This window comes from Alcaligenes nematophilus, assembly GCF_026344155.1.
In the GTDB taxonomy this organism is placed as follows: domain Bacteria; phylum Pseudomonadota; class Gammaproteobacteria; order Burkholderiales; family Burkholderiaceae_B; genus Alcaligenes; species Alcaligenes phenolicus.
This window is the reverse complement of the sequence record NZ_JAPKMZ010000001.1, coordinates 285718-400126: the sequence shown is the minus strand read 5'-3', so window position 1 is coordinate 400126 and position 114409 is coordinate 285718. Positions and strand designations below refer to the sequence as shown.

Below are 114409 nucleotides of genomic sequence, written 5' to 3'. Positions count from 1 at the left end.
TTCATTTATGTATCCCCTCCAGGTGGACATATTGTGCTTCTGTCCACTGCTCGCATGTGTTGTACGAAGGAGCCCTAGGGAAATACCTAGCTGCATAGGAAATTGCATGTAATAACATATGAATGCCTAAGTAGTTTAGGCTTCAATAATAAGGAGAGGGGAAATGAGAATGCTGATAAAGACGCTGTGCGTCGGTCTTTTGCTGGGGGCCGCGTCGGTAAGTCAGGCTGGCAGTATGAAGGTGACTCTATTGGGAACGGGTACACCTGCGCCCTATGCAGATCGAGCAGGTCCGGCAACGTTGGTGCAGGCGGGCGAAGAAACCCTATTGTTTGATACGGGTCGCGGGGTGGCGACGCGGCTGTTTCAGAAAGGCGTTGCGCCCAATTCCATTACTGCACATTTCTTCACGCACTTGCACTCGGATCACACCGTAGGTTTGCCGGACTTATGGCTGACGGGCTGGTTTGGCCGGCCGTGGCCAGGCCGGACATTGCCTTTGCAGATCTATGGCCCCAAGGGAAGCAAGACCATGACGGATTACCTGCCCAAAGCCTATGACGAGGATATTCGTATCCGTGTGGAGGATCAGGGTCTGCCGGTGGAGGGCGTGACCTTTGTGACCCAGGAGTTTGAAAAAGGCGGGGTGGTCTACAGCAAGAATGGGGTGACAGTGACGGCGGTGGAGGTTGATCACGGTGGTGAGGTGATTCCTGCTTTCGGCTTTATTGTGGAGTACGACGACAAGAAGGTAGCGATCTCCGGGGATGCGATGTATGACAAGCGCTTGATTGCTGCTGCCGCCAATGCAGATGCGTTTGTACATTCCGTGGCCTTGATTGATCCAGCCTTTTTGAAAGTCCGTCCCATCTTGAATGAAACGCTCAAGCATTTTGCGACGCCGGAGCAGGTTGGGCAGGTCTTTTCAGAGAGCAAGCCAAGGCTGGGAGTCTATACGCACATCGTGTTTTATTCGCCTGAGGGTGGTGCCACTATCCCCGAGCAAGTCTTGCTGGAGCGTACACGCACTACCTATCAAGGTCCGGTTGTGGCTGGTCGTGACTTGATGGAGTTTACGGTTGAAGATAAGGCGGTCCTTGTCTATGACGAGGCGGGCAAGGAACTGATGCAGGTGCCACGCCGATGATCTTGATTCGAGCGTTCCGCGTGAGAAGCTGAAATACGGGGAGTGGCGACAAAGACTTATTCCTGCAATTTGTCATGCCTCTCCCGTTTGAATTGCTGCCAGGCAAAGGCAAAGGCAAAGGCAAAGCACAGGCAAGGCAGCGATAATAGCAACAGCGGCCCGATCTTGAGCGTAGCGGCTATTCAGGTAACACTACATCTTGTCGATATGCGGTCCTCGGGTCTTCATGAGCAAACTACTCTCTTGCCTGTCTCCTCTTGCCACCTTGATTCTGGCATGGCTGGCCTTTATGTTTCTTTTGTTTTTCCCGCCGCTATGGATCTTGTGGCCTGTGCTGGTCGTGTGCCTGGGCTGGATCAATTACAGAGGGATACGTTACGCATTGGGCAATAGTGACAAGTCCAAGCCCTGGCACCTTTGGTTCAATGTAGGCGAGTGCCTGTTGGCGGCGATTGTCCTGACTTTACTGGTCCGTGACCTTGACGTCCCAGCGACCTGATTTTTCCCCTTGTTGTACGAGAAACGTGTTTATGTATTCGGACCCTTGGCTTGATCGCTGGTTACCCTTGATCGCTCAACGTGAAATTTCTTCGCCGGTACTGGAGATAGGCTGTGGTTTTGGTGACGATACGTTGACCTTGACCCAGGCAGGATTGAAGGTGATGGCTTTTGACCTCTCACCCGAATGTGTGGCAATCGCGCAGCAGCGCGCTCCCGAGGCTTGGATTGAGTGCAGGGATACGCGAGGTCCCTGGCCGGAGGCGGCGAATAATCTTGAGCTGGTCCTGGCCAGCTTGTCCCTGCATTATTTTCCATGGGATGAAACCCAGGCCATTGTGCGCAGAGTCTGGAATAGCTTGCGGCCTGGTGCTTTGTTTTTATGTCGTCTGAACTCCACCAAGGATGTGAATTTCGGTGCCGGGCAGGGCGAGCTGATTGAAGCCAACTTCTATCGCGACCAAGGCAATTGCAAGCGTTTCTTTGATCAGGCCAGCGTAGAGCAGTTATTTGGGGCCGAATGGCGCCGGATTTCTGTCCAGCACATGACGTCGCACAAATATATAAAGCAAAAAGCGATGTGGGAGCTGGTGTTGGAAAAAGGGCAGTTGCCAGGCTGATTCCCGTACTCTGAGCATTCTGGATCTGGCAGCCGTTTCGGTCCCCTCCATCTCCCCGCTATATCTAACCAAAGAATCGGTATTTAGCCGGGTGTAACACCCTTGCTAGACTCGTTCTCATTGCTTGGAAATGGTTTCTAGGGGATGGGAAATGAAGCGGATTCAACAGAAGTGGAAGGGCGTTCGGGCAGGGGCTTTGCTGACGTTGGTGCTGGCGGCGGCAACGGCTGTTGCAGCCGAGGTCAGCATTCTGAATGTTTCGTATGACCCAACGCGTGAACTGTACGCTGAATTCAACAAGGCTTTCCAGGCGCATTACAAAGAGCAAACGGGTGACAGTGTAGTCATCCGTAGTTCCCACGGTGGTTCCAGCAAGCAGGCCCGTACCGTGATTGATGGCGTGCCCGCTGATGTGGTGACGCTGGGTATTTCATCCGATATTGATCAGATCGCTCAGTCCGGTTTGCTGGACAAGGGCTGGCAGGCTCGCCTGCCGGACAACAGTACGCCTTACACCTCCACGATTGTCTTGCTGGTGCGCAAGGGTAATCCCAAGGGGATTCACGACTGGAACGACTTGATTCGCTCTGATGTAAAGGTGGTTACGCCCAATCCTAAAACTTCGGCGGGGGCACGTTGGAACTATCTGGCGGCCTGGTTGTACGCCTTGAAGCAAGGCAATGGGGATGAAGCGCAGGCCCGTGACTTTGTGGCCAAGCTGTATCGCAACGTCAGCGTGCTGGATTCCGGTGCGCGTGGATCGACCACAACCTTTGTGGAGCGGGGCATTGGCGATGTATTGATTGCTTGGGAGAACGAGGCGCTCTTGTCCGTCAAGGATCTGGGGCCCGATCGCTTCGATATTGTGGTGCCTTCCAGCAGCATTCTGGCCGAGCCGCCCGTGGCGCTGGTAGATGCCAATGCCGCCAAGCATGGCACGGAAAAAGTGGCTCAGGCCTATCTGGAATATCTGTATAGCCCGGAAGGTCAGGAAATTGCCGCCCGTCATTTTTACCGTCCTCGCCTGGAGTCGGTGGCCGCCAAGTACCGCGATCAGTTCCCGGCGTTGAAACTGTACAAGGTTGACGATGAGCTGGGCGGTTGGACTCAGGTTCAGGCCAAGCACTTTGCGGATGGTGGCGTGTTCGACAGCATCTACTTGAGCAAGTAACCCCACTATCACCGAGGACCGTTCGATGTCACAGGCTCGTCTTTGGGGATTTCTGCCCGCTGCTCGCAAGCAGCGGGCTTTGCCAGGCTTTGGCTTGACCATGGGTTTGTCCATCAGCTATTTGAGCCTGATTGTTCTGATCCCCTTGTCTGCTGTTTTGCTCAAGACCACCTCCATGGGTTGGTCGGCCTTTTGGGAAACCATCAGTGCTGCGCGCGTCTTGGCTTCCTTGAAACTGACCTTTGGGATGGCCGCTTTGGCGGCGTTGATCAATGGTGTATATGGCTTGATTCTGGCCTGGGTCCTGGTGCGTTACCGCTTTCCGGGTCGTCGAATTGTGGATGCCTTGATTGATCTGCCCTTTGCCTTGCCAACGTCGGTAGCCGGCATTTCCTTGGCGGCGATTTATGCGCCCACGGGCTGGATCGGTTCCTGGGCTGAACCTTATGTTGGGCAGATTGCATTTACCCCTTGGGGTGTGCTGATCGCCCTGGTTTTTATTGGGCTGCCCTTTGTTGTGCGTACCGTGCAGCCGGTTCTGGAAGAGCTGGAACAGGAGCAGGAGGAGGTCAGTGCTTGCCTGGGGGCCGATCGCTTCCAGACGGTCACCAAGGTGATTCTGCCCGCTATATTGCCCGCCTGCTTGACGGGCGTAGCGCTGGCTTTTGCCCGTGCGGTGGGTGAGTACGGTTCCGTGATTTTCATTGCCGGTAATGTCCCTATGGTTTCGGAAATTACACCCTTGCTGATCGTGATCAAGCTGGAGCAGTTTGACTATGCCGGAGCCTCGGCGCTGGCCGTTTTGATGATGGTGCTGTCCTTCATTATCTTGCTGGCGATCAATCGCTTGCAGTGGTACTTGCAGTCGCGTCATTCGGGTCAGGCTAGTGGCAAGGCAGCCAAGGTGGCAGCGCCTTTGACTTTGGAGGGCGCACGATGAGCAGCCTGACGATGGATTCCTCTGTGCAGGCGGTGCCGGTACATACGGCGCGCTTGCGGGCGGCGCAGGATGAAGGTCCGGCCGTCAAAGCCTTATTGATTGGCATTGCCTTGCTGTTCTTTGTGCTGTTCTTGCTCCTGCCTTTGATCCTGGTCTTCATGACGGCTTTTAGCCGGGGCATCATGCCGTATCTGTCCGCCTTGAGCGAGAGCGATACCTTGCATGCCGCCAGCCTGACAGTTCTGGTTGCCGTGATTGCCGTGCCTTTGAATATCGCGTTTGGTCTGGCCGCCTCCTGGGCGATTGCGCGTTTTGAGTTTCGTGGAAAAAGCATTCTGACGACGCTGATCGACCTGCCGTTCTCGGTATCACCTGTCATTGCCGGTTTGATGTTTTTACTTATTTTTGGTCGCCAAGGCCCATTTTGGGATTGGCTGGACGCTAATAACATTCGTATCGTATTTGCCTTGCCCGGTTTGGTTTTGGCGACTTTGTTTGTCACTTTCCCTTTCGTGGCGCGTGAGTTGATTCCGCTGATGCAAATGCAGGGCAGCGAGGAAGAGCAGGCTGCGCGAGTGCTGGGGGCCAATGGCAGGCAGATGTTCTGGCGGGTGACTCTGCCCAAGATCAAGTGGGGCCTGCTGTATGGCGTGATTCTGTGCAATGCCCGTGCCATGGGCGAGTTTGGGGCGGTGTCGGTGCTCTCGGGCCATATACGGGGCCAGACCAACACGCTGCCCTTGCATGTAGAGATTGAGTACAACGACTATCACACGGTGGGCGCTTTTGCGGCGGCTTCGGTGCTGGCGGTCTTGGCTTTACTGACGTTGGCGCTTAAATTGTGGGCCGAGCGCAAAATGGTTCAAGACGGTCATCGTGGATGATCGCATTCGGAGTTCATTATGAGTATCGAAGTTCGTCATCTATCTAAACAGTTTGGTGCGTTTACGGCACTGGGTGATGTGACATTGGATTTCCCAGCGGGCGAGCTGGTGGCTTTGCTGGGGCCGTCGGGCTGCGGCAAGACGACCTTGCTGCGTATCGTGGCTGGCCTGGAACATGCGGATGCGGGTCAGGTGCTGATCAACGGCAAGGATGTGGCTGCTGTGGGCACGCGTGATCGCCAGGTGGGTTTTGTGTTCCAGCACTATGCCTTGTTCCGCCACATGACGGTGTTTGAAAACGTCGCCTTTGGTCTGCGCATCAAGCCACGCAAGCAGCGCTTGCCCGAAGCCCAGATTCGTCAGCGTGTGCACGAGCTGTTGGAGCTGGTGCAGCTGGATTGGCTGGCCGATCGCTACCCGGCGGCCTTGTCGGGTGGTCAGCGGCAGCGTATTGCTCTGGCACGTGCCTTGGCGGTGGAACCGGGTGTCTTGCTGTTGGACGAGCCTTTTGGTGCCTTGGATGCCAAGGTGCGCAAGGAACTGCGTTCCTGGCTGCGTCGTCTGCATGATGACCTCCATATCAGTACCTTGTTTGTGACGCACGACCAGGAAGAGGCCATTGAAGTGGCTGATCGTATTGTGGTGCTCAATAAAGGCCGGGTTGAGCAGGAAGGCGCCCCGCAGGATGTCTATAACCACCCTGCCAGTCCTTTTGTGTATGAGTTCCTGGGGGCGGCGAATCGCTTGCCGGGTCAGTTCCAGCACGGACGCTTTGTGGCTGATCCTCAGTTGGGACAATTCGAGTCCAATCAGGCCTTGAATGCTCAGGATGCGGGTCAGGGGGAAGCAGTAGGCTATGTGCGCCCGCATGACCTGGATTTACAGCGTCAATTGGATGGCCAGGGCATCGTCGTGGCCGTGCAGCGCATTATTCCCTTGGGGGCGACAGTACGGGTTGAACTGGCCTTGAACGAGGGCGAGCGTGCTTGGGAAGCCGAGTTCGATCATCAGCGTTGGTCGCAGCTGGGCTTGCGGCCGGGTGAGCGGGCTTTGGCCTTGCCACGCAAGTTCAGCGCTTTCCCTATCGAGTCTCAAACCGAAGCGCGATTGTCCTGATTTTTTGCAAATTATTCGCAACAGGCTGACCCTAGGTCAGCCTGTCTGCGTTAGTATCTGGAGGTTTTTTGCAGGGCGGATTGGAGCAGGAAATATTACAGGAATTTAGTATTGAGAATCATTCCTGTTTCTGTTAAGATTCGATACTTCACTGGGCATCCTGTCCGGTCCCGTCATGGTCCATGCGGGTTGCAGAATGTGTAGAACGGATTATGACCGGAATTGCTTCTCAAAAGAATAATCGCTCGATGCTGGCCTTGAAGGCAACTGGTTTGGCATTGGCACTGGGATTGCACGTGGGTGTCGTGGCTACCATCTTGTGGACGGAAACCCCCAAGATTGTGGGTGAACCCGCCCCCATGGATGTTGTTGGGGTGACGTTGGTGGAAGTGTCGGAGTCCCCGGTTCAGCAAGAGCAGGTCAGTGCCCCTCCTGAAGAGGTGGTGGCCGAGCCGGAACCTGAGCCCGAACCCGAGGTGGAACCGGACCCCGAGCCCGAGCCAGAACCGGTTGTTGAGCCGGAACCCGAGCCAGAGCCTATCGTGGAAAAACCTCCGATTCCCGAGCCGCCCAAGCCCAAACCAAAACCCAAGCCGAAACCCAAGCCCAAGCCACAGCCCAAGCCCGAGGTTCCACCGGCAGAAACACCGCAGCCTGCTCAACCAGCCGCTCCTGCCGCTCAAGCAGGTCCAGCTACGGACAATACGTCCTCCCAAACTGCCGCCCGTTCTACGGATGGTGATCGGCCCAAGCTGATTGGTCGTGTGGATTATTTGGGACGTCGTCCTGTGCCGGTGTACCCCCGGGCTTCCGAGCGCCGTCGTGAGCAGGGCCGCGTGGTGGTTCGTGTAGTGATTTCAACCCAAGGAACCGTGCTGGAAGCCAAAGTGCAAAGCTCCTCAGGCTATGAACGTCTGGATGAGTCGGCACTGAAAGCAGTACGCACAGCGCGTTTCAAACCGTATACGGAAAATGGTGTGGCCTATCGTGCCATGGCCGATATTCCTTTCGACTTTGTTTACTAGGATATATCAATGATGCAGGAACTATTTCAAAGCGTATGGGTAAGCCTGGCACAAGTTGCAGGGCCTGTTGCAGATCAGGCTGCCGCCAGTGTTGCTGCCGCTGAGGAAGCGACCGGGGTGCTGCACTTTATCCAGCAAAGTGATGTGGTCGGCAAGACCTTGTTCGTCATTCTGGCCTTGATGTCGGTTGCCAGTTGGTACCTGATCATCGTCAAGGGCGTGCTGTCCTTCCGCCTGAAGCGTCGCTCGCAAGGTTTCATGCGTGAATTCTGGTCCGCCAGTTCTCTGGAGCAAGTTGAAAACGAAATCGCCACCCACGGTGCCCGCGATCCGTTCAGTCACTTGGCCAGCCACGCTATCCACGCTCAAAAACACCATGTGAAATACGGCGCCATGCGTCTGGAAGAGAAAGGCTCTACCGATGCCTTTGTCTCGCGCATCATGCGTAAAGTCATGGACGAAGAAACGGCCAAGCTGGAAAACGGCCTGACGCTGCTGGCTTCGGTGGGTTCTACCGCTCCGTTTGTGGGGCTGTTCGGTACGGTTTGGGGTGTGTACCACGCACTGATCAATATCGGTCTGTCCGATGGCGTAACCCTGAACAAGATCGCCGGCCCTGTGGGTGAAGCCCTGGTGATGACCGGGCTGGGTCTGGCCGTGGCTATTCCTGCCGTGTTGGCTTACAACGCGTTTGTGCGCACCAACCGCGTTTACCTGTCCCAGCTGGACGCGTTTGCTCACGACCTGTTTACTTTCCTGACCACAGGCCAGCCTGTGCAAGATAACCAACCTGTTCTGCGTCGTGTCCCTAGCTCGGGCGGTGGTGCAGCATCGAGCTCGGCAGCGGCTGCCAAGCGGGAGCACTAATCATGGCTTTTGGCAGCTTTGATAATCGCAATTCGGGCTCCGCGCTGTCCGAAATCAATATGGTGCCGCTGATCGACGTCATGCTGGTGTTGCTGGTGATCTTTCTGATCACTGCTCCGCTGCTGTCGCACTCCATCAAGATTCAGCTGCCCCAGGCGACGTCTGAACCAGTCCAGCAAGATCCCAAGACGATTGATCTGGCGATTGACGCAGAAGGGCAGATCTTCGTGAACGAGCAGCCGGTGGCGCTGGAAGATCTGACCGCCACGCTGGCCCCTTATTCCAAGGATCAGCCTCAGCCTGAATTGCGTATCCGTGCCGATACCGATACTCGCTACGAAACCCTGGCCCAGGTCATGAGCCGTTCCAAGGCTTCCGGCCTGACCCGCCTGGGTTTTATTACGCGTCCAGGTCCAACGACCAAGGCAGCGGGTGACGACGGTGAAGCCAAGGAAGGTGCAGTCGCTGGCGAGAAGGCGGCGGAGCCTAAACCTGCTCTGTAATTCCAGGCTCTTCTTCGTGTTGTTTTTTCTGGCCCCTCGCTTTGCATCTGCAACGCGAGGGGCCAGTTTCGTAATAAAATCCCCCGAATGCGTGTACTAGTTATCGAAGACGACGCCATACTGGGCGCCGCACTGCAGGAATTTCTCAACGATCAGGGCTACGCTGTTGACTGGCTCCAGGAAGGCGAAAGTGCCTTGAAGGAGTTGGCCGCCCAGGTCTACGATCTTCTGCTCCTGGACTTGAACTTGCCCGGCATCAGTGGCCTGGATGTGCTGCGCCAATTGCGCCAGCAGGGCAACGCCATTCCCGTTCTGATTCTGACTGCGCGTGATGGTGTGGATGATCGCGTCGGCGGCCTGGATGCCGGTGCTGACGACTACCTGATCAAACCTTTTGACCTGTCCGAGCTGGCCGCCCGCGTGCGTGTTTTTGGCCGTCGCCGCAGTGGTCAGGTACAGCCCATTATTGATGTGGGCCCCTTGAGCTTTGATACCATTGGCCGCGAGCTGCGCTGTGCCGGTCAACGTGTGACCTTGTCGGTGCGCGAGCTGTCCGTACTGGAAATGTTGATGATGCGTGCGGGCCGCGTGGTCACCAAGCAGCAAATTATCAATTCCTTGTCTGCCTGGGATGCCGATTTCAGCGACAATGCGGTCGAAGTTTACGTGTATCGTTTGCGCAAGCGCCTGGAAGGCACCGGGGCTGTCATACAGACTGTGCGCGGCTTTGGCTATTTGCTCGATGTGGAGAGCGTGGCCGGAGCATAACGGCAGCCCGTGCCCGCTGCCTGAAACCTTAGGTCAACCATGCCCGATCAGCATCTTTCTCCAGCGGTAAAAACCTCCTTGTTGCGAGGCTGGCTGGAGCGCTTTCTTGCTCCCGGTTCTTTGGCCCGCAAACTGATGGGCCGTCTGTTTCCCCCGATTTCCATTCTGGTGGTGCTCGACTTGAGCGTTACCTGGATACTGACGCGCCGCATGAGCCTGGAAGACTGGCTGCTGCGCGATATTTTCTGGACTATGGCGCTCAGTCAGGTCTTGCTGGTCAGTCTGATTGCCTGGGTGCTGCTGTCGGGGATTCGCTCGCAGCTGGCGTCCATTGATGATTTGTCACAACAAATCCGCAACCGCTCCGATGACGACTTCGAGCGCCTGGATGCCAGCGCCTTGCCTGCTGAAATAGTGCCGCTGGTGGAGCACTTTAACGAATTGCTGGAACGTCAGCGTGATACGCTGCAGGCGCAAAAGCGTTTTATTGGTCACGCTGCGCATCAGTTGCGCACACCCTTGACGGGCTTGCAGTTGGAGTCCGAGCTGATGCTGGCAAGGCCTTTGCCAGAAGATATCCGCCAACGGGCCGAGCGCATCAAAAGTGTCTCGGACCGCATGATTCGTCTGGGCCAGCAGTTGTTGGTGCTGGCACGTACTGATGCGGACACCAATATTAAAGACAGCTTTGTGCGTCTGGACTTGTGTGAATGGGCGCGCGAGGAGGGCGGTGACTGGTTCTTGCAGGCGCGTCAGCATGGTGTGGAAATCCATTTGCTGGCACCTGAAAAGCCGGTCTGGATTGATGCTGCCCCCGTGCTCCTACGGGAGTTATTGTCCAATCTGATGGATAACGCCTTGCGCTACGGGCAAGGAACAGATCGCATCGTCTTGCGGGTGGCCAGTAATCCACCCTCCTTGTCGGTGGAAGATCACGGGCCGGGCATTGAATCCAGCGAGCAGCAGCGGGTATTTGAAGCGTTTTATCGCTCCCCCGGCACACAAGCAGGAGGCTCCGGCTTGGGTTTGGCCATTGTGCAGGAAATTGCCCGTGCGCATGGCGCCTGGTGGAGCTTGATGAGCCGTCCTGATTTTCCAGGCACTCGCATCACCATTGTTTTTCCCGGTCCGCGTATTGGTGCGCGTCTGACCCGGCACGACACTTTGATTGGAAACTAAGCCTTGAACACAGCAACAGAAAACCCCAAAAAAGCGGCTCAGGCCGCCTTGCTAATGGGCGCTTTAGGCGTGGTGTATGGCGATATTGGAACCAGCCCGCTCTACACCATGAAAGTGGCCTTGAGCGCCTACGGACAGCCCGGTGCTGAACAGGTCTATGGTGTGCTGTCCTTGCTGTTCTGGCTGCTGACTCTGGTGGTCTCCATCAAGTACGTCACAGTGGTGTTGCGTCTGGACAATAAAGGCGAGGGTGGCACGCTGGCCCTGATGGAATTGGCGGCACGCGGCATTCAGGGACCACGTCGGCAGATTATTGTGGTGCTGGGTCTGATTGGTGCTGCCTTGTTTTATGGGGACAGCATCATTACCCCGGCCATCTCCGTGATGTCGGCGCTAGAAGGCATAGGGATGGTGTCTCACGTGCTGGACCCTTGGGTCGTACCTTTGGCCCTGGGCGTCTTGCTGGCCTTGTTTCTGATCCAGTCCCATGGCACGGGCACCATGGGTAAGTTGTTCGGCCCCATTATGTTGACCTGGTTTCTGGTGCTGGGTGGCTTGGGTCTATGGCGTGTTATTGAGCATCCCCAAGTTTTGATGGCCCTGGACCCACGGTGGGCCGTGGCTTTTATTGCTGAGGCTCCCTGGCAAACCTTTTTGCTTTTGGGGGCCTTGGTCCTGGCCTTGACGGGGGCCGAGGCCTTGTACGCCGATATGGGTCATTTTGGCCGTCCTTTAATTCGCAAAGCCTGGTTCATGATTGTCATGCCCTGCCTGGTCCTGTGTTATTTCGGCCAAGGCGCATTGTTGATCTCCGACCCAGCCGCCATTCGTAATCCGTTCTTCTTCCTGGCTCCCAACTGGGCCTTGGTGCCCATGGTGATGCTGGCAACGGTTGCAACGGTGATTGCCTCCCAGTCCGTGATATCCGGGGCGTTTTCTGTAACTCGCCAGGCGGTGCAGCTTGGCTTCTGGCCGCGTATGGTGATCCAACATACTTCGGCTAAAGAAGAAGGACAGATCTACTTGCCGCGTGTGAACTTGCTGCTATGCGTGGCGGTGATGATTCTGGTCCTGAGCTTTGGCTCCTCGGATCGGCTGGCCCATGCTTATGGCTTTGCAGTCACGGGTACCATGCTGATGACCAGTTTGCTGGCTCTGGTACTGCTGCCGCGCCGCGCTAGCGGAATCAAGCGCTGGGCCTGGCTGGGGCTCCTGGGCGTTTTCCTGATTCTGGACATATTGCTGTTCTCGGCCAATGCGCTCAAGATTCTGGAAGGCGGTTGGCTGCCTTTGCTGGTGGGGGCTGTGCTGCTGGGCTTGATGCTGACCTGGCGTCAGGGACGAGCCGCTTTGCACGAACGTCTGCTGGAAAACAAGCAGCCGCTAAAAGAGTTTTTGCTGAGCCTGGAAGAGTACGCTCCCACCCGTGTACCAGGGACGGCGGTGTTCATGAGCACCATTCCCGACTCGGTCCCTCCGGCCTTATTACATAACCTGAAACACAATAAAGTCCTGCATGAACAGGTCCTGTTCTTGACCGTAACCAGTGCCGGTGTGCCTTACGTTCCTTTTGGGGAGCGCTATAGCCTGCAACGTCTAAGCCGAGGCAGCTGGCAGGCGGTGGCTTCCTGGGGCTTCAAGCAAGAGCCCAATGTGCCGCAATTGCTGGAGCAGATCGCGCTGGAGCACCCGGAGCTGAATCTGGAGCCTATGCAGACCTCCTACTTCCTGTCGCGTCAGACGGTGATGATTCAATCCCGTCAGCCCTGGTACTTGGGCTGGCGTCGTCGCTTGTTTGCATTCATGGCGCGTAATGCCAGCCGTAGCACGCGCTTTTTCAAGATCCCGCCTAATCGCGTGGTGGAGATGGGGATACAGGTGGAGCTGTAGCTGCAGCGCCTGTTGTTCAGTAAAGGGCAACAGGCTGTGAGGTTTGGTCTTAGGCGTGGAGAGGTTTTATTAGGCTGGGTAAACGTGCTTGATTGGCGGCTCGGGCGGCACTGTATTCCATGATGTAGGCCGTACGCTCAGCCAGTTCTGGTCCCAAGAAACGCTCCAGCAAGTAGAGCGTCAGGTCTACGCATAGGCTGACCCCACCGCCAGTGATGATGTCTCCTTCGTCAACCAGCAGGGCCTCGCGTACAGAGCAGTCCACGGTCATTTCGGACAATGTGCTCAGAGGAGAGGTCTCTGGCGCTGCATAGGCAGCTTTGCTGGTCGCAGTACGGCCATCCAGTAGTCGAGCGCTGGCCAGCAGCAGTGCCCCTGTGCAGACGCTAACCATGACATCCCCACGAGCATGACGTTGACGTAGAAAGTTTAATAGTACGGGGTTATTGGCTTGTGTTCGCCATCCTGGACCGCCGGTGATGATGGTGATATCGGCGGCCGGTGCTTGTGCAAAGCTGTATTCCGTCTCCAGATGCAAACCGTTGCGTAATCGTATCGTTCCGCCGGTTTCGGAGAGGGTGTGGTACTGCAGCTCTGGAGCCAGACGTTTTGCCATCGACAAGGTGCCTAAGATACCAACCTCAATAGGCTCTACGTCTTCGTACAAGATGATGCCAATGTGCATAAGGAAACCTCCGTAAAAGTTTCCTAATAATATTTAAAAGTTTCCTTTTTGGCAACTTGAGCGTCTGGTCTGGTTTTTTATTCGTCGCTCGGTGGTTCGATAATCACGACCAATGCTTGGGCATCGCCATCCAGCGCTCGGCCTCGGTGGGGCGTGTTGGACTCAAAGTACATGCTATCGCCCGCTTCAAGCCTGACTTTGGCTAATTGCCCATGTATTTTGAATTCGAATTCGACCATACCAGTCAACAGGTAGACGAATTCTTCGCCGGCATGTTCAAAAAACACTTGCGGATCAGTGTGTTGGGGAAAGGTGAACATGAACGGATCCATGTTGCGGTTAGCTTTCTTATGTGCAAGGCTGACATAGTCGTAGCCGTACTCGCTCCCCCCTCGGCTGACTGGTTTACGCTCCCAACTGTGTACAACAGACACAGGCGAGTCCTGGCTTAGCGGCATGGTTTGATTGTCTTGGTCCGGATCGACAAAGAAGGCGCTTAAGTCCACTCCCATGGCTCGTGCAATGCGAGCTAAGGTTCCGATGGGCGGGGCTTTGTTGCCATTTTCGATTTTGGATAAATACCCCTTGGTAAAGCCGGAGCGTTCGGCCAAGGTATCCAGGGTCAGGCGATGTTCACGCCGCAGTTCACGCAGCCGTTTACAGACGGCTGCCTCTTCTTGTTCGGGCTTGTCGCTATTAGGGCTAAGAGAGCTAAGTTCCTCGGTCACGCCTGATTCCACGTCTGAACGGTATGAAGGAAGATACGGCCCCACTGGGTGAGGCCGTATCTGCGGGCAATGAAAACAGTTTGGTAGCCAGCGGGTGTAACGCGAGCAACCTAGCTTGAATCATACCGTATGAGTGCGAAGGTGCGCAGTGGCTTTCTCAGCGTTGCAGCAAGGCGAGCTTGTTGGTTTGCGTTGACCAAAAGTGCGCGTCTGGATGGGCGGGTGGTCCACTGAAAGCGATTGGCCAGCTTTGTGCCAGTTCGGCATTAAGTGGGATGTAGTGCCGAGACTCGGGGCTTAACTCATAGTCTGAGCGAATAGCCTCCACCGGACAGGCCAGAATGCACAGCGTGCAATTGATGCAGCTTTGCGGATTGATGACCATGAAGTTCGGGCCGCGATGGAAGGCATCGGCAGGACATACTTCCAGGCACTCGCCATATTGGCAGTTGATGCAGGGGTCGGTGACGACGCAGGTCATGGTTGCTCCTTGCAGTGCGAGGCGTCTTGCGCCTCGCGTAGCGACAGGCCGCTTAGGCGGCTTGGAAACCCGCTGTGCCAAAGAACACATTCGGTTTGCGATAGACCGCCAGCAAAATGCACCCCTCGTCAGAGCGTGTTTCGTGTAAAGAGCCGGGATGACGCCAGACATATTGACCAGCTCGACAAATACCGTCGTGGTCGTAGAACGAGCCTTGCAAGACGTAGCTTTGTTCAATTTCCGGGTGGCGGTGAAAAGGCAAGACAGCACCAGGCTCCCACTTGAGAAGCACTGTCATCTCACCTTCGGCATCGTTACGATAAAGAACTTTCATCGAGATTTTTTCGAATTGTGAAGGTTGCCATTCCATGGATTCGGGATCTACATAGACGGAGCCGCCTTGGGTAGGTTCCAGCTTCCCTTTGAGACGTTGGGCATAGTGATTGCTTTCAGCTTGTTCCGTGACGTTGGTTTCTGTATTCATGATGTCTCCTTGGTTGGGCCGCCCATGTGGGTCGGTAGTCGTAATCTAGTAAAAAGTTTCTTATTAGTCAACTTTTAGTATAAAAATAAGAATAAGTTTACTTATAAACCCTAATTTAAGCTTAAAAAGTTTCCTGTCAGTATTTGCCCACCGTATGTGGTATTTGCGGGCACATCCATAGGAGGCCCGGATCGATAGTCGGGCCTGATAATCAGGAGACAAGAATGAGCATTTCAGTTAAGGCGGAAAGTCTGGGGGACTCTGCCACTCAGGAGCGGCAAGCGCTGGAGGAGGAAAGATCCATGCGGCGTGTCGTGATGGCCAGCGTGATTGGCACGACGGTAGAGTGGTACGACTTTTTGTTGTATGGCACGGCGGCTGCATTGGTATTTAACAAGATCTTTTTTCCTGGCTTGGACCCGCTGATGGGGACCTTGGCCGCGCTGGGTTCGTTCGCAGTCGGTTTTATTGCCCGCCCTTTGGGTGGCGTGGTGTTTGGGCATTTCGGTGATCGAGTTGGTCGTAAATCCATGCTGATGTTGACCATGTTCTTAATGGGGGGAGGCACATTTGCGATTGGCTTGTTACCTACCTATGAACAGATTGGGATCTGGGCTCCTATTGCCTTGATTTTGCTGCGTATTATTCAGGGCTTCGGTATTGGTGGGGAGTGGGGAGGGGCAGCGCTAATGGTCATTGAGCACGCTCCCCGAGATCGACGGGGGTTTTACGGTAGTCTGGTACAGGTGGGTTTCCCGCTGGGTATGCTGGCATCGACTGGCATTCTGGCCTGGCTAAGTCGTTTGCCGGAAGCCGAGTTTCTGAGTTGGGGATGGCGAGTGCCGTTCCTGCTGAGTGTGGTGCTGGTTGCCTTGGGTTTTTATATCCGTTTGCAGGTGGTTGAGTCCCCTGTCTTTCAGGTCAGTCAGGAGGAGGGCGAAAAAGCCGGTTCGGAGGTAAAAACAGACAAGGCGCCTCTCTGGCAAATTCTGACCAAGCATCGCCTGAATCTTTGCCTCAGCATTGGACTGAAAGTATGTGAAGTTGCCTGGGTGTATATCCTGACGGTCTTTGTGATTGTCTACGGGACTAACGCCTTGAATCTACCCAAGGGCTTGATTCTGGATGGGGTGCTTCTTGGGGCCGTGCTGGAAATCGGCTTTATTCCCCTTTTTGGCTACCTGTCTGACAAGGTGGGGCGTAAGGCTTTGTACTATTTCGGGTCTTGCTTCGTGTTACTTGCGGTCTATCCTTTGTTTCTCTGTCTGGAAACGCGTGACCCAACACTGATCATCGGAGCGATTGCGGCATGCATGGTTTTTGGCCATGGTCCGATGTACGGCCCTCAGGCTGCTTATTTGCCGGAGTTGTTTGGTACCAAAGTACGTTATAGCGGTGCATCTTTAGGCTGCCAGGTAGCTGCCGGGGTGGGCGGTGGTCTGGCACCTATGTTGGCGACATGGCTATTAGCTAGCCAAGGGCACTATTGGGGCGTGGCCGTGATGGTGCTGGTGTTGGCTGTGATCACTTTGTGGGCAACATGGCGTAGCCCTGAAACATACAGGGATGATTTGACCCAGACGCAGTAGTAGGGAGCAAGGTCAAAAAAACAGCGCCTTTATCAGGCGCTGTTTTTTTGTAAGGATAGCGATTTGCCTTACTGAGCAGGCACCACAGTCGTGGTTTCGCGAAGGATACCGCCGCCTTCCACGCTACCGCGTACCGTTGTGTCCTGGCCGGTCATGGATTTCAGGCAGTCTTGCTGGCGATCAGCGGGTAAGCGATGGCAGCGCGCTTGCCGGTTGGCATCCAGATTGTGATCGCGTTTGTCCAGCTTGTGATGGCGCTCGGCTTGCAGCGCGGCACCGGCTTCGCGACGGCAAGTGGTGCGCTGGTCTCCTTTGAATTGCTCACAGCGCTGGATGTCGTGTCGGTAGTCTTGGGACGGGGTTTGAGCCCAGGCAGCAGAGGACAGCAAACCCAGGCTGAGCAGGCCGGCACTCAGAATTCGGGATGGGCGTGTAAGTAGACTCATCGATCTCACTCCTTTACTTGCTAAGGGAATCACCGGCTTGGCGAGCACTGTTACGAGCAGGTATGAGTAGCAGGCCGCAAAGCCCCAAAAGCGACTGCGTATGGGGCAATTCCCGATACGCAGTAAACACTTACTAGTATAAGTGGAGCAGTTGCAAGTGAGGGTAATAAAACTTGTCTAAACCCTCACTGCTTGACTTAGGTCTTGTCGCTGGTTGGTGGTTGAGCCAAATCTTTGGGCAGAGGCGCTTTATGTGGCATGTCCAGATAGCCTGGCTCGTCCGGGCCATATTCGGCCAGACGTTGGCGATGCTCGCGTTTGATGGCAGCGCGCATCAGAAAGATGGCGGTGACCGGCGAGGTAATGATCAAGAGCACACTCAGGATGAGCGGATGCAGAATGGGACGGCTCATCAAGTGGCTGGCGCTGATGGCGACGGCCAGCACCATGAAAAACGTACCCAGCGTGTTCCCCATGGTGGGGGCATGGATGCGTGAATAAAAGTGTTTGAAGCGCAGCAAGCCAGCCGAACCCACCAGGGCCACGATGCCGCTAAGAACCAGCAAAAGGGCAACCGGGACAGCCAGCCACCAAGGTAGTAAAGGCGTATTCATGGCTCGATCACCTCGGCACGCAGCAGGAATTTCGCCATGGCTGCCGAGCCTACAAAACCAAACAGGGCAATCAGCAAGGCGATATCAAAGTACAAGGTAGAGTCAAAACGGATGCCCAGGGCCAGCAAGGCCAGCATACCGTTGATGTACATGGTGTCCAGCGCCAGTACGCGGTCGGCGGCAGAAGGGCCTTTAAGCAGGCGGATGACGGCGCAGCCCATGCCCAGGACAAAGCAGCCCAGGGCAAACTGACAGGCCCAGTAAACAATGTCTATCATTGGAAAATCTCCAGTAGCGGTCCTTGGTAGCGCTTCTGAATAGTGTCTAACCAGACCTGTTCGTCTTGCAGATCCAGAATGTGCAAAGTCAGGACACGGGTCTCGTAATCGAAGCCGGACCAGACAGTACCTGGGGTGTAGGTAATGATGCACGCCAAGGCTGCCAGACCATGTGGGTCAGTCAGTTGCAACGGAATGGCCAGAAAGCCCGGACGAGGTGCTTTGCTGCCTTTCAGAACCAGATGGCCAACGGCAATATTGGACAGCACAATGTCCCAGGCCACTTGGCAAATCAGTTTCAAGGCCAGAAAGGGGTGGCGGATGCTGGCCTTAACCGGACGAAATGGAATGGCTGCCAAGCTCAGGGCGATAGCCAGGAACAGGCCCAGCACCACGTAACCGGCCGAGAGCGAGTCGTTCAGCAGCAGCCACAGGCCAAGCAGCAGCAAGGGCAGGAAAAGATGTTTGGTATAGCGTCGCATCAGAATCACTCCGCTTGAACAGAACGTAGCGGGTTCTGCCGCAGGACGGACCCTATATAAATACGGGGTTCGTCCAGTTGCTGGGCTGTTTGTTCCAGGTAGGTGGTGATCGGGCCGGCATACCAGCTCAAGATCCCGCAAGCCACAATAATGCTGGCAATGGGAGCAGCTTCGATCAGCTTCAGGCGGGGAATCGTCAGGGAACTATTGCTCCAGAACAGACGAATGCCCACACGTACCATGGCGATCAAACCGGCTACGCCGGAAATCAGCACGGCAGCGGTCAGAATCCAGGCGTTTAGAGGTTCTGGCGATTGGCCCGAGGCTTTCAGCGCGGCTGTCAGCAAGGACAGCTTGGCCACAAAACCGGACAGCGGTGGCAGGCCCACAATCAGCAAGGCGCAGGCAATAAAGGACATGCCCAGAAACACCATCACGCCAGGGATAGCCACACCTACCACGTCATCGCTATTGTCTTCGGACTCCGGGTCGTCCAGGTCAAAGACCTCCTGACTGACGGCCAGCAGGTCGGCACCAAAAGGTTTGGTACGGCTAACCAGTTCCAGCAGCAGGAAGAAAGCGCCCAAGGCCAGAACGCTGCTGAGCATGTAGTACAGGGCAGGGCCGGTCAGGATGACGCCGGGCATGCCTAAGGCAGCCAGCAAGGTGCCGGAGGACACGATGATGCAATAACTGGCCAGTCGTTCGGGTTGCTGTGCGGCCATGACACCAATAGCGCCGAAGGCCAGCGTGGCGATCCCGGCGGGGAACATCCAGGCCACGCCAAAGGCGGCAGGTGCCCCCGTAGGCAGTAGCAAGGAGCCGATACGTAGCAGTGCGTAAATACCCACTTTGGTCATGATCGCAAACATGGCAGCGACCGGTGCACTGGCATTGCCATAGGCATTGGGTAGCCACAAGTTCAAGGGCCAGGCGGCGGCCTTGATCAGAAAGGCAATCCCCAGAATGGCCATGGCCGATTCAAATACCAGACGATCCGAATCCGGCATGGAGCCAGCACGCAGAGCCAGATCAGCCATGTTCAGGGTGCCGGTGACACCGTAGACCAAGGCGATGGCAATCAGCAGCAAGAAGGAGGAGATCAGGTTGACGGCAATGTAATGCAGGCCGGCACTGACACGGGCCGCGCCCGAACCGTGCAGCATCAGACCATAGGACGCGGCCAGCAGAACCTCGAAGAACACAAACAGGTTGAACAGGTCGCCGGTCAGGAACGCGCCGTTCAGGCCCATCAAGAGCAGTTGGAACAAGGAGTGGAAATGCACCCCCACGCGATCCCAGCGTGCTAGCGAATAGAACCAGCAGCAAAAGGCCAGCACATTGGTCAGCACCAGCAAGAAGGCGGCCAGCCGGTCCACGACCAGCACAATCCCGAAGGGAGCGGGCCAGTCACCGAGCAGGTACACACCGACGGACTGCGGCCAGATCGGATCCAGTGTGCCATCGGCCAGCAACAGCAGGTAGACCGCGCAGAACAGTTGAGCCAATAAGGAGCTGAAAGCGATCAGCAGCTTGTAGTGACGGCGCTTGTCGCGCAGCATCACCATCAGGGCCGCGGCCATCATGGGGATGGCAACAGGCAATACGGGCAAGTGTTGGTTGAGTAGACTCACAGATCGTCTTCCTCGCGGCCATCAACGTGGTCGGTACCGCTCAGGCCACGATTGGCCAGAATGACGACCAGAAACAAGGCGGTAGTGGCAAAACCAATCACAATTGCAGTCAGTACCAGTGCTTGTGGCAAAGGATCGGCGTAGCTGGCGCCCAGCTCGCTGCTATTGATCACAGGTGCAGCACTGATTTTGAGTCGCCCCATACTAAAGATGAACAGGTTCACGGCATAGGAGACCAGGGCCAGCCCCATGATGACCTGAAAGGTACGCGGGCGCAGCAGGAGCCAGACGCCCGAGCCCGCCAGCACACCAATCGCAATTGAAAGCACGATTTCCATTATTTATTCTCCATCCCGGATGCAGCGTTCGAGGCGGATTGCAGCGACGGCAGTTTGCGATAAAAACGTAGGGACTGGTGGGCCAGCGCGACCAGAATCAGGATGGTGGAACCAATCACCAGCATGAATACACCAATGTCAAAGATCAGTGCGCTGGAAGTATGCACGTCGCCCACCAGGGGCAGGTGCAGATCCCAGCTTTGGGCAGACAGGAAGGGCTTGTTGAAGGCCCAGACCAGCATGGCAGCCACTCCGGCTGTCAGCAGACCCAAGCCAATCCAGGTTTGAGGCTGAATCAGAGGGCGGGACTCCATCCACACCACGCCGCTAACCATGTATTGCAGGATAATGCCGGTTGCCATGATCAGGCCGCCCACAAAACCGCCACCGGGCAGGTTGTGCCCACGCAGCAAGAAGTACAGGGCGATCAGCGTGGAGATAGGCAGCAACAGCCGCAGCAAGACAGCTGGAATTTGCATGATGCCTTCTGGCAACGGTGTCTTGGGGTCCGGTTCCACAAAGACGGCTTCACGGCTGTCTTTGACGTTCTGGCGACGGGCCAGAGGCTGGGCGATGGCTTCGATCGGTGGACGGAAGCGTCGCAGCAGCGCAAAGACCGTCAGGGCCACAATGCCCAGCACCACGATTTCGCCAAAGGTATCGAAGCCGCGGAAGTCCACCAGAATCACGTTCACCACGTTCGCGCCACCGCCCAGGGGCAGGGCCTTCTCGACAAAGAAGGGCGAGATGCCGCTGGGGTGAGGGCGTGTCATCATGGCGTAGGCCAGAGCGGCAATACCGCAACCGGCCAGAATGGCAATAATCAAGTCGCGGCTACGGCGGAAAAGGGCGCGACCACTATTGTCCTGGCCGCCAGGCATATCACTGACGCGTTGCGGCAGCCAGCGCAGGCCCAGCAAAATCAGCACAACCGTGACTACTTCCACCGCCAGCTGGGTCAGCGCCAGGTCAGGGGCGGAAAGCCAGGCAAAGGTCAGGCTGGTAACCAGTCCAGCGCCACCAGATAGCAGCAAGGAGGCCGGGCGGTGGAACTTGGCTTGACGAGCCGCACCAATCGCGCAGGCAATTCCGACGGCCCACATCAGGGCAAAGAAGGGGTCGATGGGGGTGGAAATAGTGGACTTGAACCAGTTGCCGCGAACCAGAGGCAGGGCAGCAACACAGATTGTGGCCACAATAATCAGCAAGGTCTGACGCTGCAAGCGTGGCGAGTAAAGCTTGCCCACGGCCCAGTTGGCTGCCACTTCCAGATACTCCATGGCCAGCTCAAAGAAGCGTCGGCCATCAGCACGGGTCAGCAAAGGCGTACGGCCTTGGCGGTTCCTGTAGAAGCGGTTGATGATCAGAACGAAGATCACACCCATGCCTGTTGCGACCAGACTCATGATCAGGGGCAGGTTGAAACCATGCCAGACGGCCAAGTCGTACTGGGGCATTTCTGCACCCAAGATGGCGCTAGCTGCAGTATGCAAGAAGGGGCCAAAAGTCAGGCTGGGAATAATGCCGACCAATAGACAGGTCAGTACCAGAATCGCGCTGGGGATCAACATGCGGCGAGGCGGCTCGTGCGGCTCGCGGGGCAAGTCCTTGGCGACAGGGCCAAAAAACACCTGTGCGATAAAGCGCAAGGAGTAGGCCACGCTGAAGGAGCCCGCAATTACGGCCACCACGGGCAGAGCATATTCCCAGGTGTTGCCATTGCTGGCCAGAATGGTCTCGGCAAAGAACATTTCTTTAGAGATGAAGCCATTCAATAGGGGCACACCGGCCATGGCAGCCGCCGCAACGGTAGCCAAGGTGGCAGTCAAGGGCATGGCGTGGCGCAAACCGGAAAGCCGGTTCAGGTTACGGGTACCGGTCTCGTGGTCCACGATACCGGCAGCCATGAACAGGGAGGCCTTGAACGTCGCGTGATTCATCATGTGAAACAGCGCCGCGACCAGAGCCAGTGGGCTGTTCAGGCCCAACAGCAAGGTAATCAGACCCAGGTGGCTGATGGTGGAATAGGCCAGTACGCCCTTCATGTCGCGCTGGAACATGGCCACATAAGCCCCCAGCGTCAGGGAACACAGGCCAGCGCCGCCAATAATGACAGCCCATTCCGTGGTGCCCGACAGGGCAGGCCACAGGCGCGCCAGCAGGAATACCCCGGCCTTGACCATGGTGGCCGAGTGCAAATAGGCGGACACAGGTGTGGGGGCAGCCATGGCGTGAGGCAGCCAGATATGGAAGGGAAACTGCGCGCTTTTAGTGAGTGCACCCAAGGCAATCAGGATCAGCATCCCGGTATACCAGGGGTGATTGCGAATCTGCTCGCCCGACTCCAGTACCACACTCAGGTCGTAACTGCCGGCAGCCTGGCCCAGCATGAGCACGCCCGCCAGCAAGCAGAAACCGCCGGTTCCCGTAATGATCAGCGACATACGCGCACCCCGTCGCGCATCCATGCGGTGATACCAGTAGGCAATCAGCATGAAGGAGGACAGACTGGTCAGCTCCCAGAACACGACCAGCTGGATCAGATTGCCCGACAGCACCACCCCCAGCATCGAGCCCATAAAGGCTTGCAGAAAGGAGAAAAAACGTCGGACCGGATCCTGAGCGGACAGGTAATAGTGCGCATAAAGGGCGATCAAGGCCCCCATGGCGGTAATGATGATACTGAAAAGCCAGGCATAGCCGTCCATGCGCAGCTTGAAGGTCAAGCCATGGGCGGGTATCCAGGAGCGTGACGACTCCAGCACCTCTCCGCGAGCAATGTCCGGATAGGCGTAGAGAGTGAGTAAGGCGCACGTAACGGCGACAGCGCCTGCAAGAGATGCCTGGAGTTTGCGAGAGTTCGCGGGCATCAGGGAAGATAGCAAGCTACCGATAAACGGTAGAGCTAGGATCACGAGCAAATACATCTGACTCCAACAGGCGGTAATTTAGGCGGCTAGCGCTTAATAATACGATATATGAAGCTAAATTCAGCCCAACAGCGATAAAAAAAGCGTTTTTTTAGTTATTGCGGCCTTGATGCAGGTCAAGCGCATGCTTGAGGTTTTCTCTCACAATGAATGCTTGACTAGAAGAAACAGGTCTCGTGCAGGAGGACCCTTTATGCCGCAAACACTGGAAGCATCGGATGCCAGCGCCCCCACCGCGCCGGATATCGAAATCTCTGAAGCCCTGATCCGGCGTTTTGATCGTTCCGGGCCTCGCTATACCTCCTATCCCACTGCAGATCGTTTTTTTCAGGACTTTCCTGCTCAGCCTTATATTCACGAATTATCGCGGCGCGCCTTGAGCAGCAGTAATCCGCCTCTGTCGGTTTACCTGCATATTCCGTTTTGTCAGTCGCTTTGCTACTTCTGTGCCTGCAACAAGATCATCACTCAGGATCGTAGCAAGAGCGAGCAGTACCTGGATTACCTGCTGCGCGAAATTGATATGGTCACCCAATATATGGGTGAAGATCGGCGCACCGAACAACTGCATTTGGGCGGCGGCTCGCCCACTTTCCTGGACAATGAACAGTTGGCCCGCTTGATGGCCAAGCTCAAGGAGCAGTTCGCGTTCACGGACGATGCTGAACTGGGCATCGAGATCGACCCGCGTACCTTGGCGGAAGGCACGCTCCAGAACTTGGCGGCTCTGGGTTTTAACCGTACCAGCTTCGGGGTGCAGGATTTTGACCCCAATGTGCAAAAAGCGATCAACCGTATTCAGCCCTTCGAAATGGTCAAACGCGCCATTGAAGAAAGCCGGGCTGCCGGTTTCCAGTCCATCAACACGGACCTGATCTACGGTCTGCCTTTGCAGACCCTGGAAAGCTTTGCCATCACCATTGACTCTTTGGTGCAACTGCGACCAGATCGCATCGCTCTGTATAACTACGCGCACTTGCCAACACGCTTCAAGGCTCAGCGTTTAATCAATGAAGAAGAGCTGCCCGATGCCGATCAGCGTCTGCAACTGTTCTTGATGTCTTCGCAGCGTCTGCTGGATGCAGGCTATGTCTATATCGGTCTGGACCACTTTGCCTTGCCGACCGACGAGCTGAATCTGGCCCGTCTGGACGGCAGTCTGCACCGCAACTTCCAGGGCTACACCACCCGCGCAGCCTGTGATCTGGTCTCTTTTGGCGTGTCGTCTATTGGTCAGGTGGGCACCATGCATGTGCAAAATGCCCGCAGCCTGCGCAATTACTACGCCGATATAGACCGGGGGCGTTTGCCTATCGAGCGGGGTATTGTGATGCAGCAGGATGATCGCCTGCGGGCGGAAGTCATCATGCATTTGATGTGCAGCATGCCAGTGCCTATCTTGCGTCTGGAAGCGCGTTACGGCATTGATTTTGCCAGCTACTTCTCTGCCGAGCTGCAAGAGCTCAACAGCTATGCGGACGCTGGCTTGCTGACAGTCGATGCCCAATCCATCCAGGTTCTGCCCAAAGGCCGTTTATTTGTGCGCGCCTACAGCATGGTGTTCGACAAGTACTTGAGCCAGGAAAGCGGTGCCCGCTATTCCCGCCTGATTTAACACAGTGGCCGTCCTTGCAGACGGCCACGATTCTATTGCCCTGTTTCTGGTCCCGACGTGGCCGGCAGGTTCTTGCATCAACCTAAGGTATCAACATCGTGCTAAAGACGGATTTACGTCTCATGTCCCTGAAGGGAAAACTGCTTTTGCCTATTGTTCAAGGCGGCATGGGAGTCGGTATTTCGGCGTCCCGGCTGGCCGGTACTGTGGCCGCATTGGGCGGGCTGGGGACGATCTCCAGCGTGGATTTACGGCGTCATCACGAAGACCTGATGGACAGCACCCAGGGTGATGTCGAAAAAGGCGTGGTCGATGCAGCCAATTTGCAGGCCCTGGACCGCGAGATCAATCGTGCCCGAGAGCGCTCGGGTGGCAACGGTGGCATCGCCGTCAATATCATGAAGGCTGTCTCGCAGTATCCCGAGTATGTGCGTCAATCTTGCGAAAGCGGGGCAGATGCCGTGGTGGTGGGCGCTGGCCTGCCGCTGGACTTGCCTGAGCTGGTTCAGGATCATCCCAAAGTTGCCTTGATTCCAATCTTGTCGGATGTGCGCGGCGTCACTTTACTGGTGAAGAAATGGCTGCGCCGCAAGCGTTTGCCGGATGCAGTCGTTCTGGAAAATCCCCGTTTTGCCGCAGGCCACCTGGGGGCCGCCGACGACCAATCCTTGAACAAACCTGAATATGCTTTCCAGCGCGTTCTGGAAGGCTGCCGCGCCTTGTTTCGCGAGTTGGGCCTGGAGGCCGAGCGTATTCCCTTGATCGCTGCAGGCGGGATTCACCGTCCTGAACAACTGCGTCAATTAATGGATTGGGGTGCAGATGGTGTGCAAATGGGCACTGCCTTTGCCGTCACTGAAGAAGGTGATGCGCATGAGAACTTCAAGCGCGTGTTGCTGGATGCCGAGCCCAAGGACATCGTGACCTTTATGAGCGTGGCCGGACTGCCTGCCCGTGCCGTGCGTACGCCCTGGCTGGATGCTTACCTGCATAAAGAGCAAAAGCTGCAATCGGTGGCACGCGAGCGTGCTTGCACGGAAGGTTTTGACTGCCTGGCGCATTGCGGCTTGCGCGATGGCGTGCAACGCCATGGTCAGTTTTGCATTGACCGTCAGCTGGCCTATGCCCTGAAAGGTGATGTACAGCGCGGTCTGTTCTTCCGTAGTTCCGAAGCCTTGCCTTTTGGCAAAGCCATGAAATCGGTGCGCGAGCTGATGGACTATATGTTGAATGGCCGCAGCAAAACGCCGGGTGTGGTTCCTGCGGCCTAAACGGGATCAAGGGCTTAGCCCTTGATTTCGCGTATCAAGCCTTCCTCACCGCCATCAATGGTGTGGACGGCTTCCTTCCTTTGTGTCTCCAGTGCCAGGCGACGGGCAATTTCATAGCATTCTTCAATATGCTGGTTGCCGACTTTGCGCAGCACTACAAAGCTGATGGAAGCGGAAATGGCGCTGCCTATCAAAGGCACATATTTGGCGCCGTATTTCCCGGCCAGTTTCTTCGCTCCCAGACGCACCAGAATATTGACCACGCGATCTGTAGTCAGCACGCGTCCCACCATGCCCAGGCCCATACTGGTTCCCCCCACGACCACCAGCTTTTTCAGCTCCGGGCTCAGGGCGTCCACATCGTTGGCCGTCAAGCCGAAGCGCGCATTGATGATGGGGATGACTTTCATCAGAATCGCCACATCCGTACCCACATCCACACCAGGGATGGGCACCACGGCTGCCGCTGCTGACAGCAGAGCGCGCCGACTGATTAGTTTGCGACATTCCTCGCGGGTTTTATCCAGTTCCTGCAGTGTCATCGTGCTCATGTGTCTGTCCTGAAATCTAAGCGGATTGATCGTGCAAGCCTTAACGCATATGGGGCGAGTACCGTGCTTTTCCAGTGACTGCCTGGGCAATTATGTTTCTTATCGTAGTGGATGCCGCCAGTTTGGGGAAAAAAGCAGGGTATTGGTCGCATTTGAAATTTTTTCTTTCAAATGCCATGAATGCTTCTACAAACGGGTGTCGTGAACAATTAAAGCCCGGTGTCTTTTTCTGTTGCACTTGGTGGCATTCTTTATGCGCTTTCGGGGCTATTCAGACACGCTCAGAGGGTCTGATTTCTATTAAACTGGCGCCGAAAATAGCACATTCCATAGGGGAAGAACGATGCATCGCCAGTCTTTGCTGGGTTTGATGTTCTTGCTGGGTGTCAGTAGCGCCCAAGCCATTACGATAAGCAGTTTCTCGCCCCAAGGGGCGACATCGGATTTGCGGGATGTCAAAGTCACCTTTGCCACACCCGCAGTTCATTTTGGGGATTCGCAATTGCCTGCACCCGTTCAGGTGCAGTGTGATGATCCTTCGGTAGTCGGTCAGGGCCGTTGGCTTGATTCGCGCCGCTGGATTTATGAATTCGACGAGCGTCCAGGACCAGGCTTGAGTTGTACGGCCGTCGTGTCCAAAAGTTTTCGCAGCATCAATAATGAAGCGATTAGCGGACCGGCTCAATATCGTTTTAATTCAGGCGGCGCCATTCTGGAAAGCAACCGCCCGTATTACAACATTATTGATGAAGACCAGGTCTTTCTATTCAGCTTCAATGCGCCGGTTAATAGCGCCTCTTTAGTCAAGAACGGCTATTGCCGGGTAGAGGGTATTGGCGAGCGTATTGGCTTGAAAGCCATTGAGGGTGCCGAGCGCGACGCCATGGTTCGCGCCGAGTTCTATGTGGACGAGGTAGACGACCGATACCAGGCCGTCCAGTGTGCGCGTCCCCTGCCAGCGGATGCCAGCGTGTCGGTGGTGCTGGAGCCGGGCGTCATGACGCAGATTGAAAATCGCAAGGGCGTCCCTAATACGGACCGCTATACCTACGATTACAACGTGCGCCCCGAGTTTACCGCCTCGCTCACTTGCATGCGTGAGCGCGCAGAAGCGCCTTGCACGCCGGTTGGCAGCTTCGGTGTTCAGTTCTCTGCGCCCGTCGCTTACGAGTACTTGAGCCAGATTCGTTTGGAAGCCGGCAAGCAGGTTTGGGAACCCAAGTCTGATAGCGACGAGGCATGGCAGGATCGTGGGCCTGGCCAGTACGTGCGTTTCGAGGGTCCTTTCCCTGAAAACGCCAAGCTGACGGTCAAGATTCCGGACAGCCTGACGGACGACGCAGGTCGCCGCCTGAAGAACCCGCAAGTGCTGAGCAACGGCATGAGCACCACGACCTATCCGCCGCTGGTGAAGTTTGCGGTGGAGCCTTTCGGGATTGTGGAGCGTTTCGGCCATGCGGATCGTGACGGATCGGACGATTCCGATCCGCCAGCCATTGGCTTGAGCCTGCGTAATGTCGAAGCCAATCTGACAACTCAGCAAATGCTGGTGTCCGCCGGTCAGGTGGGGGCTCTTGCCGTGAAGGACGACAAGGAAGTTCTGACCTGGTTCTCCCGTCTGCGCCAGCTGAACTATTCCTGGTCGGTCACCCCCGACTATCTGAAGACCATGATGGGCAGTGACTTCCATGTCACCGCTCCTTTGAATGAGAACGGCTACCTGGATCTGCGTGCCCAGCCCCTGTTGCAAGGCAAGGATCTGAAGAAGCTGGACTTGCCCGGCATGGATCAAAAAGGCGAGCGTCCTTTTGAATTGATTGGCGTGCCGCTGAAAGAGCCTGGTTTCCATGTTCTGGAAGTCGCTTCCCCACGTCTGGGAGCTTCCTTGCTGGAGGCGGCCGGTACCATGTACGTGCGTAGCTCTGTGCTGGTGACCAACCTGGGTGTGCATATCAAGAAAGGTGGTGACGATTTGCTGGTCTGGGTCACGACACTGGATGATGCCAAAGTCGTGCCCGGCGCGAAAATTCGCGTGATGAACTGCCGTGGTGAAGAGCTGCTGCAAGGTGAAACAGACGAGAATGGGATGTTCCATCACCCGCAGGCGGTGTCCAGCCCGGATTACTGCCAGGAAACCAGCTTGTCCGGTTTGTTCGTGACGGCGCGAATCGACAAGAACAACCCCATGGCTCGTGGTAAAGATGATTTCAGCTTTGCCTTGAGCGAGTGGAATTCGGGTATCGAGCCTTGGCGCTTCAATGTGCCTTACAACTGGGGCGGTCGCGATGAGGCCATTGCTCACACTGTGATGGATCGCAATCTGTTCCGTGCGGGTGAAGTGGCCCATATGAAACACTATGTACGCGAACGCGTACGTGACGGTTTCAAGGCTCCAGCTCGCTATCCCGACACCATGATTGTCGAGCACGATGGCAGCGGCAAGCGAATTGAGCTGCCCTTGAAGTGGCAAAAGACAGCGGCAGGCAGCGTATTTGCTCTGACCGACTGGAAAATCCCCAAGGACGCCGAGCTGGGTGTGTATCGCTTGCGAACCGAAGGCGAGGATCAGTACTTCAACTTCGGCGAGTTCCGCGTAGAGCAGTTCAAGTTGCCTGTGTTGGGCGGCAGTATCAAGCTGGGTGACGGTCAGGATCGTCCTTATCTGGTCAAACCCAAAGAACTGCAGGCCGACCTGCAGTTGCAGTATCTGTCTGGTGGCCCGGCTGATTACTTGCCGGTTCAGTTGTCGGCGGTTGTCCGCTCGGCAGGAACGTCCTTCAGCGCCTATGACGATTTCAGCTTTGTCCCTCCCGAGAAGGTTGAACAGTCTGATGTCTCGGACTCCCGTGTTTTCCTGAACAAGAAGCGCTTTCAGCTGGATGCACAGGGTGGTTTGCGTGCCACGCTGGATGAGTTGCCTGCGGTGGATCGTCCTTCCGAATTTCTGGTAGAAGCCACTTTTGCCGATCCGAACGGTGAAATTCAAACCTTGACCCAAACCGTGTCCGTATGGCCGGCCGATGTAGTGGTGGGTCTGCGTGCAGGTAGCTGGTTGGCAGCCGGTTCGTCCACCAAGCTCTCGGCTATCGCGGTGAGCCCGGACGGCAAGCCACTGAAAAACGTGCCTGTGCGTATTGAGGCGGCCAATGTGCAGCGTTTCTCGATCCGCAAGCGTATGGTGGGTGGCTTCTACAGCTACGATAATCAGGAGCAGCGCGAAGACCTGGGCACGATCTGCGAAGGTCGCAGCGACGATCAGGGTCTGGTGCAGTGTGATGTGAAATTGGAGAAGGGCGGTCAGGTCGAGCTGCGTGCCATTGCACGCGATGGCGAAGGCCGTGAGTCCGTTGCTGCCAGCACCGTCTGGGTCAGTGGCTCCGGTTACCTATGGTTCGGTGGTCAGAACGATGACCGTATCGATGTGATTCCTGCGAAGAAAGTTTGGGCTCCTGGCGAGACAGCCGAGTTCCAGGTGCGCATGCCTTTCCGCGAGGCCACGGCCCTGGTGTCGGTGGAGCGTGAAGGCGTCTTGCAGGCTCAAGTGGTTCAGCTGGAAGGCGACAGCCCTAACGTCAGCGTGGAGATCAAGCCCGAATGGGGGCCGAACGTTTACGTGTCCGTGCTGGTTCTGCGTGGCCGTCTGCGTGAAGTGCCTTGGTACTCTTTCTTTAGCTGGGGCTGGAGTCAGCCTCTGACTTGGTACAAAGCCTACTCGGAAGGCGGTGGTGAGTTTGTTGCCCCGACAACTACCGTGGACTTGTCCAAGCCTAGCTATCGTTTTGGTCTGGCCAGCATTGAAGTCAGCAGCCAGCAAGATGCGCTGGATGTGAAGGTAACGACGGATCGCAGCCAGTACGCGATTCGTGAGCAGGCCAAGGTTGATATTCAGGTCCTCAAGTCCGATGGCACACCGGCAGCCGGTGCGTCCGTGGCCTTGGCGGCTGTGGATCAGGCCTTGCTGGAACTGAGCCCGAACAATAGCTGGAACCTGCTCAACGCCATGCGTGCCTTGCGCGGCTACAACGTGCAGACCGCCACGGCGCAATCTGAAATCGTGGGTCGTCGTCACTATGGTCGCAAGGCTGTCGCAGCGGGTGGTGGCGGTGGCAAGAGCCCCACTCGTGAATTGCTGGATACTTTGCTGCTGTGGAAAGGCAATGTGGAGCTGGACGCACAAGGTCGCGCAACGGTGACCGTGCCGCTGAAAGACTCCCTGACCCAATACCGGATTGTGGCCGTCGCCGATCTGGCGGGCGACCGCTTTGGTAGTGGTTCGGCTCAGATCGTCACAACGCAAGACCTGCAAATCATTTCCGGTTTGCCAGCCATTGCTCGTGAGGGTGATGATTACCAGGCCCAAGTGACGCTGCGTAACAGCAGCCCACGTGCCATGACCGTGAAGGTGCAGGCGCAGTACCGTGGTAAAGGCTTGCCCTCGGCGGCCTTGCCAGAGCAAACCGTTGAGCTGGCTTCGGGCTCGGCTAAAGTGGTTTCCTGGCCCATGTCGGTTCCACTGTCCAGTGGTTCGGCCGATTCGCACCAGATGGAGTGGACGGTGGATGCACAGGAAGTTCAGCAGTCCGGCGCCACGGGCAAGGCTGCCAAAGACAGCCTTGCAATCAAGCAGGAAGTCTTTACCGCGACCCCGGTTACGGTTCAGCAGGGAACACTGGTTGCCGTGGGTATGGATGAGCCATTGAACATGTCGGTGCAGGCACCGGCTGGTGCCTTGAAGAACGAACAAGGCGTGGTTCAAGGTGGTCTGCAAATGTTGTTCCGTTCCTCCTTGGGTGGCGGTATGGAAGGGGTGCGTGCCTGGTTTGAACGCTATCCTTACAGCTGCTTTGAACAGCAAGCCTCACGTTACATGGGCCTGCGTTCCGAAGAGGCGTGGGCTGGCCTGATGCAGCGCATGCCGTCTTATATGGACGAGAATGGTTTGTTGCGTTACTTCCCCAGTAGCTATGGTTGGGGTAGCCGCGTGTTGACCAGCTACATCCTGGATATCAGCTACATTGCGGAATCCATGGGCTTGAACTATCCCATCCCGGACGGCTTCCGCAACGAGATGCTGCAAGCGCTGGAAAACGTGGTGAATGGTCGTATCCCGAGCATGCAAACGGTCTCTCGCCAAGAGCGGGATCTTGAAGTGATTCGTGCGACGGCCGTGTTGGCCAAGTATGGCCGTGCTCGCGTCAATATGCTGGATTCGGTGGAACTGAACCTGCAAAGCTGGCCCACTGAAATCCTGCTGGCCTGGGTGGATCTGACTCAGCGTTTGCCGGGCATCAAGAAAGCCGAGCAGACACGTAAAGAAGCCATGAATCTGATTCAGGCACGTCTGGTCAGCCGTGGTACCCGTCTGGTCTTTGGTGAGGACGCGCTTAACGGCAGCCCATGGGCCATGACCAGCCGCGTGACCAACCAGGCTCGCCTGATGCTGCTGGCCAATGAAATGTCGGACTGGACCGAGGACATGCCTCGTCTGGCCCAAGGTCTGTTGGCGGAGCAGCAACGTGGTGCATGGCGCATGACCACTGAAAACCTCTTGGGTAGTTTGGCTATTGAACAGTTCAGCCGTCATCACGAACAGAACCCTAGCGGTCAGTCCATGGTGATTCTGGGCTCGGAAAGTGCCCAGGTGGTGGATTGGGACATGCTCAAACCTGACGGTCAGGGTGTGCGCTCTTCCAGGATTGATGTGCCTTGGCGCGGCGATCAGGCCGATAACCTGAGCGTTGAGCAAATGGGTGAGGGCAAGGCCTGGATCGAAGTTCGCTCCCTGGCAGCGGTGCCCGTGACCAAGCCTATCGCTGCTGGTTTGAGCATGGAGCGTCATATCGAAGCTGTGGAGCAGGCCAAACCCGGTGTATGGAGTCGTGGCGACATCATGCGCGTGAAGATCAAGGTCAAGGCTCAAGGTCAGGCAAGCTGGGTGGTGGTGTCGGACCCGATTCCTGCCGGTGCCACTATCCTGGGCAGCGGCCTGGGTCGCGACTCTGCCATGGCAACGGCCGGTGAAGAGCAGTCCGGTCATTGGCCCAGCTTTGTCGAACGCCGCTTTGATGGCTACCGTGCTTACTACGAGCGCTTTGAAGAAGGCACGACCGAAGTCAGCTACACGGTGCGTCTGAATACAGTGGGTCAGTTCGTGCTGCCAGCCAGCCGTGCTGAAGCCCTGTACGAGCCCGACGTGTTTGCTGTCTGGCCTAACGAGCAAGTTCTGGAAGTTGTGGATGCACCAGCCAATTAAAGCAGGACTGCTGGTGTTGGGACTGGCCCTGTGGGCCAGTCCCGGGCAGGCCATGCCCAGCTACAAGGAAGTTCGGCAAGCTTACCGATCGTCCGATGTGCAGGTCCTGGATCGTCAGGGCCAGCTTGTCCAGCGAGTCCGTCTGGACTTTCGTCAACGGCGCGGCGATTGGGTCGCGCTGGAGCAAATTTCTCCGGCCTTGCAAATGGCGGTCCTGGTGTCTGAAGACCGCCGTTTTGAATCTCACGGTGGGGTGGACTGGTTATCAGTGGGCTCCGCCGCGTGGGATGGTCTGTTTGCCGGACGCAGTCGCGGTGCTTCTACGATTACCATGCAGCTGGCCGGCCTGATGGATCAGGATCTGATCGGTGGTCGAGGTGGGCGCTCGGTCTGGCAAAAGCTGGATCAGGTGGTGGCCGCCCAGTCGCTGGAAGACACCTGGACCAAGCCGGAAATTCTGGAAGCGTATCTGAATCAGGTGGCTTTTCGGGGTGAGCTGGTTGGGGTGGACGCGATGGCGCGTACCTTGTTTCAAAAGCAGGCCGCTGCGCTGGATGCACGCGAATCTGCCATTGCCGCAGTTTTGCTGCGCGGCCCCAATGCCTCGGCCTTGATGGTCGAGCGCCGGGCGTGTACGACCCTGCAAGAGATGGGACGTGCCGAACTATGTCGAGAATTAAGTAATCTGGTGCCGGTGGCTTTGCGCCGGGCCGGACAAGCCCCCTTGGGGCAAGCCCAACTGGCCCCTCATTTTGCCCGTTGGGTTCTGGATCAGAATCCTGAAATCAAGGCCGGTGACAGTATTCGTACGACCTTGGATACGCGCCTGCAAACTCAAGTGCAAGCCAGTATGCGGCGCCACTTGCTGGATCTGCGCACCGCACGTGTTCAGGATTCTGCGGTGGTGGTGCTGGATAACCATAGCGGACAGGTCCTGGCCTATGTGGGGTCCAGTGGCGATCTGTCCGAGGCGGCCGAGGTAGACCATGCCCGTTCCTTGCGGCAAGCCGGTTCCACGCTCAAGCCTTTTTTGTATGAGATGGCGATTGAAAAGCGCCTATTGACCGCCGCATCCTTGCTGGAGGATTCGCCGCTGAATCTGTCCACCGGCAATGGTCTGTATATCCCGCAAAACTACGACAAGCAGTTTGTGGGCTGGGTCAGTGCGCGCAATGCTCTGGCTTCTTCCCTGAACATTCCTGCTGTGCGTGTGCTGACCATGCTGGGGCCTGCCAACTTGGTGGATCGCCTGCGTGCACTGGGCCTGAATCTGCGCCAGGACGGCGATTTCTATGGTTATAGCCTGGCTTTGGGCAGCGCCGATGTCACCTTGCTGGAACTGACCAATGCTTACCGTGCACTGGCCAATTTGGGCCAGACGCAAGCCGTGCAAACACGTATGGATCAGCAATCCGCTCCCTTTCATTCTGTGATGGATGAGGGGGCCAGCTGGATTGTGGGTGATATGTTGTCGGACCGTCAGGCTCGGGTGCTGACTTTTGGATTGGACAGTGCCTTGAGTACACCATTTTGGAGTGCGGTTAAAACCGGGACCAGTAAAGACATGCGTGACAACTGGGCCCTGGGTTGGACAGAGCACTATACCGTTGGCGTTTGGGTGGGAAATAGTGCTGGCCAAAGTATGCAAGATGTATCAGGTGTCAGCGGGGCAGCCCCGATCTGGCACGAGGTGATTTCGCTCTTGAACCAGCGTCGCCCCGGTCGTCAAACGGCCATGCCTGCACAGGTGCAGGTGCGCCAGATTGAGTTTGTACCCGCCATGGAGCCTGGCCGGGAAGAGTTTTTTGTTGAAGGCACACAGACCGATCGTGTGGAATTAAGTGATGTGAATCTGGCCTATGCCGGCCCGGCCCGTATCCGCGAGCCGGTCAATGGCACCATTTTTGCGTTGGACCCGGATATTCCACCGCAAAACCAGCAATTGCGTTTGTTGGCCCAAGGGCAGATTACCGAGCCCTTGGTATGGTGGGTGCAGGGAGTAGAAGCAGGAAAGGGGGCGCAGCTGCGAATTCCATTGGTACCCGGAACGCTGCGCATTGAATTGAAAACTGAACAAGGTCGCTTAATGGATCAAGTCAGCGTACAAATTAGGGGTGCGCAAATGACAAGCTTTAACAAAGATTAACCGCTTGCGCTTTTACATGACTGATACACTGCTATCCTTATTGATTCTTCGTAAAGAGAGGGGGGAACTTCACTATGATGACTTTACGCACACTCGCTCGAATTTTGGCTCCTGTTGGCCTGGTCGCATTGGCCGCTTGTCAAACCGTTCAAGAAAAGCCGAGCGACAAAGCTGGCACCTCCAGCGCCGCAACGCAAACCACTCCCTCCACGCCTGCGACGGGTGCTCAGCAGCCTCAGGCTCAAGCTGGTGCCGAGCAGCAAGCTGCGCCTGTACAGATCTTCCTGGCTGATACTCAGGAACAAGCGGGTTGGGCACGTGTCGACGTGCAGCCTAATGGTGTCTTGTTTGTGAACCCCCGTGCCGTGGTGGTGCGTGAGGATCTGGTTGGCGTGCAAGCCGGCACCAACGACAGCAAAGAAGGTTTGCTGGCTTTGGATCTGACTCCAGAGGCTGCTCAGCGTCTGCTGCAAGTTACCACTCAGTTCCCCAAAAAGCGTCTGGCTTTGGTCGTGGGTGACACCATGCTGGCTGCCCCCGCTTACGGTTCGCCCGTTAAAGATGGCCGTCTGATTTTCATGGTTGGTACGGAAGCTAACGCTTTGGCTGCTGCCCGCGCGATTGCCGGTCCACAGGCTACCCAGACCAACGGTAAGAAGTAAGCGCTGCTTGTTCGTCTGAATGCTGTCCTGGTCCTGGGTTTACCCATGCCCGGCTTTTTGAAAAACGCGGTGGGTGCAAACCCGCCGCTCTTGTTACTAACAGGAAAGTCGGTATGGTGACCCCGCCAGGCAGTCTCGCTTTTTATATTCTTTCTTTTCGGGTTCTGGTCGGCCTGCATGGGGCCGCGCTGCTGTTCGTCATGTTGATGGGCACCGGAGCAATTGGATCCGTTTTCGTCCCCGCTTTTTTGCGTCTGCCCTTGTTCGTTTTTCTGATGGGGCTGGTTTCGGCGTTTCTGGCCTTGTGCTGGAGTCACTGGACCTTGGCGTGGCACAGCTCTAAAGTAGGGCGACGCTGGGCCTGGATACCCGGTTTCTGTTCGGCCTTTTTTCTGGCCTTGAGTCTGGCTCTTTTTGTAATTGGCGTATGGGGTACCTTGGGCCTGGCCGATTTTGCCTACCAGCATAGCGAGTGGCTTACCTCCGGCCAGCAAGACTATGACGGTTTTGTCGTTCCCAATAATGACGAAGCCCAGCCCTACACGACGCCTTATCGGCAACATCCTTAGCTTGCCTTCTACTTGAACGCTACGTTCAGACAGCAGCGATTCCAGCCTGCTGCGTAGAGTGTCGTTGTATTTTCTGCAATAGTCTCAATTCTTGCTCGCTTTTTTATCAGCCGCAGTCTTAAAATGTGCGCATTGCGTATATTTCATAAGCGAGAGCTGATATGGCCGTCTCCCAACAAGTTTTTTTGCGTGATGCAATGCGTCGCCTGAACCTGACTCGTGACGTTTTTGCGGCACGTATTGGGGTGAAGCGTCGTGCACTGGATACCTGGCTGCTGCCTGAAGGCTCTTTGGAGTCGCGGGCCATGCCCGAAGTGGTGCAGCGTTTTGTCACGGAAATCGTGGAAAATGAAGCCTTGCTGAGCAAGTATGCGCAAAGCGCACAGTCCGGTCCTTTGCGTGACCGTATCGCTACCGGTGGTAAGCATCAGCTCTTGTCCGTAGACCAGTTCACCCGCGAAACCGTGGAAGAACTGTGCAGTCTGGCCGACATCATGCAGCCCATCGCTCGCCGTCAAAAAGTGTCGCGCGTGCTGGAAGGGGCAGTGCTGGGTAACCTGTTTTTCGAAGCCTCCACCCGTACTCGCGTCAGCTTCGGCTCGGCCTTCTGCCGCCTGGGTGGTTCGGTGTGCGATACCACTGGCTTTACCTTTTCCTCCATGGCCAAAGGCGAATCCATTTACGACACCAGCCGCGTCATGAGCGGCTATGTGGATGCCATGGTGATTCGTCACCCTGAGCAAGGTTCGGTCGCGGAATTTGCGCGTGCCACCAACATTCCTGTGGTGAACGGTGGTGACGGTGCGGGTGAACACCCCAGCCAGGCGCTGCTGGATTTGTACACTATCAGCACTGAATTTTCCCGTCTGGGCAAATTGCTGGATGGCGCGCATATCGCCCTGGTGGGTGACTTGAAGTATGGCCGTACCGTGCATTCGTTGATCAAGTTGCTGGGCATGTACCGTGGCCTGAAGTTCACCCTGATCTCGCCCCCCGGCCTGGAAATGCCCGAGCACATTGTGGAGCAGGTGGCCAAGCAAGGTAAGCACGTCATCGAGCAGACGACGTCCCTGGAAAAGGGCTTGCCTGGTGTGGATGTAATTTACGCTACGCGTGTGCAGAAAGAGCGCTTCGAAGAAGGGCAGGACGGCAGCTTCACGGCGGACTTCCAGGTCAATAAAGCCATTATCGACCGCTGCTGCGGCCCCGATGTAATTGTGATGCATCCACTGCCACGCGATAGCCGTGAAGGTGCCCACGATTTGAGCGTGGATCTGAACCACGACCCTCGACTGGCCATCTTCCGTCAGGCTGACAATGGTATTCCCGTGCGTATGGCGATTTTTGCTGTGCTGCTGGGTGTGGAAACGCTGGTGCAGCATTCCATGCGCGATGTGACCTGGAATCCTCCTTCGCACATCGGCCCGGATGATGCGGTTTTCCACGGCATGTACTAAGTTGAGCAGGTGTCAGCGCTAAGTACACGCAAGCATTAAAAAAACCGGGGCTCTGAATTAGAGCCCCGGTTTTTTTGTTCTTGAAACGTGTTTTATAAGCCTGCTGGGTGAGCAGACTTATAACGATATGCCAAGCTGAGCCGTTTTTTGAAAGTGACGATTCAGCCCGGCAAATCTACTTTTACTTGGACGTAGGCATGGCAAATTCCGCACCCTTGGAGATGCTTTCAGGCCAGCGCTGCATGATGGATTTCTGGCGGGTGTAAAAGCGAACGCCTTCTTCACCGTAAGCGTGCATATCGCCAAACAGGCTCTTCTTCCAGCCACCAAAACCGTGCCAGGCCATTGGCACTGGAATTGGCACGTTGATGCCAACCATACCCACGTGGATGCGGCGGCCAAATTCACGGGCCACGTTACCGTCGCTGGTAAAGCACGCTACGCCGTTGCCGAACTGGTGCTTGTTGATCAGTTCAATGGCACTGGCCAGATCCGGTACGCGTACGCAGCACAGCACAGGGCCAAAAATTTCTTCCTGATACACACTCATGTCAGGGGTGACGTGATCGAACAGGGTGCCACCCATCCAGAAGCCGTTCTCACAACCTTCACCGGCTTTGGCGCCGTCAAATTCGCGACCGTCGACCAACAGTTTGGCGCCTTCCTGTACACCTTTGTCGATGCAGCTGCTGATGCGCTCGCGCGCTTGCTGTGTCACGATGGGGCCCATTTCGGCGGCGGCATTGGTGCCATTCAGAATTTTCAGGCTGCGAGTGCGTTCTTCCAGCTTGGGCAGGATGCGCTCGGCAGAGTCACCCACCAGCACGGCTACCGAAATGGCCATGCAACGCTCGCCAGCCGAGCCGTAGGCGGCACCGATCAGGGCGTCCACGGTCAGGTCGATGTCGGCATCCGGCATGACGACCAGATGGTTCTTGGCACCGCCCAGGGCTTGCACGCGTTTGCCGCCGATGGCGCCCATTTCATAAATGCGGTTGGCAATCGGGGTGGAGCCCACGAAGGAGACGGCTTGCACGTCCTGGTGATTGACCAGCGCCTCAACCGCGTCTTTATCACCTTGCACCACGTTGAACACGCCATCGGGCAGCCCGGCTTTTTTCAGCAGTTCGGCAATGAACAGGCTGGGGCTGGGGTCGATAGGGCTGGGCTTGAGCACAAAGGTGTTACCCGCCGCGATGGCGACAGGGAACATCCACATGGGCACCATGACAGGAAAGTTGAACGGGGTGATACCGGCCACCACACCCAAGGGCTGGCGCATGGTCCAGTTGTCGATATTGGTGCTGACCTGTTCGGTGAAATCGCCTTTGAGCAGTTGAGGAATGCCGCAAGCAAATTCCACAATTTCAATACCGCGGGTGACTTCGCCCATTGCATCGGACAGAACCTTGCCATGCTCGGCCGTAATCATGGCTGCCAGCTTTTCCTTGTTCTCGTTGAGCAAGGACAAAAAGTTGAACAGCACACGGGCGCGGCGTAGCGGTGGGGTGTCGGCCCAGGCGGGGAAAGCGGCCTGGGCGCTGGCCACAGCGGCGTCAATATCTTGCTGGCTACCCAGTTTGACTTTGGCGCTGACCTGGCCGGTGGCCGGGTTGTACACCGGTTGAGTACGTGTACCGGCGCCAGCCTGCTGGCCACCTCCGATGTAGTGAGCAATTTCGGGGGTGTTTAACTCTGTCATGGTGATGCTCCTGCTGGGATGAATTAAAACAAGGGGCGGTAACCCGATCGGGCTGGGCTACCGCCAGAGTACCAAGTATCTAGTGAGAGACAGCGGCAATACCGACTGCAGTTTCAGCGCGGACCTGTTGGGCGTCAAAGCCATCCCGGTCTTCGCTGGCGCGGCGGCTGCTGTCCAGTTTCGATACAAAGTAAATCATGAAGAATGCCAAAGGCATGGAAATCAGGGTGGGGAAGTCGTAAGGGAATACGGCTTCGGAAAAGCCCAGAATGCGGACCCAGACGGCTGGCGACAGAATCACCAGGCCCAGGGCCACAAGCAGGCCGCTCAAACCGCCATAAATGGCACCACGAGTGGTCATGCCGCGCCAGTACATGGACATCAGCAAGACCGGGAAGTTGGCCGAGGCGGCAATACTGAAGGCCAGGGCAACCAGGAACGCCACGTTCTGGTCACGGAACAGCAGGCCCAGGAAAATGGCGACAATGCCAATGCCGATCGAAGCCAGACGGTTGACGCGCATGGCTTGCGAGGGTGTGACATCATCGCGGCGGATGACTTTGGCGTACAGATCATGTGCAACTGCCGAGGCACCGGCCAGGGTCAAACCACTGACCACGGCCAGAATCGTGGCAAAGGATACGGCGGCCAGCAAACCAAACAGTAGGTTGCCACCCAAAGCCGTTGCCAGGTGCATGATGGGCATGTTCGAGCCGCCCAGCACCATGCCGCCTACCTTGCCGTCCACATAGAACTCGGGGTAGTTGGGCAGGATGGCCATGGCAGCCAGACCCAGGAAGCAGATCACCACAAAGAAGACGCCCATCAAACCCGTTGCCACGAAGACCGACTTACGGGCAGCGCGTGCATCAGGCACGGTGAAGAAACGCATCATGATGTGGGGCAGACCGGCAATACCAAACACCAGTGATACCGCCAGAGACAGGCCCGAGAACGGATCAGCCATCAGCTTCCAGGGACCCTTCATGGCCGCGCCAGCCTGGTGATGTTCGGCCGCCGCACTGACCAGGGCGGAAAAGTCGAAGTTGAAGTAGTACAGGGCCAGGCCAGCCATCAAGAAGCCATTACCCATCATCAAGATAGCCTTGATGATTTGTACCCAGGTGGTTGCTACCATGCCACCCACCACGACGTACACCATCATGAGCAAGCCCACGGCCACCACGGCATAGGTGTAGTCGATGCCAAACAGCAGTTGCACCAGTTGTCCTGCGCCGACCATTTGCACGATCAGGTAGAACAGCACCACGGTCAGCGAGCTGATCGCGGTAAAGATGCGAGTGCTGCGTTCATCCAGGCGGTATGAGACGATGTCGCTCAGGGTGTAGCGACCCAGATTGCGCAAGCGCTCGGCAATCAGAAACATGATGACCGGCCAGCCCATGAAGGCGCAGACCGCATACAACAGCGAGTCAAAGCCGTTGGTAAAGGCCAGGGACGAAATACCCAGCAAGGTGGCGGCGGACATGTAGTCACCCACAATGGCCAGCCCATTTTGCGTGCCGGTAATGCCACCCCCGGCGGTGTAAAAGTCCGAGCTGGAACGAGTGCGTGACGAGGCCCAGTAAGTAATGCCCAGGGTCACGACCACAAAGGCGGCAAAAATCAGAATCGCTTGTGTATTCATGGGCGCACCTTTGCCAGTACACGTTCGCAAAGCGGATCAAAGCGCGTGTTGGCGACGTGGATATACACGCCTGTTAATAACCAGGACACAAAAATCAGTCCTACCCCGTACACCATGCCACTGTTGACAGCTCCTCCACTGCCCAGGTCATGGGTTAGAACGCCGGGCCAAAAAATGGCCGTCACGATAAACAGGCCGGTCAGCCCCAGGCAGATGCCGGCGCAGGCAAATGCCAGACGCCGACGCTGCGACTTGAGTTGCTCATATTCCTGTAGCCCGGCTAGTTGCCGGCTTAACTCTTGATGCGACAGCATGGTTTTGTCTCCGTATTGTTGTGATTACTGCCCATGTCCGCCTGGCCGATATTATTTGGTCGGCTTCACTTTATGAGCTTTCTTATTAACAAACTCCCCCAAGCGTTCCTGCACGTCCCGCCCGGTTTGAACTACGGCTGCCATCAAGCCCTCGGCAAAGAGGCCATCGGTGGCAGACATATCGGCAATGCGGCTGATCGAGCTGACAATGGCGTAGTTCGACAAGATGGCATTGCCTGCAATGCGCTGGGCCAGTTCCAGGCTCAGCTCATAGGCTGTTTTGGGGTTGGCTTCGTTGTTGCACACGTAGTGCGCCAGCCCCAGTCGCTCTCCTTCCACGGCATCGAGCACGCGGCCTGTCAGCATCAGTTCGATCATGCGGTTGGGAGAAATGATTTTTGCGGTGCGAACGGTTGCGCCACCGCCGGTGAAGATGCCGCGTGTGCCTTCAGGCAGGGCAAAAAAGGTGCTGCTGTCGGCCACGCGAATGTGCGCTGCGCTGGCCAGTTCCAGGCCCCCACCCACGACCGCGCCTTGCAGGCAGGCAATGACGGGGATGCCGCCGTGTTCGATCTTGTCAAAAGCACGGTGCCAGCTTTGGCAGACGCGCAGAAAATCCACGGCGCCGCGTTCCTTGTCATGGTGTTCTTTCAGATCCAGGCCCGCGCAGAAATGGTCGCCTTCTGCCTTCATCAGAATGACCCGGATGTGCTCGGGAATATTGGAGAAGTACGCATCAATTTCAGCAATGGCATCTTCATCCAGGGCGTTGCGCTTGTGCGCCTTGTTCAGCGTGACAATTCCGATGTTGTCCAACTCGGTGGTGAGCAGGAAAGGGGCGGCCATAAAAAACTCCTTGTGTTACGTAAATGCGAGGGCAGTGGTGCAAATCAGCTGGGGTCGGCTTGATCCGCCAGCATTTTGCGCAGTGCCATTTTTTGAATCTTTCCAGTTGCCGTCATCGGCATCTGGTCGATGAAAATTACTTTGTCGGGTACGGACCAGCGGGTGACGCGATCCTGATAGCGCTCCAGCATGTGGGCCTCATCCAGCTCAGCGCCTTCGCGTGGCACTACGAACAGCACGGGGCGTTCGCCCCATTTGTCGTCGGCCTGGGCGATGCAGGCAGCCAGCTCAACCAAAGGCTCTTCCATGGCGATGTTCTCGATCTCGATCGAGGAGATCCATTCGCCACCGGACTTGATCACATCCTTGCTGCGGTCAGTAATGTAGACGTAGCCATCGGCGTCGATGGAGCCTACGTCGCCTGTGCGGAACCAGCCGTTTTCACTGGCCAGATCGGGTTTGCCGTAATAGCGGTCCATGATCCAGTTGCCCTGGATCAGTAGGTGGCCGCTGCTCTTGCCGTCGCGTGGCAAGGTATTGCCTTCGTCGTCAACAGTTTTCAGGCGTGCGCCGAATAGGGCACGGCCTTGCGAGGCCAGCACGTGCTGCTTCTGGGCTTCGGGCAGATCGCTGTGTTTGGGCAGCAATTGGCACACCGTGCCCAGCGGCGAGGTTTCAGTCATGCCCCAGGCGTGGCGCACGGTAATGCCGTAGCCCGCCCAGGCGGCAATCATATTGGGTGGGCAAGCGGAACCGCCGATCAGGATGCGGCTCAGGGTGGTGAACTGCTTGCCATTGGCTTTGGCATAGTCCAGCACGGTTTTCCAGATGGTGGGTACACCGGCGGACAAGGTGACGCCAGCGCGTTCGCATAGGGAGTAAATGCGCTCTCCCTGCAAATTTGCACCGGGCAGAACAATTTTGGCTCCGGACATCAGGCCGGAGTAAGGCAGGCCCCAGGCATTAACGTGAAACATGGGGACCAAAGGCATGACGGCGTCAGCGCTGGCAATGTACAGTGCGTTCGGGTGGGCCGAGGCGTAGGCATGCAAGAGGGTGGAGCGATGGGTGTACAGGGCACCTTTGGGATCGCCCGTGGTGCCGGAGGTGTAGCACAGGCCGCTGGCGGTATTTTCATCAAACACAGGCCACTCAAAGCCCGTGCTGTCATTGCCCAGCCAGCTTTCGTATTCATCGGCCAAGGGGCCCTGAGCCTGGCTGCCCATGCGTACCCACTGCTTGACGGTGGGGCATTGGCCGCGCAGATAGCTGACCATTTCTTCAAAATGTTCGTCGTAGAACATCACCGTGTCTTGAGCATCATTGATGATGAAGGCAATTTGCTCGCGTGTCAGACGCGGGTTCACGGTGTGACAGATCAGACCGATGCCCGAGGTGGCGTAGTAAATTTCCAGATGGCGGTAGGTGTTCCATGCCAAAGTTGCCACGCGTTCGCCGGGCTGCAGGCCTTCTCGGCGCAGTCCCAGAGCTAGATCCTGAACCCGGTGGGCAAATTCAAGATAGCTGTAGCGATGAAGCTCGCCATTATCCAAAGCGGTAACAATCTCCTGCTCAGGGTTATTCTCTACGGCGTGGGTGAGAATTGAACTGATGAGCAAGGGCATATGCATCATATTTCCAGTGCCTAACATGGTGATGTCTCCTTGTATTATGTGTGTCAGCATAGGATGGTTTAGCACCTTACCCAATAGCGAATACTGACGTCGAATATGCAAAAAGTGACAATCTTTGAGAGGTCATAGGAAATGAATGCTTTGCCCGGCACGCTCCCGGTGCCCGTTGATGCAGCCCATACCGCCACCGTGGCGCTGGATCTGGTTCAGGACTGGTTTCACAGCCTGCGCACCAGCTACTCCGAAGAGGTGCTGGATCACTGCCTGAAGCAGTCGGGCATCGTGAAAGACTTTATTGATCGGCCCGGCGCTCGTTTGACGCGAGATCAACTGGTGCGCCTGTATCAGGAAAGCGCCAGGAAAACGGGCGATGAGATGATGGGTTTCTGGACTCGGCCCATTCGGGCCGGGGCCTTGAAATACATTGTGCGCACCGTGCGGGATGCGCCATCCATCAATGTGGCCTTGTACCGTTTCACCCAGTTCTGGAATCTGCTGCTGGATGATTTCAGCCTGAATCTGATACGCACGGATAAAGAGTTGGGCATTGAGCTGGTGCCGCGTTATCCCACCGCCTATGTGCATCGTTTCGGCCATGCACTGATGCTGAAGCTGACGCACGGAATTGTGTCCTGGCTGATGGGGCGCGAGGTGCCGGTGCAGCAAGTGGCCTTTGCATTTCCCAGACCGGCTTTTGCGGCGGACTATTCGGTGCTGTTTCCCGCTTCAGTCAGTTTTGATGCGCCGTGCTCGCATATCTTGTTCGGCGTGGAGTTGGGGCAGGTACGGCCACAACGCACTCAGGTTGAGGCCAGAGCCTTTCTGGAGCGTGCGCCGCGTGACTGGATTTTTACCTCCTATCACGAGCATGCCTTGCGCCTGAAAGTACGGGAAATCTTGCATACCGATCTGGGCTACACCTTGCAGGATGTGTCCGGCAAATTGCATATGTCGGCGCGCACGCTGATACGCAGGCTGCAAGAAGAAGGCCTGTCGTTTCAGGGGATCAAGGATGAGCTGCGCCGAGATTTGGCGATTTTCAAATTGCTGCGCAAAGATATGTCGCTGGCTGAAATTGCTTACGCATTGAAGTTCAGTTCGCCAGCGACATTTCACCGGGCTTTCCGCCATTGGACGGGCATGACGCCCGGTGTGTATCGCGCCGCCCAGCAGGAACTGGCCTGAAGGGCGGTTCAGCCAAGCAGGCTGTGTGCTCCGGGCTTACTTGCGTTCGCCGCCCAGGACTTCGACCAGATCGCTGATCATCTTGGCCAGCTCGGAGGTCATCAAGGTCATGTCAGCGTCAAAGATTTCGTCATCGTTGACGGCCGTCACATCTTGTTTTTCAGTCAGGATGTCCAGCGGGGCCACGCGTTTGACGTCCAGCGCATCGGTCAGCACAAAGCTGATGCGATCTGCCCAGGTCATGGCCAAACGGGTGCATTGCTTGCCGGCTTCAACGTGCTTGCGCACTTCGTCAATGTCGGCGCTTTGCTTCACGTAGCGTACGGCAGCACCGCTATCGCCGGTGGAGCGCAGTTCGGTGTCCTGGTCCACAGTAAAGTTGGCCAGTTGCTCTTCGTCCACCAGCCAGGAGGTCATGGCGGCACCGGGTGATTGCTCGGTATACAGAGGCTGCACGGGGAAAGGTTCCACGCTCTTGGCCAGCAGGCCCAGAACTTCGTCGCTCTTGGCGGTAGCCGCGGCATCAATAGCCAGCCAGTGGTTGCGGGTATCCAGCCAGACGCGGGTGTCGCGCGAGACGGCGAAGGCACGAGGCATCAAGTCCACAATGACTTGCTCCTTGATTTCCTTCATTTGCTTGCGGCCAGGTTTGTAGCCTTGCTGTTCTTCGATATCACGAGCCTTTTCACGAGCGACTTGGTTGATCACTGTGGTGGGCAGCAGCTTCTTTTCGGCGCGCAGAGCGATCAGGTACTGACCGTTAACTTCGTGCACCAGAGCACTGTTCTCGCGTGGGCTGACCCAGCCCAGGCTTAGCGGTTCCTGGCTGGAACCAGGGGTGAAGCTGTGTTTGGAAAGAGCTTCTTCCAGCTCTTCGGCGGAACATACCCAGTCGGGGGAGAGGCGATAGATGCGTAGATTCTTAAACCACATGGATACGAAGATAAATAAACAGAAGAAAAAGGGCGGGCGTAAAGCCCGAGGCAATGTTCGATTGTACGCGCAGATCTTCCTGTGTCGCCCCGCCATTTACGGACCCTTGCATTTGCTTGACAGAGCGCGGGAAATGGCCGGTGCAACGCGTTTTTTGCCTGGACTGGCTAACGATTGATGTCGTTATGGCGGGTTTCCCGCACAAAGGGCGCACCAATCGCAACCGTCACCAGACAGATCAGAATCGGGTACCACAAACCATCGTAAATATTGCCAGTGACGGCAATCATGGCAAAGGACAGGGTGGGCAAAAAGCCCCCGAACCAGCCATTGCCAATGTGATAGGGCAGGCTCATGGAGGTGTAGCGGATGCGGATCGGGAACATCTCCACCAGCATGGCCGCAATGGGGCCGTAGACCGCGGTTACCAGCCCCACCAGATAGGTCAGCAGGACCACCAGCATCACTTTATTGATCTGCTCCGGGTCTGCGCCGTCCGGGTAGCCGTACTGGCGCATGGTCTGAGTCAGCTCATTGCGCAGCTCTTGCGAGTGACGGGCAAAATCGGCGCGGCTCAGATGTCCGCCTTCAAAACCATCGATCACATGATCGCCAATGCGTACCTGGGCCACCTGTCCGGGCGAACCCTTGACGTTGTTGTAGCTGACCGCGTGGCTGGCCATGTAGGACTTCACGATATCGCAAGAGCTGGTGAAGGTGTGGCTGCCCACCGGATTGAACTGGAAGGAACAACTGGCCGGGTCAGTAATGACGGTGACGGGCGCATTGCGTTGTGCCTGTACCAGGGCTGGATTGGCAAAGTAAGCCAGACCCTGAAAGACCGGGTAGTAGGTCAGGGCGGCCAGCAGACAACCCGTCAGAATGATGGGCTTGCGTCCGATTTGATCCGACAGCCAGCCAAAAAAGATAAATAGCGGGGTGGCCAGTAGCAGGGAAATTACCATCAAGGTTTGCGCCAAGGTGGCATGCAAACCCAGCATTTGGGTGATGAAGAACAAGGCGTAGAACTGCCCCGTGTACCACACCACGCCTTGGCCGGCCGTCAGGCCGAACAGCGCCAGCAAGGCGATGCGCAGATTCGCCCAGCGCCCGAAGGATTCGGTAATGGGCGAGGTCGACAGCGTGCCTTCTTCCTTGATGTGCTGGAAGGCAGGTGACTCTTTCAGGTTCATCCGTATCCAGACGGAAATCGCCAGCAGCAGCACGGAAATCAGAAAGGGAATGCGCCAGCCCCAAACCACAAATGCTTCTTCCCCGACCAGACTGCGTATGCCCATGATGACCAGCAGGGACAGCAGCAAACCCACAGATGCCGTGGTCTGAATCCAGCTGGTGTAAAAACCGCGACGGTGCTGGGGTGCGTACTCAGCCACATAGGTGGCGGCACCGCCGTATTCGCCACCCATGGCCAGGCCTTGCAGTAGACGCAGGACGATCAGCATGATGGGGGCGGCAATCCCGATGGCTTCATAACTGGGTAGTACGCCGACCAAAAAGGTGGACAGTCCCATCAGCAGGATGGTGATCAGAAAGGTGTACTTGCGGCCCACGCGGTCGCCAATACGACCAAAGAGCAAGGCTCCAAAGGGGCGTACGGCAAAACCGGCGGCAAAGGCCAACAAGGCAAAGATAAAGCCGGCTGTCGGGTTAACAGCGGAAAAGAAGTGTTGCGCCAGAATGGCGGCCATGGAGCCGTACAGGTAGAAGTCGTACCACTCAAACATGGTGCCCAGGGCGGAGGCAAAAATAACTTTGCGGCCTTGGGTGTCCAGCTTGTTCTTGGCTTTCGGGAAGGTTGCACTGGTGATTGTCTGGGGCATGTGCTCAGGCTCTCCAAGGCAAAGACAGTGGGAAACTGACGCGCAAGCGCAGGCCGCTTTCCTGGCCCCCAGTCAGTGGCATGAAGTCGATGGAGGCGCCGTGAATGTCGGCAATCTCCCGCACAATGGCCAGCCCCAGGCCACTACCGTCTGCCTGGTTGCCCATGATGCGATAAAAACGATCAAAAATTCGTGCTTTATGTTCCGTGGGAATGCCGGGGCCGTTGTCCTCGATTTCCAACCAGCCCTTGCCTTGCGTCTGGCCGGTACGCATGGTGATCCAGCCGCCAGCAGGGGTGTAAATCAGGGCGTTATCCAGCAAATTGTTGATCAGCTCATCGAGCAGGACCGGATCCGCTTGCAAGAGGATGGCTTTGGCCGTGTTTTCCAGCCCCAGATCCAGCCCCAGCTTCAAGGCATCGGGCACACGCTGGCCTACATGCAATTCAGTCAGGGTATTCAGGTCCAGGGTTTGCTTGGTAGGGGCGTACAGGGCATCGCTGCTTTCGGCACGGGCCAAGGCCAACATTTGGGTGACCAGGCGCGTGGCCCGGTCGGTGCCGCGTACCAGTTGTTGCAAGCTGGCTTCGGTCTGCCTGGGGTCGCGCTCGCGCAGGGCCAGTTCGGCTTGGGTGCGTATCCCCGCCAGCGGCGTTTTCAACTGGTGGGCCGCATTGGCCACAAACTGCCTTTGAGTGGCTGAAAATTGTGCCTGCTGGGCCAGGAGTCCATTCATGGCATCAATCAGCGGCACAATTTCGGCAGGTGCTTGCTCTTGATCTACCGGCGATAAATCACCGGGAGCACGAGCACGCAAGCGCGCTTGCAGCAGGTTCAGCGGCTCCAGGCCATGTGTCAGCCCCAGGCCCGCCAGCATGGCCGCCAACGGTACCAGAATGAATTGCGGTGTCAGCATCCCGATCAGAATTTCTCTGTGTAGCACCGCTCTATGTTCATTGGTTTCGGCAGCAACCGCCAGAAAGGGCGTGTCGTTTTTGTCCTTGCCCCCCCAGACATAGGCCAGCCGCAGGCTTTGATCATCCAGAATAACGTCCCGGTAGCGCAGTAGGTCGGTGTCATATCCCCAACTGTCGGGAACCGGCAAATTCGCGTTGCCAGCCAGTGGCTCGCCATTGGCATCGCGGATTTGCCATAGCGTAGGGGTCGGGCTTTCCTGACGCAAAATTGTCTGTGCCCCGTGCGATAAATGGATGGGCTGGCTCAGATCCTGATGGCTGATTTCCACCCGCAACAAGTCCAGGTGATCGCGCAAGGTGCGGTCGTAGGGGGAGTTCGCAATGTGCTGGGCGATGAAGTAGGTAATGACAATGCCTACCGTCCACAGCAGAAACAAAGGCCCAAAAATCCAGATCATGATCTTGTGGATGAGCGGGCGCGGTGCGACACGCTTGCTTTTGGCAGGCGCAGCCGTGTTGTGGGATGGGGGCGTAGCGTGCTGCATGGACGATCCTTTAGGCTGGAGCGTCTTCTCGCAGTTTTTCCGGTTCCAGACAGTATCCCAGACCACGCACGGTCAGGATGCGTACGCCGCTAGGCTCCAGTTTTTTGCGCAGGCGGTGGATATAGACCTCGATGGCGTTAGGGGTGACTTCCTCACCCCACTCACAGAGCAGATCCACAAACTGGTTCTTGCTGATCATGCGACCGCTGCGCGACAGGAAAATCTCCAGCAAGCTGGTTTCACGCGCCGACAGCTCCAGGGGCTGATTGTCTATATAAGCCATGCGACCTTTCAGGTCGAAGCTCAAGCGCTTGTGATGCAGCAAGGCGCTGCTGGTGCCGGTACTGCGACGCGTCAGGGCGCGTACACGGGCTTCCAGCTCGGTCAGGGCAAAGGGTTTGGACATATAGTCGTCCGCGCCCAGGTCCAGACCGCGCACGCGCTGTTCTACGGTGTCGCTGGCTGTCAGAATCAGTACGGGGAGCGTGTCCTGACGCTGTCGGATAGACTGCAGCACCGACAGGCCGGGCTTTTTGGGCAGGTCCAGATCCAGGATCAGAAGGTCAAAGCTTTGCAGCTGCAAGGCCGAGTCGGCGCTATCGCCATCGTGCACGACATCAACCGCATAGCCTTCGTAGCGTAAGGAGCGAGAAAGTCCATCCGCGAGAATACTGTCGTCTTCAGCTATGAGTATGCGCATGACCCTACACAAACAGATGATTGAATGGCTGTTCGGCATTGTTGCACAAGGCTGTAAGGCTGGTCAGTAGGGGATAACGATGGCGGCTAGTTAATTTATTTGAATATCTGTGTATATATACAGTATAATTTGATGCAATAATTAGGTTTGATTTTTAATTGCCGTGCCCGTCCGTTGGGGCGCCATTCCACAGTCAAGGATTTTTCATGGACGATAAAAACAGCAAAGCAGTGGCCTCGGAACGTTCCAAAGCGCTGGCCGCCGCTCTGTCGCAAATCGAAAAGCAGTTCGGCAAGGGCTCGATCATGCGTTATGGCGACGACAACGTCGAGCATGACATCCAGGTGGTCTCCACGGGTTCGCTGGGTCTGGACATTGCTTTGGGCGTCGGTGGTCTGCCACGTGGTCGCGTTATTGAAATTTACGGCCCGGAATCTTCGGGTAAAACCACGCTGACCCTGCAAGTGATTGCAGAGATGCAAAAGCTCAAAGGCACATGTGCCTTTATTGACGCCGAACACGCGCTGGACGTGCAATATGCTCAAAAACTGGGCGTGAACCTGAGCGATCTGTTGATCTCCCAGCCTGATACCGGCGAGCAGGCTCTGGAAATTACCGAAGCCCTGGTGCGTTCGGGTTCGGTAGACCTGATCGTTATCGACTCGGTGGCCGCCTTGACTCCCAAGGCTGAAATCGAAGGCGATATGGGCGATTCCTTGCCTGGTCTGCAGGCCCGTCTGATGAGCCAGGCCCTGCGTAAATTGACGGCCACCATCAAACGCGCTAACTGCATGGTCATCTTCATTAACCAGATCCGTATGAAGATTGGCGTCATGTTCGGCAACCCTGAAACCACCACGGGTGGTAACGCGCTGAAGTTTTACTCCTCCGTGCGTCTGGATATTCGCCGTATCGGTTCCATCAAGCGTGGCGACGAAATGGTGGGTAACGAGACCCGCGTTAAAGTGGTCAAGAACAAGGTTGCGCCTCCTTTCAAGCAAACCGAATTCGACATCATGTATGGCAGCGGTATTTCCCGCGAAGGCGAGATTATCGATCTGGGCGTACAAACCGGCGTGGTCGACAAGGCAGGTGCCTGGTATAGCTACGACGGCAACCGCATTGGTCAGGGTAAGGACAATGTGCGCGAATTCCTGAAAGAGCGCCCCGAGTTGGCCCGCGAAATCGAAAACAAAGTGCGTGAAAAGCTGGGCGTTGCCCTGATGAGCGCTGCTGTCAGCCGTCCAGCCGCTGCTCCTGTGGTTGATCCGGCCGAGGGAGAAGTCTGATTTTTCCCCCAGAGTTCGATGACGAACCCTTTGAGACAGACCCGGAGGAAATCCGGGAACGTAAACAAGCTCAAAGGGAGCGCGTTGCTGCGCTTTCTGCCCGGCCCACTCGGGCGGGCAGAAACGTAGAAGATAGCTTGGGCGACAATGCTCCTGCTGCGGAAAAGAAAGCCCCGTCCAAACGGCCGGGGCTGTCTCTTAAAGCCAGAGCATTGAATTTTTTATCCCGACGCGAATACTCGCGCCTGGAGTTGGGCCGCCGTCTGGCGCCCCATGCAGAAAGTGCTGAAGAAGTGGAAGCCTTGCTCGACGCCCTGGTCGAACAGAAATGGCTGTCCAACGAGCGCTTCGCACATAGTGTCGTCAATCGCCGTGCCTCGCGTGTGGGCACCCGAGTCATTCTGCAAGAACTGCGCCAGCATGGCGTGGATGTGGAACAGACCGAAATCATCAAAGAAGAATTGATGGCGACCGAACTGGAACGGGCCAAGCACGTGTGGAGCAAGAAATTCAGTGCGCCGCCCGATGATCCCCGCAGTTACGCCAAACAATATCGCTTCATGGCCAGCCGAGGCTTCTCGGGCCGTATCTTGCAGCAGATTCTGGGTGATTGGGAAGACGATCCGGCTTGAATAAGCCATCTACAATGTTTCGTTTTGCTGTGCCTATTGCTTGTTTGCTGCCGCCATTAAAAAACTTGGTCTCGCTCAAGTTGGCATGCACCCGCCCGCCAGCACTTTTTCTCTATCTATATAGAGGTTTCAGCAGCGTTTTGCCATGCCATTGCTAAATGGCTCAAGACTGCGCCGCCACAATCCCTTGCAGGCTTTTGAAGCAGGTTTCGCGTGCCTGTGCCAAAAAAGCCTGTACATAATCCGCCTGTAAATCCTCACTGCGTACCGTGGCGTAAAGCGTGCGCCAGACACCATGTTCTCCCAAGCGGCACGTGCGTATCGAAGCCGGGTTCAGGAACTCCGTCAACGCCCAGTTCGGCAAAGCTGTCACACCGCGCTGGCTGGCAACCAGTTGCACGATCATGGGCGTTAGCTCGGCCTGCCGAATCGCAGCGGGCTCCACATCGGCTGGCGTCAGGAACTGCGTAAAAATATCCAGACGATTGCGTTCTACCGGGTAGGTAATCAGAACCTGATCGGTCAATTGGAAAGGTTCTACATAGCGGTACTGCGACAAGGGGTGCTGGTTGGAGACAGCCAGCACCAGCTCGTAGCGGAACAGGGGTTCGTAATGGACAGCCGGATTGTCCTGCGGGTCCGAGGTGATCACCACATCCAGATCCCCGCGCATCAAGGCGGGCAAGGGCGCAAAGGAAAAAGCCGCGCTCAAGTCCAGCGTGACGTCAGGCCATTGCTGCCTGAATGCGTCCAGTGCTGGCATCAGCCATTGAAAGCAGGAGTGGCAATCAATGGCCACATGCAGGCGTCCCGTGCGTCCGGCGGCCAGTCTTTGCAAATCGCGCTCGGTGGCGCGTACACGCGGCAGGATGTCATCGGCCAGCGTCAGGATACGCAGAGCGGCGGTGGTCAGGCGGGCAGGGCGGGTGCGGCGGTTCAGCAATTGCACTTGAAGTCGCACTTCCAGGTCGCGGAGCTGGTGCGAGAGGGCGGACTGCGTAACATGCAGGCGCTCGGCAGCTTCTTGCAAGCTGCCGCTGTCGCGGATGGCGCTCAGGGTTTCGAGATGGCGGATTTCAAGCATATTGAGGAAAACTCATGATTAGCATGGTGTATTTGATTTTTTTTCAAATAAGTATACAGGCACAATAGATTTCAAGCGCCTGATACGGGCCTTTTATTTCTAATTTATGGGCTTACTATGACTATTATTCATAATCTGGGTTTTCCTCGCATGGGCGCGCAGCGCGAATTGAAGCGCTCTTTGGAAGCCTATTGGGCCGGTCAGGTAAGCCAGCAAGAGCTTTTGGAAACAGGCAAAGCCTTGCGCGCCCAGCATTGGGGTTTGCAAGGCAAGGCTGGGCTGGATACGGTGCCTGTGGGCGATTTTGCCTGGTATGACCAGATTCTGGAGTGGAGCACCTTGCTGGGAGCGGTTCCCGCCCGTTTCGGCCAGGCTGAAAATGCACCCGTGTCATTGGATACCTTGTTTCGCATGGCGCGTGGCCGTGCGCCCAGCGGCACCCCTGCCGCTGCTTGTGAAATGACCAAGTGGTTCGATACAAACTACCACTACATCGTGCCCGAATTCACACCAGGTCAAAGCTTCCGGATTGCCCGTGAATTCTTGTTTGAGCAGATTGAAGAGGCCAAGGCTCTGGGGCACAAGGTCAAGCCCGTGATTCCCGGACCCTTGACCTGGTTGTGGCTGGGCAAGGGCGATGCCTATGAGGGCTTGGCAGATGCGGGCAAGCTGGCCTTGCTGGATACTTTGCTGCCTGTGTATGAACAAGTGCTGGCCCGTTTCAAAGTTCAGGGTGTGGAATGGGTACAGATTGACGAACCTGTTCTGGTTCTGGATTTGCCTCAAGCGTGGCAAGACGCTTTCCGTCGCGTCTATCAAGGTCTGAATCAATCCGGCTTGAAGCTGCTGCTGGCGACTTATTTTGATGATCTGCATGAGAACGTCGCGGTATTGAAGGATTTGCCCGTGGCGGGTGTGCATGTGGATGCGGTGCGTGCTCCGGCTGCTTTGCAGGCCGTACAAGCGGTATTGGGGCAAGACCAGGTGCTGTCTGCCGGTGTGATTTCGGGTCGGGATATTTGGCGCATCGATCTGCAAAAAACGGTTCAAGCCTTGAAGCCCTTGAAAGCGGCTTTGGGCGAGCGCCTGTGGATTGCGCCATCCTGCTCGCTGCTGCATGTCCCTGTGGATGTGCAAAGTGAAACCGGCCTGGACGCTGAATTAAAGAGCTGGCTGTCCTTTGCGGTGCAAAAACTGGATGAGCTGAAACTGTTGCAAGGATTGCTGGATGGCACTTTGGACGAAGCGGGTCAGCAAGCGGTTCAAGCTCAGCAAGCTGCTTTGCAAACGCGCCGTGAGTCCAAGCGCACGCATAATCCTGCTGTACAAGCCCAGATGGCCAAGATTGACCAGCTCAAGCGTCAACGTACGCCCTTCGCGCAGCGTATCCAGGCCCAGCGCAACAAGCTGAAGTTACCCGCCTATCCCACCACCACGATCGGTTCGTTTCCTCAGACCACGGAAATTCGTACTGCTCGCCGCGACTGGCGTGGGGGAGCCCTGAGTGATGCGGCTTATGAAAAAGCCATGCAGGCAGAAATCGAGCAAGTTATTCGTTTTCAGGAGCGGATCGGTCTGGACGTGCTGGTGCATGGCGAGGCCGAGCGCAACGATATGGTGGAGTACTTTGGTGAACTGCTGGGTGGTTTTGCCTTTACACAAAACGGTTGGGTACAAAGCTACGGGTCGCGTTGCGTAAAGCCGCCTATTATCTTTGGGGATGTGCTGCGCATCACGCCCATGAGTGTGGCCTGGTCCTCCTACGCCCAATCACTGACTGATCGGCCCGTCAAAGGCATGTTGACGGGGCCAGTGACGATGTTGCAGTGGTCTTTTGTTCGTGACGACCAGCCCCGTGCCGATACTTGCCGCCAGCTGGCTTTGGCCTTGCGGGATGAAGTTTCTGATCTGGAACAGGCCGGCATTCGTGTCATCCAGCTGGATGAACCCGCTTTTCGTGAAGGCTTGCCGCTCCGTCAGGGTGATTGGCAGGCCTACCTGGATTGGGCGGTGGATTGCTTTCGCCTGTCCACCAGCGCGGTGTCCGATGAAACCCAGATTCACACGCATATGTGCTATTCGGAGTTCAACGACATCATGCAGTCCATTGCCGATATGGACGCGGATGTGATCACGATTGAAACCTCGCGTTCCAATATGCTCTTGCTGGATGCCTTCGAGAATTTTGAGTATCCCAACCATATTGGCCCTGGCGTTTATGACATTCACTCGCCCAATGTGCCTGATAAGGATTGGATGGTGCGCTTGATGGGGGAGGCGGCCAAGCGCTTGCCCGCCGACCGTTTGTGGGTGAATCCCGACTGCGGTTTGAAGACGCGGGCTTGGTCTGAAACTGAGGCTGCCTTGCTGGCCATGGTGGAGGCGGCCAAAGCATTGCGGGCGGCAGCCTGATTTGGTGCAGGCTTAAAATAAGCCGCTTGAATAGATTGACAGGGCAGGGCGCTGTTCGTCCTGCCACCCGATTTCCCAGGCTGGATGAAAACGACCGCCCGTCAGGTGGTCGTTTTTTTCATGCAAATTTGGTATACCGTAGGATCGACACCGCGTAGATCCTGTGTTTGGCCCGCTTGGGATGCGCTTACAGATTATGTAAGTGGCTGATACGGAACATACGAGGTGCGTTATACTTGATCAGTTTCAATCTTGCCGCCCCGTTCATATCAATGCCTTTGCCCCCGCCGTCCGTCGCCCGTGAACCATTGCATACGCGTACCATCACGGTAGAGTCGTTTGCACGGGAAGATGGCCTCTGGGACTTGGAGGCCTCGCTGCTGGATGTGAAGTCCTACGACTTTCCCATACGCAACGGCCAAACCCATAAGGCAGGTGATCCTGTCCACCTGATGCATCTGCGTATCACTATCGATAGCAGCTTTGCCATTGTGGATGCCGTGGCGGTCTACGATGCAGCCCCTTACCAGGACAACTGTTCGTCCATTGCGGACGCCTACCAGAAGTTGGTGGGCCTGAATTTGCTCAAGCAGTTTCGTCAGGGTGTCAAAGAGCGCTTTGGGCGTTCGGCTGGCTGTACGCACATGAGCGAGCTGGCACAAGTGTTGCCAACCGCCGCCGTACAGACCATGGCCGGACGACGTCGCAGCAGCGGGGAATCAGAGATTTATCGCACCGACAAGCAGCCTTTCCATCTGGATGGCTGCCATGCCTTGCGTTTGAGCGGTCCCGTGGTTGAGGAGTTTTATCCCGTCTGGTATCGACCTAAAGTCACAGACGGGGTGGATTAGTTTTTTGTTTTAGTCAGGTCTCGGGCTCAGGCCTGGAGTTCCTGCCTTCTTTTTTTATTGTGTTTTTAGACTGACAGGTATCACATGAAAATTCACGAATATCAGGGCAAAGCACTGCTTAAGCAGTTTGGCGTTGCCGTGCCACGCGGAATTCCTGCCTTCTCCGTCGATGAAGCGGTTGCAGCTGCGCAGGAGCTGGGTGGCTCTGTGTGGGTTGTCAAAGCCCAGATTCACGCCGGTGGCCGTGGCAAGGGCGGTGGCGTCAAGCTGGCTCGCTCGATGGACGAAGTGCGTCAACTGGCCTCGGAAATCCTGGGCATGCAGCTGATCACTCACCAAACTGGCCCTGAAGGCCAGAAAGTGGGTCGCCTGCTGATCGAGGAAGGCGCGGACATCAAGAAGGAATACTACGTCGGTATCGTTACCGACCGTGCTACCCAGCGCGTGGCCGTGATGGCTTCCAGCGAAGGCGGCATGGAAATTGAAGAAGTGGCCGAGCGCGACCCCGACGCCATTCTGAAAGAATTCGTGGACCCTGCTGTTGGCCTGACCAACGAGCAAGCCACCAAGCTGGCTCGCGGTATCGGCGTTCCTGACGCTTCTATCGAAAAAGCCGTTGCTGAATTCCAGAAGCTGTACAAGTGCTACACCGAAACCGACGCTGAACTGGCCGAGATCAACCCTCTGATCCTGACCGGCTCGGGCGACATCATCGCTCTGGACGCCAAGTTCAACTTCGACGGCAACGCTTTGTTCCGTCACCCCGATATCGTGGCTTTCCGTGACCTGGCTGAAGAAGATCCTGCTGAAGTTGAAGCCAGCAAGTACGACCTGGCCTACATCCAGCTGGACGGCAACATTGGCTGCCTGGTGAACGGTGCCGGTCTGGCCATGGCGACCATGGACACCATCAAGCTGTTTGGCGGCGAGCCTGCCAACTTCCTGGACGTGGGCGGTGGCGCTACGGCCGAAAAAGTTACTGAAGCCTTCAAGATCATGTTGGCCAACAAGGGCGTCAAAGCCATTCTGGTTAACATCTTCGGCGGCATCATGCGCTGCGACGTGATCGCTGAAGGCGTGATCGCTGCGTGCAAGGCCGTCAACCTGAACGTGCCTCTGGTGGTACGCATGAAGGGTACCAACGAAGAGCTGGGCAAGAAAATGCTGGCCGATTCCGGTCTGCCCATCATCAGTGCTGACACCATGGCCGAAGCGGCGACTGCTGTTGTCGCTGCCGCCAAGTAAGAAAAGGTTGAGGATTAGCAAATGTCGATTCTGATCAATAAAGACACCAAAGTCATCACGCAAGGGATCACCGGCAAGACCGGCCAGTTCCACACCCGCATGTGCCGTGAATACGGTAACGGCATGGAAGCCTTTGTGGCTGGCGTGAACCCCAAGCGTGCTGGTGAGGATTTCGAAGGTGTACCCATTTACGCCTCCGTGTCCGACGCCAAGGCTGAAACTGGCGCAACTGTGTCGGTTATCTACGTTCCACCCGCAGGCGCTGCGGCTGCCATCTGGGAAGCTGTTGAAGCTGACCTGGATCTGGTTATCTGCATTACCGAAGGCATCCCTGTTCGCGACATGCTGGAAGTTCGCAACCGCATGCGCGCTGAAAACCGCAAAACCTTGCTGTTGGGCCCGAACTGCCCCGGTCTGATCACTCCTGACGAGCTGAAGATCGGTATCATGCCCGGCCACATTCACCGCAAGGGCCGCATCGGTGTGGTCAGCCGCTCCGGCACGCTGACATACGAAGCCGTTGCTCAAGTAACTGAACTGGGCCTGGGTCAATCCTCGGCTGTGGGTATCGGTGGCGACCCAATCAACGGTCTGAAGCACATCGACGTGCTCAAGATGTTCAACGACGATCCTGATACCGATGCCGTTATCATGATTGGCGAGATCGGCGGTCCAGACGAAGTCAACGCGGCTTTGTGGGCTAAAGACAATATGACCAAGCCCGTTGTTGGCTTTATCGCTGGTGTGACAGCGCCTCCCGGAAAACGCATGGGTCACGCCGGTGCCCTGATCTCCGGTGGTGCCGACACGGCCGACGCCAAGCTGGAAGTGATGGAAGCTTGCGGTATTCGTACCACTCGCAACCCATCCGAAATGGGCAAGCTGCTCAAAGAAGTGCTGTAAATAGTAGTACCAGGGCCCGCTTTGGCGGGCTCTTTGTCTGGCTGCCCTGTGCAGCCGGGCAAAATTGGCCAGCCGGTTTCGTCAAGAAAAACACCACAACCCGGCGCATTCCTTCCCGAATCTGGCCAGCCTGATCATGCTCAAACGAATCAAGTAAGAAAAAGAAGCCCCGATGTTGCACAGGCTAGGATTAGTTTGCTGCTTTAAGGGGCGTTGTTGTCTTGGGACAGCCTGGCGACAGAAAAAGAACGTTTGTCCCGCGGCTGGGAAGAGAACTCACGTTTAGCTATACGGGAACGAAATGATTGAATTCCTCCAAACCCTGCATTGGGGTTCACTGTTTCAAATTGTACTGATTGATATTTTGCTCGGTGGCGACAATGCCGTCGTGATCGCACTTGCCTGTCGCAACTTGCCCAAGCAGCAGCGCATGCAAGGCATTTTGTGGGGGACCGCAGGCGCAATTATCCTGCGTGTGGTCCTGATTTTCTTTGCTCTGACCTTATTGGATCTGCCATTTTTGAAAGTGGTGGGTGGTCTTTTGCTCATGTGGATCGGTATCAAGCTGCTGATGCCGGACGACGACGCACACGGCAATATTCAAGGGGGCGGAACCATCTGGGCTGCCGTCAAAACCATCATCATCGCGGATTTCGTGATGAGCCTGGATAACGTGATTGCCATTGCCGGTGCAGCACAAAACGCGCACCTGGATCATCAACTGGGCTACGTGATCTTTGGTTTATTGCTAAGTGTCCCCATTATTGTCTGGGGCAGCACCCTGGTTTTGAAACTGATCGACCGTTTCCCTATTGTCGTCACCCTGGGCGGTGCCTTGCTGGGCTGGATTGCAGGCGGCATGCTGGTCACGGACAAGATTGTGGAAAATCAATTTGGCGTGCAGCCCCAGCCTGTTAAACTCGGGGTCGAGATTGTTTGTGCCTTATTAGTGGTGGCGCTGGGCAAATGGCTGGCGCACCGTAAAGGTTCTACCAAGGAAGCTTAGTTCTATGGCAATTTTTAAATCCTCCGACGCCAAAGGTCAGGAAAGCGGTTTGTCCCTGCTGCAAGGCTTAGGGATCCTGGCCATTATCGGTATTGTTGCTGCCGCCATCGTGCGCTATTTTGCTGCATGACCGCTGTGGCTTCTACTCCTCAGGAATTGGTTATTGCCACTCGTGCCAGTCAACTGGCCTTGTGGCAAGCCAAGCATGTTCGCGACCTTTTGCAGCAGCTATACCCGCAGTGCAAGGTATCCTTGCTGGAAATGACCACCCGTGGTGACCAGATTCTGGATCGTACGCTGTCCAAAGTGGGTGGCAAGGGCCTGTTTGTCAAAGAGCTGGAAACCGCCTTGCTGGATGGCCGCGCCCATCTGGCGGTGCACTCCCTGAAAGACGTGCCGGTGGTGTTGCCCGAGTCCTTTGACCTGCCCATCGTCATGGAGCGGGATGACCCACGCGATGCTTTTGTTTCCAATACTTATCCCAATCTTGCGGCTTTACCTGCTGGTGCCATCGTAGGCACTTCCAGTTTGCGCCGCGAGTCTCAGATTCGAGAGCGCTACCCGCACCTGGACATCCGTCCCCTGCGTGGCAATGTCCAGACCCGTTTGTCCAAGCTGGATCGTGGCGATTACGACGCCATTATTCTGGCTTCGGCTGGTTTGCGTCGTCTGGAATTGGCCGAGCGTATTCGCGATTACATCTCGACCGAAGACAGCTTGCCTGCCGCCGGGCAGGGGGCCTTGGGTATCGAGATCCTGAAAACTCGTACCGATGTGGCTCAATGGTTGGCGCCTTTGGCGCATTCCACCAGCCACGTATGTGCCTTGGCCGAGCGTGCCGTATCGCGTGCCTTGGGTGGTTCCTGTCAGGTGCCATTGGCGGCTTATGCCACCCTGAATGGCGAGGAGCTGAGCCTGAGCGGCCTGGTTGCCGAACCTGATGGCTCCACGGTGTACCGCGCTCAGATCACGGGTGCGGCCAAAGATGCGGAAGCCTTGGGTCTGTCGCTGGCGGAAGATCTGAAGCAGCAAGGTGCTCAAGCCATTCTGGATCGCTTGCTTACGGAACAGCCCGCAGAAGGCGAGTAAAGCGGCATGAATCTGCCCTGTGTATTACTGACCCGCCCCGCGGGACGGAACGAAACCCTGTCGGCTGCCTTGGCCGCGCAGGGTTTTTCTTCCTTGCTTATGCCCGCCTTGAGCCTGGAAGCGCAAAATCTGTCCGAAGAACAATGGCAAGATCCCAAGGATTTTGACCTGGTGCTCTTTGTAAGCAGCAGTGCGGTCAATTTTTACTTTGCGGCTTTGCAAGCGCGCGGCCAACGCTGGCCTGACAAGGTATTGCTGGCTGCTGTTGGTTTTGCTACCGCCGCCTGTTTGCGCGCCCAGCCGGGCGTTTCCCCAGATGCTGTACTTCACCCTGAAAATACGGATTCCTTGCAGGACTCAGAGGCTCTGTGGGCGGTGCTGGAGCCCCGACTGGCACAATTTGAGCGGGTTCTGATTGTGCGTGGTCATAGCGGTCGTGAATGGTTGGGACAGCAACTGGAAAATCACGGTATTCAGGTCCAGCGCCTGGCGATTTACCAGCGTAGCCCCGCCCAGTGGAGTACAGAGCAGGGCCGTCAAATTCGTGACAGTTTGCAGGCGGGCCGTCTGGCCGTGTTGCTCAGCAGTTCTCAAAGCGCCGATGCGGTTTTCGCCAATGTACAAAGCCTGGGTTTACTGGATGTTTGGGCGCAATGTGCCTATGTGGTCATACATCCGCGTATTGAAGAACATTTACAGTCCTTATTGTTGCAGGCTGGAATCGCAGCGCCACCAATGGTAAAAAGGTGTACGCCAGACGATGATGACATTGTCGCTGCCTTGATGGCGGTGCTCTCGCGCGATTAGCCTCACACGGATTACAATCTTGCCATGAACGATAAAACAGAGAACGCATCCGCAAGCGAACCGGAGACTCCCATTTCCAGCCCAGCCAATACAGCGGCTCCTCGTCCGTATTCCGAACCCAAAGACAGCACCACTGCGCCGCAAAAGCGTAAAAGTGGCGCGGGTCCGGCTTATGCTTTGACGGCTGTTGTGGTGGTGCTGGCCGCTGCCGGTCTTTGGTACCAGAATTCATTGCTGGAAAAGCATAAGGCCGAGCTGCAAGCCCAGCTGGCGACCAATATCAACACGACAGAGCAGGCGCGCCAAACCGCGCAGCAGGCCCTGGCCTTGGCGCAGCGTCAATCCGACAAGCTTGCCCAGTTGGAAAAATCCTTTAACGATTCCACCGAACAGTTTCATGATCTGAGCCAAGCCTTCCAGACCATGACAGACAGCGGGTCGGAACTGGTTTTGCTGAATGATATTGATCACCTGGCCACGATTGCGCAGCAACAGCTGATGCTGGGTGGCAATGTGGCCAATGCCATCGTTTCTCTGGAAGCTGCTCAGGCGCAATTGGCTCGTGCCAATCGCGTCGGTCTGGCTTCCTTGCAACAAACACTGAATGGCGATCTGGAACGCCTGCGCGCCGCTGCCACGGTGGACGTGGCCTCCTTGTCGCGTCAGCTGGACACCTTGTCGCGCTACGTCTCGGAAGCGCCTTTGCTGGTGCCGGATGACGTTGCCGGTGGTGCGAATACTGAAGCGCTGGACTTGCAGTCCGACGTTCAGGAACCCACGGAACTGGCCGCTGATGCCCCTTGGTGGGAGCGCAGCTGGAATACGGTGGAACAGTGGGGTAGCAGCGCCTGGCGCTCGGTCAGCCACGATCTGGGGCAGTTTGTCTCCATCCGTCGTGTCGACGATGCCGCCGCCTTGCTGATGTCGCCGGATCAGGCTGCCCGTCTGCGAGAGAACCTGCGTCTGCGCATTATGGCCGCCCAACTGGCCATGATGATGAACCAGTCCGCCGTCTGGCAGACCGAGCTGAACGCAGTCGCGACGGCGCTGGAAAAACGCTTTGATACGCAATCCGGTCAGGTTCAGCAGGCCTTGCGTCTGACCCGCCAATTGCAGGACACCCGCATCGGTGCTCGTTTGCCTACCGTGAATAACACCTTGGCGGCCATTGAGAGCCTGCGTCAGGCTCAGGCCGGCCGCAGTCAGGACAATGCCGACGACACCACGACCGAGCAGGGCGATACGGACCCTATTTTGTCCGACCCTCCTCAATCCACAGAACCTGCCAGCCAGGAGGAGCCCGCTGCTCCTGCTGCCGAACAGACTGAGTCTGCGACTCCCGCTCAATCCGAGACGGAACAGCCGGCTCAGGCGCAGGGGTAAGGTATGCGTACTTGGTTTTGGACTCTCATCTTATTTATCGCTGCGGTCGCGCTGGCTCTGGTCTTGCGTGAACACGCCGGTAATGTCTATTTGGTCACGCCGCATTATCTGGCACGTGCCTCGCTGACTTACGTGGTCCTGTGCACGCTGGGGCTGTTCATCGTGCTGTACGTACTGCTGCGCCTGTTGGCCTGGTTCAGCGATGGTCCGGAGCGTTTCCGCCTGTGGCGTGGTCGTCGCGCTCAACGCCGTGACCAGGCTTTGCTGGAAACTGGCTGGATCAGCATTCTGGAAGGTCGTTACGAGCAAGCTGAAAAAGACTTGATGAAGCTGATGAGCAAAACCCGCTCGCAGTCCAGCAAAGTCGTGGCAGGCTTGGCAGCAGCGCGTGCTGCGCATTACCAAGGTCAGATTGCTCAACGTGACGAAGCCTTGGCCGCCGCTCGTGCTGCCGCTGGCGATGATGCCCGTTTGAAAGAGGCCAGTGCCGTGGCTTCGGCCGAGCTGTACCTGGATCAGAATCGTACCGAAGAAGCCATCGAGCTGCTGCAGGATTTGCAGGATGCCAGTTCGCGCCACTTGCACGCCACTCGTTTGTTGTTGCGCGCCTATCGCCAGCAAGGTAATGCCGAGCGTGTTTACGAGTTGACTCGTTTGCTGGTGCGCCGCAGTGGCATCGAACGTCAAGAGGCACTGAACCACATCGAATTTGCCGCTGCTGCTCGTTTGCGTGTGGGTGGTGCTGAACAGTTCAAGGCCTTATGGTCGGATCTGAAGTCCGAAGAAAAGATCCTGCCCGGCGTCGCGCTGGAAGCTGCCCTGATTCAAGAACATGAAGGCAATTATGAAGAAGCCGGTCGTATCCTGGAGCCTGCGATTGCAGCCAGTTTCGACAGCCGCTTGCTGGAAGCCTACGCCCAGTGCCCACCTGAATATGTGGGCCGCCGCTTGGCCAAGGCCGAAGAGTGGCTGCGCAGTCAGCCCAACAATCCGGTCTTGCTGTCCACCTTGGGCCATCTGTGCCTGACCAGCCAATTGTGGGGGCAGGGTGAGCATTACCTGTTGCGTAGCCTGAAAATCCAGGGCGATCTGCGCAATCATGCTTTGTTGGGTAATCTGTACGACAGCCTAGGTCGCCACGACGAAGCCGTCTCTTACTGGCGCAAGGCCGCCTCCATGGCCGGCACCTTACCGATTCTGGCGGTCAGCACGGCTTTGCCAGCAGCCGATACTCGTCATGACCCTAGCCATACAGATGCAGACAGCCTGCCATCGCAGGATGACGACGATCTGCCGCATTACACCTATGCCGCCAGCGTCGTGGCCGAGGACCTGCCGGATCAGGGCCGTCCATTGCCTGTGGTGGCCGAGCCAGTGCCTCCTGCTGCCACGCCTTCGCAAGACAGCTTGAGCTCCTCTTCGGATCTGGATGATTACTTTGATACGGCTCCCATCCCTGGGGTCGATCTCTCTCAAACTTCGGATCGTCCTCGACGCTCCAACGATTAATTTCTTTTATTTTTAAAGGTTTGCACGAATGAGCCTCGCCCAAGTACCTGCTGGCAAAAAACTGCCCGACGAGATCAACGTAGTCATCGAAATCCCCATGAACTCGGACCCCGTCAAATACGAAGTTGACGAGAACGGCGTGGTTTTTGTGGACCGTTTCATGCTGACCGCCATGCACTACCCCTGCAACTACGGCTACGTTCCGCAAACCATTTCGGACGATGGCGACCCGGTTGACGTGCTGGTGATTGCTCCTTTCCCAATCCAGATCGGTGCCGTGATTCCTTGCCGTCCTATCGGCGTGCTGCATATGGACGACGAAGGCGGTGGCGATGCCAAACTGCTGGCCGTGCCTACCGACAAGCTGTACCCCCTGTACCGCAACGTGAAGTCGCCTGAAGATCTGCAACCTGAAGAGCTGGAGCGCATCAAGCACTTTTTCGAGCACTACAAAGACATCGAAAAAGGTAAATGGGTCAAGGTCAAGGGCTGGGACGGTATTGAAGCTGCCAAGAAAGAGCTGGTAGACGGTGCCAAGCGCTTTGCTGACGGCCAGGCAAAATGAGTACCGTCATTCCCGCACCCGCCGTTGCGGCCCTGAACGTACAGGGCAGTGAGCAGGTTTTTCCTGTACGCCGCATTTACTGCGTCGGCCGCAATTACGTCGAGCATGCACAGGAAATGGGCTTTACCGGTCGCGAAGATCCTTTTTTCTTCTGCAAACCGGCGGACTCCATCTTGAACGTGCTGCCCGGCCAGGTCTGCGACATGCCTTATCCCTCCCGCACCCAGGATCTGCATCACGAGATCGAACTCGTCGTGGCTTTGTCCAAGGGCGGGCGTGATCTGACTGTGGAGCAGGCTGCTGAATGTGTGTGGGGATACGCGGTGGGTCTGGACATGACCCGCCGGGATTTGCAGACGCAAGCTAAAAAAGCTGGTCGTCCCTGGGAAGTGGGCAAAGCCTTTGACCACTCCGCGCCGACCGGCCCTCTGGTCCCACGTAGCCGTATTGGCGAGCTGTCCCAAGGTGCTATCACCCTGGACGTCAACGGCGAGCGTCGCCAGACTGGCGATTTGAATCAGCTGATCTGGAATGTGGCTGAATCCATCGCTTACCTGTCGGGCCTGTTCGAGTTGTTCCCAGGTGACATCATTTTCACGGGAACCCCAGCCGGTGTCGGCTCGGTGGAACGTGGCGATGTGATGCACGGGGCGATCGACGGTCTGGGTAGCATAGAGGTGCGTCTGGTCTGATCCAGGTCTGAATAGCTGGTCATGAACCCGTCTGGAGAGCAGTCTCCAGACGGGTTTATTCATTGGGTCTTCTGATGCAAGGCGGGGGTGCGTCGTCATTTGCATGTCTGCCGTCTGACGGTCAGGCGTGTGTAGATGACGGTATATCTTGCCTGTCAGAAGTAATTTATTGATAATTGAGACTTATTCTTATTTGTCTCCCTGCCTGACTCCAGGCTTTCAATGAATACACCCATGTCTGACAAGCTATCCGTGATGACGGTTGAAACGCTCTATTGCCTTCATCATGGCTGGCTGCAGGGCTGGCTGCGCCGTAAGCTGGGCAATAGCAATGATGCCGCTGATATTGCGCAGGACACCTTTGTGCGCATTCTGACAGCACGCACATTTTCCCCAGGTCTTGGCAGTGAACCGCGTGCCTTGCTGACGCATGTCGCGAAAGGCTTGCTGGTCGATCACTGGCGCAGAAAGTCGGTGGAAGAGGCTTATCTGGAAGCCATTGCCCATCTTCCCGCTGTGCATATGCCATCCCCGGAAACCCGACTGATCATCATCGAGGCCTTGATGCGGATAGACGCCATGCTGGCCAGCTTGACGCCGCGCACTCGGGAGGTGTTTTTGCTGGCGCAACTGCATGGCATGACGCTGGCTCAGATTGCCGAGCATATGAAGATGCCCTTGATTACGGTGCGTCGCTACATCCAGAAAGCGCTGGTTGCCTGCGCGGCGGTTGCATAGGGCTAGCATGTCTTCATCCACGGGCACCATCCAGCACGATCTGCTGAAAGAGGCGGCCAACTGGGCCATGACCTTTCAGTACGACACGCCTTCAGACAGCGAGCGTCAGGCTTTCGAACAATGGCGCAGAAAAAGCCCGGCTCATGAAGAGGCCTGGACGCGAACACAGGCTGTATTTCATGTTTTCGATCAGTTGCCAGCGGAGATAGGCAAAGAGGTGGTGGAGAAGCTGGATCGTCGCCACAAACGTCGTCACACCTTGCGCATGCTGGGGACGTTGCTGTTTGCTGCGCCCTTGGGGATGCTGGCCGTCAGTCAGGCTCCCTGGCGTCGCTGGACCGCTGATGTGGCCACAGGAACGGGGGAGCGTAAACCTCTGGTTCTGCCTGATGGTTCCCAGCTGGTGCTCAATACGCGCAGCGCCGTGAATATTGCACAAAGCCAGACCGAGCGCCGACTCCATTTGCTGGCTGGCGAGATTCTGATTACGACCCAGCCGGACTCTTTTGCCGTTCCCAGACCTTTTCTGGTCGATACCTCCGCCGGACTGGTGCGTGCCTTGGGGACACGTTTCAGTGTGCGCCAACTGGATGGTGATACGTTCCGCGTGGCGGTGCTGGAGCATGCCGTCGAGGTTCGGCCTTTGGCGGGGCCGTCTCGTCGCGTACAAGCGGGTGAGCAGGCAGACTTTGATATCAGGGGCGTCAGCACGCCTCGTCCACTGCAAGACGCGGATGTGTTTTGGGAGCAGGGCATCCTGTTGGCCAAAGACATGCGGCTGGAGGATGTTCTGGCCGAGCTGGGGCGGTATCGCTCGGGTGTGCTGCGTTGTGATCCGACCTTATCGCAGTTGCGCGTATCGGGGGCCTTGTCCTTGAAGGATACTGATGCCGCCTTGGCCAGCCTGGCGGAGTCTTTGCCATTGCGCATCGTGACTTACTCATCATATTGGGTGGAGCTGGTTCCGCAGCTTTAAAGAGGCGCAACTCCGTGCGTTTGCTCAAGGTTTGAAAAAATTCTCCCATAAAGTGAGCACTTTTTTCGTCTCGTTCGGTGTACCTCTCATGACGCATGACGTCGCAGGTTTTCACCTCCATTGACGAAAGGTTCCTAGCATGGTTTCTCACGCATGTCTGTCCAGACTGGCCCGCAAAACGGCTGACGCGCAGACTTCACACCCCCATCGCACTGTGTTCCGGCTTAGAGCAGATGTTCTCGCTCTGTTTCTCAGTTCCACGCTTTGCGCGTTGACGGCAACCTCCTTGATGGCCAGCTCTCCTGCCCTGGCTGCTGACGTAATGGATACCAGCGCCAAACGAACTTACGCTCTGCCGGCGGGCAAGCTCAGTGACGCTCTGGCCGAGTTTGCCGCGCTTTCTGGTGTACAGCTGGTGTTTGAGCCGCAGCAATTGGCGGGCTTGCAAAGCCGCCCCCTGCAAGGGCAGTACAGTGTTCAGGACGGCTTCGCTCGTTTGCTTGCCGACACGACTTATGAAGCGGTCGCTACAAGCGGCGGCCGCTATGTGCTGCGTCCCTTGCCTGAAACGACCATGTCGTCCTCTGTCGATATCCAGGCGGGTGGCGTCACGCAGCTCAGTCCTGTGATTGTCACCGGTTTGTATCGTGGGGATTTGACGCCGGTGTATGCAGGCGGCAAGGTGGCCACGGGCAGTCGGGTGGGGTTGTTGGGCTACAAGGATTTCATGGAGACGCCGTTCAGCACCATCAGCTATACGGAAGAAGCGGTACGGCAGGCGCAGGATTTGGCGCGGGTAATCGGCTCTACTGACGCTGCGGTGTACGACCTGGGCATGCGTGGCACTGTGCGCGAAGCTTTTGTGATTCGCGGTTTTGACGTGGGTTCGGGCGATATTGCCTTTGGTGGCTTGTACGGTTTACTGCCTTATAACCGTGTCCCTTTGGAGTTAGTGGAACGGGTTGAGGTACTGAAAGGCCCGTCTGCCATGCTCAATGGCATGCCGCCCGGCGGTTCAGTGGGCGGGAGTGTGAACCTGGTCCCCAAACGTGCGACTGAAACGCCGTTGGCGCGTTTGACCGGCATGTTCGTCTCCGATGGCCAATATGGTAGCCATGTCGATGTAGGGCGCCGCTTTGGTGACAAGCAGCAGTTTGGTATTCGTTTCAACGGCTTGTATCAGGACGGAAGTACGGCTACCGATAAGCAGTCGAAACGGGCAACCCTGGCTGCATTGGGGCTGGATTGGCGTACGGATACCGTACGGCTGGCGGCTGACTTTTACGTTAGTAAAGACAATGTGAAAGGTGTCACGCGTGGCATTACGGTGGGTCGCGGATTGGATACGCCCGATGTACCCAAGCCAGGGCAGGCTTTGGCACCAGACTGGACATATTCCCGTGCCGAGGACACCGCGTTTGTGCTGCGTGGCGAAGCTGATCTGAGCAAGGACGTGACGGTTTACGGTAACTACGGCCAAGGCAGCACGGATTATGACGGCTTGCTCGGGGTGGTGTTTGCGGTCACCGATCCGCAGGGCCGCTATCGAAACAATTTTGGACAGCAGCGCCAAGTGCTGGACCGCAAGGCAGGTGATGTAGGCATCATGGCCCGCCTGAGCACGGGCAGCGTGCGGCATGAACTGGCCCTGAGCGCTTCATACTATGAGCAAGAAGTGCGTTCCAAAACGGTTGTCGGACTATTGCCCACGGACTGGTACACGAACATCTATGCTCCTACTTGGGGGCCAGCTCCCGCAACAGTCATCGGCAAATCGGACGTGCCCAAAACCGCCTTGTCTCGCCTGAGCAGCGTAGGCATCGCTGACACCCTGTCCTTTGCGGACGATAGCATCATGTTGACACTGGGAATCCGGCATCAGAACGTCCTGAGCGAGTCTTTCCACCCTGTCAGTGGTGTCAGTACGGCGCGCTACAAGGAGTCGGCCACCTCTCCATCGGCGGCCTTGCTGGTCAAGCTCAGCGATGAGGTTTCCGTCTACGGAAACTACATCGAAGGCTTGCGCGAGGGGGCGATTGCTCCAGTGGGCACCAATAACGCCGGTGAAATTTTCGCACCGCATAAAACCAGACAACATGAAGTGGGTGTGAAGGTGGATCTGGGTGATTTTGCCGCGACATTGAGTGCCTATCAAATCCGCCTGCCCAACAGCTATATCGACCCCACAAGCAATATCTTCTCCTTCGATGGTGAGCAGCGTAATCGTGGCCTGGAACTGAACTTCTTTGGAGAGCCCGTAGAGGGCTTGCGTCTGATGGGGGGCATTGCCTATCTGGATGCCGAGTTGAGCAAGACAGCCGGTGGTGTCAATCAAGGGCGGTTCGTCATGGCCAGACCCAAGTGGCAAGGCAAGTTGGGCGTGGAGTGGGATGTGCCTGGTGTGACAGGTCTGACGGCGACAGGAAATATGCAGGCGATCCAGGGACAGTATTACAGCAGCGATAACTCGATGCGTGCGGCGGGTAGAACTATCTTTGATGCTGGCTTGCGTTATCAAACTTCCATCAGCGGTCATGCACTGACCTTGCGTGCCGATGTACTGAATATCGCCAACAAAGCCTATTGGTCGGCTGGCGGTAGCGGCAAGCTCTGGCAGGGCGCTCCTCGAACATTCATGTTGTCCGCCAGCATGGATTTCTAATCCAGACGAATTTCACTTATTACCAAGCACGAGGTGGACTATGAATAAATGGCAGCGATATGGATTGCTGGCCTGCGTCAGCGTGACGGCTGCTTGCGCACAATTGGGTGCGGACAAGCGGGCAGCGGTAAGTCCCGCGACCCAGGAGCAAAAAGCGCAGGAAACGATACAGGTGACACGCAAAATGATTGCGCCGCGCTTGTATGAACTCGCTTATTCGGCGCGTCAGCAGGCGGTTTTTGTGGCATCAGCCGGGGGCGCGGATCCTGTCAGTGAACCTTCCAGAATCTTGCGTCTGAATCCAGCTGATTTGTCGGTGACCGTAGAAATTCCGCTGGAGCGGGGTGGGTTCGGAGTTGCACTGGATGATGCCGCCAACCGTCTGTATGTGGGGAATGCGCTGACGGCCTCGGTGACGGTTGTTGATACAACACAAAATCGCGTTCTTGGCGTCGTGCAATTAGCCAAGCCCATTCGTTATGACGGTGATAAAGCGATCTATCCGCATCTGCTGCGCGAGCTGGTCGTGGATCAGAAGCGGCAACGCCTCTATGCTCCGGGTCTGAGTGCCCAAGGCAGTGTGCTGTATGTCGTCGATACGGCCAATTTGAAACTGGATCGGGTTGTCTCTGGCCTGGGAGCAGGCGCAGCGGGCATTGCTCTGGATAAGGAGGGCAATAGGCTCTATGTGTCCAACTTGCAGGGACAGGTATTTGGCATTGATACAAAGACCTTGACCATCAAAACCCAATGGGAGGTCAAGGCGGATCAATTGCTGAACCTGGCTTATGACCACAAACGCCATCGTCTGCTGGCAAGTGATCTGGGCTCGGAGCGTATGGATACCTTGCGCAAGGAGAAAGCCGGGCTGACGGAGTATGAAAAGCGCGGAACCGGACATAGGATGGTGGCGATTGATGCCAGAAACGGTGCCCTGTTGGCCAGCGTACCGACGGGCAAGGCTCCCATTGCACCGATGCTGGATGAAGGCCGGGACCGTGTTTATGTTTCCAACCGGGATAGCGGCACGGTCAGCGTGCTGGATGCAGAGGACTACACGCTTTTGGCGACGGTGCCTTTGGCGCCGCACCCTAATAGTCTGACCCTGGATGCAGCTTCGGGAAATATCTACGTGTCCATCAAGGAAGAGAGCAGAACAGCAAGGGAAGGCGTGGCCCGGTTAGCGCCTCGTTAAGCTTGTTTCAAGAACGCCCGCCATTTGAACTGCACCCCAAATATTGGACAACCATCCAAGCTTTGGGGGCAGATCAGTTGGCGGTTTTTTTTTGTTCGTTTGCCTGATAAAGGAGACAAAGATCTCAGGAGATGATCCTTTTGTTTCAGGCTTTTTCCTGTTCGGATCAAAACACAATAACAATAATGAGAATCGTTGTTATTATTATGTCCCCTTGATCTATTTACCCCATGCCGTTCTATGTCGCGTTTTTCGTCCTCACGTAAAACTTGGCTCGTGCATTACCACGAGCTGGTTAAGACGTGGACGCGACGTTCATCAAACAGCTGTGATGGGGAAGATGTGGCCCACGATGCTATTGCCGGAATGCTGGAGCAAGACGTAGCCCGAATCAGCAATCCCAGAGCCTATTTGCATCGCAGTGCGGCCAACAGTCTGATACAGCGACAAAAGCGGGAGCAGCCTGCTTTAACGATTCCCTTGCAGGATCTGAGCGAACAGGATCATCCCGTGGTGTCGGGCGCCGAGGAGGCAGCCTATTGCGGGCAGTTGTCGGAAGCCTTGCTGGCGGCCCTGGATGAGCTGCCACCCGTCTGTCAGCAGGTTTTTTCCTGCCACAGGCTGGAAGGCTGGACCGTGCCTGAAATCGCCAGTCATCTGGGTTTGTCTGTCAGTTCGGTAGAAAAGTACCTGACCCGCAGCATGCGTCATTTGCAGCTTAAGTTGCAGCAGTTTTCCTCTTAATATAACGATGCACGCCATGAGCACTTTTCTGTCTTCACCCGTATTGGTACAGGGATTAACCGGCGAGCTATCGTAGCGACTATGAGCTTATCCCATTCACTTCCCATTCCTGATGATCCACACGACGCTGCCGCGTTCTGGTTTGCGCGCGAGCGAGGTGGCCTGATGCAGGAGGGGGATCAGACGCTGCTCAAGCAATGGCGTGAACAGGACCCGCGTCATGCGCAGGCTTATCAGGACATGGAAGCCATGTGGTCGATTGCGCAGGCAACACCGGATGCCGCTTTCAAGGCACGCTTGGCACAAAACACTCGCCCTCGGGCACCGCAATGGGGACGTAGAGCGTTTATCGCAGGGTTGGGAAGTGCCTGTGCGGCGATAGCGGGTGTCGCTATTCTGGGGCCGCAGCGTTGGCTGGAAAGTGAGCAATATACTCAGTGCTATGTCAGCCGCAAGGGCGAACGGCTTGAGCAGACCTTGCCGGACGGATCGCTGATCAGTCTGAATACCGATAGCGTGGTGCACGTGTCCTTTTATCAGTCCGAGCGCCGCGTCGTGTTGGAAAAAGGGGAGGCTTTTTTCCAGGTGCGCTCCGAGCCAGATCGGCCTTTTAATGTCGATGCCGGCCAGGCCGTGATACGGGTGACGGGCACTCGTTTTAATGTGCGACGCGAGACGGACACGGTTGATGTGGCGGTTGATTCCGGTTCGGTTCGTGTAGAGAGCGGACCCTGGTGGAACAGCACCAATTACAACCTCGTAGGGGAGCAGGGTGTGCGTCTGGGCAGCGGTCAACAGGCCTCCGTGCAGTCACGAAATATGGTGCAGGCTTTGGCCTGGCGTCAGGGTCGAGCCATTTTCGATGCTGAGCCACTGGAGCACATCGTAGCCGAGCTCAATCGCTACAAGGAGCCAGGCATTGTGCTGCATAGCCCATCCTTGCGCGGGCTGCGAGTGACCGGTGTTTTCGATGTGAATGATCCCCAGGCTTTTCTGGGCGTCCTGCCCTTATTGGCACCCGTGGTGATTGTCCAAGGACCCGATGGCCGGTTGGGTATTGCGGCTCGTTAGACCACATATTCCTTGAAGGATACAATTGCTTTCAATTTAGGAACGAGAATCGTTACGGAGTTTGCTCCTGATTGACTCTTATGAGGGAAGGGACAGTTTTGCGTCCCTGATTGCCTTTGGCCAAAGGGCTTGTCGCTTTGTGCGTCGCTTTCCTTATAACGAGTACTACGGTGTATCCACAGAACACAAATAAACGATGGCCTCTTTTTGCCTTACGCCCGGTGCAGGGTGTAGGGCTCAGCGTATTGGCACTGGCCTTGTCGTTCAGTCCCTTGGGGCAGGCGATTGCGCAGGACGCGCCTGCGCTGTCAATCTCTATTCCGGCTCAATCCCTGAACCGGGCTTTACTTGAGTTGGGGCAGCAGGCAGACATTCAAATCTATTATTTGCCCGATACCGTCAGTGGCTTTCAGGCAGCGCCAGTCAGGGGGCGCATGACGCCGCAGCAGGCTATGCAAAGCTTGTTGAGGGGGACGGGCGTGCAAGCCAGCTGGAAAGGGCGAACGGTTTCTTTAACCCTAGCAAGCCGTGATGACACTACGCAATTGGCTCCGATCACGGTTATGGCCAATACGAGCCTGGCGACGGAAGGGAGTGGATCCTATGTCACCCCCAGAGTCAGTATCAGCAAGGGTGAGCAGTCCTTGCGGGAGATTCCCCAGGCCGTCTCGGTCATCACCCGTCAGCAGCTGGATGATCAGGGTGTGACCGATATTCGGGATGCCTTGAACAAGGCGCCGGGTGTCACTATGGTGGCCAATGATCCCGGTGGTCAGTTCTATTCGCGTGGCTTCTTTATCCAGAGCTATCAGTTTGACGGTGTGCCTTTGGAGCGCCAGTTGTATGCGCGTGGCTCTGCCTTTAATTCAGATACTTCGATTTATGATCGCGTTGAAATCATGCGTGGTCCGCAAGGTCTATTTGAAGGCGCGGGGGATCCTTCAGGGTCGGTGAATATGGTGCGTAAACGTCCCACCAACGAGCGACAGTTTGTATTTACTGGCACAACTGGATCGTGGGACCGCTACGGTGCTCAGGCGGATTTGTCCGGCGCACTGAACGACTCGGCCACTGTCCGCGGACGGGTGGTGTTGAATTATGACAAGCAAGACTCCTTCCGCGATTATGTGGGTTCGGTGGATCGCACGTTTTACGGGGCTCTCGACTTTGATCTGGGGCCGGCCACCACAGTAGGTTTGGGTTATAGCCGCGAGAAACCCTATGGTGTCATCGATTGGTCGGCTTTGCCCAATTATGGTGATGGCTCTATGCCAGACTACCCGCGGCATACGAACTTGAGCGCACCCTGGAACCATACGTCCAAGACTCAGGACACCTGGTTTGCAGATTTTGCGCATCGCTTTAACGAGGACTGGAAATTCAAGGCCAGCTTAGTGCGTGTGCGTGAGTCCAACGATGTGAAGTATCTGCTCCGGACAGGGCGTTTGGGCCCTCCTAATACCTTTCGGGGAGACGCCTACGCCTTTGATATGGTGTCGCGCCAATGGGGTGGCGATGCCTATTTGAACGGACGTACTCGTTTGTTTGACCGGCAGCTGGATGTCACCCTGGGCGCTAATTTTTCTCGTTTGCGCAGCCATGACTTGTGGGGCTGGATGCGAAATGTAGAGAACCTGAATGCGTCGTACCAGCAGCGTGTCACCGCTCCCGAATTGGCCAGTGAAGATATTATTGCTGCCAATCGTATGGATGACGGCTATCGTTCGGACAAGAAAGGCGTGTATGCCACGGCACGCTATCAGCTCGCCGAGCCCTTTTCCGTGTTAGTAGGTGGCCGTCTCTCCTGGTATGAGCAGACCTACCTGTCTGACGGTGTTTGGGGGAAATCCGAAACCAATGCCAAGGAAAACAGCAAGTTCACCCCCTTTATGGGGTTGGTGGTGGATCTGGATAATCAATGGTCCGTCTATGCCAGTTACGCCGATATTTTTCGGCCACAAAGCCAGCGCGACCGCTCCGGTGCTTTTCTGAGTCCTGTCACAGGTCGTAATTACGAGTTGGGCTTGAAAGGCGAGTTGATGGATGGACGCGTCAATACCTTGTTGGCGGTTTTCCGCACTGATCAAAAGGGCGTGGCTTTCGAGGATGGTACGGTGCCTGAGAGCGTGGCCAACTTGAATTGCGGCGGTACGTGCTACCGGCCCTCTGCGCAGGTTCGTAGTCAGGGTTTTGAGGCGGAAATCAACGGTGAAATCTTGCGTGGCTTGCAGGTGGCTGCCTCGTATACCTACACCCAGACGCGTAACCGGGGCAATGATGTCCCGTCTGTGGGTTACGATATTTCCGCCAATACGGGTGTGCCACGTCATATGGCACGAGTCTGGGCCAATTACCGTTTGCCAGGGCAATGGCATAAATGGAGCATGGGCGCGGGATTGAATCTGCAAAGTGCTTCTTCCAGCTTCGGCTACTACGGACGCAAGCAAGGTGGCTATGCCGTTGCGGATGCCCGCGTCGCCTATCAGTTTAGCGATCAGCTCAGTGCTGCCGTCAATATCAATAACTTGTTTGACCGCCATTATTTCCAGTCGATCAGTTATGACCATAATTACTATGGCACCCCACGCACTGTTTATCTGACCGTGCAATATCGAATGTAAGGCAACAGAGCCGGCAGCCGGACAAGCCCATCCAGCTCGGCTTTTGCGAATATTCTGGCCCGCTGCCAAGGGGCAGACTGTGAACTGACTTTTGGGAGATTCCAATGAGACAGTTCATCAGGCGGCAGCGCGGCCAGGGCATGGTCGAGTATTTAATTATTGTGGCTTTGGTCGCGGTGGCGGCCATTGCGGTGTACCAGTCCTTTGGTCAGGTGATTCGCAATCAGACCGCGGCCATGGCCAAGGAACTGGCGGGGGAGGATGGCTCCGAGCAGACTCAGCAAGCGCAATCTGCCGCTTCTGCTGCTGCGGCTCAAGGCAGTGCCAAGAGCCTGAAATCCTTTACAGGCAATGCGCAATGAGGCCGCCCAACCAACCACAAGAGGGGGCGGCATTAGCCTGGGGCCTGATCGCGCTGGCACTTCTGTCTGTCGCGTGGGGCGGCTACTTTCATGTGAACCAGATTGCCGAGCAGCAAGGGCGTTTGTCCCTGGTGCTGGATGCGGCTGCCTATGGTGCGGCCACCGAGCAGGCACGTACCTTGAACCTGCTGGCTTATATCAATCGGGCGCAGTTGGGGCATCAACTGGCTTTGGGTCATTTATTGACCTTGGCAACATGGGACAGGGCAGCGCAAACGCAGTCCGGGCAAGCGCGTAGGGCGAATCCGCCTGCGCACTTGGTCGCCATGATGTTTGGTCCCGCACATGGGCTGGCGTATACCCAGGCGCGCTCTGCTGGAGACAACCAGCAGGCCTTAGAACAGGCTTTCCAGGCCCATCAGCGTTTGATTCATGACGTGCTGGCGCAGGCCCAAGAGCAATTGGTAGAGGGGTTACCGCAACGGCGACAAACCATTATTCAGGCGACCTTGGATGGCAGTTTGCCGGATTGGCCGGCTCAAGCCATTCGCTGGCAGTTTGAGCAGGACGACTGGCCGCAGTTTCTGTTGCTACAGTCCGGACAAGCCCAATGGCAGTCGGGCTTGGCGCATCTGGTGTCTTTATACGGGTTTCTGGCCCCACGGGATTACGAGGCTCGCTCTTATCCCGGTGTCGATCGGCGTTGCCCTTTGTGGCAGCATCGTTTGCGTCGTGCTGGTCGTACCGAGTTTGACCGTTCGGGCCGCTGGCATTCCAACGATACGCAGTCCATGCATATGGTTCGCTCCAACCGTTGGATAGGCTGTTATTTCCGTGAGTATGCCATGGCGTGGGCCTTGCAAACGCCAACTCATGCGTCCGGAATTGATGCGCCAGACGACTTTTCAGGGCAGAGCTTCTGGAAGTGGGCGCTGAAGCAGGGCAATAGCTCTTTGCTATCGGCTCAAGGCAATACAGTGGCGCAATCCTGGGCGCGGCGAGATGCCAGACCCTGGAGTCAAAGGTCATGGGTAGACGGGTATGCCTTGGCTGATTCTGAAAAGAGCGCAGGCCCCGATCTGGTGCTGACATTACAGGCCCAAGGCCATTTGGGACAAACCGTTCATACACGGGCGGCGGCGCAATCATTTTTCTCCCTGCCACCGGATAGGGCAGATTCTGGTGTGGATGCCAAGCCCAGCCTGTTTTTGCCCTTTTGGCAGGCACGGCTGATGGATGCAGGAGGCCGCCAATTATGAACACGCGACAAAAAGGGATCGCACTTGTCGAGGCCTGTTTGCTGGGTGTGGTGTTGGGCCTGATGGTGATGGCGGGACGTTGGCTGATGCAGCAGCAGTATCGCTTGCAGCAAATGCAGCAGAGTACACACTTGAGCCTGTTCACGCACGATGCCCATGGCAAGCCAGTTCCAGCAGCGAGCAGCCCCGTTCAAGAAGCAGTACCGACCCGTTTTTCGGAGTCGCCGATAGCGACAACCCAGCCCTTGCAATGGGAGCTTTTGAGCTTGCGCAGTGGATTCTGGACGGCACAGTCGCGTGTTTCCATTCCGTGGCCGCGTTGGCTGGCAACTCTGTCCATCAAAACACAGTTGCAGCGCCAATCCCGGCTGTGGGCGGCTGCGGGGCAGGCTAACAGTACACAACAAACTCGTCAGCGTTTGGAAAACAGTACGACTGCTTGGGGTGAGGCCATGGCTTCAAGCCGGCCCGCTGCCAGAGAAACGATACGGCAGGCAGGGCCTATGGACGCGGCCTGGGGGCGGACACGAGCCGATTTGGATTGGCTGAGCCGGTGGCAGGATTACGTGCCGGATCATGGATCCAAGGAGCGGCCATGAGACAGCTGCTTGCCTTGCTCTTGCTGTTTTTCTTGATGTTCAGCCCTGTGCCGGCCAAAACGCAGCCTTTGCTCCTACCTTTGCAGGATTCCCAAGTTCAGTGGGATCAAGGGCAAATGGCACAGACCGATGTTGGACCTGTGTATAGCTGGGGACTGAGCACAGACCTGGATGCGCAGACCTTGGCTTCTCGTTTGGAGCCATTCTGTGGAGCTCATTACGGCGCAATCAGATTGGAAGGGCAATGGGTATTTCTGCGTGCCAAAGATGGCAGGAATTGCGTTTTGTGGTTGGAGGATATACAGGTCTCGACCTTGTCGGGTTTGTTAAGTGTTTCCGAACACAGTCAGCCTGTTTCCCCCTCATCGGTCTGGTCAGCGCCACCCGTTGCTGGTGCCGTCCTGTGGCAACACGAACATCCAGGGCAAGTGCAAAGTTGGCTGTTGAAGGCCGAGCCTGGGTGGCAAGCCGATTTGCGTCGCAAGGACTGGGGAGGCGAGGCGGGCGAGCGTTATTGGCGCAAAGGCCCGGCCGAGCTGGATGTCATGGAGTTGGAGCATGAGCAGCAGCGCTACTTGCTCTTGATCTGCCGTGCCTGTGGAAAGGAGGCCTCATGATTCGGGCGAAATTCTTGTGGCTATGCCGTCATCCCAGCGCAGGGTTTGGCCTGCTGGCCTTGGTGGCTGGTTTGATGGCAGCCGGGACCAGCAGCCGTTACTTGGACCGGCAGGAAGAGGCTCTGCGGCAAGCGGCGCATCGTGTGCAATTGGATAGGGTGGTAGCCGCCTCCAGTCTGACAGCGGGGACGGTGTTGCAGGCGGAGCATTTGGCCGCCCGCGCCTTTCCTGCCGAACTGGTGCCTAGTGACAGTTGGGATGTGGCGCAGTTTGAGAGTCTGCTGGGGCAAGTGCTCAGCCAGCCTTTGCGGGCAGGGGATTTGATCAGCAAGGCGCATGTGCAGGAGGTCAGCAGTCCATTTTCACAGCAATTGCTCTCTGGCAGGCGTGCCCTGACTGTGCCGGTGGATGCGATCAGTTCGGTGTCGGGGTTGATCCGGCCAGGAGATCTGATCGATATCTATGTCAGTTTTGATGATCGGCAGCGGCGGGTAACGGCCCCCTTGCTGCAGTCTGTTCTGGTTCTGGCGACCGGACAAAGATCGGGTGAAGGCTCGACCACGGCCAGATTGGATCAGGACGTCTACAACACCTTGACCCTGGATGTAGGCCCGGACGATGCCTTGAAGTTGCTGGCAGCCAGGCAACATGGTCGCATCAGTGCTTTGCTGCGCAATCCGGATGACCATACACCCCATCAGGCTGCCGTGCGGGGTGAGCTGGCTGACATTCTGGGTCTGGGGCCGGGTGCAAGGCCCAAACAGCCTGTACAAGTTTTGTACGGCAACAGACCGGCAGGGCAACTTGGCCAGACAGAAGTGGAGCGTCTGGGTTGGCTGGATATGCCGGACGGCCTTTCTGTGGGGCAGCAGCCATGAGCAAAAATCGCTATTGGTGTAGGCGGGCCGCTGTGAGTTTGCTGTCTGTTGCCCTGTGTAGTGCAAGTTTGCAAAGCCAGGCCCAGGGCTTGGGGCTACAAGTCGGTGAGTTGATGGTTCTGCCTGACACGCAGGTGGAGCGGGTGGCGGTCGGCGACGGTGATATTGTTCACGCTGTCACCACGGAATCGGGCGAGTTGATTCTGTTTGCACGCAAGACGGGCAGCACGGTGGTACAAGTCTGGTCCCATTCCGGGCAAAGCCAGTCCTACCAAATTGAGGTGTCGCCAGAAAATCATAGGCAAACCTTGGCGGAGCTACGAAGTTTGCTGGAACGCATTCCCGAGTTACGCATCAGCGAACTGGGTGGCAAGCTGGTGTTGGAAGGAGAAGGTTTAAGTGATCAGGACAAGCAACGCATTCAGGCATTAAGTCAGGAGCATCCTCAATTGCTGGATTTCACGCAGCAGGACGGTTGGGAACCGATGGTCTTGCTGGATGTGCAGGTAGTGGAGGTGCCGCGCAACAGTCTGCGAGAGCTGGGAGTGCGTTGGGATGGGAGCTCTCAGGGTGGTTTGAGTATGGGCGGTGCCTGGGATGCGTCTACTCATCAGTTTTTGGACAGGCCAGGTGAAGCTGTTTTGCCTTTGGCGTTTCCTGCCAAGCAGGGGGCAGCGTTCTTTGGTGTTGGCGCCTTGATGTCTGCTCGCGTTCAGGCCATGGCACAGGAAGGACATGCGGTTGTACTGGCGCAACCGCAGCTATTGGCACGCAGTGGTTCTCAAGCCGAGTTTCTGGCCGGGGGCGAGCTGCCTTACACCACCACGGACGACAAGGGAAACAGCAAGACCAGCTTCAAGCCTTACGGTGTGTCGCTGCGCATTGTGCCGCGAGTCGAGCGTGGCGGGCTGGTGCGTTCGCAGATCGAGGTGGAGGTTAGCTCCGTTGATGCCAGCCTGTCCCAACCCGCCGGGCCGTCTTTGAAAACCCGACGAGCTTCGACCGAGTTCAATGTCCGTTCAGGACAAACGCTGGTGCTGGCAGGGTTTATCTCGCGTGAAGAATCTCGGCATGTGGATCGTCTACCGGGATTGGCCAGTTTGCCAGTGCTGGGCGCCTTGTTTCGTTCCGAACGCTTTGCCCGACAGGAAACGGAGTTGGCGGTATTTGTGACCCCGACTTTGGTGGCTGCGGAACATCCTGATTTGCTGGCTCGGCAGGCCAATGCTACCCAGTGGTTGGATCAAAGCTTTCCTGATGCTCCACGCTTGAATACACCTGTGCGTGCCATCCCCAAGGGAGCAGGGCGAGGTACCTGGTCGCAATGGGTAGAACCTGATAGTGAGGTATTTCGTGTTGAACCTTGAGCTTGAGTCGGAGCTGGGGACGACGCGCCCCTGCACGGTCAGTTTGCCGGCCTTGATAGGGCGTGACCCGGCCTGTGATGTGGTTCTGCCGTCCTGGCGTATCGCGCGCCAGCATGCCAGTTTTCTGAAGCGGGCGGGGGCGGTGTACATCCAGGATCACGGCTCTTTGACGGGCGTACAGCTTAACGGCAAACGGGTTTATGACGATGGGCCTTTGCGCTTGGGTGATGTGCTGGTGCTGGGAGGGTTCAAGTTGCGGATTGCCGGTTTTGGGCAGAAGGTTCAGCCCAGAGTTGATATGGCCGTTTCGGACTTGGGAAACCCACCGGAAACCTCAATACCGCAGTCCTTTACGATGGAAGAACCGCGTCAGACACCACAAGGTGAGCAAGGTTTTTTCCCTCCTGGGCAAGCTGATCTTCCGGTATCCGATAGTGATCTGTTCAGACAGGAACAGCAACGCCTGCATCAAGCCTTGTTGAGTGCGTTGGAATTGGAGCGTCGAGACCTCTCCCGCGTCACAGACAAACAGTTGGAGCAGGAAGCCTTTGATTGCTTGGGTCGTTTGATCCAGGCCCAATGTGCTGTCCCTAAGCATGAGCAAGCCAGACTGCAAGCTAGTGTTTGTGCCGAAGCGGTGGGTTTGGGGCCTCTGGAGCCTTTACTGGCTGATGCCTCGGTCTCGGAAATTATGGTCAATCATTATGATCGGGTATTTGTTGAGCAGGCGGGGCGGCTTCAGGCCCATCCCCTGGTGTTCAGCAGCGAGTCGGCCTTGCGGGCGATTATTGACCGCATCCTGGCTCCCTTGGGTAGACGGCTGGATATCAGCTCGCCCGCAGTGGATGGGCGCTTGGCCGATGGCTCGCGTTTTCATGCCGTACTGTCGCCCATTGCGGTCAAGGGAACCTGCGTGACCATACGCAAGTTTCCCAAACGACGCCTGGGGCTGGAGGATCTGTTGCAGACGGGCAGTTTGTCGCCGGAGATGGCCGCATTCCTGCAACAGGCGGTGCAGCGACGCTGCAATATTCTGGTTTCGGGTGGAACCGGGACAGGCAAAACGACTTTGCTGAACGTGCTCAGCACCTGTATTGATTCAGGTGAACGAATCGTGACCCTGGAAGACGCGGCTGAGCTGCAGTTGCAGCACAGTAATTGGGTGGCTTTGGAGTCCCGACCCGCGAATGCAGAAGGTCAGGGGCAAGTGGATATACGGAGCCTGTTACGACAAGCCTTGCGAATGAGGCCAGACCGGATTGTGGTGGGGGAGTGCCGGGGCGCAGAAGCTTTCGATATGTTGTCGGCCATGAACACCGGCCACGAAGGCTCGATGGGGACCTTGCATGCGAATACGCCTCGCGATGCTTTGTCCCGCCTGGAAGGGATGGTGTTGATGGCAGGCCTGGATTTGCCTTTGCTGGTTGTGCGAGAGCATATCGCGCGGGCCTTGCACATTATTGTGCAACTGAGCCGCTTACCTGATGGCAAGCGTTTGGTGCACGAGATTGTGGAGGTGACCGGCATCGAGGCGCAGCGTATTCAACTGCAAACCTTATACAGCTATCGCCCGGAGTTCGGTTTTGCCGCCAGTGGCTTGCGTTCCGAGCATGTTTCGTCTGCAGAGAGGCAATCATGAGATTTCTCAGTATTTTGCTGATTGTCTTGGGTACCACGGCGTTGGCCTATGTATTGCTACGTTCAGGACAGCGTCTTGCCAAGCGTTATAGGCAGCAACTGCTCAGGCAGTCCGAGCAGAGTTTGCAATCGCATTTTGTATTTGTGCGCAGTCAGTATTTGGCTTTTGGGGCCTGGGCTTTATTGCCCCTGATCTTTTTGACGGCTTGGTGGCTGATGCAGTCGTTCTGGCTGGCAGCGATGGTAGCTCTGCTGGCTGCAGTCACGCCTTTACTGGTTCTGCGCTGGATGGGACAGCGGCGCTTGGCAAGCTTACGACGACAGTTGCCTGACTTTGTTCTGTCTTTGGCCTTGAGCCTGCAAGCAGGTTTGGCCTTGCAAGCGGCTTTGCAGCAGCTGTCTCAATCTTTGCCTGCGCCCTTGGGGCAAGAGCTGCGTTTGCTATTGCGTCAGCAGCGCTTGGGGGTGAGTGCCAAGGACTCGTATCAAGACCTTCTGGATCGAGTGCCGGTGTCAGAACTGGCCATGTTGTTCAGTGCCTTGCAGATGGGCCAGAGCACGGGGGCGGGGCTAGGGGAACGCTTGAAGATACTGGCGCAAACCATTCGGGCGCGACTGACCATCGAGGACAAGATTGTTGCCTTGACCGCGCAGGCGCGTTTGCAGGCGCGCATCATGTTCTGCTTGCCGGGTTTTGTGGCGGGAGCTTTGTACCTTCTGGATGCCACGGCATTTGAGCAGGCCTGGTTCAACACATTGGGTGTTTGGGTGGCGGGGGCGCTAGTGGCCATGCTGCTGATGGGGCTGTGGTGGATGCAAGTGATCCTGCGAGGGGAGGGGTGATCATGATCACACTGATCTGGATGCTCTCTGCCTTGAGTGCAGCCTTGTTCCTGATGGCATTCCTGTGGGCTTGGCGCGGTCGTTATCTGCTTTTGCTGCAAGGAGGCAGCAGTTTGGGGCAGGCGGCCTGGCAGGCTTGGGAAGCACCGTTCTCCAGAGTTTTGCATCTATGCCTGTCCCTGCCTTTCATCCATGAGTGGCCGGAGCGATTGTGGGGTTCTTATACCAACGAAGTACGGGGCTTTCTAAGTAAACGCGTGGCTTTGACCGGATTGCTTACAAGTCTTGTCAGCGCCTTTTTGTTGACGCAGGGAGCTTCCTTGATGGAGCTTCTAGGCTTGGCGGTGACAGGTCTCCTCTTGAGCATATTGCAGGCTATCTCACGGGGAAGAAAACTGCAGCGCCAACATCATTCCCGCTGTCGCCAGGATTTACCGTTCTTTTTGGATCTGCTGGTGCTGGCTGTCGAATCCGGGCTGGGCTTGCAGCAAGCCTGGGCGCGTGCAACGCAGGCCCTACCGCAAGGCAGTCTGCTGATCAGCTTGAACAAGGTACAGGGCGAGGTTCGGGCGGGACGACGTTTGCCGCAAGCCATGCGCAATGTCGCTTTGAGTTTCAGGCAGGCAGAGCTGGAAGAATTGGCTTTGTCTTTGGAACTGGCACAGGACACGGGTTTGTCTTTGGCTTTGTTGCTACGCGCTCAAGCAGAAAAATTGCGTAGTCATTTGCACTTGGAAGCCGAGCAAAGAGCCCTCAAGCTACCTGTTTATTTGCTGGCCCCTTTGGTCGTGTGCATTTTCCCCTGCACGTTTTTGGTGATTGCGATGAGCCTGCTAGGTCCCTGGCTAGCAGGGGGAGCTTGAGAGATGCCTGGATTTGTATTGATTAAACAGCCGTTGCAACAGGCGCAACAACAGCCTTTGTATTTATTCGATGCCCATACCTTTTGGGCCCGCTGGCGCGGCTGGAAGGCACTGCCACAGAACAAGGCTTTCGCAACTGCTGTGTGGCTGCGGCCTTGCCGAGCCGTTCATCTATGGAGAATGCGGCAGGCTCTGGATATCTGCTTTCTGGATGAGGATGATCAGCCCTTGAGGTTTTGTCCGGCTGTACCTGCGGGAGCGATACGTTGGCACAGAAAAGCCAGATCGGTACTGGAGGCGCCGGTCACTTCTCTGTCGGGGCCGGAGCAGTTTTCGCCCTGGGCCGCCGCCCTGCAGGAAATACGTCAAACAGGGGGCGGGGTATGGCTGGACTGGGCTTAGCCTTGTGCGGCGTCGCGCATCGGATCACCAAACACGCTGCGGTAAGCCGGGTAGAAGCTGGCGTACAGGATGGCAGCCATCGCCAGATTGATAGGTGTCAGCACCATGGTGGCCGTGCCTGGACTTAAACCCGCTCCCAGCAGCAATTCGCCCAGAGTCTGGATGGCGAAGAAGGCAGCCGCCCAGCATAGGCCGTACAGCAGGAAGGCGGCCTTGTTGCGCCAGCAAGCCACCATGGAAAAGAACAGGGCTTGCTTGACCGGGATGGCATGCCAGCCTACCAGGGCGGGAGCGTGCCAGAACAGGGCGGACAGGCCCAGATACAGCACAAAGAACAAAATGATGGGCTTGCGAAAGGCCACCATGACTTCCTGTGGAGTGGCATTGCTGTTGTCCATCAACTGGGACAGCTCATTCACAAAAGGGAAAGTCGCCACAAAGCCGACGACCAGGCAGGCCAACAAGTAAATGATGCCCAGTTTGATCAGGCGGTTGCGTACCGGGGCGGGCTTCAAGGGCTCGGTCCACATGCCCAGGCGAATGACCTCGCCCTCATGAATGCGGCGACAGGCATTCTGAATGATAAAGGTCATGGTCGGGACCAGTACGATCAGTACCATCTGGCCGACGATAGGGAAAATATTGCTCAGATTGATCAGGATGGAGGTGATCAAGCTCCAGAAGAACAGAGCAGCTGGTTGCAGCTTGAACAAGCGCAATCCTTCCTGAATCCAGTACCACCCGTAAAGAAAGGGGAGCTTGGCAGCTTGCATATCAGTATCCGTGTTTATCGAGGGAGCGCCGGTACAGCATGGTCGCGACGCTGGCGCAGCACACGCTCAAAGTGCCGCGGGTCATGCGGCTTGAGGGTTTGAGCGGGGCGGGGCAGATAAAAGTCGTACAGGCGCGAGATCCAGAAGCGCAGCGCGGCGGCCTGAATCAGTATAGGCCAGGCGCTGTGCTCTGCTTCGGTAAAGGGGCGCACCTGGGCGTAGGACTCCAGCCAGGCCTGGGCTTTTTCCAGGTTCAGGGCACCGCTCAGGCGGTCGATACACCAGTCGTTTACGGCAACGGCCACATCAAACAGCCAGGTGTCGCAACCGGCAAAGTAAAAGTCGATGATGCCGCCCATCTGGGGTGCTTCCGAGGTGCCGGCAAATAGCACGTTGTCGCGGAACAGGTCGCAGTGAGCCGGGCCTTGTGGCAAGGCGCGATAGGTGTCGCTGTCGGCAAAACGGCTTTGTTCTTGCAAGACGGTCTGGATCAGCTCGGACTGGCTCTCGTCCAGAAAGGGCAGAACCTGGGGAACGGTGGCTTGCCACCAGCTCAGGCCGCGCAGATTGGGTTGTTCCAGAGGGAAGTCCTGCGCAGCCAGGTGGGCCTGAGCTTGTGTACGGGCGATCTGGCGGCAATGTTCAACCGTGGGCTCGGGCTCGTAACCACCACGCAGGCGCGTCACAATCGAGCAAGGCTTGCCGTGCATGACACAGATGCGTTTGCCATCGCGGCGAGTCATGGGCTCGGGCACTGGGACACCTTTGGCGGCCAGGTGGTGCATCAGCTCGATATAGAAAGGCAGTTGTTCCAGCGTCAGGACTTCAAACAAGGTCAGAACGTACTCGCCCTGGGTGGTGCTCAGAAAGTAATTGGTGTTTTCAATGCCGGCGGTAATGCCACGTAAGGAAACAAATTCGCCAATTGTGTATTGTTCCAGCAGTTCGCGGGCGTCAAGTTCGCTGACAGAAGTAAAAACAGCCATGCTTTCAGTGAGGGTCCGGTTGTTGGCGCACTATCAGGCGCGCAAGTATGTCAAACGGCCGATTTTAGACCAGTGCGCCCGCTTTTTGGAGCCTTGCGGCGATTTACCGCGCTTTATCTTCATCCTGTGGTCGGCTGAAACCATTAAAATGGGTGTTTTCCCTTTTTCACCAAGCCTGCGATCAGGCTATTTGCTCCCTGTTTATGACTAATTTTGTGATGCCGGACAGCCAGATGTGGCGTTTGAGTGTGGCGCCCATGATTGACGTGACTGACCGCCACAGCCGCTTTTTTCATCGTCTGCTGGCGCCGCGCGCTTTGCTGTTTACGGAAATGATCACCACGGGTGCACTGACGCACGGCGATCAGGCACGTCATCTGGATTTTGATCAGGCAGAGCATCCGGTGGCCTTGCAACTGGGTGGCAGCGACCGGGACGCCTTGGTGACCAGCGCTCTGGCAGGTGAAAAGTGGGGCTACGACGAAATTAATCTGAACTGTGGCTGCCCCTCGGAGCGGGTTCAAAAAGGCGCTTTCGGTGCCTGTTTGATGAACGAGCCGCACTTGGTGGCAGACTGCGTCAAAGCCATGCAGGACGCGGTCTCTGTGCCCGTGACGGTCAAGCACAGGCTGGGGCTGGATTACAACGAGTCCTACGACTTTGTGCGGGACTTTGTGGGGATTTTGTTCGAGTCCGGGTGTCGAGTCTTTACGGTTCATGCCCGCAATGCGGTCTTGAAAGGCTTGTCGCCCAAGGACAATCGGGAGATTCCGCCTTTGCGCTATGACATGGCCATGCAGTTGAAAAAGGACTTTTCTGAAGCACTGTTCATCTTGAATGGCGGCATTCAGGAGCCGGATCAGGCGCTAGCCCTGGAAGAACAGTTCGATGGCGTGATGTTGGGCCGGGCAGCCTGGCATACGCCAGCGGTATTAAGCGAGATTCATCGTCGCCTCTGGCCCGAGCATCCCTTGATGGACGAGGATGCCGTGGTGGAGCAGATGATTGCTTATGCCCGGCACCATGTTCAGGCGGGTGTGCCGTTACGCATTGTGATCAAGAGCATGTTGGGCTGGCCGCACGGCAAGAAGGGCGCACGTCAGTGGCGTCGTACCTTGTCAGATCACCATTGGTTGGCCAAAAACGATCCAGGCCTGCTTGCGCAGGCCTGGGAAGAATTGCAACGCCGTCAGTAAAGGCGGCCAGATCCAGGGGATCAGGATGCGCTGGCTTGCTCGGAATCGGTAGGCCAGTCGCGGATGTAGGCTTTGAGCATATTGTTCTCGAACTGCTGGGCGTGAACAATGGCGCGGGCCATATCAAAGAAGGAAATAACTCCCATCAGCACCGGACCGTCCATCACGGGCATGTAACGTGCGTGGTTGTTCAGCATCAGGCGCTGCACCTCGTCGGCGCTGGTGTTGGGGGTGACGCTGACAGGGGCGTCATCCATGATGCTGCGCACCGTAAAGCCCTGGGCCTTGTCGCCCTGAGCGTGCCAGTGGCGAATGATCTCGCGAAAGGTCAACATACCCACCAACTGACCATGCTCCATGATCACCAGCGAACCAATATCCAGCTCGCTCATGCTCTGTACCGCTTTTTCAACGGTCATTTCGGGGGTGCCTGTATAAAGCGTGTCTCCCTTGACACGCAGGATTTCACTGACTTTTAGCATACTGGGTCTCCTGACCGGGATCGGCGTTTAGTATGGCTGGTTGTCCTGTCAGAATGCCTTGCGGCGACTCAAACAGTTCTTCCAGATTGGATAGTCGCTGATCGAAAAACTGAGAAAGATAATTGAATACATATTCTAGCGGACCCTCGTGGGTATGGGCGCGGTCCAGCAGAAATGCCTTGGTAAGTTGTTTCAGGCTGACCTGACGCAGATCGCAACTCAGTACCCACTGTTCGTCATTGTCTTGCTGGGTATCAGCAATCAGTCCCATGGACTTGAGCTTGCATAAAATGCCGTAGAGCTCGTCCGGGTCGCGTTCCAGCTTGTGGCTGAGTTCACGTACGCTAAGTCCCTGCTGGCTCTGACGGTTCAGCCACAGCTGGTAGAGCAGGTTCACGGCATCGGTAAAGGCGATGCCGGGCACATTGGTCTTGACCCAGTTGCGGCCACGCCAATCGGGCAAAATGGCCACCATGGAAGCGCCCAGCAGGACGATCAGCCAGGAAATGTAGATCCACAGCAGGAAGATCGGCAGGATGGCAAAGGCGCCGTAGATAATCGTGTAGGTGGGAAAGCGGGTCAGGTAAAAGGCGAAACCGGCTTTCATCAGCTCCAGCAAGGCGGCGGTGACTACCCCGCCAATCAGGGCGTCGCGCCACCATACGCGGCGGTTGGGCACGTACATGAACAGCGCTGTCAGCCCCAGGGCCGTAAACAGGAAGGGGACGTAAGACAGGGCAAAGGTCACTATGCCGGACAAGTCGCCGATATAACCCAAGGACTCCCTGGCCAGAATGGTCGTAGCCCACAGGCTGGCACCGGTCAGAATCGGGCCCAGCGAAATAATGGCCCAGTACACCAGCAGGCGTTGTCCCAGTGGGCGTTGCACGTGTACCTGGAAAATATTGTTGAAGGTCTCGTCAATGGTCATGATCAGCATGATGGACGTGACAATCAGGAACAAGCTGCCTACCGCCGTCAGGCCTGACGCTTTGGAGGCAAACTGGTTCAGATACAACATGATGTTTTCTGACACCACTTCGGGCATCAGGTTACGGGTCAAAAACCCTTCCAGGGCACTTTCAAATTCCTGAAACAGTGGAAAGGCCGTGAACAGCGCCAGCACCACCGTCAGCATGGGGACAATGGCCAGGATCGTGGTGTAGGTCAGGCTGGAGGCTACCTTCATCAGATCTTTTTCGGCCACCCGCTTGATGGCAAAGCGCGCCACACTTAAAAAGTGATGTTTGGCAGTGGGGGCGGGCGAGGGCTCCTGCCGGGATACAGGATCGGTGTTATCTGGGTTCAAGTCTGTTTGTTCAGCTTGCTCAGAGGGCATAGGGAAGTTCTCGTCGTTTTTCATAGCGGTTTGATGCGGCGGACGCTGCTTTTCGACAGGGTTCAGGTGATAATAACAGCATGCATGAACCTTTAAACCCCATACTTCATCGAGTGGCGGCCCTGGCTTTGGTCGCCTTGATTGCTTTGTGCCTGGCCTGGGAGCTTCATTTTGCGCCCCTGAAACCCGGCGGCTCCTGGCTGGTGCTGAAAGTGATTCCTTTGGTGCTGCCGCTGCGCAGCGTGCTCAAGGGCAATTTATATACCCTGCAATGGACGTCCATGATGATTCTGCTGTACTTCGCGGAAGGGGTCATGCGTGCCTGGTCGGACCCGGTGGCTGAAGTCATGCCCTGGGCGATTGCAGAGATTGTTCTGTCCCTGATTTATTATTTCTGCGCCATTTTTTATCTCTGGCCTGCCAAGAAAGCAGCCAAGCAGCGCAGCAAGGCCGAAAAAGCCGAGGCTGCCAAAGCCGCCAAATCGGCCTAAGGGGGTCTGTATGTCCAGCTTGTTCGATGGCCTGGCCATCAGTCACCATTTTGCGGATTTGCCCTCGGCTTTCCATACGGCGGTTCCTCCGCAACCCCTGGCCAATTCCCGCCTGCTGCACGTCAATAAGGAATTGGCGGCGCAATTGGGCCTGGATGTCTCCCGTCTGGGGGAACAGGAATTTCTGGATGTAGTCAGCGGCCAAGCCCCCTTGCCGGGTGGCCTGACGGTCTCGGCTGTATACAGTGGTCACCAGTTCGGTGTCTGGGCAGGACAGTTGGGCGATGGCCGTGCGCATTTGCTGGGGCAAATCGATACCCCCACGGGCTCGCAGGAATTGCAGTTGAAGGGCGCCGGTAAAACCCCGTATTCCCGTATGGGCGATGGCCGTGCTGTGCTGCGTTCCAGTGTGCGCGAATATCTGGCCAGTGAGGCCATGGCCGGTTTGGGCATTGCGACCAGCCGGGCCTTGGCCCTGGTCACTTCGGATACGCCTGTGTATCGGGAAACCGTGGAAACGGGCGCGATTGTGACACGTGTTGCCCCCAGTTTTGTGCGTTTTGGCTCGTTTGAACATTGGGCCAACGACGCAAGCCGTGTGCGTGAATTGTTGGATTATGTGCTGCGCGAGTTCTATCCGGAACTGCTGGTCGAAGGCGATTCGGAGCAGGAGCGCGTCTGCCGCTTCTTGCAGGAAGTGACGCATCGCAGCGCAGAAATGGTGGCCGACTGGCAGACTGTCGGCTTTTGCCACGGCGTCATGAATACTGACAATATGTCCATCCTGGGCCTGACCATTGACTACGGTCCGTACGGCTTCATGGACCGATTCCGCGTGAATCACGTCTGCAATCACAGCGACAATCAAGGTCGTTACGCCTGGAATGCACAGCCTGCGATTGTGCATTGGAACCTGTACCGTCTGGCCAGCGCCTTGATGGTGCTGGATCCGGATGTGGATGCGGTAAAAGAGCGTTTGCAAACCTTTGAAACCAGTTTTCTGAAGCGCTATCACGCCAATTTGCAGGCCAAGTTCGGCCTTCGTACCTGGCAAGCGGATGATGCGCAACTGGTCGATGACTGGTGGCGCTTGCTGCACAACAGCGGGGCGGATTTCACCTTGTCCTTCCGTGCTCTGGCACAGGCCAGCAAGGCACCCGAGGCTTTCCTGAGCCTGTTTGAGGGTTCCGAAGATCAGGCCCAGGCCTGGTGGCAAGCCTATAGCCAGCGTCTGAAGCTGGACGGTTCCGACACGCCAGAGCAGCGCGAGTCCATGAATCGCGTCAATCCTTTGTATGTGCTGCGTAACCATTTGGCTGAGCAGGCCATCCAGGCTGCTGCCAAGGATGACGCCAGCGAAATCGACACCTTGCTGAAGCTGCTGCGCGACCCATACACCGAGCGGGCCGGTTTTGAGGCCTATGCCATGCCGCCGCCAGAAGGCAGTGCGGAGCTGGCCGTCAGTTGCTCTTCCTGAAAGACCGGGCGCGGTGCATGTCCGGATTCGGGAACAATGCCATAATCGTGCCTGTCTTTTATTTTTCCTCATTTCTTTGCGTTCACTTTCTCTATGTCCGGCAATACTCTAGGTAAAAGCTTCCGCGTCACGAATTACGGCGAATCTCATGGTCCAGCGATTGGCGCAGTGATCGACGGCTGCCCTCCGGGCCTGGAGCTGTCTGAACAGGATATTCAGTTTGAACTGGATCGCCGCCGTCCTGGCACCTCGCGCCACGTGACTCAGCGCCGTGAGCCGGATCAGGTGGAAATTCTGTCCGGTATTTACGAAGGTCGTACAACTGGCACCCCCATTAGCCTGCTGATTCGCAACTCCGATGCGCGCAGCAAGGATTACGGCAATCTGCTGGATACCTTCCGTCCCGGTCATGCGGATTACACCTACTGGAAGAAGTTCGAGAACCGCGACCCGCGTGGTGGTGGTCGCTCTTCAGCTCGCCTGACTGCGCCTACCGTGGCGGCCGGTGCAATTGCCAAGAAATGGCTGGCCGAGCACTTCGGCGTGAAGATTCGCGGCTATATGAGCCAACTGGGTCCTATCTCTATTCCTTTCAAAAGCTGGGATGTGGTCGAGCAGAATCCCTTTTACGCGCCAGACCTGGACGTGGTGCCGCAGCTGGAAGCCTATATGGACGAGCTGCGTAAAGAAGGCGAATCCATTGGTGCCCGCATTGAAGTCGTGGCCGAAGGCGTGCCTGCAGGTTGGGGTGAACCTATATATGACCGTCTGGATGCTGATATCGCCCATGCCATGATGGGATTGAACGCGGTAAAAGGCGTGTCCATTGGCGCTGGCTTTGATTGCATTACGCAAAAAGGCTCGGAGCACGGTGATGCGCTGTACCCCGATGGTTTCAAGACCAACCAGGCCGGTGGCGTATTGGGTGGTATTTCCTCCGGGCAGGCCGTGACGGTTTCCCTGGCGATCAAGCCTACTGCCAGCATCCGTACCATGCGTCCTTCCGTGAATCGAGCCGGTGAAGCGGTTGAGGTGCAGACACTGGGCCGTCACGATCCTTGTGTGGGTATTCGTGCCACGCCGATTGCCGAGGCCTTGCTGGCCATTGTGTTGATGGATCATTGTCTGCGTCATCGCTCGCAGTGCGGCGTCTGAAACTGAGGGTTTGCGCAGGACTCTAGCACTTCATTTTCTTGTCAGGTTTGTTTTTTGGAGCTGAGCATGAAAGGTATTGCGAAAGGAAAACGCCTTTTGGCGGCGGGTTTGATACTGGCCGTGACGGGCTGTGCCACGGTGCAGACGACGGAAAGCGGGACGGTAGGTGTCGAGCGCAAACAATTCATCTCCAATCTGGTGTCGGAGGCCGAGCTCAATCAGGCGGCGGCCCAGAATTATGCTCAGGTCTTGTCCCAGGCTCGGCAGCAAAAGGCGCTGGATACCGATGCGGCCCAGACTCGTCGGGTCAAGTCCATTGCTCAACGCCTGATCGATCAAGTCGGTGTTTTCCGTGCGGACGCCCGCTCCTGGAATTGGGAAGTCCACGTCATCAATGAGGACGAAGTTAATGCCTGGTGCATGCCGGGCGGCAAGATGGCGGTTTACAGCGGCTTGATCAAACGGATTCAGCCAACGGACGCGGAACTGGCTGCTGTCATTGGGCATGAAATTGCTCACGCCTTGCGCGAGCATTCGCGTGAGCAGGTTTCCCAGAAAATGGCGACTTCTTTCGGTTTGACGGTGCTCTCCGCCCTGACTGGTGTGCAGGCTGTGAACGATTTGGGCGGTACGCTCAGCGAAGTCATGTTTGAACTGCCTAACAGCCGCACTCACGAATCCGAGGCCGATCTGATCGGGGTAGAGCTGGCTGCGCGTGCAGGCTACGACCCGCGTGCTGCGGTCACCTTGTGGCAGAAGATGGGGGCCCTGGAGCAGGGTAGAAGTCAGCCGGAGTTCCTGTCTACTCACCCGGCTTCCTCAACCCGTATTGCGGATTTGCAGGCGATCTCGGAACGGGTCATGCCTTTGTATCAGCAGGCGGCCAAGCCTTGAAAGGCCGGCGTTAGAGGTACTAAATTTGAAACGAAGAACGCCCTCAATGTGGAGGGCGTTCTTCGTTTCATCACGGTGGCAATACCGAACTACGCTGGCCGAAACTGGGACGACCTGGTTTAGGCGCTTGTGAATCACCAGAGTACCGGCAACCGGCCCTTTCAGTTACTTGGGCTCTCCGGAAGGGAACAGGTGCGCCGCCATGAAGTCGACGAATACCCGTACCCTGGGCAGTAGTTGCCGATTGGACGGCCACAATATCCAGAAAGTACTGGAGGAGCCCGTCCATTCGTCCAGTACTGTGAGCAGTTCGCCGCGTTCAAGGGCTTGCTTGACGGCGAAGTCAGGCAGATACGCGATCCCGTGGCCCTGAATGGCCATATGCCGCAGGGTTTCGAGGTGATTGCTCGTCATGCCTGCTGCAGGGTGCCTGTCAGCGTTCTCCTCGCCCCGGCGCAAGCGCCATTTCTCCAGCAAGCCGGTGTTGGGGATGCGGTGCAACAGGCAAGCATGCTGGCCGAGATCCTCGGGCCGTTCAGGCATGTTGTGCCGCTCGAAATAGCCGGGTGCACCCACGCACACGAAGCGGCTTGTGCCCAGGCGCTTGCTCATCAGCCGGGAGTCGCTCAACTCCCCGGTGCGCACGACCGCATCGAAACCTTCATGCACAACATCCACCAGGCGGTCGCTGAAATCCAGGTCGAGCTCGATGTGGGGGTAGTGGCTGGCAAAGGCCGATAACACGGGCCACATCAATCCACTGACCAGCGGCAGGCTTACCCGAAGTCGGCCTTGGGGGGCGGCAGTCGTGCTGGCTAGCTCATTTTCGGCTGCGGCGATTTCGGAGAGGATGCGCCGGCAGCGGTCGAGAAACAGCGTGCCTTCTACGGTGAGGCTGACACTACGGGTACTGCGCTGGAATAGACGCACCCCCAGTTTTTGCTCCAGCCGCGCGATCCCCTTACTGACGGCCGATGCGGAAATGCCTAATTGCCGCCCCGCTGCGGCGAAACTGCGCAGATCGGCCACTTGCACAAATATTGTCATGCCCCCGTGACTATCCATTTTCCCCTTCCCATTGATGACCTTTCTGTCATGTCTATCGTGAATTGTGAGCTATTTTTCCACAAATAATTCCTACGTATCATCAATTATTCAAAAAAGGCCGTCACGGCATGGCTATGAAGCACAGTCGCGAAAGTGTCACGTATGGCCTCGCGATTTTTAAGGGATACCCGATGAACACCACCACCACCGCGTCCATGTCCGACGCGCCCATTCGTAAATCCCCCTTGATCGTGACCGGGTGTCTGACGGCCGCCGTCATTCCCTTGAGCATCGCTGGTCCGGCTGTTGTCGTGCCTTCTATCAACCAAACTCTTGGTGGCAGCGCGGTCGAGCTGACCTGGATTATCAACGCCTACATCCTCAGTTATGGCAGTGCCACACTGGCGGCGGGCAGCCTGGCCGACACCTACGGGCGCAAGCGGATCTGGCTGTCGGGCATGTTGTTGTTTGCCTTGATTACGGCTCTCATCCCCTCCATGCCCTCCGTGTTCTGGATTGATCTTCTGCGGCTCATTCAGGGGCTGGGCGCGGCAGGTGCCTTTGCGGGGGCGATGGCGGCGCTAACGCAAGAGTTTGACGGGCATGCACGTACCCGTGTGTTCAGTCTGATCGGCACGACTTTTGGTGCCGGGGCGGCATTCGGTCCATTCCTTGCCGGACTACTGATCGACACACTGGGGTGGCAGTGGGTGTTTTATCTACCCGCGCTACTTGCTTTGCTGGCTTCAGCGCTCATTACCCCCTTTGCCCGCGAGACACGCGACCCCGATGCCGTGGGGCTGGATTGGCTCGGGGCCATCAGCTTTACTGCAGGATTGGCGGTGCTTACTTACGGCATTACCCTTGCCCCCGAGCGAGGCTGGGGCCATGCCTCGGTACTTACTAGCCTGGCAAGTGCCGTGGTGCTGCTGGTCATCTTCGTCATCATCGAAAGACGTCATGCCAAACCCATGCTGGACCTGTCTTTGTTCGCTAATGCACGGTTTCTGGGTGTGCAAGTGTTGGCGCTGGCGCCAGCCTATGCCTATATCGTGCTGTTGGTCATGCTTCCAGCCCGATTCATTGGAGTGGAAGGATATAGCGCGCTGGCAGCGGGGCAGATGATGATTGCGCTATCTGCACCGCTATTAGTTGTGCCCTTTATTGCCGGTATTCTTGCGCGCTGGGTCAATGTCGGCGTGCTGTCTGGCATTGGTCTGGCCATTGCGGCTGTCGGACTGGCCTGGCTCGGATTGGTGCTGTCCGACGATGCGCCCAGCGAGCGTTTGCTTGCGATGCTGGTGATTGGCATCGGAATCGGCCTTCCTTGGGGATTGATGGATGGCTTGGCCGTGAGCGTTGTTCCCAAGGAGCGAGCGGGAATGGCGACGGGCATCTTCAATGCGGTACGTCTGGCTGGCGACGGGATAGCCATTGCCGTTGTGGGGGCCATCTTGTCTGCTCGCATTCTTTCGGGCTTAGCGACATTAGTAGCGGATGGCACGTTGGGCCAGATAAGGGGCGCAGACTTGCTGGGAGCCGCGAATCGATTAGCTATGAGCGATTTACAGAACGCTAGGGTGCTTTTGCCGACAGTGGGGCCCTCACCGCTATTGCAAGTGTACGAAAGTGCTTTCCGCTTCCAGCTGTTTGTTCTGGCTGGTGCTGCGGCAGTGACGGCGATTCTGGTGCTGGTGCTCTTGGGCAGGGTAAGGCGGCATGACTGATCTGGATCGTCTTCATTTCCTTAGCGCTCTTTCGGCTTGCATCGCCCCACGTCAACCTTCTTTACACCAAGCTGGCAATCAGCGGTGTCGAGATTTCGGCCACCGCTTTGCCAAGAATCAAATGCTGTTCAGGATCAAGGTGAACGCCATCGACCTTGCTGGCGCTAATGACACTGCCGGCATCAAAGAAATGGCAGTTCACTTCCTCGCACACCTGACGATAGGCGAGCGCCAACCCGACACATTTGTGTTCGCCGCCCTGGAACTTCGGTGCGATAGGTCCTTTCGGGGTTTGAATGGCAGGTGGCGCCACGACCAGTATCGGGGGTATGGGCATGCCCGGCTCAATCGCTGCGCAGCGGATGGCGGATACCAGCGCCAGGATGCCTTGTGATGAATGCCATGCATTGTGTTCGTGCATGGACTGAAAGTCATTCGTCCCCAGCATCAGGATGACCAGATCAAGAGGGGAGTGGATTTCAATCCGCTGTGCCAAGCCTGTTAATCCATTGCGTCCAGGCTTGAAAGGGTCGTCCCATACGGTTCGTCGCCCATTCAAGCAGTCTTCAATAACCCGGACTTTCTGGCCTGCGGCGCACAGCGCAATCTCCATGACACCTGGCCAGCGTTGCTCGAAAAGCAGGCGCTTTCTGCTTGCAGGAATAATTCCCCATGACAAGGAATCAGAGTAGACAAGAATGTGTTTCATGACTGCTCCATAGCGTTTTTCCAGATACTTTATACCGTAGCAGGATCGAGTTTATTGATGACCAGGCCGCTTGATTGCTTTGCCAGGTGTCAGACCAGTGCATATCGCTTCAATGCCTCTGTTGCCTGTCGCATGGGCAAGAGGCCTTCATCACCAAGCGCCTTGAGCGCGGCGGCCACTATCCATGGCGCGCTGGGAAATCTACTTGCTTCTGGGAGAGAGTCGGCCCCCAGGGCGACAAAGCGGGCAGAAACAAAGCCGCCGATCTGCTCGGCAATGTATTGCCCATATCCGGTGACGGCTAACACGGGCGATGGCGTCGATCCAAGGCAGTTCTGAAGATGCGCTGTTTTTTTCTTGGAGAGCGGATGGAGCATGTTCCAGCGTTCCACTTCCTGAGCTTCTCGTGTCAGACGGGTATAGCTGGGGCAACTCCAGACCTCGCTGCTGATATTCCAGTCCTCGCGCAGGAGTCTGGCCGCTTCGACCACGTTTCCCAATGCCTGACCAGCTCCCAGTAAACGGATCGCCGAGTCGGGCGCAGCAAGAAGTTGGTACATGCCTTTGTACGCTTCCTGTACATCGGCTTGCCGTGAGGCTGGCACCTTTCCAGTGTCATCGTGCAGTGTCATATAGAGAAAACCGGGCTCGTCGTCTACGTACATGGCTTGCAGGGCGGAACGCATAATAGCGAGCGCTTCCTGCCCAGAAGCAGGGTCGTAGGGGATGCCGTTCAAGCTGTTGGCCAGCCAAAGCGGAACGGCGGGCTGTACGCTTTTGGGCCACCGCGAGGTGGTGATCTCAGCGTCGTTGCACACAATGCCGCGCTCGGCGGCTTCGTATATCGCAGCGCGCAGTCCGGCGACGGATTCGGAACGCAGCAGATAGAGCAATGGGATCTCGAAGTGTTCAGGCCCATCTCGAAACCAGAGCGGCCATGCGCTGATATTGCCTGTGTCCATGTCAGTCTTATCCGAGGCTGGCACGGATGCCTGACCTGGAGAAGCCCGCACGATCCACATTTTGCTATGGGTTTTATCGTCTTGTGCCAAGTCCTGGGCGATGACTTGAAGCGCACGGTAAGGAGAGGCAGCACGACAGGCTCGCTCCATGTCTTGCGTTGCCAGTTTTTCAAGGCACGTCGCCGCCGCCATCCGGGTTTGCGGCGTAGCGGTGGGCGGACGAAGACGCTCCAAATTCATGGTTTACCTCTGCTGATGGGTTTCTTGCATGACTGGATGTCATGATTTACGATTGCATTTGCAACTATTGTAATTGCAACTATATTCACCAGCAAGGATAGTCATGACGCAAGCCAGCGATCTCGTGTTCTATACGGCGGACACACCCAATGGGCAGAAGGTCAGCATTTTTCTCAAGGAGGCTGGACTGGTTTATGAGCAGTTTGACCTTGATCTTGATAGGGGAGATCAGCATCAAACGGATTTCCTCAAGATCAATCCAAACGGCAAGATTCCCGCCATCGTTGATCGGAAAAGCGGCCTGACTGTTTTCGAGTCTGGCGCGATTCTTTCTTATTTGTCATCCAGGACGGGATGCCTATTGCCCGCGACGGAAGCTGAAAACGTCGCTGTGCAGCAATGGTTGCATTTCCAGATTGGCAGCATTGGTCCGATGCTGGGGCAACTGTGGTGGTTTTTGCATGGCTCGAAAACAGGAAATGCCGAAGCGATACAGCGATATCAAACACAGTCGCTTCGGCTTTACCAGGTTGTGGACAGCAGACTGAGTGAATCCGCTTTTATCGCTTCGGAAAATTACAGCATTGCCGATATTGCTGCATTTACCTGGCTAAGAACCTGGGGCGAGCTGAGCCTGGATATCACCGCGTATACGCATGTGCAACGGTGGCTGGAGGTGATCGCTGCACGGCCTGCGGTGCAGGCGGGGTTGCTGGCCAATAAACCGACCGCTCCGTCTTGCCGCTGAACGGTCTGATTCCGCCTGACGCCTGGCTTGTTGCGTGGGACTTCTACTGCTTGTGCTGCAGGATCATCTCTTGTGGTTACTTGCGCATGCTGATAGCCAAGCGATTGAATGCGCTCATCAAGGCAATCGCAAAACTCAGATCCGAAATTTCCGTATCGTTGAAATGGGCTTTCAAGGGCTCGAAGTGCTCGTCGGGTGCATGAGTGTGAGCAACATCCACCACGGATTCTGCCCATTCCAGAGCCGCACGTTCGCGTTCGTCAAAGTGCGCGCTGACACGCCAGCCTGCCAGACTGTCTATCTTGGCATTGAGCACGCCCGAGCTGCGCAAGGAGGCAGCGTGCATCTCCAGGCAAAAGGAGCAGCCGTTGATTTGCGAAATGCGCAAATTAACCAGCTCAATCAATTCTTTGCCCAGGCTGCTTTTGTCCAAAGCCAGCTTCGTTTGCAGCAGGCCTTGATAGGCTTTGGGAGACAGGGTGTCGTAGGGAAGGCGAAGTGCACTCATGGCGTATCCAATCGAAAGTAAGACAGGGGGCGGAGCAGGCCGTAGCTGTATGGGGTGGGATTCACTGTTTGCGTCAGTCTGAGTATCAAGCTGGGCTATCCGCTTTACTTGTTGATTATCCATGAGTAATGTCCTGGTCATCAGTGACAAGAAAACAATAATTGACTAGGACATGGGTATGGATCTACGCCACTGGAAACCCAGCCGGGAACCAGGCATTCCTGTTTATCAGCAGTTGTACGAGCGCTTTCGGGATGCGATTGCTGCAGGCCAATTGCGCCCCGGCGACCGGGTGCCATCCATACGTAGTCTGGCCAGTGAGCTGAATGTGGCCAAGGGTACGGTGGAGCAGGCCTATCAAATCTTGCTGGGTGAAGGCTACTTTCTGGCACGAGGGCCGGCAGGAACGGTGGTGTCACCGCAGTTGGCCAGTTTGGCTGCGAAAAGATATGCCAGTGTCCCTGCCTCATCCCTGCGTGCCTCGCCATATGTGCCAGCAGAAGACTCACCCCCTTTGCCATTTCAGCTGGGCCTGCCGGCTTTGGATGCCTTTCCGCGCAAGACCTGGGCACGACTGGCCAACCAGAATCAGCGCTCTTTGGGGGGCGTGGCAATGCGTTACCCCGATCCGGTGGGCTATGCGCCGTTGCGGCGGGCTATTGCGGCTTATTTGGGCGTATCGCGCGGCATAGCTTGTCTGCCGGAGCAGATCTTTGTGACGGCCGGGTATTGGGGGGCGCTGGAGCTCGTGTGTCGTAGCGTTCTGAATCCGGGTGACGCGGGCTGGTACGAAAATCCTGGCTATATTTTTGCCCGCCAGTTCTTGAAGCTGGCCGGCATGCACGTGCATGCGGTGCCGCTGGATGAAGACGGCCTGAACCTTATAGCCGGACAGCAGCATTGCCCACAGGCACGCTTTGCCATCGTGACCCCCACTCATCAAAGCCCTATGGGCATGGCCATGTCCCTACCCAGGCGTTTGCAATTGCTGGAGTGGGCCAGACAGCAGCAGGCCTGGATTGTGGAGGACGATTACGACAGCGAGTTTCGCTATCACGGACGTCCTTTGCCTGCCCTGAAAAGTCTGGATAGGGACGACAGGGTGATCTATACCGGCACCTTCAGCAAGGTTCTGAATCCCGGTTTGCGGCTGGCGTACTTGGTCGCACCCTTGTCCCAGGTGGAGCGTTTCCAGCAGGCGGCTCACTATTCAGGCGGGCCGGGTTCCATCCTGACGCAGGCTACCGTGGCGGACTTCATGGAGCAGGGCTACTTTGCGCGGCACTTGCGCAAGATGCGGGCTTTGTATGTACAACGTCGGGCTTATTTGGTGCAGGCTCTGCAACAGATACTGGGGGAGCGCTTGCAGGTGCAAAGCCAGGCAGGGGGGATTCATGTGCTTGCCAATTTGAGGAGGGCAGAAGATGACCGGCCTTTGGCCAAGGCTGCCCAGGAACATGGCCTAGCCGTTCAGGCCTTGAGCGATTGGCAAATATCGCCTGCTGTGCATAAGGGGCTGTTGATGGGCTTTGCCAATATCAGCGATCAGGGCATGGCCGATGAATGGGTAGAACGTTTGAGCTTGGCCATTGCTGAACCTTCTTGAACAAGAGTCCGGCCTGCAGCAATCGCCAAGGCTGACGACGTTGGTCTCCCGGAGCCTTCTTTGACAAGGCTCCGGGAGACCTTTTTCAGGGGCATGTTTCTATTTAGGGTGGTAGTCCCAATACTAGTATGGAAACTGGTCTTGTCCCAGTTACTGCGCCTGTCATAATAAGAAAAAATTAATGTGCAGCCCGCTTTGTGCGGACTGTAATTTCAACTGAATCGCGAGAGCGCAATGGCAAAAACCTTATACGATAAGTTGTTCGACGAACACGTCGTGCATCAGGACACGGATGGCACCTGTTTGATCTACATTGATCGCCACTTGCTGCATGAAGTGACCAGCCCCCAGGCCTTTGAAGGCTTGACTCTGGCCGGCCGCAAGCCTTGGCGCATCAGTGCCAACCTGGCTGTGGCGGACCACAACGTCCCCACCACCTCCCGTCAGAACGGTATTGAAGACCCGATCTCGCGCCTGCAGGTCGATACCCTGGACGCCAACTGCGAAGAATTCGGCATTACCGAATTCCGCATGAACGACGTGCGTCAGGGCATTGTGCACATTGTCGGCCCTGAGCAGGGCGCGACCTTGCCTGGCATGACCGTGGTTTGTGGTGACTCCCACACCAGCACGCACGGTGCCGTGGGCGCTTTGGCCTTTGGTATTGGTACCTCGGAGGTCGAGCACACGCTGGCCACTCAGACCTTGCTGATGAAGAAAAGCAAAAGCATGCTGATCCAGGTGGACGGCAAGCTGCCTTTCGGCTGTACTGCCAAGGACCTGATCCTGTACGTGATCGGTCAGATCGGTACTGCTGGTGGTACCGGCTACGCCATTGAGTTCGGCGGCTCGGCAATTCGCGCCTTGTCTATGGAAGGCCGCATGACCGTGTGCAATATGGCGATTGAAGCCGGTGCACGTTCAGGCATGGTGGCTGTGGACGAGCAAACCATTCAGTATCTGCGTGGCCGTCCTTACTCGCCCAAAGGTGTGTTGTGGGATCAGGCTGTGGCTTACTGGAACACCTTGCACACTGACGAAGGTGCCGAGTTTGATCGCGTGATTCGCATCGATGCCAGTCAGATCACCCCTCAGTTGACTTGGGGCACCTCGCCTGAAATGGTGTTGCCTATCGACAGCCGCGTACCCGATCCAGAGAAAGAAAAAGACGAAGTCACCCGCAATGGCATGGAGCGTGCATTGGAATACATGGGCCTGACGCCCAATATGCCCTTGACCGACATCCGTATCGACCGCGTGTTCATCGGCTCCTGTACCAATGCCCGTATCGAGGACTTGCGTGCGGCTGCCAGCGTGGCCAAGGGTCGCAAAGTCGCTTCCAACGTCAAGCAGGCCATGATTGTTCCCGGCTCCGGTCTGGTGAAACGTCAGGCCGAGCAAGAAGGTCTGGACAAGATTTTCCTGAACGCCGGTTTTGAATGGCGTGAGCCTGGTTGCTCCATGTGTCTGGCCATGAACGCTGACCGTCTGGAACCGGGCGAGCGTTGCGCTTCGACCTCCAACCGTAACTTTGAAGGACGTCAGGGGCAGGGTGGTCGTACCCACCTGGTCAGCCCAGCCATGGCAGCGGCTGCCGCCATTGCCGGCCATTTTGTCGACGTGCGTTCGTTCAACTGAGGAAATCCACACCATGCAAGCATTTACTACTCATGAAGGTCTGGTCGCTCCCTTGGATCGGGAGAACGTGGATACGGACTTGATCATCCCCAAGCAGTTCCTCAAATCCATCAAGCGCACCGGCTTTGGCCCCAACTTGTTTGATGAGTTGCGTTATCTGGATCACGGCGAGCCCGGCATGGACAATTCCCGCCGCCCGCTGAACCCGGACTTTGTGCTGAACCAGGACCGCTACCAGGGCGCTTCCGTGCTGCTGGCGCGCAAGAACTTTGGTTGTGGCTCCAGCCGTGAGCACGCTCCCTGGGCCTTGATGCAATATGGTTTTCGCGCCATTATCGCGCCGTCCTTTGCCGACATCTTCTTTAACAACAGCTTCAAGAACGGCTTGTTGCCTATCGTCCTGAACGAGCTGGATATTGCGCGTCTGTTTGACGAAGTCAAAGCCTTCCCGGGTTACAAACTGCGCATTGATCTGGCCGAGCAGCGCGTGATTACGCCTGAAGGTCGTGAACTGCCGTTCACCATTGATGCCTCGCGCAAGCACAGCCTCTTGAATGGTCTGGATGAAATTGGCCTGACCTTGCAGAAAGCGGACATGATCCGTCAGTACGAAGCCGAGCGCCTGGCTCGTCATCCCTGGCTGGTGGGCCAGCCTTGAGCCTGCTTGAGGTCCGATAGAAGCTTTGCGGTGGCTGCCTTGGTCTGGCAGCCAAGATGCTCCGGCCATCAGGCCGGAGTTCTTCACACTTATTCCCTAATTTTTACGTCCTACTCATCATGACTCATAAAATTGCAGTATTGCCCGGTGATGGCATCGGTCCCGAGATTACCGAACAGGCGCAGCGCGTACTGGGTGCTCTGGGCATGGATCTGGAAATGACCGTGGCTCCCGTGGGCGGCGCCGCTTACGATTTGCACGGCCACCCCCTGCCACCTGAAACGCTGAGCCTGGCTCAAAACTCCGACGCTGTGCTGTTTGGCGCCGTGGGTGACTGGAAATACGACTCGCTGGAGCGTCACCTGCGTCCCGAGCAAGCCATTTTGGGTTTGCGTCGTGCCATGGGCCTGTTCGCCAACCTGCGTCCCGCCATCCTGTACCCGCAACTGGCTAACGCTTCTACCTTGAAACCAGAAGTTGTGTCCGGTCTGGATATCCTGATCGTGCGCGAATTGACAGGTGATATTTACTTCGGCCAGCCTCGTGGCGTGCGTACGGTGGAAGAGGGCAACTTCGCGGGCGAGCGTCAGGGCTTTGACACCATGCACTATGCTGAAAGCGAAGTGCGCCGTATCGCTCACGTGGGTTTCCAGGCCGCACAAAAACGTCAGAAGCGCTTGTGCAGCGTGGATAAATCCAATGTGCTGGAAACATCCCAGTTCTGGCGTGACATCATGATTGATGTGGCCCGTGAGTATCCGGACGTGGAATTGAGCCACATGTATGTGGACAATGCCGCCATGCAGTTGGTGCGCGCACCAAAAGAATTTGACGTGATTGTCACAGGCAACCTGTTTGGCGATATCCTATCGGATGAAGCGGCCATGTTGACAGGCTCCATTGGCATGTTGCCTTCGGCATCTCTGAACGCATCCCAGCAAGGTTTGTACGAACCCAGCCACGGCTCGGCACCCGATATCGCCGGTCAGGACAAGGCCAATCCTTTGGCCACCATTTTGTCCGCTGCCATGTTGCTGCGCTACTCGCTCAATGCAGAAGACCAGGCCAAGCGTATTGAAGCGGCGGTTGCCAGCGTGCTCGAACAAGGTCTGCGCACCGGTGACATCTACGAAGACGGTTGCCAATTGCTGAGCACCAGTGCTATGGGGGATGCAGTGCTCAAGGCTTTGCGATAGTATCTTTTATCGTTTTATTTTTTTATATATCCAGGTGGTATTACCATGACTCAAGCGGTAGGTTTGGTCGGCTGGCGTGGGATGGTGGGCTCCGTGCTCATGCAGCGCATGCGCGACGAAGGCGATTTTTCCCTTTTTCAGCCGGTGTTTTTCTCGACTAGCAATGCTGGCGGCGCAGCTCCTTCGTGGGCTGACGGTGCTGGCCCATTGCAGGACGCCCACGATATTGACGCCTTGAAAAAGTTGCCAATTATTGTGACCGCCCAGGGTGGAGATTACACAAGCCAGATCTACCCCAAGCTGCGTGCCGCTGGCTGGAATGGTTTGTGGATTGACGCGGCCAGCACGCTGCGCATGGACGAAAACTCCGTGATCGTGCTGGACCCGATCAACCGTCCTGTTATCGATGCTGCACTGGCCAAAGGTGGCAAGCAGTTCATCGGTGGCAACTGTACGGTTAGCTGCATGCTGATGGGTCTGGGCGGTCTGTTCAACCAGAATCTGGTTGAGTGGATGACCAGCATGACTTACCAGGCTGCTTCCGGTGGTGGCGCACAGCATATGCGCGAACTGCTGACTCAGTTCGGTCTGATCAACCAGTCCGTCTCCAGCCTGCTGGACGATCCCGCATCGGCCATTCTGGATATTGACCGCGGTGTCTTGCAGACACAACGCGACCCCAATCTGCCTCAGAAAAACTTTGGCGTACCCCTGGGCGGTAGCTTGATCCCCTGGATCGACTCCGATCTGGGCAATGGCATGACGCGTGAAGAGTGGAAAGGCGGTGTGGAAACCAACAAAATCCTGGGCCGTGGTGCACAGGACAAGCACATTCCTATCGACGGTCTGTGCGTGCGTATCGGTGCCATGCGCTGCCACAGCCAGGCACTGACTATCAAGCTGACCCGCGATGTTCCGCTGGACGAGATCACCGACATCCTGGCTGAAGGTTCCAAGTGGGCCAAGGTTGTGCCTAACGAGCGTCAAGCCACGGTCGAAGCGCTGACTCCGGTTGCCGTCACCGGCACGCTGGACATCCCTGTGGGCCGTCTGCGCAAGCTGAACATGGGCCCCGAGTACCTGAGCGCCTTCACGGTTGGCGACCAGTTGCTATGGGGTGCGGCTGAACCGCTGCGCCGCATGTTGCGCATCGCTTTGGGCGAGCTCTAATCATGGCTGGCCGTCTGCATCCTGTACGTACGCTGGGTTCGGCCCTGCTATTGGCCGGGATGCTGGCGGCTGCGCCGGTTTCCGCCCTGGAAATCGGTCATAGTCGTTTTGTGTCGGCTCCTAATCAGGTTTTCAAGCTGGATGTGGGCATTCGACAGATCAGCCCTGAAGAAAGCCTGTCCTTGAAGGTGACACCCGCCCCCTTGTCCGCCTGGCAACAGGCGGGCTTGACCCCTCCGGTTGACTTGGACTCCTTGAAGGCCGTGATCGAGCGGGATGGGCAGGGGCAAGTACGACGCATTCGGTTGTCCTCCGAGCAGATGTTCTCGGGCTCGGTGGCCGATGTGCTCTTGCAGATTCAAAGTGATAGCGGGCAGTTCCTGCATCAGGTCAGCGTCCTGGCTCCGGCCCCGGTGGCCGTGAAGGCAGTGGCTCAGCCACAGGCAGCGTATCGGGCACCGGTATCCGTGCAGGCTTCTGCTTCGAGCTCTGCATCCAGTGTGCAGACCCAAAGCGCGGTACGCGTGAAATCGGGTGATACCTTGCATGCCCTGGCGCGCCGCCATGCGGTGGATGGTGTCAGCTCTTATCAGTGGATGATGGCGGTTCAAAAGCAGAACCCGAATGCCTTCATCGACCAGAATATGCATCGCCTGAAGGCGGGCCAAACGCTACAGATTCCTGATGCGGCGGCCATGTTGTCCATTGACGATGCCCAAGCCCGCCGCTTCTATGTTGATCAGGCTCAGGCCTTGCGCTCCGCTGCGCAAGCAGGACAGGATCAGGTGGATGCATCTCAAGGTGTAGCACAAACAGGCTCCGGCGAGCCAGGTGCTCAGGCGCAAGGCCAGGATCGTTTGCTATTGTCGGCAGGGGCAGAGGCCCGTGACGCCAAACAGCAATTGCAGCAGGAGCTGCGCGAGACCGGCGATCGTGTCTCGCAGCTGGAAGAGAATGTCTCCACCCTGGGCCGTGCCTTGCAGTCCCAAGGCGAGGCCGCTAAAGATCTGATCCTGGATTCAGCGCAGGAGCTGGGTCTGGGTGACTCTGGCAGCGATGCTGCTACTGGTAATACTTCTTCTGGCGCCTCAGGCGCCGCTTCTTCTGCCGCCGTGGCAGGAGCGATTTCCGTGCCGTCCGAGCCCGAACAGGGCAAGATGGCCGGTGCAGTTAACAAGGCAAAAAAGACCGTGTCCTGGATTCAAGAACATATGTTGGCCGTGATGGCCGTAGTACTGGCCCTCATCGTTATTTTGGTGACCTGGGTGTTGCGACGCGCGAATAGCGAGAACCGCAACGGTGACGATTCGCCCGCCCCTGTCAGCGAAGCGATGGTTCGGGAAAAGCTGGAAAAAATCAATCTGGATCTGGACCAGCCGCCTTCGGACGAGCCTCCCGTTCGTCAGTAAAAGGCCCAGCCACCATGAGACGTATCGCATTGGGTGTCTGCTATGAAGGGACGCCCTGGCTGGGTTGGCAAAGTCAGGCCGGTGGCAACACCGTTCAAGATGTTCTGGAGCAGGCACTGGGCCGTTTTACGGCCCAGCCTGTTTCTACGATCTGCGCCGGTCGCACCGACACTGGCGTTCACGCCCTCAATCAAGTCGTTCATCTGGACACGGCTGCCGAGCGCAGCCTGGAGTCGTGGGTACGCGGTTTGAATGCCTTGCTGCCGGACTCTGTATCCGTGCAATGGGCACGCGAAGTGCCGGATGATTTTCATGCCCGCTTCTCGGCCCAAGGCCGTCATTACGTTTATCTGCTGCGCCAGCACCGGGTGCGTTCCCCCTTGTTGCATGGTCGAGTGGCCTGGGTGTTTCGTCCTTTGGACCTGGCTCTGATGCAAGAGGCCGCCCAGCACCTGGTGGGCGAACATGATTTCAGCGCATTTCGTTCCTCGCAATGCCAGGCGGCCAGTCCGGTGCGCACCATGTCGCAGATCCGGATTGAACAGCAGGGCGACTTTTTCCTGTTCCGTTTCAGCGCCAATGCCTTTTTACATCACATGATCCGCAATCTGATGGGCATGCTGATTTATATCGGCCAAGGCCGTCAGCCGCCTGATTGGGTGCTGCATTTATTGGCACAGCGCGATCGCCGCTTGTCAGCCCCGACTTTCGATGCCAGTGGCCTGTATCTGGCCGGGGTGGATTACCCCAAGCAGTTCGATATTCCCGCCAGCAATCCCTACGATTTGCTCTATGAGTTAAGTGGATTGCGTTTTGGTGAAACGGCCTGAAAAAAATCATGATTTAGTCCGTTTCTAAAGGGTTTATCCCCGGTATTCGAACCGGCTTCACATGCTTCAATCGTATAAAATGTGAAGCCATTTTCTTCTCTTACATTCTTATCTGTATAAGGCCGACCACCTTCGAGCATTAGCCACAAGCGAATCCTGAAGGCGACCATATCCTGAGCAAGGCCATGAAATTCTTCTTACGATTGTCTAGTTTGATCGACCGTCTGAATACGGTCGTTGGTAAGTCCGTGACTTGGCTGACCCTGATCGTGGTGTTGGTCAGTGCGATTAACGCCATCGTGCGTAAAGTGTTTGGCGTCAGCTCGAACTACTGGCTTGAATTGCAGTGGTATTTATTCGGTGCAATTTTCTTGCTGGCAGCCGGTTACACCTTCTTTGTCAACGAGCATGTACGGGTGGATGCTCTGGCGGAACGATTCCCGCCCCGGGTTCAGGTCTGGATCGATGTTATCGGCGTGATCTTTTTCCTTTTGCCCGCCACACTGCTTATTTTCTGGCTCTCGATTCCCTTTTTCCAGCAATCCTATGTGCTGAACGAACTCTCCTCCAATACCGGGGGGATGATACGTTGGCCGGTCAAGCTATTGATTCCCGTTGGCTTCTTTTTGTTAGCCCTGGCCGGTGTATCGCATCTGATCAAATGCATAGGCTTTTTGCGTGGTGCTTGTCCTAACCCCTTGTTAAGAAATGGGGGGCTGAGTGCCGAAGAAGAACTTGCCCAGGAAATCCGCGAGATTGCCCAGGCAAATGAAGCAACAATCTCTGTTTCCAAGGGCCAGTAACAATGGAATTCTTGACTGATAATCTGGCCCCGATCATGTTCATCAACTTGATCGTGTTTTTGCTGTTGGGCTTCCCGGTTACCTTCACGCTGTCTGCGATTGGTGTCCTGTACGGTCTGGTCGCCATCGAGTTGGGCATGATGCAGCCGGCGCTGTTCCAGGCCTTGCCGCAACGGGTCTTTGGCATTGTTGAAAACGATACCTTGCTGGCCGTTCCGTTCTTTACCCTGATGGGGCTTATTCTTGAGCGATCAGGGATGGCGGAGGACTTGCTGGAGACCATTGGTCAGTTGTTCGGTCCCCTGCGGGGTGGCCTGGCAATTGCCGTGGTGCTGGTGGGGGCCATGCTGGCCGCCACAACGGGTGTGGTGTCGGCTTCCGTGATTTCCATGGGCCTGATCTCCTTGCCCATCATGCTGCGTTACGGATATGACCGCAGGCTGGCGACGGGGGTGATTGCCGCCTCCGGGACCTTATCGCAGATCATTCCGCCCTCCATCGTACTGATCATTCTGGCTGACCAACTGGGCCGATCCATTGGTGATATGTACCGTGGCGCCATGCTCCCCGGTTTGCTGCTGACGGCGGTCTACATCGTCTACATCGTCGTGATGTCCTACATCAAGCCCAAATCGGCCCCGGCCTTGCCGCCCGAAGCGCGTATCTATGTTGAAGATAATGGTAGCCGCGGCCTGACATCCCTGATTGTGCTGACGCTGGTTGCAACCGCGGTGGCGTACTTCGGTTCGCAGCACTACTTTGCCACGCACCCTAATATCCCGATGGACGAGCACGTGGTTGTGGTGCTGCTGTTGTGGGGTATTACGGCCTGGGTGATCGCGCTGATCAACAAGCTGCTCAAGCTGAAAATGCTGTCCAAGATCGCCGAGCGCGTGGTCTTTGTGATGGTGCCCCCGCTGTTCCTGATCTTTCTGGTGCTGGGTACGATCTTTATTGGGGTGGCAACGCCCACAGAGGGTGGGGCGATGGGGGCGGTCGGCGCCATCATCATGGCGGTATCTCGTGGCCGCCTGTCCTGGAAGCTGCTGCGTCAGGCCATGGAATCGACGACCCGCCTGTCCTGCTTCGTGGTCTTCATTCTGGTGGGTTCGACCGTCTTTAGCCTGAGCTTCCGTGGCATCAATGGCGATTTGTGGGTGGAACACCTCTTGATCGACATGCCTGGCGGTGAGTGGGGCTTCCTGATTATCGTCAGTATCCTGACCTTCCTGCTGGCTTTCTTCCTGGACTTTTTTGAGCTGGCCTTTATTATTGTGCCGCTGCTCGGGCCGATTGCCGACAAGATGGGCATTGACCTGATCTGGTTCGGTGTCTTGCTGGCGGTCAATATGCAGACCTCCTTCATGCACCCGCCCTTTGGTTTTGCGCTGTTCTTCCTGCGTTCCGTCGCCCCCAAAGAGGACTACACCGACAAGGTCACGGGCGAGCGCATCAAGCGTGTGGCCACAACGGATATTTACTGGGGCTCGGTACCGTTTATTATCATTCAGTTGTTGATGGTGGCAACGGTACTGGTCTTCCCCGGACTGGTTACGCACTATAAGCACGGCGAAGTTCTGCTGGAGGATTCGCAAATCCAGTTTGGTACGGAATCGACTTACGGTTCTGACAGCTACGGATTTGGAACGGATGACGCGGCCAGCAGTTTCCAATAAGCTTATTTCATGATTCACACGGGGGCATCTGGCCCCCGTTTTTTATTCAAGGATGTGTGATGTTCAGCCGTACCCGAGTCAAGATTTGTGGCTTTACCCGAGCGCAGGATATTGATGCTGCCGTGCAGTTGGGCGCGGATGCGGTGGGGTTTGTCTTTTACCCGAAAAGTGCCCGTATGCTGAGTACGGAGCAGGCTGTTGCCCTGCGCGCCCGTGTGCCGGCGTTTGTGCAGGCAGTCAGCCTGTTTGTGAATGCGTCCGAGAGCTTTGTTCGGGAAATTCTGGAACAGGTGCAACCGGACTTGCTGCAATTTCACGGTGAAGAAAGCCCGGAAGAATGCCGTCGCTACGCGCATCCGTATATCAAGGCTTTCCGAGTCGGTGCGCCTGGTCTGGATACGGTGGATGGCCTGCTGGAACAGTGCTTGAAGTATCAGGATGCCCGAGCCTGGCTGATGGATGGTTATCACGATGCCTATGGCGGCACCGGTACGGCTTTTGATCCGGAGCTGATTCAGGGGCTGCAGGCGCGTCTGGACGGCCAGGACGGACTGCCGCCGCTGGTTCTTGCCGGAGGCATGCGTATCGACAATGTGGCCGAACGAGTCGCCTTGCATCGTCCCTATGCGATTGATGTCAGCAGTGGAGTCGAGCTGGAACCCGGCATCAAATGCAAAACGAAAATGGGCCAATTCATGCAGATTTTGAGTAGCGCCTCCTGATTGAGGGAATCTTTTAGCAGCGACGCTGTCTGTACTTATTGCCCCGACCCGCTTATGGCGGGTCGATTTTTATTTGGTCTTGTCAGGATTTATGTTTATGCAAAGCATACAGCTCGGTCCCTTTACCTTTGCCACGTCTCTATTTGCTTTTATGGTCGCGGCATTGCTGGGGCTGTTTCTGGCCGCCTGGCTGGATAGACGCAAGCAGACCCGAGCCGAATCGGTGCTGTGGCGCGCGATGATTCTGGGTGTGCTGGTCGGTCGTTTGGGTTTTCTGATCCAGCAATGGCCGTTTTATCAAAGCGAACCCTTGAGCTGGCTGGATTTGCGCGACGGCGGTCTGATGATCCCGGCAGCCGTGACGGCAGGCTGGTTCTATGTGCTGTGGCGCGTGCTGCGTGACAAGGCCGTTTTGCCTGCTGTATCGGGAGGGTTGGCCGTTGGTGTGGCGGCATTTTCGCTAATCATGGTCGCGACAGGACGAGGGGGAGTGGAAACCGCCATGCCATTGCCCGAGATAGACTTGATCCCTATGCAGCTTGATGTCAGTGCTCCGGAAAATCTGGATTTGTATAAAGGCAAGGTCACGGTCGTTAACTTGTGGGCCAGCTGGTGTCCTCCGTGCCGCCGCGAAATGCCTGCCTTCAAGCAAGTGCAATCCACCCGGTCCGACGTGAATATCGTGTTTGCGAACCAGGGCGAGGAACTGGCCGAGATCCAGAAGTACCTGTTGGACGAGAATCTGGAGCTGGATAATATGTGGCGCGACCCGCAAATGCAGCTGGGCCAGGCCGTGCGCAGTCGTGGCTTGCCTACAACCTTGTTTTTGGACGAGCAGGGACGTTTGGTTGATGTCCGAGCCGGGGAGTTGTCTGCTGCAACTTTGAACGACAAGATCAATAAGCTGAAATAGAAATATTTTGCTGAGATTGATTCCGGTTTTATTTTTGTTTTTTAACTGGTTTATTTATTTTAATAAACAAGTTTTTATTCAAATAATATAAAGATACTAATTAGGCTGTCGCCTTATTTTCGATTAGTTAATTCAATCGCTAATCAAGCCTGGTTTCAGGTTTTTAACAGAATTCGACTGCTACTATAGGCCCTTGTTTTTTATCTGTTTACAAGGGTTTAGCCATGAATTTGACAGAGAAAGGAACGAAGACGGCGAAGCTTTCGGCGTCCGATAGAATTATCTATGCAGATAATCACCTGATCCATGGGCCAGATGATATTACGGCTTATATGAAAGGGGTGTGTTATGACGCCGCTGCCTATATGCGTTATTTATATAATGCGAAAATCAGTTTTGATCAGCTGACTTCCATTTCGGCGCAGAACTGGCTGCCAGTATTCAAGTTTGCTGAAGGCAGAATGTGGGATGGTCGGAATTCCTTGCCTGGCGGCAAGGCCATTGGCTTTTGTCGAGTCAAGGGCATGGAGTTCTTCCATGCTGCCGTCGCGGTTGGAGGGACCGAAATTCGGGCGATCAATGGCGGTTTGCTGGGAGCAGGCTGGCTACATCCGGTCGATTTGCGCAAGGTGCTCACTCAAAAGAATCCCGATGGTTCCTTCAAGTACGACGGCACCGATATCTTTGTCTACATTTCGAATCTATAAATAAAGAAACCGGCATCAAGCCGGTTTCTTTTTGTGCCGCTGTCTCCAAAGCAAGCTCCACGTGTCGGGGGGCTGCTGACGATGGAGTGCTATCAGGCCTTTTGCAAGCTGATCGCTTCCTCAGGAGTCTCAGGCCGTTGCGCATACTTATTCGCAATGAATGCACAAGCCATCAACTGGATCTGGTGGAAGATCATGATGGGCAGCAGGGCCGGGCCAATGGCGGCGCCAGTAAACAGCACTTGGGCCATAGGTACGCCAGTGGCCAGACTTTTCTTGGAGCCACCGAAGACAATCGTGATTTCGTCTTCTTTATTGAAGCCCAGCTTGCGGGCCAGCCAGGTGGTCAGGAACAGGATGATGGCCAGCAAGACCAGGCAGACTACGGCCAGGATAGCCAGGGACTTGGGCGGTACGGCTTGCCACAGGCCACCAATCACCGAGGCGCTGAAAGCGGTGTAGACCACCAGCAAGATGGAGGACTGGTCCACGCTGCGCAGCCATTTACGGTTGCGATCCATCCATTTGCCAATCAGGGGGCGCATCAAGTGGCCGACCACAAAAGGCAACAACAATTGCAGACTGATCTTCTTGATGGCGTCCAGGGTCGACGTGGCCGAACCACCGTCTGCATCAAGCAGCAGTTTCAACAAGACGGGGGTGAGCACAATACCGATCAGGCTGGAGGCCGAGGCGCTGCAAATCGCGGCAGGCACGTTACCACGAGCAATCGAGGTAAAGGCAATGGCCGATTGCACGGTGCCGGGCAGGGCACACATGTACAGAATGCCCACAAACAAGGGCATGCCCAGCAATGGCAGCAAGATGGGCTTGGACAGCAGGCCCAGCAGGGGGAACATGACAAAGGTGCAGCCAAAGACCAGCAGGTGCAAACGCCAGTGGGTGGCCCCAGCAATGATGGCTTCGCGGGATAGCTTGGCCCCGTGCATGAAAAACAGCAGGGCAATCGCCAGACCAGTGATCACGTCAAAGAACACCGCACCTTGGCCGTAGGCGGGAAAGAAACTTGCCAGTGCCACTACGCCGATCAGGATCAGGGTGAAGTTGTCAAAAAGCAGTCGCAGTTGAGAGAACATGGGTTTGTTAGAGGCTTGAAAGGCTTGCGTTATGAAAGGCCTCACTTTACCGTAGACCTTTTTGGGGGTTTATCGCTAAACGGATATGGATTATCGACAAACGGACATTCTGATGCCTGCGGAGCGAATTCCGGAGAGTTTGCAGCAGTTGCGCTATCTACCCAGGCCTTTATATGGTCAGGAGCGTACCTTGCCCAATCAGGCCATTGCCCGCCCACATCGGCATCCCTGGGTGCAGTTTTCCTATGCGCTGACGGGGGTGATCGAAGTGCGTACTGCCAGCGGGCGCTTCATGGCGCCGCCTCAGCAGGCGGTATGGGTGCCTGCGGGTGTGGAACATGGGGTGCGTAGCTCGCCTGATGCGCAGATTCGTAGTCTTTATATTGATGTCAGCGCCTTGCCAGAGGCCCCTACGGTGTGTCGAGTGGTTGTGGTAGACCGCTTGCTGCGTGAACTGATACGCGAGTTCAGCCTTTTGCCTGTGCTGTACGAGCGCGAGGGGGCGCAGGGGCGTCTGGTGCAAGTCCTGCTGGATCGTTTGCTGGCGGCGCCTGAAAGTGGCCTGATTCTGCCTTGGCCTTCGGACCCGCGTCTTTTGCAGGTCTGCGAGCAATTGCAGGCCCAACCTTCGGGCGATTGGAGTTTGCAGGATTTGGCAGAGCAACAGGGTTTGTCAGAAAAAACCTTGAGCCGTCTGTTTCGTCAGCAGACCGGGCTGACGTTTCGGGTCTGGCGTCAGCGACTGCGTGTCATGAGTGCCTTGCCTTTGCTGGAGCGGCAAGAGCGTGTTACTGATGTCGCGTTAGCTTGTGGCTATGAAAGCATGTCGGCCTTTGTGGCAGCTTTTCGGGATTTGATGGGT

104 protein-coding genes (2 of these 104 running past the window's edge) are annotated in these 114409 nt (G+C 56.5%); 72 read left to right on the top strand and 32 right to left on the bottom strand.

Features of this window, described 5'->3' with window-relative positions:
- Window positions 1–163 precede the first annotated feature (163 nt).
- The 13 genes from OSH04_RS01845 (at window position 164) to OSH04_RS01785 (ending at window position 12608) form a co-directional block, all read left to right on the top strand.
- On the top strand, window positions 164–1147 hold the full coding sequence (locus OSH04_RS01845) for an MBL fold metallo-hydrolase (protein ID WP_239054347.1): 984 nt from the start codon (window positions 164–166) through the stop codon (window positions 1145–1147).
- A 226-nt stretch (window positions 1148–1373) separates the two neighbouring features.
- Window positions 1374–1646 (top strand): hypothetical protein, encoded by a 273-nt coding sequence (locus tag OSH04_RS01840; RefSeq protein ID WP_083053408.1) that lies wholly within the window; start codon window positions 1374–1376, stop codon window positions 1644–1646.
- A gap of 31 nt (window positions 1647–1677) precedes the next feature.
- The gene (locus OSH04_RS01835) at window positions 1678–2265 is read left to right on the top strand and encodes a class I SAM-dependent methyltransferase (RefSeq protein ID WP_266107822.1); all 588 of its coding nucleotides are present in this window, start codon (window positions 1678–1680) and stop codon (window positions 2263–2265) included.
- 160 nt (window positions 2266–2425) lie between these two features.
- A complete protein-coding gene (locus OSH04_RS01830; protein WP_338150059.1) occupies window positions 2426–3436 on the top strand; it encodes a sulfate ABC transporter substrate-binding protein in 1011 nt (336 codons plus the stop codon).
- Window positions 3437–3461: 25 nt separating this feature from the next.
- The gene (gene cysT / locus OSH04_RS01825; RefSeq protein WP_266107820.1) at window positions 3462–4376 is read left to right on the top strand and encodes a sulfate ABC transporter permease subunit CysT; all 915 of its coding nucleotides are present in this window, start codon (window positions 3462–3464) and stop codon (window positions 4374–4376) included.
- Complete coding sequence (cysW, locus tag OSH04_RS01820; RefSeq protein ID WP_009461726.1) at window positions 4373–5260, top strand: sulfate ABC transporter permease subunit CysW; 888 nt, start codon at window positions 4373–4375, stop codon at window positions 5258–5260. The genes cysT and cysW overlap by 4 nt, the downstream gene beginning before the upstream one ends.
- An 18-nt stretch (window positions 5261–5278) precedes the next feature.
- Entirely contained in the window at window positions 5279–6376 is a 1098-nt protein-coding gene (locus OSH04_RS01815; protein WP_009461727.1) for a sulfate/molybdate ABC transporter ATP-binding protein, read from the top strand.
- Between the two features lie 221 nt (window positions 6377–6597).
- Window positions 6598–7401 (top strand): energy transducer TonB, encoded by an 804-nt coding sequence (locus OSH04_RS01810; protein WP_031231965.1) that lies wholly within the window; start codon window positions 6598–6600, stop codon window positions 7399–7401.
- A gap of 9 nt (window positions 7402–7410) precedes the next feature.
- A complete protein-coding gene (locus OSH04_RS01805) occupies window positions 7411–8268 on the top strand; it encodes a MotA/TolQ/ExbB proton channel family protein (RefSeq protein ID WP_009461741.1) in 858 nt (285 codons plus the stop codon).
- A 2-nt stretch (window positions 8269–8270) separates the two neighbouring features.
- The gene (locus OSH04_RS01800) at window positions 8271–8771 is read left to right on the top strand and encodes an ExbD/TolR family protein (RefSeq protein WP_251196152.1); all 501 of its coding nucleotides are present in this window, start codon (window positions 8271–8273) and stop codon (window positions 8769–8771) included.
- A gap of 87 nt (window positions 8772–8858) precedes the next feature.
- Window positions 8859–9539: a response regulator gene (locus OSH04_RS01795; protein WP_009461744.1), complete on the top strand. Its 681-nt coding sequence runs from the start codon at window positions 8859–8861 to the stop codon at window positions 9537–9539.
- Between the two features lie 39 nt (window positions 9540–9578).
- Window positions 9579–10718: a sensor histidine kinase gene (locus OSH04_RS01790; RefSeq protein WP_035272863.1), complete on the top strand. Its 1140-nt coding sequence runs from the start codon at window positions 9579–9581 to the stop codon at window positions 10716–10718.
- Between the two features lie 54 nt (window positions 10719–10772).
- Window positions 10773–12608 (top strand): potassium transporter Kup, encoded by a 1836-nt coding sequence (locus OSH04_RS01785; RefSeq protein WP_035272888.1) that lies wholly within the window; start codon window positions 10773–10775, stop codon window positions 12606–12608.
- 49 nt (window positions 12609–12657) lie between these two features.
- Here the strand turns inward: OSH04_RS01785 and OSH04_RS01780 are convergent, their stop codons facing one another.
- From OSH04_RS01780 to OSH04_RS01765, 4 genes are all read right to left on the bottom strand, one after another.
- Window positions 12658–13293, bottom strand: a complete 636-nt coding sequence (locus OSH04_RS01780; protein ID WP_083053411.1) for a DJ-1/PfpI family protein — start codon at window positions 13291–13293, stop codon at window positions 12658–12660.
- A gap of 77 nt (window positions 13294–13370) precedes the next feature.
- Complete coding sequence (locus OSH04_RS01775) at window positions 13371–14021, bottom strand: helix-turn-helix domain-containing protein (RefSeq protein ID WP_247966718.1); 651 nt, start codon at window positions 14019–14021, stop codon at window positions 13371–13373.
- 157 nt (window positions 14022–14178) lie between these two features.
- A complete protein-coding gene (locus OSH04_RS01770; protein ID WP_247966719.1) occupies window positions 14179–14502 on the bottom strand; it encodes a ferredoxin family protein in 324 nt (107 codons plus the stop codon).
- Window positions 14503–14554: 52 nt separating this feature from the next.
- Complete coding sequence (locus OSH04_RS01765; protein ID WP_083053413.1) at window positions 14555–14986, bottom strand: cupin domain-containing protein; 432 nt, start codon at window positions 14984–14986, stop codon at window positions 14555–14557.
- A gap of 224 nt (window positions 14987–15210) precedes the next feature.
- Here OSH04_RS01765 and OSH04_RS01760 point away from each other — a divergent pair, with 224 nt between their 5' ends.
- The gene (locus tag OSH04_RS01760) at window positions 15211–16575 is read left to right on the top strand and encodes an MFS transporter (protein WP_247966720.1); all 1365 of its coding nucleotides are present in this window, start codon (window positions 15211–15213) and stop codon (window positions 16573–16575) included.
- A gap of 68 nt (window positions 16576–16643) precedes the next feature.
- Here OSH04_RS01760 and OSH04_RS01755 read toward each other — a convergent pair whose 3' ends face one another.
- From OSH04_RS01755 to OSH04_RS01725, 7 genes are all read right to left on the bottom strand, one after another.
- Window positions 16644–17021: a hypothetical protein gene (locus OSH04_RS01755; protein ID WP_035272861.1), complete on the bottom strand. Its 378-nt coding sequence runs from the start codon at window positions 17019–17021 to the stop codon at window positions 16644–16646.
- A gap of 197 nt (window positions 17022–17218) precedes the next feature.
- Window positions 17219–17635 (bottom strand): monovalent cation/H(+) antiporter subunit G, encoded by a 417-nt coding sequence (gene mnhG, locus OSH04_RS01750; RefSeq protein WP_254001940.1) that lies wholly within the window; start codon window positions 17633–17635, stop codon window positions 17219–17221.
- Window positions 17632–17913 carry a K+/H+ antiporter subunit F gene (locus OSH04_RS01745; protein WP_009461751.1) on the bottom strand — a complete coding sequence of 94 codons (282 nt, stop codon included), beginning with the start codon at window positions 17911–17913 and terminating at the stop codon, window positions 17632–17634. Before OSH04_RS01745 ends, mnhG begins: the two co-directional genes overlap by 4 nt.
- Entirely contained in the window at window positions 17910–18395 is a 486-nt protein-coding gene (locus OSH04_RS01740; protein ID WP_052159474.1) for a Na+/H+ antiporter subunit E, read from the bottom strand. The genes OSH04_RS01745 and OSH04_RS01740 overlap by 4 nt, the downstream gene beginning before the upstream one ends.
- A 5-nt stretch (window positions 18396–18400) precedes the next feature.
- The gene (locus tag OSH04_RS01735; RefSeq protein ID WP_235332520.1) at window positions 18401–19981 is read right to left on the bottom strand and encodes a monovalent cation/H+ antiporter subunit D; all 1581 of its coding nucleotides are present in this window, start codon (window positions 19979–19981) and stop codon (window positions 18401–18403) included.
- Between the two features lie 44 nt (window positions 19982–20025).
- Window positions 20026–20367 (bottom strand): Na+/H+ antiporter subunit C, encoded by a 342-nt coding sequence (locus OSH04_RS01730; protein WP_035272858.1) that lies wholly within the window; start codon window positions 20365–20367, stop codon window positions 20026–20028.
- A complete protein-coding gene (locus OSH04_RS01725) occupies window positions 20367–23294 on the bottom strand; it encodes a monovalent cation/H+ antiporter subunit A (RefSeq protein WP_035272857.1) in 2928 nt (975 codons plus the stop codon). The genes OSH04_RS01730 and OSH04_RS01725 overlap by 1 nt, the downstream gene beginning before the upstream one ends.
- 196 nt (window positions 23295–23490) lie before the next feature.
- Here OSH04_RS01725 and hemN point away from each other — a divergent pair, with 196 nt between their 5' ends.
- Both hemN and OSH04_RS01715 read left to right on the top strand, forming a co-directional pair.
- Window positions 23491–24912, top strand: coding sequence for an oxygen-independent coproporphyrinogen III oxidase (gene hemN, locus OSH04_RS01720; protein WP_021446507.1), 1422 nt, complete (start codon window positions 23491–23493; stop codon window positions 24910–24912).
- Between the two features lie 122 nt (window positions 24913–25034).
- On the top strand, window positions 25035–26183 hold the full coding sequence (locus tag OSH04_RS01715) for an NAD(P)H-dependent flavin oxidoreductase (protein WP_021446508.1): 1149 nt from the start codon (window positions 25035–25037) through the stop codon (window positions 26181–26183).
- A gap of 14 nt (window positions 26184–26197) precedes the next feature.
- Here OSH04_RS01715 and OSH04_RS01710 read toward each other — a convergent pair whose 3' ends face one another.
- Window positions 26198–26734, bottom strand: coding sequence for a hypothetical protein (locus OSH04_RS01710; protein ID WP_009461759.1), 537 nt, complete (start codon window positions 26732–26734; stop codon window positions 26198–26200).
- Between the two features lie 343 nt (window positions 26735–27077).
- Between OSH04_RS01710 and OSH04_RS01705 the strand changes: the two genes are divergently transcribed.
- The 5 genes from OSH04_RS01705 to OSH04_RS01685 all read left to right on the top strand — a co-directional run bounded on the left by OSH04_RS01705 (window position 27078) and on the right by OSH04_RS01685 (window position 37821).
- A complete protein-coding gene (locus OSH04_RS01705; protein ID WP_266107819.1) occupies window positions 27078–32987 on the top strand; it encodes an alpha-2-macroglobulin family protein in 5910 nt (1969 codons plus the stop codon).
- Window positions 32971–35133 carry a penicillin-binding protein 1C gene (gene pbpC, locus OSH04_RS01700; protein ID WP_226348339.1) on the top strand — a complete coding sequence of 721 codons (2163 nt, stop codon included), beginning with the start codon at window positions 32971–32973 and terminating at the stop codon, window positions 35131–35133. The genes OSH04_RS01705 and pbpC overlap by 17 nt, the downstream gene beginning before the upstream one ends.
- A 74-nt stretch (window positions 35134–35207) precedes the next feature.
- Window positions 35208–35795, top strand: a complete 588-nt coding sequence (locus OSH04_RS01695; RefSeq protein ID WP_009461761.1) for a hypothetical protein — start codon at window positions 35208–35210, stop codon at window positions 35793–35795.
- A gap of 113 nt (window positions 35796–35908) precedes the next feature.
- The gene (locus OSH04_RS01690) at window positions 35909–36364 is read left to right on the top strand and encodes a hypothetical protein (protein WP_181900162.1); all 456 of its coding nucleotides are present in this window, start codon (window positions 35909–35911) and stop codon (window positions 36362–36364) included.
- Window positions 36365–36525: 161 nt separating this feature from the next.
- The gene (locus OSH04_RS01685) at window positions 36526–37821 is read left to right on the top strand and encodes an aspartate carbamoyltransferase (protein WP_026483408.1); all 1296 of its coding nucleotides are present in this window, start codon (window positions 36526–36528) and stop codon (window positions 37819–37821) included.
- Window positions 37822–38002: 181 nt separating this feature from the next.
- Here the strand turns inward: OSH04_RS01685 and OSH04_RS01680 are convergent, their stop codons facing one another.
- From OSH04_RS01680 to OSH04_RS01660, 5 genes are all read right to left on the bottom strand, one after another.
- Window positions 38003–39523, bottom strand: coding sequence for a CoA-acylating methylmalonate-semialdehyde dehydrogenase (locus OSH04_RS01680; protein ID WP_060185191.1), 1521 nt, complete (start codon window positions 39521–39523; stop codon window positions 38003–38005).
- 79 nt (window positions 39524–39602) lie between these two features.
- Entirely contained in the window at window positions 39603–41171 is a 1569-nt protein-coding gene (gene actP, locus OSH04_RS01675; RefSeq protein WP_009461764.1) for a cation/acetate symporter ActP, read from the bottom strand.
- Entirely contained in the window at window positions 41168–41485 is a 318-nt protein-coding gene (locus tag OSH04_RS01670) for a DUF485 domain-containing protein (protein ID WP_026483405.1), read from the bottom strand. Before OSH04_RS01670 ends, actP begins: the two co-directional genes overlap by 4 nt.
- Window positions 41486–41536: 51 nt before the next feature.
- Window positions 41537–42331, bottom strand: coding sequence for a crotonase/enoyl-CoA hydratase family protein (locus OSH04_RS01665; protein WP_009461766.1), 795 nt, complete (start codon window positions 42329–42331; stop codon window positions 41537–41539).
- Between the two features lie 44 nt (window positions 42332–42375).
- A complete protein-coding gene (locus OSH04_RS01660; RefSeq protein WP_266107818.1) occupies window positions 42376–43983 on the bottom strand; it encodes a long-chain-fatty-acid--CoA ligase in 1608 nt (535 codons plus the stop codon).
- A gap of 114 nt (window positions 43984–44097) precedes the next feature.
- Here OSH04_RS01660 and OSH04_RS01655 point away from each other — a divergent pair, with 114 nt between their 5' ends.
- Complete coding sequence (locus OSH04_RS01655; protein WP_080748095.1) at window positions 44098–45150, top strand: helix-turn-helix domain-containing protein; 1053 nt, start codon at window positions 44098–44100, stop codon at window positions 45148–45150.
- A 36-nt stretch (window positions 45151–45186) separates the two neighbouring features.
- Here OSH04_RS01655 and OSH04_RS01650 read toward each other — a convergent pair whose 3' ends face one another.
- From OSH04_RS01650 to OSH04_RS01635, 4 genes are all read right to left on the bottom strand, one after another.
- Entirely contained in the window at window positions 45187–46083 is an 897-nt protein-coding gene (locus OSH04_RS01650; RefSeq protein ID WP_009461768.1) for a recombination-associated protein RdgC, read from the bottom strand.
- A gap of 167 nt (window positions 46084–46250) precedes the next feature.
- The gene (locus OSH04_RS01645; RefSeq protein WP_035272847.1) at window positions 46251–47924 is read right to left on the bottom strand and encodes an MFS transporter; all 1674 of its coding nucleotides are present in this window, start codon (window positions 47922–47924) and stop codon (window positions 46251–46253) included.
- Between the two features lie 4 nt (window positions 47925–47928).
- Window positions 47929–49386 (bottom strand): sensor histidine kinase, encoded by a 1458-nt coding sequence (locus OSH04_RS01640; RefSeq protein WP_035272846.1) that lies wholly within the window; start codon window positions 49384–49386, stop codon window positions 47929–47931.
- 10 nt (window positions 49387–49396) lie between these two features.
- Window positions 49397–50086, bottom strand: a complete 690-nt coding sequence (locus OSH04_RS01635) for a response regulator transcription factor (protein WP_003799515.1) — start codon at window positions 50084–50086, stop codon at window positions 49397–49399.
- Between the two features lie 206 nt (window positions 50087–50292).
- Here OSH04_RS01635 and recA point away from each other — a divergent pair, with 206 nt between their 5' ends.
- Both recA and recX read left to right on the top strand, forming a co-directional pair.
- Window positions 50293–51375: a recombinase RecA gene (gene recA, locus OSH04_RS01630; protein WP_266107817.1), complete on the top strand. Its 1083-nt coding sequence runs from the start codon at window positions 50293–50295 to the stop codon at window positions 51373–51375.
- A 137-nt stretch (window positions 51376–51512) separates the two neighbouring features.
- Window positions 51513–52007 (top strand): recombination regulator RecX, encoded by a 495-nt coding sequence (gene recX / locus OSH04_RS01625; RefSeq protein WP_266107816.1) that lies wholly within the window; start codon window positions 51513–51515, stop codon window positions 52005–52007.
- Between the two features lie 163 nt (window positions 52008–52170).
- Here recX and OSH04_RS01620 read toward each other — a convergent pair whose 3' ends face one another.
- Window positions 52171–53091: a LysR family transcriptional regulator gene (locus tag OSH04_RS01620; RefSeq protein WP_009461778.1), complete on the bottom strand. Its 921-nt coding sequence runs from the start codon at window positions 53089–53091 to the stop codon at window positions 52171–52173.
- Window positions 53092–53208: 117 nt separating this feature from the next.
- Between OSH04_RS01620 and metE the strand changes: the two genes are divergently transcribed.
- The 28 genes from metE (at window position 53209) to OSH04_RS01480 (ending at window position 83986) form a co-directional block, all read left to right on the top strand.
- The gene (gene metE, locus OSH04_RS01615) at window positions 53209–55503 is read left to right on the top strand and encodes a 5-methyltetrahydropteroyltriglutamate--homocysteine S-methyltransferase (RefSeq protein ID WP_266107815.1); all 2295 of its coding nucleotides are present in this window, start codon (window positions 53209–53211) and stop codon (window positions 55501–55503) included.
- Window positions 55504–55775: 272 nt separating this feature from the next.
- A complete protein-coding gene (locus OSH04_RS01610) occupies window positions 55776–56354 on the top strand; it encodes a DUF2889 domain-containing protein (RefSeq protein WP_035272843.1) in 579 nt (192 codons plus the stop codon).
- An 84-nt stretch (window positions 56355–56438) separates the two neighbouring features.
- Window positions 56439–57599: an ADP-forming succinate--CoA ligase subunit beta gene (gene sucC / locus OSH04_RS01605; RefSeq protein WP_009461782.1), complete on the top strand. Its 1161-nt coding sequence runs from the start codon at window positions 56439–56441 to the stop codon at window positions 57597–57599.
- A gap of 21 nt (window positions 57600–57620) precedes the next feature.
- On the top strand, window positions 57621–58502 hold the full coding sequence (gene sucD, locus OSH04_RS01600; RefSeq protein WP_009461784.1) for a succinate--CoA ligase subunit alpha: 882 nt from the start codon (window positions 57621–57623) through the stop codon (window positions 58500–58502).
- A 301-nt stretch (window positions 58503–58803) separates the two neighbouring features.
- Window positions 58804–59508 (top strand): TerC family protein, encoded by a 705-nt coding sequence (locus tag OSH04_RS01595; RefSeq protein WP_035272842.1) that lies wholly within the window; start codon window positions 58804–58806, stop codon window positions 59506–59508.
- 4 nt (window positions 59509–59512) lie between these two features.
- Window positions 59513–59638, top strand: a complete 126-nt coding sequence (locus OSH04_RS01590) for a hypothetical protein (RefSeq protein ID WP_003799533.1) — start codon at window positions 59513–59515, stop codon at window positions 59636–59638.
- Window positions 59635–60597 (top strand): hydroxymethylbilane synthase, encoded by a 963-nt coding sequence (gene hemC / locus OSH04_RS01585; protein WP_239054338.1) that lies wholly within the window; start codon window positions 59635–59637, stop codon window positions 60595–60597. The genes OSH04_RS01590 and hemC overlap by 4 nt, the downstream gene beginning before the upstream one ends.
- A gap of 6 nt (window positions 60598–60603) precedes the next feature.
- Complete coding sequence (locus OSH04_RS01580; protein WP_009461792.1) at window positions 60604–61404, top strand: uroporphyrinogen-III synthase; 801 nt, start codon at window positions 60604–60606, stop codon at window positions 61402–61404.
- A 24-nt stretch (window positions 61405–61428) separates the two neighbouring features.
- On the top strand, window positions 61429–62787 hold the full coding sequence (locus OSH04_RS01575) for a uroporphyrinogen-III C-methyltransferase (RefSeq protein ID WP_035272840.1): 1359 nt from the start codon (window positions 61429–61431) through the stop codon (window positions 62785–62787).
- 3 nt (window positions 62788–62790) lie between these two features.
- A complete protein-coding gene (locus tag OSH04_RS01570) occupies window positions 62791–64296 on the top strand; it encodes a heme biosynthesis HemY N-terminal domain-containing protein (protein WP_035272839.1) in 1506 nt (501 codons plus the stop codon).
- Window positions 64297–64324: 28 nt separating this feature from the next.
- Window positions 64325–64861 (top strand): inorganic diphosphatase, encoded by a 537-nt coding sequence (gene ppa, locus OSH04_RS01565; RefSeq protein WP_009462201.1) that lies wholly within the window; start codon window positions 64325–64327, stop codon window positions 64859–64861.
- Window positions 64858–65553: a fumarylacetoacetate hydrolase family protein gene (locus OSH04_RS01560; RefSeq protein WP_009462199.1), complete on the top strand. Its 696-nt coding sequence runs from the start codon at window positions 64858–64860 to the stop codon at window positions 65551–65553. The genes ppa and OSH04_RS01560 overlap by 4 nt, the downstream gene beginning before the upstream one ends.
- 234 nt (window positions 65554–65787) lie before the next feature.
- Window positions 65788–66291, top strand: coding sequence for a sigma-70 family RNA polymerase sigma factor (locus OSH04_RS01555; RefSeq protein WP_035272837.1), 504 nt, complete (start codon window positions 65788–65790; stop codon window positions 66289–66291).
- Window positions 66292–66298: 7 nt separating this feature from the next.
- Window positions 66299–67267 carry a FecR domain-containing protein gene (locus OSH04_RS01550; protein ID WP_266107814.1) on the top strand — a complete coding sequence of 323 codons (969 nt, stop codon included), beginning with the start codon at window positions 66299–66301 and terminating at the stop codon, window positions 67265–67267.
- Window positions 67268–67556: 289 nt separating this feature from the next.
- Complete coding sequence (locus OSH04_RS01545) at window positions 67557–69929, top strand: TonB-dependent receptor (protein WP_266107813.1); 2373 nt, start codon at window positions 67557–67559, stop codon at window positions 69927–69929.
- Window positions 69930–69969: 40 nt separating this feature from the next.
- Window positions 69970–71124, top strand: coding sequence for a YncE family protein (locus OSH04_RS01540; RefSeq protein ID WP_266107812.1), 1155 nt, complete (start codon window positions 69970–69972; stop codon window positions 71122–71124).
- Between the two features lie 240 nt (window positions 71125–71364).
- Window positions 71365–71868 (top strand): sigma-70 family RNA polymerase sigma factor, encoded by a 504-nt coding sequence (locus tag OSH04_RS01535; RefSeq protein ID WP_035272834.1) that lies wholly within the window; start codon window positions 71365–71367, stop codon window positions 71866–71868.
- Between the two features lie 81 nt (window positions 71869–71949).
- The gene (locus OSH04_RS01530) at window positions 71950–72939 is read left to right on the top strand and encodes a FecR family protein (RefSeq protein WP_266107811.1); all 990 of its coding nucleotides are present in this window, start codon (window positions 71950–71952) and stop codon (window positions 72937–72939) included.
- A gap of 257 nt (window positions 72940–73196) precedes the next feature.
- Window positions 73197–75560, top strand: a complete 2364-nt coding sequence (locus OSH04_RS01525; protein WP_226348324.1) for a TonB-dependent siderophore receptor — start codon at window positions 73197–73199, stop codon at window positions 75558–75560.
- Window positions 75561–75664: 104 nt separating this feature from the next.
- Entirely contained in the window at window positions 75665–75922 is a 258-nt protein-coding gene (locus OSH04_RS01520) for a hypothetical protein (protein WP_009462197.1), read from the top strand.
- On the top strand, window positions 75919–77181 hold the full coding sequence (locus OSH04_RS01515) for a hypothetical protein (RefSeq protein ID WP_266107810.1): 1263 nt from the start codon (window positions 75919–75921) through the stop codon (window positions 77179–77181). Before OSH04_RS01520 ends, OSH04_RS01515 begins: the two co-directional genes overlap by 4 nt.
- The gene (locus OSH04_RS01510; RefSeq protein WP_035272829.1) at window positions 77178–77780 is read left to right on the top strand and encodes a hypothetical protein; all 603 of its coding nucleotides are present in this window, start codon (window positions 77178–77180) and stop codon (window positions 77778–77780) included. The genes OSH04_RS01515 and OSH04_RS01510 overlap by 4 nt, the downstream gene beginning before the upstream one ends.
- On the top strand, window positions 77777–78397 hold the full coding sequence (locus OSH04_RS01505; protein WP_266107809.1) for a hypothetical protein: 621 nt from the start codon (window positions 77777–77779) through the stop codon (window positions 78395–78397). The genes OSH04_RS01510 and OSH04_RS01505 overlap by 4 nt, the downstream gene beginning before the upstream one ends.
- Entirely contained in the window at window positions 78394–79275 is an 882-nt protein-coding gene (gene cpaB / locus OSH04_RS01500) for a Flp pilus assembly protein CpaB (protein ID WP_137430281.1), read from the top strand. The genes OSH04_RS01505 and cpaB overlap by 4 nt, the downstream gene beginning before the upstream one ends.
- A 68-nt stretch (window positions 79276–79343) precedes the next feature.
- Entirely contained in the window at window positions 79344–80642 is a 1299-nt protein-coding gene (locus OSH04_RS01495) for a type II and III secretion system protein family protein (protein ID WP_060185313.1), read from the top strand.
- A complete protein-coding gene (locus OSH04_RS01490; RefSeq protein WP_080748097.1) occupies window positions 80632–82281 on the top strand; it encodes an ATPase, T2SS/T4P/T4SS family in 1650 nt (549 codons plus the stop codon). The genes OSH04_RS01495 and OSH04_RS01490 overlap by 11 nt, the downstream gene beginning before the upstream one ends.
- The gene (locus OSH04_RS01485; RefSeq protein WP_009462183.1) at window positions 82278–83123 is read left to right on the top strand and encodes a type II secretion system F family protein; all 846 of its coding nucleotides are present in this window, start codon (window positions 82278–82280) and stop codon (window positions 83121–83123) included. Before OSH04_RS01490 ends, OSH04_RS01485 begins: the two co-directional genes overlap by 4 nt.
- 2 nt (window positions 83124–83125) lie before the next feature.
- Window positions 83126–83986, top strand: coding sequence for a type II secretion system F family protein (locus OSH04_RS01480; RefSeq protein ID WP_266107807.1), 861 nt, complete (start codon window positions 83126–83128; stop codon window positions 83984–83986).
- A 398-nt stretch (window positions 83987–84384) separates the two neighbouring features.
- Here the strand turns inward: OSH04_RS01480 and OSH04_RS01475 are convergent, their stop codons facing one another.
- Both OSH04_RS01475 and OSH04_RS01470 read right to left on the bottom strand, forming a co-directional pair.
- A complete protein-coding gene (locus OSH04_RS01475) occupies window positions 84385–85161 on the bottom strand; it encodes a BPSS1780 family membrane protein (protein ID WP_266107806.1) in 777 nt (258 codons plus the stop codon).
- Between the two features lie 14 nt (window positions 85162–85175).
- Entirely contained in the window at window positions 85176–86147 is a 972-nt protein-coding gene (locus tag OSH04_RS01470; protein WP_021446523.1) for a homoserine kinase, read from the bottom strand.
- Between the two features lie 203 nt (window positions 86148–86350).
- Between OSH04_RS01470 and dusA the strand changes: the two genes are divergently transcribed.
- Window positions 86351–87343 (top strand): tRNA dihydrouridine(20/20a) synthase DusA, encoded by a 993-nt coding sequence (dusA, locus tag OSH04_RS01465; RefSeq protein ID WP_266107805.1) that lies wholly within the window; start codon window positions 86351–86353, stop codon window positions 87341–87343.
- Window positions 87344–87363: 20 nt separating this feature from the next.
- Here the strand turns inward: dusA and OSH04_RS01460 are convergent, their stop codons facing one another.
- On the bottom strand, window positions 87364–87825 hold the full coding sequence (locus OSH04_RS01460) for a CBS domain-containing protein (RefSeq protein ID WP_009462173.1): 462 nt from the start codon (window positions 87823–87825) through the stop codon (window positions 87364–87366).
- The gene (locus OSH04_RS01455) at window positions 87809–89164 is read right to left on the bottom strand and encodes a YihY family inner membrane protein (RefSeq protein WP_240688288.1); all 1356 of its coding nucleotides are present in this window, start codon (window positions 89162–89164) and stop codon (window positions 87809–87811) included. The genes OSH04_RS01460 and OSH04_RS01455 overlap by 17 nt, the downstream gene beginning before the upstream one ends.
- Before the next feature lie 80 nt (window positions 89165–89244).
- On the opposite strand from OSH04_RS01455, the gene OSH04_RS01450 reads away from it, so the two are divergent.
- From OSH04_RS01450 to OSH04_RS01435, 4 genes are all read left to right on the top strand, one after another.
- Entirely contained in the window at window positions 89245–89655 is a 411-nt protein-coding gene (locus OSH04_RS01450; RefSeq protein ID WP_009462169.1) for a DUF2069 domain-containing protein, read from the top strand.
- Between the two features lie 10 nt (window positions 89656–89665).
- The gene (locus OSH04_RS01445; RefSeq protein ID WP_266107804.1) at window positions 89666–91132 is read left to right on the top strand and encodes a protein adenylyltransferase SelO; all 1467 of its coding nucleotides are present in this window, start codon (window positions 89666–89668) and stop codon (window positions 91130–91132) included.
- A gap of 93 nt (window positions 91133–91225) precedes the next feature.
- Complete coding sequence (aroC, locus tag OSH04_RS01440; protein ID WP_035272817.1) at window positions 91226–92287, top strand: chorismate synthase; 1062 nt, start codon at window positions 91226–91228, stop codon at window positions 92285–92287.
- A gap of 66 nt (window positions 92288–92353) precedes the next feature.
- Entirely contained in the window at window positions 92354–93181 is an 828-nt protein-coding gene (locus OSH04_RS01435; protein WP_060185170.1) for a M48 family metallopeptidase, read from the top strand.
- Between the two features lie 165 nt (window positions 93182–93346).
- On the opposite strand, the gene OSH04_RS01430 is transcribed toward OSH04_RS01435, so the two are convergent.
- Window positions 93347–94246 (bottom strand): LysR family transcriptional regulator, encoded by a 900-nt coding sequence (locus OSH04_RS01430; RefSeq protein ID WP_266107803.1) that lies wholly within the window; start codon window positions 94244–94246, stop codon window positions 93347–93349.
- A gap of 173 nt (window positions 94247–94419) precedes the next feature.
- Between OSH04_RS01430 and OSH04_RS01425 the strand changes: the two genes are divergently transcribed.
- A complete protein-coding gene (locus tag OSH04_RS01425) occupies window positions 94420–95955 on the top strand; it encodes an MFS transporter (protein ID WP_266107802.1) in 1536 nt (511 codons plus the stop codon).
- Between the two features lie 61 nt (window positions 95956–96016).
- Here OSH04_RS01425 and OSH04_RS01420 read toward each other — a convergent pair whose 3' ends face one another.
- Together OSH04_RS01420 and OSH04_RS01415 are read right to left on the bottom strand one after the other, a co-directional pair.
- Window positions 96017–96664, bottom strand: a complete 648-nt coding sequence (locus tag OSH04_RS01420) for an SGNH/GDSL hydrolase family protein (RefSeq protein WP_266107801.1) — start codon at window positions 96662–96664, stop codon at window positions 96017–96019.
- Window positions 96665–96753: 89 nt separating this feature from the next.
- Window positions 96754–97866, bottom strand: coding sequence for a transketolase-like TK C-terminal-containing protein (locus OSH04_RS01415; protein WP_203145779.1), 1113 nt, complete (start codon window positions 97864–97866; stop codon window positions 96754–96756).
- 103 nt (window positions 97867–97969) lie between these two features.
- Here OSH04_RS01415 and OSH04_RS01410 point away from each other — a divergent pair, with 103 nt between their 5' ends.
- Window positions 97970–98614, top strand: a complete 645-nt coding sequence (locus OSH04_RS01410) for a glutathione S-transferase family protein (protein ID WP_239054321.1) — start codon at window positions 97970–97972, stop codon at window positions 98612–98614.
- 76 nt (window positions 98615–98690) lie between these two features.
- On the opposite strand, the gene OSH04_RS01405 is transcribed toward OSH04_RS01410, so the two are convergent.
- Window positions 98691–99122 carry a carboxymuconolactone decarboxylase family protein gene (locus OSH04_RS01405; RefSeq protein ID WP_115633773.1) on the bottom strand — a complete coding sequence of 144 codons (432 nt, stop codon included), beginning with the start codon at window positions 99120–99122 and terminating at the stop codon, window positions 98691–98693.
- A gap of 178 nt (window positions 99123–99300) precedes the next feature.
- Between OSH04_RS01405 and pdxR the strand changes: the two genes are divergently transcribed.
- The 12 genes from pdxR to OSH04_RS01345 all read left to right on the top strand — a co-directional run bounded on the left by pdxR (window position 99301) and on the right by OSH04_RS01345 (window position 112450).
- Entirely contained in the window at window positions 99301–100728 is a 1428-nt protein-coding gene (gene pdxR / locus OSH04_RS01400; protein ID WP_266107800.1) for a MocR-like pyridoxine biosynthesis transcription factor PdxR, read from the top strand.
- Between the two features lie 234 nt (window positions 100729–100962).
- Window positions 100963–102366: a 3-isopropylmalate dehydratase large subunit gene (leuC, locus tag OSH04_RS01395; protein ID WP_009462151.1), complete on the top strand. Its 1404-nt coding sequence runs from the start codon at window positions 100963–100965 to the stop codon at window positions 102364–102366.
- 13 nt (window positions 102367–102379) lie between these two features.
- Window positions 102380–103024, top strand: a complete 645-nt coding sequence (leuD, locus tag OSH04_RS01390; protein ID WP_009462149.1) for a 3-isopropylmalate dehydratase small subunit — start codon at window positions 102380–102382, stop codon at window positions 103022–103024.
- Window positions 103025–103143: 119 nt separating this feature from the next.
- On the top strand, window positions 103144–104220 hold the full coding sequence (gene leuB / locus OSH04_RS01385) for a 3-isopropylmalate dehydrogenase (protein WP_009462147.1): 1077 nt from the start codon (window positions 103144–103146) through the stop codon (window positions 104218–104220).
- A 45-nt stretch (window positions 104221–104265) separates the two neighbouring features.
- Entirely contained in the window at window positions 104266–105390 is a 1125-nt protein-coding gene (gene asd / locus OSH04_RS01380; protein ID WP_026483365.1) for an aspartate-semialdehyde dehydrogenase, read from the top strand.
- A 2-nt stretch (window positions 105391–105392) separates the two neighbouring features.
- Window positions 105393–106799 (top strand): type IV pilus assembly protein FimV, encoded by a 1407-nt coding sequence (locus OSH04_RS01375; protein ID WP_266107799.1) that lies wholly within the window; start codon window positions 105393–105395, stop codon window positions 106797–106799.
- A 14-nt stretch (window positions 106800–106813) separates the two neighbouring features.
- Window positions 106814–107629: a tRNA pseudouridine(38-40) synthase TruA gene (truA, locus tag OSH04_RS01370; protein WP_009462143.1), complete on the top strand. Its 816-nt coding sequence runs from the start codon at window positions 106814–106816 to the stop codon at window positions 107627–107629.
- 185 nt (window positions 107630–107814) lie between these two features.
- Window positions 107815–108432 (top strand): TRAP transporter small permease subunit, encoded by a 618-nt coding sequence (locus OSH04_RS01365; RefSeq protein ID WP_035272797.1) that lies wholly within the window; start codon window positions 107815–107817, stop codon window positions 108430–108432.
- A gap of 2 nt (window positions 108433–108434) precedes the next feature.
- Window positions 108435–110108, top strand: coding sequence for a TRAP transporter large permease (locus tag OSH04_RS01360; protein ID WP_247966754.1), 1674 nt, complete (start codon window positions 108435–108437; stop codon window positions 110106–110108).
- 59 nt (window positions 110109–110167) lie between these two features.
- Window positions 110168–110830, top strand: coding sequence for a phosphoribosylanthranilate isomerase (locus OSH04_RS01355; RefSeq protein WP_035272792.1), 663 nt, complete (start codon window positions 110168–110170; stop codon window positions 110828–110830).
- A gap of 97 nt (window positions 110831–110927) precedes the next feature.
- Complete coding sequence (locus tag OSH04_RS01350) at window positions 110928–111743, top strand: TlpA disulfide reductase family protein (protein WP_247966756.1); 816 nt, start codon at window positions 110928–110930, stop codon at window positions 111741–111743.
- A gap of 224 nt (window positions 111744–111967) precedes the next feature.
- Window positions 111968–112450, top strand: a complete 483-nt coding sequence (locus OSH04_RS01345) for a hypothetical protein (protein ID WP_022983149.1) — start codon at window positions 111968–111970, stop codon at window positions 112448–112450.
- Window positions 112451–112542: 92 nt separating this feature from the next.
- Here OSH04_RS01345 and OSH04_RS01340 read toward each other — a convergent pair whose 3' ends face one another.
- Window positions 112543–113547 carry a bile acid:sodium symporter family protein gene (locus OSH04_RS01340; protein WP_060185163.1) on the bottom strand — a complete coding sequence of 335 codons (1005 nt, stop codon included), beginning with the start codon at window positions 113545–113547 and terminating at the stop codon, window positions 112543–112545.
- 85 nt (window positions 113548–113632) lie between these two features.
- On the opposite strand from OSH04_RS01340, the gene OSH04_RS01335 reads away from it, so the two are divergent.
- On the top strand, window positions 113633–114409 hold the 5' portion of the coding sequence (locus OSH04_RS01335; RefSeq protein WP_035271826.1) for an AraC family transcriptional regulator. 51 nt of this gene lie beyond the right edge of the window; only the first 777 of its 828 coding nucleotides appear in the window; the start codon lies at window positions 113633–113635; the stop codon falls past the right edge of the window.
- Window position 114409, bottom strand: partial view of a glutamine amidotransferase gene (locus tag OSH04_RS01330; protein WP_247966758.1) — a 1-nt sliver only. It continues 752 nt past the right edge of the window; a 1-nt sliver of its 753-nt coding sequence is all that appears in the window; the start codon falls outside the window, past its right edge — the gene reads right to left on this strand; its stop codon straddles the right edge of the window (only 1 of its three bases is visible, at window position 114409). The two genes, OSH04_RS01335 and OSH04_RS01330, sit on opposite strands and share 52 nt — an antisense overlap.

Excerpts from the sequence above, each read along its gene's own strand:
- OSH04_RS01845 (WP_239054347.1), top strand. The coding sequence starts at position 164 with ATGAGAATGCTGATAAAGACGCTGTGCGTCGGTCTTTTGCTGGGGGCC.
- OSH04_RS01840 (WP_083053408.1), top strand. The coding sequence starts at position 1,374 with ATGAGCAAACTACTCTCTTGCCTGTCTCCTCTTGCCACCTTGATTCTG.
- OSH04_RS01835 (WP_266107822.1), top strand. The coding sequence starts at position 1,678 with ATGTATTCGGACCCTTGGCTTGATCGCTGGTTACCCTTGATCGCTCAA.
- cysT (WP_266107820.1), top strand. The coding sequence starts at position 3,462 with ATGTCACAGGCTCGTCTTTGGGGATTTCTGCCCGCTGCTCGCAAGCAG.
- cysW (WP_009461726.1), top strand. The coding sequence starts at position 4,373 with ATGAGCAGCCTGACGATGGATTCCTCTGTGCAGGCGGTGCCGGTACAT.
- OSH04_RS01815 (WP_009461727.1), top strand. The coding sequence starts at position 5,279 with ATGAGTATCGAAGTTCGTCATCTATCTAAACAGTTTGGTGCGTTTACG.
- OSH04_RS01805 (WP_009461741.1), top strand. The coding sequence starts at position 7,411 with ATGATGCAGGAACTATTTCAAAGCGTATGGGTAAGCCTGGCACAAGTT.
- OSH04_RS01800 (WP_251196152.1), top strand. The coding sequence starts at position 8,271 with ATGGCTTTTGGCAGCTTTGATAATCGCAATTCGGGCTCCGCGCTGTCC.
- OSH04_RS01795 (WP_009461744.1), top strand. The coding sequence starts at position 8,859 with ATGCGTGTACTAGTTATCGAAGACGACGCCATACTGGGCGCCGCACTG.
- OSH04_RS01790 (WP_035272863.1), top strand. The coding sequence starts at position 9,579 with ATGCCCGATCAGCATCTTTCTCCAGCGGTAAAAACCTCCTTGTTGCGA.
- OSH04_RS01785 (WP_035272888.1), top strand. The coding sequence starts at position 10,773 with ATGGGCGCTTTAGGCGTGGTGTATGGCGATATTGGAACCAGCCCGCTC.
- OSH04_RS01780 (WP_083053411.1), bottom strand. The coding sequence starts at position 13,293 with ATGCACATTGGCATCATCTTGTACGAAGACGTAGAGCCTATTGAGGTT.
- OSH04_RS01770 (WP_247966719.1), bottom strand. The coding sequence starts at position 14,502 with ATGACCTGCGTCGTCACCGACCCCTGCATCAACTGCCAATATGGCGAG.
- OSH04_RS01765 (WP_083053413.1), bottom strand. The coding sequence starts at position 14,986 with ATGAATACAGAAACCAACGTCACGGAACAAGCTGAAAGCAATCACTAT.
- OSH04_RS01760 (WP_247966720.1), top strand. The coding sequence starts at position 15,211 with ATGAGCATTTCAGTTAAGGCGGAAAGTCTGGGGGACTCTGCCACTCAG.
- OSH04_RS01755 (WP_035272861.1), bottom strand. The coding sequence starts at position 17,021 with ATGAGTCTACTTACACGCCCATCCCGAATTCTGAGTGCCGGCCTGCTC.
- mnhG (WP_254001940.1), bottom strand. The coding sequence starts at position 17,635 with ATGAATACGCCTTTACTACCTTGGTGGCTGGCTGTCCCGGTTGCCCTT.
- OSH04_RS01745 (WP_009461751.1), bottom strand. The coding sequence starts at position 17,913 with ATGATAGACATTGTTTACTGGGCCTGTCAGTTTGCCCTGGGCTGCTTT.
- OSH04_RS01740 (WP_052159474.1), bottom strand. The coding sequence starts at position 18,395 with ATGCGACGCTATACCAAACATCTTTTCCTGCCCTTGCTGCTGCTTGGC.
- OSH04_RS01735 (WP_235332520.1), bottom strand. The coding sequence starts at position 19,981 with ATGATGGCCGCGGCCCTGATGGTGATGCTGCGCGACAAGCGCCGTCAC.
- OSH04_RS01730 (WP_035272858.1), bottom strand. The coding sequence starts at position 20,367 with ATGGAAATCGTGCTTTCAATTGCGATTGGTGTGCTGGCGGGCTCGGGC.
- OSH04_RS01725 (WP_035272857.1), bottom strand. The coding sequence starts at position 23,294 with ATGTATTTGCTCGTGATCCTAGCTCTACCGTTTATCGGTAGCTTGCTA.
- hemN (WP_021446507.1), top strand. The coding sequence starts at position 23,491 with ATGCCGCAAACACTGGAAGCATCGGATGCCAGCGCCCCCACCGCGCCG.
- OSH04_RS01715 (WP_021446508.1), top strand. The coding sequence starts at position 25,035 with ATGTCCCTGAAGGGAAAACTGCTTTTGCCTATTGTTCAAGGCGGCATG.
- OSH04_RS01710 (WP_009461759.1), bottom strand. The coding sequence starts at position 26,734 with ATGAGCACGATGACACTGCAGGAACTGGATAAAACCCGCGAGGAATGT.
- OSH04_RS01705 (WP_266107819.1), top strand. The coding sequence starts at position 27,078 with ATGCATCGCCAGTCTTTGCTGGGTTTGATGTTCTTGCTGGGTGTCAGT.
- pbpC (WP_226348339.1), top strand. The coding sequence starts at position 32,971 with ATGCACCAGCCAATTAAAGCAGGACTGCTGGTGTTGGGACTGGCCCTG.
- OSH04_RS01695 (WP_009461761.1), top strand. The coding sequence starts at position 35,208 with ATGATGACTTTACGCACACTCGCTCGAATTTTGGCTCCTGTTGGCCTG.
- OSH04_RS01690 (WP_181900162.1), top strand. The coding sequence starts at position 35,909 with ATGGTGACCCCGCCAGGCAGTCTCGCTTTTTATATTCTTTCTTTTCGG.
- OSH04_RS01685 (WP_026483408.1), top strand. The coding sequence starts at position 36,526 with ATGGCCGTCTCCCAACAAGTTTTTTTGCGTGATGCAATGCGTCGCCTG.
- OSH04_RS01680 (WP_060185191.1), bottom strand. The coding sequence starts at position 39,523 with ATGACAGAGTTAAACACCCCCGAAATTGCTCACTACATCGGAGGTGGC.
- actP (WP_009461764.1), bottom strand. The coding sequence starts at position 41,171 with ATGAATACACAAGCGATTCTGATTTTTGCCGCCTTTGTGGTCGTGACC.
- OSH04_RS01670 (WP_026483405.1), bottom strand. The coding sequence starts at position 41,485 with ATGCTGTCGCATCAAGAGTTAAGCCGGCAACTAGCCGGGCTACAGGAA.
- OSH04_RS01665 (WP_009461766.1), bottom strand. The coding sequence starts at position 42,331 with ATGGCCGCCCCTTTCCTGCTCACCACCGAGTTGGACAACATCGGAATT.
- OSH04_RS01660 (WP_266107818.1), bottom strand. The coding sequence starts at position 43,983 with ATGTTAGGCACTGGAAATATGATGCATATGCCCTTGCTCATCAGTTCA.
- OSH04_RS01655 (WP_080748095.1), top strand. The coding sequence starts at position 44,098 with ATGAATGCTTTGCCCGGCACGCTCCCGGTGCCCGTTGATGCAGCCCAT.
- OSH04_RS01650 (WP_009461768.1), bottom strand. The coding sequence starts at position 46,083 with ATGTGGTTTAAGAATCTACGCATCTATCGCCTCTCCCCCGACTGGGTA.
- OSH04_RS01645 (WP_035272847.1), bottom strand. The coding sequence starts at position 47,924 with ATGCCCCAGACAATCACCAGTGCAACCTTCCCGAAAGCCAAGAACAAG.
- OSH04_RS01640 (WP_035272846.1), bottom strand. The coding sequence starts at position 49,386 with ATGCAGCACGCTACGCCCCCATCCCACAACACGGCTGCGCCTGCCAAA.
- OSH04_RS01635 (WP_003799515.1), bottom strand. The coding sequence starts at position 50,086 with ATGCGCATACTCATAGCTGAAGACGACAGTATTCTCGCGGATGGACTT.
- recA (WP_266107817.1), top strand. The coding sequence starts at position 50,293 with ATGGACGATAAAAACAGCAAAGCAGTGGCCTCGGAACGTTCCAAAGCG.
- OSH04_RS01620 (WP_009461778.1), bottom strand. The coding sequence starts at position 53,091 with ATGCTTGAAATCCGCCATCTCGAAACCCTGAGCGCCATCCGCGACAGC.
- metE (WP_266107815.1), top strand. The coding sequence starts at position 53,209 with ATGACTATTATTCATAATCTGGGTTTTCCTCGCATGGGCGCGCAGCGC.
- OSH04_RS01610 (WP_035272843.1), top strand. The coding sequence starts at position 55,776 with ATGCCTTTGCCCCCGCCGTCCGTCGCCCGTGAACCATTGCATACGCGT.
- sucC (WP_009461782.1), top strand. The coding sequence starts at position 56,439 with ATGAAAATTCACGAATATCAGGGCAAAGCACTGCTTAAGCAGTTTGGC.
- sucD (WP_009461784.1), top strand. The coding sequence starts at position 57,621 with ATGTCGATTCTGATCAATAAAGACACCAAAGTCATCACGCAAGGGATC.
- OSH04_RS01595 (WP_035272842.1), top strand. The coding sequence starts at position 58,804 with ATGATTGAATTCCTCCAAACCCTGCATTGGGGTTCACTGTTTCAAATT.
- OSH04_RS01590 (WP_003799533.1), top strand. The coding sequence starts at position 59,513 with ATGGCAATTTTTAAATCCTCCGACGCCAAAGGTCAGGAAAGCGGTTTG.
- hemC (WP_239054338.1), top strand. The coding sequence starts at position 59,635 with ATGACCGCTGTGGCTTCTACTCCTCAGGAATTGGTTATTGCCACTCGT.
- OSH04_RS01580 (WP_009461792.1), top strand. The coding sequence starts at position 60,604 with ATGAATCTGCCCTGTGTATTACTGACCCGCCCCGCGGGACGGAACGAA.
- OSH04_RS01575 (WP_035272840.1), top strand. The coding sequence starts at position 61,429 with ATGAACGATAAAACAGAGAACGCATCCGCAAGCGAACCGGAGACTCCC.
- OSH04_RS01570 (WP_035272839.1), top strand. The coding sequence starts at position 62,791 with ATGCGTACTTGGTTTTGGACTCTCATCTTATTTATCGCTGCGGTCGCG.
- ppa (WP_009462201.1), top strand. The coding sequence starts at position 64,325 with ATGAGCCTCGCCCAAGTACCTGCTGGCAAAAAACTGCCCGACGAGATC.
- OSH04_RS01560 (WP_009462199.1), top strand. The coding sequence starts at position 64,858 with ATGAGTACCGTCATTCCCGCACCCGCCGTTGCGGCCCTGAACGTACAG.
- OSH04_RS01555 (WP_035272837.1), top strand. The coding sequence starts at position 65,788 with ATGTCTGACAAGCTATCCGTGATGACGGTTGAAACGCTCTATTGCCTT.
- OSH04_RS01550 (WP_266107814.1), top strand. The coding sequence starts at position 66,299 with ATGTCTTCATCCACGGGCACCATCCAGCACGATCTGCTGAAAGAGGCG.
- OSH04_RS01545 (WP_266107813.1), top strand. The coding sequence starts at position 67,557 with ATGGCCAGCTCTCCTGCCCTGGCTGCTGACGTAATGGATACCAGCGCC.
- OSH04_RS01540 (WP_266107812.1), top strand. The coding sequence starts at position 69,970 with ATGAATAAATGGCAGCGATATGGATTGCTGGCCTGCGTCAGCGTGACG.
- OSH04_RS01535 (WP_035272834.1), top strand. The coding sequence starts at position 71,365 with ATGTCGCGTTTTTCGTCCTCACGTAAAACTTGGCTCGTGCATTACCAC.
- OSH04_RS01530 (WP_266107811.1), top strand. The coding sequence starts at position 71,950 with ATGAGCTTATCCCATTCACTTCCCATTCCTGATGATCCACACGACGCT.
- OSH04_RS01520 (WP_009462197.1), top strand. The coding sequence starts at position 75,665 with ATGAGACAGTTCATCAGGCGGCAGCGCGGCCAGGGCATGGTCGAGTAT.
- OSH04_RS01515 (WP_266107810.1), top strand. The coding sequence starts at position 75,919 with ATGAGGCCGCCCAACCAACCACAAGAGGGGGCGGCATTAGCCTGGGGC.
- OSH04_RS01510 (WP_035272829.1), top strand. The coding sequence starts at position 77,178 with ATGAACACGCGACAAAAAGGGATCGCACTTGTCGAGGCCTGTTTGCTG.
- OSH04_RS01505 (WP_266107809.1), top strand. The coding sequence starts at position 77,777 with ATGAGACAGCTGCTTGCCTTGCTCTTGCTGTTTTTCTTGATGTTCAGC.
- cpaB (WP_137430281.1), top strand. The coding sequence starts at position 78,394 with ATGATTCGGGCGAAATTCTTGTGGCTATGCCGTCATCCCAGCGCAGGG.
- OSH04_RS01485 (WP_009462183.1), top strand. The coding sequence starts at position 82,278 with ATGAGATTTCTCAGTATTTTGCTGATTGTCTTGGGTACCACGGCGTTG.
- OSH04_RS01480 (WP_266107807.1), top strand. The coding sequence starts at position 83,126 with ATGATCACACTGATCTGGATGCTCTCTGCCTTGAGTGCAGCCTTGTTC.
- OSH04_RS01475 (WP_266107806.1), bottom strand. The coding sequence starts at position 85,161 with ATGCAAGCTGCCAAGCTCCCCTTTCTTTACGGGTGGTACTGGATTCAG.
- OSH04_RS01470 (WP_021446523.1), bottom strand. The coding sequence starts at position 86,147 with ATGGCTGTTTTTACTTCTGTCAGCGAACTTGACGCCCGCGAACTGCTG.
- dusA (WP_266107805.1), top strand. The coding sequence starts at position 86,351 with ATGACTAATTTTGTGATGCCGGACAGCCAGATGTGGCGTTTGAGTGTG.
- OSH04_RS01460 (WP_009462173.1), bottom strand. The coding sequence starts at position 87,825 with ATGCTAAAAGTCAGTGAAATCCTGCGTGTCAAGGGAGACACGCTTTAT.
- OSH04_RS01455 (WP_240688288.1), bottom strand. The coding sequence starts at position 89,164 with ATGCCCTCTGAGCAAGCTGAACAAACAGACTTGAACCCAGATAACACC.
- OSH04_RS01450 (WP_009462169.1), top strand. The coding sequence starts at position 89,245 with ATGCATGAACCTTTAAACCCCATACTTCATCGAGTGGCGGCCCTGGCT.
- OSH04_RS01445 (WP_266107804.1), top strand. The coding sequence starts at position 89,666 with ATGTCCAGCTTGTTCGATGGCCTGGCCATCAGTCACCATTTTGCGGAT.
- aroC (WP_035272817.1), top strand. The coding sequence starts at position 91,226 with ATGTCCGGCAATACTCTAGGTAAAAGCTTCCGCGTCACGAATTACGGC.
- OSH04_RS01435 (WP_060185170.1), top strand. The coding sequence starts at position 92,354 with ATGAAAGGTATTGCGAAAGGAAAACGCCTTTTGGCGGCGGGTTTGATA.
- OSH04_RS01430 (WP_266107803.1), bottom strand. The coding sequence starts at position 94,246 with ATGGATAGTCACGGGGGCATGACAATATTTGTGCAAGTGGCCGATCTG.
- OSH04_RS01425 (WP_266107802.1), top strand. The coding sequence starts at position 94,420 with ATGAACACCACCACCACCGCGTCCATGTCCGACGCGCCCATTCGTAAA.
- OSH04_RS01420 (WP_266107801.1), bottom strand. The coding sequence starts at position 96,664 with ATGAAACACATTCTTGTCTACTCTGATTCCTTGTCATGGGGAATTATT.
- OSH04_RS01415 (WP_203145779.1), bottom strand. The coding sequence starts at position 97,866 with ATGAATTTGGAGCGTCTTCGTCCGCCCACCGCTACGCCGCAAACCCGG.
- OSH04_RS01410 (WP_239054321.1), top strand. The coding sequence starts at position 97,970 with ATGACGCAAGCCAGCGATCTCGTGTTCTATACGGCGGACACACCCAAT.
- OSH04_RS01405 (WP_115633773.1), bottom strand. The coding sequence starts at position 99,122 with ATGAGTGCACTTCGCCTTCCCTACGACACCCTGTCTCCCAAAGCCTAT.
- pdxR (WP_266107800.1), top strand. The coding sequence starts at position 99,301 with ATGGATCTACGCCACTGGAAACCCAGCCGGGAACCAGGCATTCCTGTT.
- leuC (WP_009462151.1), top strand. The coding sequence starts at position 100,963 with ATGGCAAAAACCTTATACGATAAGTTGTTCGACGAACACGTCGTGCAT.
- leuD (WP_009462149.1), top strand. The coding sequence starts at position 102,380 with ATGCAAGCATTTACTACTCATGAAGGTCTGGTCGCTCCCTTGGATCGG.
- leuB (WP_009462147.1), top strand. The coding sequence starts at position 103,144 with ATGACTCATAAAATTGCAGTATTGCCCGGTGATGGCATCGGTCCCGAG.
- asd (WP_026483365.1), top strand. The coding sequence starts at position 104,266 with ATGACTCAAGCGGTAGGTTTGGTCGGCTGGCGTGGGATGGTGGGCTCC.
- OSH04_RS01375 (WP_266107799.1), top strand. The coding sequence starts at position 105,393 with ATGGCTGGCCGTCTGCATCCTGTACGTACGCTGGGTTCGGCCCTGCTA.
- truA (WP_009462143.1), top strand. The coding sequence starts at position 106,814 with ATGAGACGTATCGCATTGGGTGTCTGCTATGAAGGGACGCCCTGGCTG.
- OSH04_RS01365 (WP_035272797.1), top strand. The coding sequence starts at position 107,815 with ATGAAATTCTTCTTACGATTGTCTAGTTTGATCGACCGTCTGAATACG.
- OSH04_RS01360 (WP_247966754.1), top strand. The coding sequence starts at position 108,435 with ATGGAATTCTTGACTGATAATCTGGCCCCGATCATGTTCATCAACTTG.
- OSH04_RS01355 (WP_035272792.1), top strand. The coding sequence starts at position 110,168 with ATGTTCAGCCGTACCCGAGTCAAGATTTGTGGCTTTACCCGAGCGCAG.
- OSH04_RS01350 (WP_247966756.1), top strand. The coding sequence starts at position 110,928 with ATGCAAAGCATACAGCTCGGTCCCTTTACCTTTGCCACGTCTCTATTT.
- OSH04_RS01345 (WP_022983149.1), top strand. The coding sequence starts at position 111,968 with ATGAATTTGACAGAGAAAGGAACGAAGACGGCGAAGCTTTCGGCGTCC.
- OSH04_RS01340 (WP_060185163.1), bottom strand. The coding sequence starts at position 113,547 with ATGTTCTCTCAACTGCGACTGCTTTTTGACAACTTCACCCTGATCCTG.